The organism is Planctomycetaceae bacterium (genome assembly GCA_041398785.1).
Classification (GTDB): domain Bacteria; phylum Planctomycetota; class Planctomycetia; order Planctomycetales; family Planctomycetaceae; genus JAWKUA01.
The window spans coordinates 1-115,343 of sequence record JAWKUA010000021.1; the positions used below are offsets into that span (position 1 = coordinate 1).

The window sequence follows — 115,343 nt, forward strand, 5'->3', positions numbered from 1 at the left end:
GACAGGATCCGTGAACACAGCGAACCGTTTCGTCGGATTGTCGACCAGATCGGTCAGGTGCTGGTCGCGCAGGAACGGCTGGTGCATCGGATGCTGATCGGCCTGCTGGCGAACGGACACCTGCTTATCGAAGGCGTGCCGGGTCTGGCCAAAACGACGGCTGTCTCCAGTCTTGCCAGAGCGGTCAACACGGGTTTTCAGCGGCTGCAGTTTACACCCGACCTGTTGCCCGCGGACTTGATCGGAACGCTTGTTTATCGACCGCAGGACCAGACGTTTGTGGTGCAGAAGGGACCCATCTTTTCGAATCTGATTCTGGCCGATGAAATCAATCGGGCTCCTGCGAAGGTGCAGAGTGCTTTGCTGGAAGCCATGCAGGAACGTCAGGTCACGATCGGTTCGGAGACGTTTCCGCTGGAGGAGCCGTTTCTGGTGATGGCGACTCAAAACCCGATCGAACAGGAAGGTACCTATCAGCTTCCGGAAGCCCAGACAGATCGCTTCATGCTGAAAGTGATTGTGGACTACCCGAACCGCAGTGAGGAACTTCAGATTCTGCGGCGGATGAGCCGGACTCAGGCGAAGTTCGATATTCAGCCGGTCACTTCGCCAGCGGAAATCATGATCGCTCGAAGTCTGCTGGACGAAATCCACGTCGCGGAAGCGGTGGAGAACTACATCGTCGATCTTGTCATGGCGACGCGCAAGCCGGAAGCTTACGGGCTGAAAATTGCCGATCTGATCCAGTTCGGTGGTTCGCCGCGAGCCACCATCTACCTGACTCTGGCCGCGAAGGCCAACGCATTTCTGGCGGGCCGGGGATATGTCGTGCCGCAGGATGTCCGGGATCTGGCTGCCGACGTGCTGCGTCATCGCGTGATGATTACCTACGAAGCGGAAGCGGAAGACCGAACCAGCGATTCGATCGTCAATCAGATTCTGGAACACATTCCGGTGCCGTGACGTGATCGTGACGATGCAACCGGCGCGTTGTCCATTTCGAAGAAATGACAGGCGCAGGTTTTCGATTGGCCGAACGCATAAGCAGATAGTTCCATGATCCCTCGTGAAATCATTCGCAGAATTCGCCGCATCCAGATTCGTACGTCTCACCGAGTCGACGAACTTCTGGCCGGAACGTGGCATTCCGCGTTCAAGGGACGCGGCATTGAATTCGAAGAAGTACGTCCGTATCAGATGGGTGACGACGTGCGAGCCATTGACTGGAACGTCACCGCCCGCAGCGATCAGCCCTACGTGAAGCTGTTTCGCGAAGAACGCGAACTTGCCGTCATGCTGCTGGTCGACCTGAGCGGTTCGCAGGATTTTGGCACTCATCGGCAGACCAAACGGGATCTGGTGGCGGAACTCGGTGCGACGCTGGCCATGTCGGCGATCAGGAACAACGATCGTGTCGGTCTGACACTGTTCACCGACGAAATCGAAAAGAGCATTCCGCCTCGAAAAGGCTCACGGCATGTACTGCGACTGATCCGGGAACTGCTGTACTGCGAACTGGTCGGCAGCCGCACGAACCTGCGGCGAGTTCTGGAGCACCTGAACCGCACGGCAAAGCGGCGCACCGTGGTGTTTCTGATCAGCGATTTTCAGGACAGCGGTTTTGAATCGACGTTCCGGGTGGCTCGCCGTAAGCACGACATCATTCCCGTGGTCATCAGCGATCCTCGTGAGGGAGAAATGCCGGACGTGGGACTGGTCCGACTGCGCGATTCAGAAACGGGCGAAGTCGTGATGCTGGACACGTCCAGCCGCCGAAATCGCGACGAGTTCGCGAATCTTTACCGGCAGCAAACGGAGGCACGCGATGCCATGTTTCGCCGGCAGAAACTGGAACCGATCCACCTGACCACGGGCCACGATCTGGTTGAACCACTGCGGAAGTACTTTCACCGGCGTGAGAATCGTTCATGAACAGCTGCCGAGCAAAATCCAGCGCTCCGGCGGAACAAAATCGGTTCCGCTGGACATTGAAACGGCCTGCACGTCAGGACATCGCTGCGGCAGGGATGCGGCCGCGGCGCGCCGGTCGTCTGTGGTCGGCAATTGCCGCGGCGATCGTTTTTTCAACCGCTGTTTCACCCATCCGTGCGGATTCGCTGAGCCGCACGACGAAGGCAGGCCAGGCGGAAGCCACGGTGTTGGTATCGTCGACTTCCGTGCAGGTCGCCGAACCGTTTCGTCTGGAGCTGTCCGTGACGGCGCCCGTCGGCACAACCGTTGTTCTTCCCGCCGTGCCGCCGCAGTTGGGCGGCTTTGACGTACTCGATCAAGACGACCTGCCGGACATTCCCGCCGGCGAAGGCGAAGGTCAAAGACTGTGGACTCGACGGCTGACTCTGGACAGCATCACGTCCGGTGATCTGATGATCCCGCCACTGGAAGTTCGGATCTTCGACGGTCAGCGTTCTCAGACTCTGATGACCGAAGCGATCCCGGTCCGCGTGGTCAGTGTTCTGGAAGGCAGGTCCGATCCGACACAGTTCCGCGACATCAAGACGGTTGTGGACGTTGAAATTCCGAAAGCACCATCGCGAGCCTGGCTGTGGTGGACACTGGCGGGGATCGGCGCGTCGGCAGTGTCTGTGGCTGCGATTGTCGCGGTTCGTCGTCGTCGATCCTGGATCTCGCCGACTGACTGGGCACTGCGAGAACTGCACCGAGTTCGCAGCAGCGATGCATTGGCGGAAGCTGACAGCGAAACTGTTTTTCGGCGTCTTTCCGACATTCTGCGGAACTTTCTGGAACTGCGGTTCGACATCGCTGCTCCGGTTCTCTCGAACGATGAACTGCTGCGAACTCTGAAATCCGGAAACGACATCCGTTCCGAAGCCACTGTTCGTGCGGCCGCCGTCCTGCAATTGGCAGATCAGGTTCGCTTCGCCAGCCTGCAGCTCACGGGACCGGAACTTCTGGCGGCCGTCGACGATGCTCAGTACGTGGTCGAACACGCGGTGGACAGTGACAGGCCGCGATCCGATGTGCAATCCGCTGATCGATCGGGGGAGTTGGCGTGATGTTTCATTCTCCCTGGTACTTTATTCTCTTGCCGCTGGTTCCAGTTGTCGCATGGCGGCTGTTCGCCAGACGCCGCCTGCTCGCCGTGCGCTTCAGTTCGGTCGCACTGGCGCGGCGGATGCAGCCCACGCTTCGACAACGGCTGGTCTGGCTGCCGAATGCGTTGACAATCGCGGCGCTGCTGCTGCTGATTGTCGGAGCGGCGCGGCCGCGTGAAGGACGCGAACAGGCGGTGTCAGAAAGCGAAGGCATTGCGATCGAACTTGTCGTTGACCGCAGCGGCAGCATGCAGGCCATGGATTTTCAGATTGACGGAGAACACGTCGACCGGCTGACGGCCATCAAAAACGTAGCCGGCAAGTTCGTTTCCGGCGGTGATGGCCTGGAAGGGCGATTCAGCGATCTGGTCGGTCTGGTGACGTTCGCGGGCTACGCCGACGGCGTCACGCCTCCCACTCTGGACCATTCGTTTCTCGTGGCTCAGCTAAACAATGCTCAAATCGTCAACAGTCGCAGCGAAGACGGTACGGCCATCGGCGACGCCATTTCACTGGCCGTGGAAAAGCTAAGTGCCCTGGATGCTCGCCAAAAGAAGAAGGTGAAAAGCAAAGTCATCATTCTGCTGACAGACGGTGAAAACAACGCCGGTGAGCTCGATCCGGTCCAGGCCGCTGAACTTGCGCAGACGATGGGCATTCGGATTTACACGATCGGTGTCGGTACCCGAGGTCAGGCTCCCATGCCCGTTTCCGACCCCTTTTCCGGAAGAACAGTAATGCAATGGGTGCCGGTCAATATTGACGAAGACACGCTGACAAAAGTCGCCAATGTCACGGGCGGACAATACTTCCGTGCGACGGATACGGATTCGCTGCAGAAGGTCTATACGGAGATCGACCAAATGGAAAAGACGGCCGTCGAAGCCAGACACTATGTGGACTACCGCGAACTGGCGGTCCAGTCCTGGTTTGTTTCGGGAATGAAGCTTCCGGCGGTGTTGATGATGGCATTTGTACTACTGGCCGCTCGGCTGGTGCTGCAGCAAACCTGGCTGCGGGAATTGACATAGAAGGATGCTGTTGATGGATATCCGAATTGGCAATCCGCAGGGACTCTGGCTGCTGGCGGTCGTCGCGGCGGGAATTTTCCTGACGGTGTTCGCGCTGCTGCGTCGACATCGTGCGGAGCGACGGTTCGCATCCTCCGGCATGCGCAGGGAGCTGCTTCCGCCGAATGTGGTGTCGCGGCACGTGATTTCAGCAGTTCTGGTGTCCGGAAGTTTGTCGCTGTTGAGCATCGCGGTGATGGATATTCGCTGGGGACAGACATGGACCGACGTGCCTCAGAAAGGCATCGAAGTCATGTTTGTGCTGGATGTGTCACGCAGCATGCTGGCCGAAGACGTCGCGCCGAATCGCCTTGGTCGGGCGAAGCAGCAGATCCTGGACATGCTGGACGAAATGGCAGGGGACCGAGTGGGACTTGTCGTGTTTGCCGGGGAAACTCGGCAGGCCGTTCCGTTGACGAGTCACTACGAAGACTTCAAACAGACACTGGATTCCGTCGGTCCTCAAACGGTTCGTCGCGGTGGTTCGCGGCTGGGCGATGCCATACAGGCTGCTGCCGGCGGGTTTCTCAGCAAGACGAACGATCACAAGGCGATCGTCATTTTCACCGACGGTGAAGATCAGGAGAGCCAGCCGCTGGAAGTCGCCAGGCAGGTTCACAGCGACCTGGGAATCCGGATCTTCACGGTCGGGCTGGGCGACATGCAGCATGGAGCGCGAATCCCTGAAACGACTGACGGACGCGGCGGATATGTCCAGTACGAAGGGCAACAGGTATGGTCAAAAATGAACGGCAGTATTCTGAGTCAGATTGCGACGGAAACGGATGGTGCCTGGATTCCTGCGGGAACCCGGCGAGTCAACATGGCGGACGTGTATCATGGATATGTGGCAAGCGTGGAACAGACCGCGTTCGAAACTGCCCGAATCAATTCCTATATCCCGAGGTTCCAGTGGTTTGCTGTGCCGGCAATTGCTCTGTTGTTGATTGAAGTCTGGGTTTCGACGCGTCCGGCCGGGATCACGGGGCGGCGTGGAAGCCACCGGATGTCACCATCCCGTGGCCGGCAGACGTCAACGGAGTCAGCGGCTTCAGAGAGAGCGGCACAGGTTGCGTAGTGGAGTCCGGAGATATGCATAATCTTTTTCCAAAGCACCATCCGTTCCGTGGCGTTGTGATGCTGGTCGCGGCAGTCACCGGCATTTCCGCGGCTGCGATGGCGGAAGAAGATGCGGTGCCGGTGGCCGAACAGATTAACGCCGCCAACGTGATGCTGCGCGACGGTCAGATTGACGAGGCCATCAACGCGTATCAGCGAATCTCCACGCCGCAGGAACACCATGATGAGCTGAACTACAACCTTGCTGTCGCGGAGTATCGCAAGGGCCATCTTGATTCGGCCGAGCAGCGCTTTCGGGAGGTTTCCGGGTCTGCGAGTTCGGACGTTGCCGCGAAGAGTCGCTACAACCTTGGAAATTGTGCGTATGCCAGGGCACTGCAACTGGTCGAAGGCGATCGGCCGGCGGCGATCGACATCCTTCGCGAGGCGATTTCGCACTATCGAAGCTCACTGCGGATCGACCCGAACAACACTGACGCCCGGGCAAACATCGAATTGGCGGCAGAGCTGATCCGGAAGCTTCAACAGGAAGAGGAGGAGCAGGAACAGAGGACCAACAGAACCAGCAGCAGGAAAGACCGGGACAAGAGCGAACAGGACAAGCAAAACGACCAGCAGGAGCAGCAGCAGCAGGAGCAACAGCAACAGCAGGAATCGGAATCGCAGAGCGACGACTCGCAGAAAGACCAGTCGCAGCAAAATCAGGATCGGAAGGATGACCGGCAGCAGCAATCCGACGCGGGACAGTCCGATTCGGAATCGAATGACAAGGAAAGTTCGAAGCAGGACACAGAATCCGATTCCAATAGTCCGAAGCCGCAGGATTCGAAGCCCGATTCATCCAGCGAACCCGGCGAGCAGCAACAGGAACAATCGCACCGTGAATCTGATGACAAGCAACAACAGCAGCAAGAGTCTTCGGAGCAGCGTTCTCAATCAAAGGCGCCGACACCCGGTTCCGAACGGACGCAGGCAAAGGACATGCGACAGGAATCCGGTGGTCGTCAGAGACCCGAAGACGAATCGGCAAAGAACGATGGCGAATCACCGGACAAGCCCGTTCCCACCGGTGAGCCACCGCGGCGGATCAGCAGCAGGACGACATCCCGAATGCGGTTCCTTCGCGGAATTTCGGGAGAGCGGGAACGAAGGCCTGATGACTCGTGAGGAAGCGATGAAGATGCTGCAGGCGGTCCGCGACCGGGACATGATTCGTCGATTGCGTTTGCAGTGCCGCGAACGCATGCGACAGGTCCCCGTGGACCGCGACTGGTAACGGGGAATGCAGGTCGAGTCCTGAGTGAACCGGGTCATGGAGCAAAACATGTTGAAGCAAATACGAATTATGCTCAGCGGCATCATTCACGTCGTGCTGCTGCTGTGCGGCATGGCGACGGTCGCGGCGGCGGGGGACGTGGAAGCTCGCCTTTCCGCTCGGGAAGCGTTTGTCGGCATGCCCGTTGTTCTGCAGTTGTCAATCAACAATGCCGCCGATTATGAGCAGCCTGCAATGCCCGGCATTGATGGCTGCGACATCCGGTCGGCGGGAAACCCGTCGCAGAGCTCACGGGTCACGGTCATCAACGGTCGGCGCAGTGAAAGTCGCAGCGTGACAATGCAGTATCTGATCACACCTCGGCGGGAAGGTACGTTTGAGATCCCGTCCATCAGCGTCAAAGTCGACGGTCGCGACATGCAGACGGCGCCGCTGAGGTTTGTCGCAACGAAAAGTGAAACCGGCGACCTGCTGTTCGTCGAAGTTGACGGAGGCGGAGAAAAGGTATTCGTCGGAGAACCGCTGGAACTGACTCTGAAGATCTGGCTGAAACCGTATCGCGACGCCGAACACAACGTCACGCTTTCGGAAGGCAGCATGTGGCAGATGATTTCTGACCAGACCTTGTGGGGAAGTTTTGCGGAACGGCTGACGGAACTTTCCGAAAACAACCAGCGTCCCGCGGGGCAGGAAGTGTTGCGGGACGACGCACAGGGCAATCCGCGCAGTTATTATCTGTACGAGATCACGGCGACCATTTATCCGAAGCGTCCCGGCCGGATCGATGCCGATGACGTGCAGATCGTGGTCAACTATCCGACGGCGCTGGGCCGATCACGCGATCCGTTTGCCGGATTCTTCGATGACAGCGCGTTTGGCCGACGTTCACCGCTGTCGCAGATGCTAAGCGACGATCTGTTTGGTTCGAGGCTGGGAAGTCGGTTGACTGTCACATCAGCGCGGCCGATCGTTGGTGAAGCCACCGTGGATGCGACGGAAGTCGTGCCCGTGCCGACCGAAGGACGTCCGCCGGACTACCGCGGCGCCGTGGGTCGCTATGGAATTCTGACGCAGGCGACGCCGACGTCCGTCAGCGCGGGAGACGCGATTACGCTGAACATCGGCATCACCGGAACCGGACCGATGGAACTCGTGCAGGCTCCTCCGCTGTCGGAACTGCCGGCGCTGACTGCTGATTTCAAAGTTGCCGACCAGTCGCTGGCGGGATTCGTCCAGGACAACACGAAGCTGTTCTCCACCACGATTCGGCCGCTCCGCGAAGGGATCACTCAGATTCCCGCCATTCCGTTCAGCTACTTCGATCCTGATACCGGCACGTACGAAACGGCGATGAGTGATCCGATTGCGATCACCGTCACGAAATCGGAAACGCTGTCGCTGGACGCCATCGTCGGTGTTCGTGCGGGTCATGCTGAGAACGGCGACGACACATCCGCTGCAGGTGCCAGCCCAAAACCCGACTTCACCAACGACAATTCCGAACGTGCGCTGCTGATGCAGACTTCGGCCGGACACGGCATCTGGTGGTGGTATTTCGTGATCATTCCGCCGGGCATCTGGCTTTCGGTCCTGCTGGCCCGCAGCGCCCGCCGGTTCGACGGGCTGCTGCCTGAGCTGTTGTCACCTCGGAAACGCTGCCTGAAGGACCTGGCCGGCGCCCGGCAGCCGTCAGCGATCACGCAGGCACTGGTGAGGTATATTATACTGGCCGCGGCGAACGCTGATACTTTTCGCACTTCTTCATGCCGCGAGCCAGAATACCTCAATTTGACCCGCTCGGGGTATAATCGTCGGATCAGGCAAAGCTGCTCTACCGCCGACAGCGCGGTTGGAGTGCTGAGGACAACCGGGCTGGCTTCCGTTGCGAATTCCGTGGAAGAATTCTTCGAACGCTGCGAAAGGCTGCGCTTCACGGAAGATGATTCCTCGGCGCTGGACGAATTTCGGCGGTCGGCCCGTGAACTTGTCGACCAAATTGAGAACGCGGTTCATGACGCGGGACGAACGCGAGTACGTGGTTCGACACGGCGTGCTGGCGATCCGGGCCGCGGAATTCGGCGACTCGGCCGTACAGGACAGCAAACCACCGGAATCCTGCTGGCGGTACTGGTTTCGCTTGCGGGAACGAACGCTTTCGCTGTGGACACTGCCCATGACGGCCGTGTGACGCTGACGAAACCGCAGCAACAGGCGGTATTAAAGGAAGCGGGAGAGCTGTATTCGAACGCCGTGGAAATCGGCGACGCCAACTCGCTCGACGCGCGGGACCTGTTTGCGAAAGCGGCGGCGAAATACCAACTGCTGCTCGACACCGGAATTCGCAACAGCGTGCTGTACCGGAACCTCGGCAACGCGTACCTGCAGAGTGGCGAACCGGGGCGAGCGATCGCCAGCTACGAACGCGCCGCGGTGCTGGATTCGTCCGATTCTCAATTGATGCAGAATCTGAAGTTCGCACGGTCGCTGGTGAGCGATGTGACGAGGGACAAATCTCCCGCAGACTCCGGCAATGACGGAGGGATGATTTCGTTGCGGTCGATCGCGGACGGTGCCAGAGCCGAGAATTCGGAACTCATCAGCGTGGTTGGATTGAACGTGGTGCTCTGGCTGGTGGTGCTGTCGTCGGTTGCCTTCTGGGGCATCCAGGTCGCTCGCGCGGCGGGAATTCGGCGGGTTTCATTTCGGTTCGCAGTGTTGCCGCTGGTGTTGCTGGCTGTCTCGCTGACGTCAGCCATTCTGGCGACGACGTCGTCCGCCGCGCGGGGTGACGGGATCGTTGTCGTCAACACCCTGACACTGCGTGCCGGTGACGGTTCGAATTTCGATTCGCTGCAGTCACTTGAGAACGCCGTGGGCAGCCGAGTGACGATTCTTGCGGGTCGAGGACCATGGCTTCGCGTGCAGACTCGCGACGGTCAGACCGGATGGGTCCCCGCGAATCATGTTGAGCCCATTTTTCCGACCAACAATGGATAGCCGGAGCGAGCGTATTTCCGGGAGGGCGAGGCTCCCGCCGAGCCGCGTGCCAGAGGACGCCCGATCGCGGCAGCGGCTCGGCGGGAGCCTCGCCCTCCCGAGGGTTGATCGAATACGGAACGACGATGGCACGACCGACGTGGCAGCATGTCCCATAACGCTTTCCGACGGCTGCGCCGCACAACTTCTTCGAAGATGTGGTACCCGGTTGGATCGCGCACAGAATATGATCTGTCTGGTCCGGCGTTGGTTACCACTCCACAACCCGCCGATTCCTGCTTGTCGTCAATGAAAGTCAGTTGCCCATGAGACAACTTCGGCTGGGAGCCGCCATCCTGAACCAGACGCCCCTGGACTGGCCGGGGAACACGGAACGGATACGGTCGGCCATCCGGAAGGCTCGCGAACTTGGTGTCAGCGTGCTGTGTCTGCCGGAGCTGTGCATCACCGGATACGGCTGCGAAGACATGTTCCTGTCGCCTCATGTCTGGAAAACGGCCTGGAATTGTCTGCAGCAGATTGTCCCGGAAACCGGCGGCATGGTGCTGTCCATCGGCCTGCCGCTGTACGTCACAAATGGTGTCTACAACGCGGCGTGTGTGGTGGCCGACGGGCGGATCGCGGGCTTCGTTCCGAAGCAGCATCTGGCCGGAGACGGGCTGCACTACGAACCGCGCTGGTTTCGTCCGTGGCCGGCGGAAGTCATCAGTGAATATCACCACGACGGTAACCGCTGGCCGATCGGTGATCTGATCTTTGAATGCGGCGGTATCCGGATCGGGTTCGAAATCTGCGAAGACGCCTGGGTCGCGGGCCGGCCGGGCAATCGCATGGCGGAATGCGGTGTCGACGTGATCCTGAATCCGAGTGCCAGTCACTTTGCGTTCGGCAAGCATGAAATCCGCAAGCGGTTCGTGCTGGAAGGATCGCGGGCGTTCGGAGTCAGCTACGTCTATGCAAACCTTGTCGGCAACGAAGCCGGGCGAGCGATCTATGATGGAGGAGCATTGATCGCGGCCTCCGGCAATCTGATCGCGGCCGGACCGCGGTTCGGTTTTCGCGAAGTGGACGTGACGGCTGTTGATGTCGATGTCGACCTGACACGTTCCCGGCGAGCCGCCATTCATTCGATGTCCGCCGATGTCAGCGACGATGTGCACGACCGAATTGCTGCGATTCCCGGACGTCTGGCTGAACCTTCCGGACAAATCAATCCGCCGACAACCGCGCCTGCGGAATCGGAGTTCGCGGAGTTCACACAGGCGATCTCGCTGGCATTGTTCGACTACATGCGCAAGAGTTGTTCGAACGGTTTTGTCGTCAGCATGAGCGGCGGCGCGGATTCTTCGGCCTGCGCGTGTCTGGTGCGGTGCATGGTTCAGCGAGCCCTCGCGGATCTGGGACCGGATGGGTTTCGCGACCGCCTGAGTCATATGGCCGACCTGACGCCGACAATCGACGCGGCCATGCAGCGGCTGTTCACGGGCGTTTACCAGTCGACTCGCAATAGTTCGGAAACAACGCGTGGCGCGGCGGAATCCGTAACTCGCGCGGTCGGCGGTCGCTATCTGGAACTGGACGTCGACAGTCTGGTGCTGGATTACACGTCTTTGATTGAATCCGCGATTGGCACACGTCTGAACTGGCAACAGCACGATCTGACGCTGCAAAACATCCAGGCTCGCACGCGGTCGCCTTCGGTCTGGATGCTGGCGAATTTGAACAACGCTCTGCTGCTGTCCACGAGCAATCGTTCCGAGGCGGCCGTCGGGTATGCCACGATGGACGGCGACACCAGCGGAGGACTGAGCCCCATCGCAGGCATCGACAAGGCGTTTCTGCGTGAGTGGCTGCGAATCATGGAGACGGACGGCGCCGCGGGCTGCGATCCGATTCCGGCTCTGAACCTGGTGAATCGGCAGCAACCCACCGCCGAACTCCGGCCGAGCGAATTCGAGCAGACCGACGAAGGCGATCTGATGCCCTACCCTCTGCTGGACGAAATCGAAGGGCTGGCCATTCGCGACAAACTCAGCCCTGCCGAAGTGCTGACAACACTGGCCGCACAGGATACCGGGTATTCTCGGGAGCAGCTTACGGAATGGGTCCGGAGATTTTTCCGGCTTTGGTCTCGCAACCAATGGAAACGCGAACGGTACGCTCCGTCGTTTCACGTCGACGACAAGAACCTGGATCCCAAAACCTGGTGCCGCTTCCCGATTCTTTCCGGCGGGTTCCAGTCGGAACTGTCGGAGCTTTAGAGTCCCGCGTGCTCACATTCGTGTTCCGCGCGCATCTGTTGAACCGTGTGCCGGGACGTTTCGGGCACGTTTGGCTCGTTTTCCCGGATTTTCCAGCCTTCGCGATTGTCACGAGCGACGGGGTTGTCGGACGGCGACCGGCCAGCATGACGCTTTGTTCCGCCGGCCTTTATTGACCACAATCAGGCGCAGGTCTACAGTTGGACGCCTGCTTTAGCGTTCCCTGCAATCTCATCGCTGCGTCGACACCACGGGTGGCCTGGAATGATGTTTTCCGGTTCGCGGCCTGAAGAAGAAGGGAGTCCACCTCGTTTCGCCGCTGCCGGAAGAATTCCCCTTGGGGTCATGAATGTCTGATCGACCAGGAAAAGCGCCCCGTAAGCCACCGACTCCAGGCAAGGATCCCCGCAAGGAACGCAACCAGTCCAACGCGTTCTGGTACCTGTTGGTGCTGGGTGTGATCGGCCTGGTGACGTTCTCGACGTTAAGCCGCGGAAACCGGGGCGAAAAGATGGAACTCAGCGAGTTCCGTCGGCAGGTACGGTCCGGCGAGCAGAACAAGGGCAACGTCCACGAACTGACCATCGGTCCGACGGAAATGTCGTGGCAGAACAAGCCGGCCGATGAGGTCAAGGAACACGGCACCGCCGGTCTGAAACGCCATTACGTCGGCATGTGGGGCATGGGCGACGAATCGATCCGCGACCTGGAACGGCTGCTTGAAGAGAACGAAATTCAGTACACCGGAGCCGTCACGCCGTCCCCGTGGACGGAAGCTCTGCCGATGCTGATGATGATTGTGCTGATGATTGTGCTGTTCTTCTTTCTGATGCGACGGCTGGGAGGCACAGGTTCCGCGATGTCGTTCGGGCGCAGCCGCGGACGGCTTTACGCTCAGGAAGACGTCAACGTCACGTTCGAGGACGTTGCCGGAATCGACGAAGCTGTTGAAGAACTGAAGGAAGTTGTTGAGTTCCTGAAGACGCCGCAGAAGTACCAGGCGCTGGGCGGTCGCATTCCGCGAGGAGTCCTGCTGGTGGGGCCTCCCGGAACCGGCAAAACGATGCTGGCCAAAGCCGTCGCCGGAGAAGCGGGAGTCCCGTTCTTCGGTCTGTCCGGATCGGACTTCGTGGAAATGTACGTCGGCGTCGGAGCCGCTCGCGTGCGCGACATGTTCCAGCAGGCTCTGCAGCGTTCACCGTCGATCATTTTCATCGACGAACTTGACGCCCTGGGCAAGGTTCGCGGCAGCGGAGCCCCCGGCGGACACGATGAGCGCGAACAGACTCTGAACGCGCTGCTGGTGGAAATGGACGGATTCGGCACCGATCAGAGTGTGATCGTGATGGGAGCTACCAACCGGCCCGAAACGCTGGACCCGGCTCTGATGCGGCCCGGACGATTCGACCGGCATGTGCTTGTGGATCGGCCGGACATCAAAGGCCGCGAAGCGATCCTGAAAGTCCATTCGCAGCGCATCAAGATGTCCGACGATGTCGATATGGCACGACTGGCAAAACTGACGCCGGGGTTTGTCGGAGCCGATCTGGCCAATCTCGTCAATGAAGCCGCGCTGCTGTCGGCTCGCCGCGGCGATAAACGCGTCACGATGAAGGCGTTCGAAGACGGCATCGAGCGAGTCATGGCGGGGCTGGAAAAGACGTCTCGCATTATCATCGACGAAGTCAAGAAGCGAGTCGCCTGCCACGAATCCGGCCATGCTCTGGTGGCGGCCAGCCTGCCCAATACCGATCCCGTCCACAAGATTTCCATCATCCCGCGCGGTATGGGCGCGCTGGGTTACATGCTGCAACTGCCCGAAGACGAACGTGACCTGCTGACTCAGTCGGAATTGAACTGTCGCATCGCCGTGCTGCTGGGCGGCATCGCGGCCGAGCAGATCGTTTACAGCGAAACGTCAACCGGCGCACAGAACGACCTGCAGCGAGCCACCGATATGGCTCGACGGATGGTCACGGAATTCGGCATGAGCCCGCGGATGGGCCGCATGTTCTACAGCGAATCGCAGCGGTCGCCGTTCCTGACCGGTTCCGGCACGCTGGTCCGGGAATCCGTTCACAGCGAAGAAACGCTGCGGGAAATCGACCTGGAAGTCAAACGTCTGGTCGATGAAGCCTACCGCACCGCCTACGAAACGCTGACGTCTCAGCGCGCAACGCTGGATGATCTCAGCAGCGTGCTGTTCGAACGCGAAACGATGACCGCCGAGCAAATGCATAAGATCATCGACGCGCATCATGTCGGGCCGAAGATCGTTCCTGGAACGTCCGCCGCATTGCTGGATTCTCCTGACGAGCCGCGGGACTCCGGCACGACCGAGTCTGATGAATTCGCCGCGTCGCCAGGCAGAGACATCGCCGACGGAACGAGCGCTTCGTAGCGAGACCGTTTGCGGCGCATGTAACAAGTCTTCGAAGTCGGCTTTTCGACTGCAGAGCCGCGTGTGCCGGAGAACGCTCGATTTGGCAGCGGCGCGGCAGGACACTCGCCATCCAGTTTGCCGCGCGCATGCGAACAGTCAATACCCGGATGACCAGGCACGTTCCCTCAGTTTCTGACGTAGAGTAACTGACGCGGCATTGCGTCGGACCACGCGAGCGGCCATTTGGATAGACTCCTGAAGAATCAATCGCTCGTTGCAGGGACGCTTGACGGTAAGGCGGAATGAGACCGGTGCGAAGCGTGAGTTGCCGAAAAGACTTTTCCGCCGTCAAGCTTCGACCCGTACTCATCGCCTGCGTTGATTTGTGATCACCGGGAAATTCGAATATGACGATCAGAGCGAACGTGAGAATCCTGACGACCTGCGCGGCGTTTGCATTAAGCGTTTGCGGCGCCGTGCCGGTCGGGGCGAGCGCTTCCGACGGCATTCCGTCGCGCGCTGCATCGGACGGCGATCTTTCGTTTGCGTCGGAACTGTGGAAGTCGGAATTTCTGGGTTCTTCCGATGTTGCCGACGGTTCCGCCGTGCTCGTTCAAGATGCAGCGACCGCGGTTGAGTCTCAGAACCCGGACCAGAACCCCATCGGACCTCACGCACAGCAACTCTTGATTTCGGCGGCTCTGGAGTCAATCAGTGAATCCGCTTCCGCGGTCGACGCAGCGGCGGAAGAAGCCGGCGAGCCTTCCGATCGCGGCTCTGCTCCGCTCAGCGCCTGGCAGATTGCCACGGCAAAAGCGGAGGGTACTCCTCGTCTGACGACCGAGAACGCAGGCGGTCCCACTCTGACTGTGTATCTGGTCGGGCTGGTTGCCGTGATCGTTCTTGGCGGCACGCTGTTGTCAGGCCGCGAATAGCGCGTCGTCAGCGTGGGATTGGTGGATTGTGCGAGAGCCTGTCGGATGTCGGCATTTCTCAAGCCAACCTGACGATCCGCCAGCGATGTCCTGGAGCGCAATCATCCGGCATCGCTTTGGATTTCGCGGAACTGTCGAATTCGGAGCCGTCGTTTGATCCATCTGAAATCGCCAACCGTGTGAAACCCAAAGCGGCGACCAGCGGCCGCACTCCAAAGTGCGTCGGTCGCAGGTTTGAATTCGTCAAGTGCTGCCCGGTGGCAGGTGGGCATGCGTCCCGCAAACTTTCGCGAATCGGCACGGGGAACCTACACCGGACGAGTTCTGTCGTCCGTTCGCTCGCCGCGTTCTGCTGCGATACAGTGTCCCCGTGGCAGGTTTTTTGTTGCGATTCGGAAGAATTCGGCGATAAACTCCGTAACTACACGGATTTTCACCGGAAGAACTCGTTTCCGAACTCCGACAGGCTGGATGACCGGCCGCGCGGAACCCATTAGCCAGACCCTTCAACAGGAGTTCACCCATGCGACTGCAACGGCGTCGTGAATTTGCAATCTTCGGTGTCCTGGCAGCATTGCTGCTGGCCACCGCGACGGTTCAGGCCGAATCTCGTCGTGAGCGGAACCGGTCTTCGCGCAACACCATTGTGCGGAATCCCCGCTTCGACCCCGCGGCAGAACGCGTGGGACTGTTTGACGGAATGAAATCCGGACAGTTCACGACCAAAGTCATCGCCCGGGATTCTCACGAAGGTCTGGTGCGTGTCACCAACACGACCGACGAGACTCTGAACGTGGAACTGCCGCAATCGTTTGTCGCGGTGCAGGTCGTGAAGCAGCTTGGCGGTGGATTTGGTGGTGGCGGTCTTGGCGGCGGTGGTCTTGGTGGCGGTGGACTCGGCGGTGGCGGGGGACTCGGCGGCCAGGGCGGTCAGCAGCAGGCAACCGGCGGCGGATTCGGTGGTCAGGGCGGTGGTGGTCTTGGCGGTGGTGGACTCGGCGGCGGCGGCTTCGGGCAGGGCGGCTTCGGCGGCCAGGGCGGCGGCGGCAACCTTCTTTCGATTCCGCCTGAAAAGACTCTTGAAGTTCCCTTCGTTTCCGCTTGTCTGGAACACGGCAAGAAGGAACCCCATCCGGGCGTCGAATACACGATCATTCCGGTTGCGGAATACACTGACAATCCGCTGCTCGCGGAACTCATCAGCCTGGTTGGTACCGGGCAGTTGAATCCCCACATCGCTCAGGCAGCCATCTGGAATACGTCTGACAACATGAGCTGGCAGGAACTGGGTTCGAAGGTTGTCTACGGCCTTCGCGGCGAAGTCGCACCGTACTTCTCGGCTGCCGAACTGCAGCAGGCTCAGGTTCTGTCCGCAACGGCTCTGGGCCGCGTGCGTGAACGAGCAATCGCCGCAAAGGAAAACGGTGAATCTCCGGAACCCGCCACGGAAGCGGTAACGACCTCAACGCGAGTTCGCTAGAGACCAGAATACTTCAATCCGCCGCGGCACGATTCCGGTGACGCGGCAACGGAAGATACGCATCGCCCGAAGTACCTGCGTGGGACTTCGGGCGATGTTCGTTTCCGGTCACGATAAATTCACGATCAGCATTCCCAGGATCCCGGCGAATCCCGCGTAGTAGACGAATACCGGAAACGTGCGGCGAATAATCTGCCCTTCGCGGCCGACAAGTCCCACAACAGCGGAGGCAGCCACGACATTGTGAACGCAGATGATGTTCCCGGCCGCTCCGCCGACCGCCTGCAGCGCCACAATCCAGAACGGATCCACGGAGATCTTCTGGCCAACGCCGAACTGAAAGCTGGACAGCATCATGTTGCTGACCGTATTGCTTCCGGCGATGAAGGCTCCCATGCCGCCGGCAAACGACGAAAACAGCGGCCACATCCCTCCCGCTAATGATGCAACTTCGTTTGCCAGAACCAGCGGCATTTTCGGAAGGGCTCCTTCTGCGCCGCTGCCGGAGTTCAGAAAGATCTGGACCATGGGCACCGTGAAAATCAGCGCGACGGACGCCTTTGCCGTCGTTCGCAGCGACTGAATGACTGCGTCTTTCATTTGCCGGTGATCCATGCCGTGCAGAAAAAAGGTCGCCGCGACAACCAGCAGAAAGACGGTTCCCGGCAGAGCCAGCGGTTTCAGGCTAAGCGTCGCGTCTGTCCCCCACAGGTTCTTGATTTCCAGCGTGACTGCGGGATCGTTGTTTACCCAGTGATTGATCGGAAGCTGCGGCAGCCGAAACGCAACCAGCAGCACCGCCAGCAACAAATACGGAGCCCACGCCATGGGCAGGCCCATCCGGCGCTGAGGCTTCGACGCAGATGCCATGTGCATCTCCGGCGACGACCATTCTGCCGGCCAGGCGGTTTCGTCCGGAAACTGCCAGGGATCGCCTGTTGGCACGAGCCAGCCCCTGCGAGCCGCGCTGGCCACGATTGTCAGCCCGATCAGGCCACCGAACAATGAGGGAAACTCGGGACCCAGCAGAATCGCCGTGGTCACGGACGGAATCGTCATCGCAAAAGCGGCAAACAGAGCGAACTTCCAGCACCGCAGGCCGGTTCGAAAGGATCGTTCCGCGCCGTAAAACCGAGTCAGCACGCTGACCAGAATCAGGGGAATCAGCGTCCCGATGATCGCATGCAGCACAGCGACTCGAATGGCGATCCGCTGCAGCAGGACGGCTGCCGTCTGTGAATCATCGGACAGCAGTCCCGCCGCCAGCGCTGCCTGTTGAATGACGGAATCGTCACCGAACCCTTCGCGGATATTCAGGCCGGTCGCCATTCCCAGCAGAATCGGTGTTCCCAGAGCTCCGAAGGAAACGGGAGTGCTTTGGATGATGACGCCGCTGACAACCGCCGCCAGCGGTGGAAATCCCAGCGCCACCATCAGCGGGACGGCCACCGCCGCCGGAGTTCCAAACCCGGCGGCTCCTTCGATGAATGAACCGAACAGCCACGCGACGATGATTGCCTGCACTCGACGGTCCGGTGAAATCTGATGAAAGCCGGCTCGAATCGTGTCGATGGCGCCGCTTTGCTGCAGCGTATTCAGCAGCAGGATCGCGCCGAAGATGATGTACAGCAGGTCGACGGCAATCTGTCCGCCTTTCACGCCAAATGCCAGGACCTGCAGTCCCGGCACTTGCCAGACAGTCAGAGCCAGCACCACAGCCGTCAGCAGAGACAGCGGCATGACTCGGCTGGCGGGCCACTTCAGTCCCACCAGAAACACGGCTACCACCAGGATCGGCAGAGCGGCCAGAACTGCATACAACATCGGTGTCTTTCGCCTGTGAAAGGGAATCGCCGGTCGTGATCAATGTTCCAGGCAACATCACACTGAATTGTGATCCGGGTGTCGAACGTTCCCGGCAGGGAATTCGTCGAAACCGGTCCGTATGATGCGACGCTGTATTCGTTTTGCCGCGATCGAACGGAAATCCCCCGACTCAGCCGTGACTGACACAGTTGGCGACAGATTCCCGCCGCGAAACGGTGTCTCGACAGGTGAGTTTGCCTCCGCTGCCATGAAGATACCCGACTGCTACGCCATCGTTCCCGCTGCCGGATTCAGTCGACGAATGGCGGGCCGGCACAAGCTGCTGCTGCCGTGGGATGATTGCCTGGTGATCGATCATGTCCTGCGTGCCTGGACGAACAGCCGTGTGCGACGGGTCGTCGTTGTCGTGCGGCGCGACGACAGCGAACTGCGCGACGCGTGCGGCCGCTGGCCGGTCGACGTCGTGCAGCCCCCCTTCGATCCTCCGGACATGAAGGCGTCGGTTCGCCACGCCATCGGGCACATTTTGGCTGCGTATCAGCCTCAACCCGCGGATCGCTGGCTGATGGCTCCTGCGGATATCCCGACGCTGTCGACAGACGTCATCGATCACGTCATCGCCGCTTCCGGCGCGACCGATGCGGTCGTCATTCCGCGATTCGGTCATCGCAGCGGACATCCCGCGTCGTTTCCATGGAAGCTGGCGTCCGCTGTGGACACGATCCCGGACGACCAGGGCATCAAGTGGCTGGCGGACAATCACGCGGCGGAATGGCTTGATCTTCCCGCAGCGGAACGGCCGGAAGATATCGATACGCCGGACGACTATGCTCGATTGAAACGCAATCGCGGCAAAAGAATGGACGACATTCCGGATACGCCGTAAAATGCGGCTCACCGGAAATCGTTCCGGCCGGAAAACGGTTTTTCATGGCCTTCACCCGCCCGCTGTTCAGGGAGACTACCGACATGATTCGCACTTCATTCTTCGCAACACTGACCGCGATGCTGCTGGCTTCATCCGCGTTTGCGGCCAGTCCGCTGAAAGGCACGTACGTGGAAGCTCGCACGTGTCAGGTCTATACCGGTCCGTGTTTCGCCAATGGCGAAGTCGGCTCCACCGGCAAAGACGCGATCATGACATGGAATGTCACCGAAGGAGAATTCGAAGGCGTTGATCTGACCGGAATGTCCGTGGCTGTCATCGTCAAGACGTCGGAAACTCTTGGATTCAAGGGGTTCAAAAATGCGAAGACCATTCGAGCCGTGCTGATCGTTGATGAAACGGCAAGCACCGAACAGGCTGCGGCACTGACGGCTTTCGCGAAGAAGCAGACCAGTCTGAATGACGAACAGATTGAAGAAAGCCAGTCGGCCGGCTTCGAATCGGAGTTTGATCGCGGGACGCTGAACGCAACGGTGACCGTCGGTGAGTTTGCTCATCTGAAGGCTCGCAAAGCTCGCCCCGGCGACTGCATTTGTTCCAACGAGTCCGCCTACTATCCGCCGCTGACAAAGCTGGAAGGCTTCGTACCGGGAGTCACCATTGATGGCGACGTCACCGCGCGCAAGCTCGGAACTCGCTGGTCGATTCCTGATACACGTACTGCGTATCTGGGCACGTTCCGAGTCAACCCGGAAGAAGCACAGGTCGCACAGAAATAAGCCTCGTCGATTGTGTATTGATGTGTGCCACTGGCTGTGCCACTGGCTGTGCCGGTGTGTTCAAGGTTGCAGAGCACTGGCACGGCCAGTGGCACACGACCCATTGAGTTTTGCCCGACGCAGCAATAGACGAAGCGCTGAAATTCACCGGTTGCGGGAATGCCGGGCAACATCGTAGAAACGTTGAGGCTCCCGCTGAGCCGCTGCCACGAAGAGGCTTCTTCGAAACGGCGGTTCGGCGGGAGCCTCGTTGTCCCGGCGCCGTCCGTAATCCTTCGACCTGAACGATCCGATCATTCGCTGCGCTGGCGCGCCGTCAGCGGGCTTTTTACCCCACGCCGTTTCAAAACACTTCAGGCCATTCCATGTTGATTCCGCGATCTGTACTTCCCGCCCTCTTGTTCCTCACGACAATTCCGTTCGCTGCTGCACAGGACCACACCGTTGAAATCATCGACGAAGCTCCAAAGGCGGACAGCCTGAGTGCTGAACTGGCCGCTCAGTTCGGTGACAGGGGTTACCGCGTCAAACGCGGCACCCGGACGGTGTGCGAAATCTGGCTGAAGAAGGAGTGGGACGTTCAGCCGGACTTCAAGGCCAGCCCCACGATGCTGTACCCGTTTACTCCGGGACAGTTGATGGGCGTGGTTCACTTTTCGCGACGAGGCAGCGACTTCCGCGACCAGACGATTTCCAGCGGCTGGTACACGCTGCGTTTCTTCCTGCAACCGGTTGACGGAAATCACATCGGAACGTCGCCGACTCGCGATTTTCTGCTGCTGCTGTCCGCTGAAAAAGACGCGTCGGGAAAGGACTGGACTCCGGACGACCTGCAGGCCGTGAGTGCCGAAGCGGCCGGCTCGGCCCATCCGGCGATGTTTTGTCTGCAGCCTGCGCAGGAAGGCGATGTTCCGTCGATGCGACACAACGAAGCGTCGGACTGGTGGATTCTGCACCTGACCGGCACCGGTGTCGCAGCGGAAGAACGGAAGCCGGATGTGCCCCTCGATATCGTGGTCGCCGGCCATGCTCCGGAATAGCAATTCACGTCGGTCGAGCTGTGATTCGATTCACCCTCCCGCTCCAGCGGGAGCGGGAGGGTCGATGTCGAAACGCCGTTCAGGCGTTTCGACGAGGGGAGGGCCGTCTGCGCCACTCGCCCTCCCATCGAGGCGAGAGGTTAGACTCTCTGTCGGCGGACGTCTTCGTTTCTCTGTTCTGCTCTGCGGCTGCCTCACCGCGGCATGCTTCGGAACGACACTCACCCAAGCCCGGCAGGACGAGACGTCGCCGGCATCCGGTGAATCAGCCGAAGCCGACGCGGCGGCTCGGCCAGCCCCCGAGTACCGCTCGGAACTGATTCGCGGCAAAGTGGTCTGGCTGGCTGACGCGCTAAAAGATGACTTCGGAATCTCGACCGTTCCGGAAGCCGCCGAACGCGGCCTTGCAATCCGCACAACAGCCGGTGAGCTGATTCCGATCGTCGAAGACGCACGCGGCCGAGCGTTCCGCAAGGACAAACGACTCCGCGACATGGAAGTCGAACTGCTGGTGCGGCGTTATGAGCGGCAGCCGTTCGTTCAGATCATCCGAGTCTACGAACTGTCCGATGAAGAGCATTTCGAAGTCGACTACTGGTGCGACGTGTGCGCGATCGTGATGTTCGAGCCCGGCCCCTGTAGCTGTTGCCAGGACGACAACCGTATTCGCAAACGGCTTGTCGAAGACTTCGATCCGCAGGCCCTTCAGAAGTAGCGCTTCACGTGCTCCGAAACAAAGTGAGGCGCCGCGATGGCAGGGGATGTCTGGTCTGACGCGGCGGGCGAATCGTCCCGACGCACAATGCTCGCTCCCAGTGCATTCAGCTTCACATCCAGTTGCTGGTAGCCTCGGTCCAGGTGGTAGATGCGGCGGATTTGCGACGTTCCCTCTGCGGCCAGGGCTGCCAGAACCAGAGCCGCGCTGGCTCGCAGGTCGGACGCCATGACGGACGCGGCCGACAGACGCGGGACTCCGGAAATCACCGCGGAAGAACTTTCGCGTTGAATCTGTGCTCCCATGCGGATCAGTTCGGAAGCGTGCATGAAACGGTCAGTGAAGATGCGATCGGTCACGCAGCTGCGGCCGGGAACCGTACTCAGCAGCGCCATCAGTTGTGCCTGCACGTCGGTCGGAATCCCCGGATACGGTTCGGCGACCACATCCACCGGCGACAAGGCGTCGTTCGCCGAAACACGAAGTTGCGACGCGCTGGCTGCAACGTCGACACCCGCGGATTTCAGCCAGTCCAGCACGCTGGTCATGTGCGAAACGGGAGCGCTTTCGATCGTGACATCCCCGCGAGTGATGGCGGCGGCGACGGCCAGCGTGGCCGCTTCAATCCGGTCCGGAATAATCGAGTGACTCGTCGCGTGCAGCGATTCCACGCCGCGAACTTCAATCGTCTCCGTCCCGGCGCCGCGAATGTCAGCTCCGGCGCGATTCAGGAAATCGGCCAGGTCGGTGACTTCCGGCTCCCTCGCGGCTGATCGAATCACTGTGTGTCCGGACGCCGTCGCCGCGGCGGTCATGACGTTGCAGGTTCCGGTGACTGTACTTCCGAACGGTCCGCACAGATCGATGTCCGTGCCGCGCAGGTGATCAGCTTCCGCGATGACGTAGCCGCGCTCCAGGCGAATGTCGGCACCCAGAGCCGCGAGTCCCTTCAGATGCAGATCGATGGGACGATGGCCGATGTTGCAGCCTCCCGGAAGCGACACGCAGGCGGTTCCAAACCGGGACAGCAGCGGACCCAGAACGCAAACGCCGGCTCTCATGCGGCGCACCAGATCATACTTGGCCAGCGTTCCGTGAGCGGGCGACGCATCGATCGTCAGGGTACCGTCGCCGGACGAGGCGACGGTTGTGCCGAGGCTTTTCAGCAGCCGGGACATTGTGTCGATGTCGACCAGCCGCGGAACGTTGTCGAGCACAACTTCGCCGCGAATCGCGACGCACGCCGCCATGATGGGCAGTGCAGCGTTCTTCGCGCCCTCGACGCCAATTCGCCCCGACAGCCGCGTTCTTCCGTGAACAACGAACATTTCCATGAAAGCAAGTCTCGTGATTGTGCCGCGGAATGTCTGATTTGAAATTTGAGATCTGAAATCTGAAATCTCACCTGCTTCCTTCATTCCCGTCTGGCTTCGACAATCCGGTCGGCGTGGTTCAGATCCTGGTGAATTCGGACACGGCCGAAGCCGCAATCGTCCAGCATCGCCGCGACGGCGGAGCACTGTGACGGGTCGACTTCCAGAGCAATCCAGCCTCCCGGCTTCAGCACCGAAGGCGCTGTCGCGATTAGCGGGCGAACGACGTCCAGCCCGTCAGCTCCGGCGGCCAGAGCGACTGCAGGTTCGTGTTCCGAGACCTCCGGCTGCAATCCGGCAAGTTCGTCATCCGGAATGTACGGTGGATTGCTGACGATTCCGTCGAACCCGGCTTCTCCGCCGTCGGCAGTGATTGGCGCGAACAGACTGCCGCTCAGCAGTCGGACGCGGTCCATCACCTGATGATGTTGGACGTTGGCCGTCGCAAATTTCAGGGCGTCATCGGAAACGTCGGTGGCCGTCACCGAACACTGCGGACGCTGCTTCGCCAGCGTGACAGCAATGCAGCCGGAACCGAATCCGATTTCCACGAGGCGCGACGGTTGATCAACGGGAATGTGTTCGAGACAAACGTCGATCAGCGCTTCGGTCTCCGGACGCGGCACCAGAACACCCGGACCGACTGCGAAATCTCGGCCATAGAATTCCCTGTGTCCGGTGATATAGGCGAGCGGTTCCCGCTTCGCTCGCCGCTGAACGAAGGATCTCATCCGGGAACGTTCGTCGTCTGTCAGCGGGGATTCGAAGTCGGTGTACAGCCGAATTCGCTGGCAATTGCGAGCACAGGCCAGCAGCAGTTCCGCTTCCAGGCGAGCCGACTCGATTCCCTTCTGCTTCAGAAAATCGGTGGTCCAGCCCAGAATTCGCCTGACGGTCCAGACGTCGTCATTCTGGCTGGCGGTGGAATTCATCGGCGAAATCGGCAGCGGGAACAGGAGAAAGCAAAAGGACTCCGACCGCGTTTTAGCAGATTCCTTCGGCCAGGGAACGACGGGTTTCCAGCGGACTTCGGACAGGCGGCGTCGTTCGGTGATGTACCGGTCGCTGCAAAGGTCGCTACATTGCCGCGGCATGAAACAATTCAACACGACAGGTTGCTACGACCATCCCCGATACTGGGATCTGGCGTTCGACGACGAAACCACGGGCGAAGCCGACTTCATCGAAGCGGCCGCGCGGAAGTACTGCCCGTTTCCCCTGCGACGAATTCTGGAACCCGGCTGCGGCGGCGGGCGGCTGCTGGCGGAGATGGCTTTGCGGGGCTACGAAGTCATCGGCTGCGACGTGTCTGCGGCGGCCGTCGAATACTGCCGGACTCGATTGCCGGAGACGCAGCCATCGTGCCGCGTCGAAGTGGCGGACATGCTGGAATTTCGCAGCCCGGAACCGGTCGACGTCGCGTGCTGTTTCGTGAACACCTTTCGCCATCTGCTGACGGAAACGGATGCCGTCCGTCATCTGAACAGTGTTGCCGATTCGCTGCGAGCGGGCGGCCTGTACCTGATCGGCATGCATCTGCTGCCGCCCGACGCCGACGAAGAGGACGAAGAAGAATGGACGGCGGAAGCCGACGGCGTGCGCATCGACATGCGCCTTCAGGTGACGTCCTGCAGCCGGCTGACTCGACTGGAAACTCTGCGGTTTGAAATGCAGATCAATGACAACGGCGCCAGACATGTCGTCACGTCCGAATATCCGATGAGAATCTACCGTGCCGATCAGTTTCAGTCGCTGTTGAGTAAAGTACCGAGATTCCGACTGCTTGACGTCTATGATTTCTGGTACGACATCGAAGACCCGCTGCAGCTTTCGGACGAATTGGGCGACACGGTTGTCGTGCTTCAAAAGCTGGACGCCGCGGCGGAATCAACGTTGTGACGAACCTGGCGGACAGGGATCCAGGGGGGGGCAGCTTCGTCAGGCTTGCCGAGCGTTTTGTCGCATCGGTATGCTGCCTTCAAGAAGCCCGCCTTCCGCCGAAACACAATCGGTGCCTGCCTGACCTTCCTGCCACCGCTTCCGGGACTCCCATGTTCGACAATCGTCGCCAATGCATCGTGCGCCGTGGTCTGCTTGTTCTGGCGATGGCTGCCATCGCGCCGGCGATTCATGTTGTTGCCGACACGGAGAGCGACTTCGAAGCGATCGGTGTCAGCTATCGCGACGTCCAGCGGCCGCTTCTGCGGCAGTTTTGCCTGGACTGCCATTCGACGGCGGATGTCCAGGGCGAACTGGATCTGGAACAGTTTGCATCGCTGCAGGAAGTGCGGACGCGGCCGGCGGTCTGGCAAAAAGTCGCGGAAATGCTGGACAACGGCGAGATGCCTCCGAAGGACGCCGACCAGCCCACGCCGTCGCAGCGTCAGGAACTGCGTGAATGGGTTCGCCGCTATCTGGACGCCGAAGCTCTGGCGAACGCGGGCGACCCAGGGCCGGTCGTTCTTCGCAGGCTCAGCAATGCGGAATACACCTACACGATTCAGGATCTGACCGGCGTCCCGCTGACTCCGGCCCGCGAGTTTCCGGTCGACAGCGCGTCCGGCGAAGGATTTACGAACACCGGAAATTCGCTGGTCATGTCCCCGGCGCTGGTCACCAAGTATCTGGATGCCGCCCGGGGAATCGCTGACCACGCGGTTCTGCTTCCGTCGGGATTTCGCTTCTCCCGATTCACGACGCGCCGCGACTGGACGAATGAAAAGCTCGACGACATTCGCGACTTTTACGCTCAGTATTCCGACAGCGGAGGCGGCGACACTGTCAATCTGCAGGGCATCGTGTTCGACACCAACGGCGGCGGTCGATTGCCGCTGGCGGCCTACCTGACAGCGCTGCTCAGCCACCGAACGGAACTGCGAAACGGTGATCTGACCGTTGATGATCTGGCTCAGATGGCGCGAGAAAAGTCGCCGCGGCTCAGCTCCCGGTATCTCGGTAGGCTCTGGCAGGTGCTCGAACCCGCTGACGGAAGTGAGGCCGAAAAAAATTTGCTGCTGCTGAAGAACCTGCGTCAGCAATGGAAGTCCGCGACTCAGGAGGACGTGCCTGAGCTGGTAAAGTCGATTGCGCAATGGCAACAGGCGCTGTGGCGATTCACAACGGTCGGACACATCGGAAAGCTGAACGGCCCAACCGCGTGGATGGAACCGGTCAGCCCGGTCACGACTCGGCAGGAAATTCGCGTTCCGCTGGCTTCGCCGCCGAACGACGGTGGCTCGCAACAGACAACGGACGGCGACCGAAGTGTCGTTCTGTATCTTGTCACCGGTGACGCGGGAGACGGCTCGGAACATGACGTTGTGCTCTGGGAAAGGCCGCGGCTGGTGACTCCCGGCCGCCCGGATCTGCTGCTGAAGGACGTCCGTACGGTGACACATCAACTGGCGGCAATGCGCGAACGGATCTTTTCCAGCGCTGCGCGTTGCCTTGCCGCGGCGGCTCAGGCCAGCGACGGCGGACAGGTCGTGGACGGTGCCGTTCTGGCCGCAGAGCATGCCGTGGACGCGGCGTCGCTGACCGCGTGGCTGGACTACCTGGGAATCGGATCGCAGTCCGCCGTGAATCTGGGAACGCCGGTCAGCCGCCGAATCGAAAGCGCGTCGGGCTATGATTTCATCCAGGGCTGGGGCGGTGACGACGCTTTGAGCATCGTTGCGAATTCGTCGGATGAACATGTCCGGATTCCCGGAAACATGGCGCCTCATAGTGTTGCCGTGCATCCGGCGCCAACGCTGTCCATCGGCGTCGGCTGGCGGAGTCCCGTGGCATCGACGCTGACGATTGAGGGTACCGTTCAGCACGCTCACCCGGAATGCGGCAACGGCACGGCGTGGTCAGTTGAACTTCGTCGTGGAAATACCAGGCAGCGGCTGGCCGACGGTATCAGTCACGGAGCGACCGTCGTAACGTTCGGACCACTGACTGACGTCGCTATTCAGAAGGGCGACGTCGTGTGTCTGGTCGTCAATCCCCGCGACGGCAATCATTCGTGCGACCTGACAGCCATCAACATGACTCTTCGTGATGCCAGGAACCGCTGGAACCTGGCCGACGATCTGTCTCCCGACCTGTTGTCCGGGAATCCTCACGCAGACCGCCAGGGCAACGCGGACGTGTGGCATTTCTTTTCCGAACCCGCCGACGGAAAATCCGGGTCCGTGATTCCGGAAGGTTCGCTTCTCGCTCGCTGGCAGAAGACTTCGGACGCCGCCGCTCGTGGAGAACTGGCTGCACAACTGCAGCAGTTGCTGAACAATGGCAGTACCGGTCTGCCGGCGGACGCACCGGACGCCGTGTTGTACCGGCAACTGACCTCGCTGAGCGGACCGCTGCTGTCTGCGGCGATTACCGCTGCGGTTTCACGGACCGATCAAGGCGACGAGCCGGCTGTGAACTTGGAGCACGAATTCGGACTGGACGCACAACAGTTCGGCCGCCATCCGGCCGTTGACAACAACGTTGATCAACAGGTGCCCGGCGTCGATGCGGCAAGTCTTTGTGTGACGTCGCCGTCCGTCATTGAAGTGCGATTGCCGGCCGATCTGGTGGCGGGAGCGGAGTTCGTCACGTCCGCGGTGCTGCATCCGGTTTCCGGCCGCGAAGGCAGCGTGCAGATGCAGGTGCTGACAACGAAGCCCGAGCCCGCCGGCGGTCTGCAGCCGACTGCGGTTACCGCAACGGAAAGTTCGGGACCGTGGACGTCACACAATTCCGGCATCGCCTGGGCGACGCCAATCATCGTGACCGAAGGCAGTGCCGCGCGGGAGCGCATCGAAGCATCGTTCGAAGAATTCCGGCAGTTGTTTCCCGCAGCTTTGTGCTACACAAAGATTGTACCGGTGGACGAAGTTGTGACGCTGACGCTGTTTTATCGCGAAGATGACCAGCTTCGGCGGTTGATTCTGAACGACGAAGAAACCGCGGCGCTGAACCGGCACTGGGATGAACTGCACTATGTGAGTCGCGACGCTTTGATGCTGGTCGACGCGTTCGAACAGTTGATGGAGTTCGCGACTCAGGATGCCGACCCCGGCGTGTTCGCGCCCATGAAGGAACCGATTCAGCGGCGAGCGGCGGAGTTTCGGGAGTTGCTGCGGAACAGCGAATCGTCGCACGTCGAGGCGCTTGTCCGCTTCGCGGCTCGAGCCAGTCGCCGCAGGTTGTCGTCTGCCGAAGAACAAAGCCTGCGAACTCTGTATGGCGATCTTCGCAGCGCTGACCTGTCCCACGAAGAAGCGTTTGAAGCCGTGCTGCACAAGATTCTGGTGTCACCCGCGTTTCTGTATCGTCTGGAAACGCCGGGCAGCGATTCTCAGGCGTCGCCGGTTACCGATTGGGAACTGGCCAGTCGGCTGAGCTATTTTCTGTGGTCATCAGCGCCCGACGATGAGCTGCTGCGCTTTGCCGAGGCAGGCACGCTCAGCGACCCGGACGTTCTGGAATCGCAGGCTCGACGCATGCTGCAGGACGATCGCACTCGCCGGCTGGCGACCGAATTCATGTGCCAGTGGCTGCACATCTACGACTTTGATCAGCTTGACGAAAAGAGCGAACGTCATTTTCCGACGTTCGCCAGCGTGCGGCCGCTGCTGTACGAAGAAGCGATTCTGTTCTTCACGGACCTGCTGCAGAACGACGGTTCCGTGGTGGAACTGTTCGACGCGGATCACACGTTTGTGAACGCGGAACTGGCGGCGCATTACGGGATGCCGGGCATCGCAGGCAACCACTGGCGACGCGTCGACGGGACTCGTAAATTCTCTCGCGGCGGAATCTTCGGACTCGGAGCGACGCTGGCCAAACAATCGGGAGCTTCGCGTACAAGTCCGATTCTGAGAGGAAACTGGCTGTCCGAAGTGATCCTCGGCGAAAAGCTGCCGAGACCACCGAAGGATGTGCCGCTGCTTCCGGAAGACGAAGCCGCGGAAACTCTGACAGTCCGTGAACTCGTGGAACGCCACACCAGTGACGAACGCTGTTCCGGCTGCCATCGGCGAATCGATCCTTACGGATTCTCTCTGGAAGCGTTTGACGCGATCGGTCGTTACCGCACGACGGATCTCGGCGGACGTCCTGTCGACACCACGACAACTTTGATGGACGGCACAGGGATCGACGGTTTCGAAGACCTGAAGAAGTACCTGCTGACTCAGCGGCGCGATGCGGTCCTGCACCAGTTCTGCCGAAAGCTGCTGGGATATGCTCTGGGACGGTCGGTGCAGTTGTCTGACCAGCCACTGCTGAAGGAAATGCAGCACCGTCTGCAGGAAAACGACTATCATATCAGTGCCGCAATCATCGCGGTTGTTTCCAGTCCGCAGTTTCAAAACATCCGGGGCCGCAGCGATGTCGCATCGGCGGATTGATCGCCTCGGCGACGGGCCGCAGACTGTTTCCCGTGCCACTAACATCCGCATCTGTCGCAACCCCAACGAAGGACACGATTGAATCATGACTCACGAATTTTCCCGCCGAAGAATGCTGCGTGGTCTGGGAGTCACGGTGGCTCTGCCGTGGATGGAATCGCTGACCGTCTGGGGAGACGAACCGGCCGGGCGCGAACCTGCCAGCGAGGCTCCGGTCCGTATGGCGATTCTGTTCGCCGGCAACGGATTTCACGGGCGCGAATGGTTTGCGACGGGCGAAGGTCCGTCGATGCAGCTCGGAAGAGTTCTGGCGCCGCTGGAAGGATTCCGGGACCGGCTGCTGTTCATCCGCGGGCTGTACAACGCCGAAGCGCAGAAGGGCAACATCCACAGTTCACAAACGGGAAACCTGCTTTCCGGCGCGCCGCTGGCAGCCGGCGGTGAGATTCGTTCGGGAACCAGCGTTGACCAGGTGCTGGCTCAGAAGTTCGGACACAAGACGAAAGTTCCCAGCCTGGTGCTCGGCTGTGAGAAAGCGAACCCATCGGTCCATAAGAACTACTCGATGCTGTATAGCTCGCACATTTCCTGGACGTCGCCGACCACACCCACACCGCTGGAAGTTTATCCGGCGCTGGCTTTCGACCGACTGTTCAAGGACGACGTTTCGCGCGGGGACCGCAGCGTTCTGGATGCCGTGCTGTCCGACGCTCAGGACCTGCGCCGCAACATCAGCCTGACGGATCAGCGAAAACTGGATGAGTACCTGGAATCCGTGCGGGAGGTCGAACTTCGCATCGAAAACTCCGGCAAACGCGGTGAGCTTCAGGGCTGGCGACCGACGCTGACGGAACCGAATATGGACCGCCCGGCCGACGGCATCCCGCAGGATATCGCCGAACATATGCGGCTGATGTGCGACATTCTGGTCCTGGCGTTTCAGACCGATACGACTCGCCTGTGTACGCTGAAACTGAATAACGACCACTCGTCGCTGCGGTTTCCGAATCTGGGAGTCGACTACATGATTCACCACCTGCTGTCACATTCGGATACCGACGACTGGCTGAAGGTCAACCAGTTCTTCATGCAGCAGCTTGCCTACATCGCTGAACGGCTGGACGCGGTGCAGGAAGGCGAACGAACAGCGCTCGACAATTCGATGCTGATGCTGTGTTCCAGCATGATGACCGGAAGTCACGACGCGTCTCAGTTGCCGGTCGTGATGGTCGGGGGCGGAGGCGGCCGGATCCAGGGGGGCCGGGTGCTGAATTATCGCGAACAATCCGAACGACAGATGTGCCGTTTGTATTTGAGTATGATGCAGAAAGTCGGACTGAATCTGGATCGCTTCGGTGACGCAACACAACCGCTTGCCGAAGTGTGAACTCCCGGATTCCGCTGAATCGCGACAGGCGCGCACGGTTTCCGCGGAACGCCGTGGAATTGTGCGGCAGTTTCGCCGTTCCGTTTGTTAATCACAGCATTCAATCCACGCCGGACAAATTCCGTGAGAATCACACCAATCGCCCGACCGGTGGCCTTCGCTGTTCTGCTCGTGACCATTCTGCTGTCGAGCAAAGCGGCTGTGTCGGAGGATTCGAAGAACTCCGCCGCAAGCCGTGTACAGATTGACGTTCCGGAATTTCTTCCGAAGGAAAGCCGTCCGCTTGCAGAACTGAAGATCGATAACGGCCGCGTTTTTCAGCACAACAACTCGCTGCTGCTGGTGCTTGATCAGTTGCCGGAAAACGGTGTGCAGGCCATGCCCCGGATCTGCAATGTTGTCGAATCGGTGAACTGGCTGAACGGTGATCCCGAAAAACCGCTGACGCTGATTCCGGAAATCACGGTGTGGAACATCAAACTGCAGGATGTTCCGACGGGTCCGAATCGTGTGCTGGTGCTGGCTCTGGATGCCGAGCCCAGATTGTTCGACAAAACTGTGATCGCATCGGAAGACAGCGAACACGTCATTCACCTGCCCGCGAAATTCGCCAGGACGTCCGGTGAGAAGCTGCGCTTCGAACCGCAGCCTCACAAGAACACCGTTGGTTACTGGACTGTCGAGAAAGACACCGTGGAATGGTGGTTCCGGGTCGATCGGCCGGGTGACTACGTCGTCGAGATCTTTCAGGGCTGCGGAAAGGATCAGGGCGGCAGCGATGTGGACGTCCTGGTCGGCGGCGCCACGCTGTCGTTCGTGGTGAAGGACACCGGACATTTCCAGAACTTCGAATGGAGAAGTCTCGGTCAGGTCGCTCTGCCCAAGTCGGAGAAATCGGTGTTGAAGATTGTGCCGCGTCACAAGGCCGTCAACGCTGTGATGGACGTGCGCGAGGTCCGCTTGGTTCCGGCCGGAAAGTGATCCTCCCGCGCCCGGCCGTTCCGCCGGCTCGCCCGACATGTGCCTTGCCCCGCCCCGCCCTGACCGCTGCCGTGCCGTTCCAATTTTCGGGTCGGTGCGATCCGTCGCTGCCCTGTTGACGAAGCACTACTCTGTACAGCAATCGGTTCTCGGCATAGGCTTCCGGCAGAAGGGTCGTGTTGCCTTTGTGGTACCGGCCGGGAATCATTGATCGGTTACGGCCTGACGGATCAGAATCAGGCCGGTCGATGTGCGTCTTCGCGATTGTCAGCCGAAGATGCGGTCGTTTCCGGGGAATCTCCGCCGTGTCGGAACAGATTACGCTGCAGGAATCGGACAAGGATCTGCCGAAGCACGTTCAGAACGGCTTCATGCGTTACAGCAACTTCAAACCGCTGACTCAGGGCGGCGAAGCGATTCTGCAGACCTGCCGCGACGAAAACCTGGGGCGAACCGTCGTCATGAAGACTCTGCTGCCCCAGCTGCAGAATCTGGAGACGTATCAGAAGCGCTTCCTGCGCGAAGCTCGCGTCACTGCGCTCATTCCTCATCCGGCGACCGTGCCCGTCTATGAATTGAGCCGTGATCGTGAAGGCAACGCTTATTTCACGATGAAGAAGCTCAGCGGACGTGACCTGTGCGATATTCTGGACGCCATCGCGGAGAACCACTCGCAGTCGCAAACCGAGTTTCCGCTTAGTCGCATGCTGGAAATCCTGATTCAGGTGGGTAACTGCCTTGCGTACGCGCACAGTCTGGGAGTTGTCCATCGCGACCTGAAGCCGTCGAACGTGATGGTCGGCGAATACGGAGACATCACGCTGCTGGACTGGGGACTGGCCAAAGTCTGGGACATGGACGACAACGATGAAGTCGAGCAGTTGGCTCGCAGCGGCCGACAGCAGATCTCCGGGCGGCTGACGGGCAAGGGCGATGTTCAGGGAACGCCGTTCTATATGTCGCCGGAGCAGGCTCGGGAAACGGGTGATGTCGATGAACGAACCGACATCTACAACATGGGGATCCTGCTGTTCGAAGTGCTGACCGGTGACAGCTACATGTCGGGGCGAAACTTCAAGGAAATCAAACGCAAGATTCTGGAAGATCCCGTTCGCGAACCGAAATCCGTGGCGAAGCATCCGGTCCCCCCGGAACTGAATGCCGTCTGCGTCAAGGCTCTACAGAAGAACCCGGCGGACCGGTATCCCACGATGCTGGCCATGGTGGACGACTTCAAGGCGTTCCTGCAGAACGAACCGGTTTCCGTTTACCGAGCCCCGCTGCCAACCCGGCTGCTGAAACCGGCCAGCCAGCGGGCGTTCACCAGTAATTCGGCGATTTGGCTGCTGACGGGAGTCGCCCTGACCGTCGTGGCGCAACTGGTTCTGCGGCAGTTCTGACGTCGGTTTCCGCCTCGGCCCGACGGCTGTCATCGGCAAATCCGGCGCCCTGGGCAAAGCTTTCGGAATCCCCCAACAACAAGCGGCCTGGCGGCGTAGAAAGTGCCGGAAAGGCCGCTGCGATGCTGAAAATGACAGAATCGGACGCGAATTTCAGTTCGTCCGAGGCGGGTGCTGCGTCAGACGACGCAGCCCGGTCAGCGGCCAGCGATGCGCGATTGGTGGACGAAGCGCGGCGAGGCGACAGTGATGCCTTTGGCCGACTGGTCTTGCGATACGAGCGGCGAGTCACCAAGGTAATTCGTCGATTCATGCCCGATCAGGACATCGCACAGGATCTGACACAGGAAGCCTTTCTGCGGGCATTCGATCGCCTGGAACAGTTCGATCCGTCGCGGCGGTTCGGTCCGTGGCTGTTTCGTATCGCCGTCAATCTGACCTATGACCATCTGAGAAAGATCAAACGCAAGGGACGCTGGGCACTGTTCAGCGAAGCGGGCGAAGACCGGCTTCCCGACCCGGAATCACCGGATCCGCGCGACGACCGGGATTTGACACAGGAAGTTCATATGGTGCTGGCGGACGTTCCGGAAGCGTACCGGACTGTGCTGGTGCTTCGGGATATTGAGGGATTTTCGACGTCGGAGGTGGCCGCTGTGACCGAACGCAGCGAAGCCACGATCCGCTGGCGTCTGGCGGAAGCTCGCCGAATGTTCAAGGAAGCCTGGGAGCGGCGGGAACGAAGTATTGAAGAAGAGCAATTGGGATAACCCGAAAACAGGAGAGACCGTTGATGAAATGTGTGGATGCTCGACACCTGATTCACCTGTCGGTCGGCGATGACACTCATCCCGACGAAGAACAGCAGCTCAGCGAACACCTGCACTCATGTTCCGATTGCCGCGCCTACAATGCGGGGACGGTTGATGCGCTGCAGGTCCTGCAGACTCTGCGGGACAACACACCCGACGAATCGGAATCCGTGTGGCCGGCGGTAGCTGCGGAGATTCAGGCTCGCAGAGTTCGTCCGTTGCGGCGAGTTCGTCAGTTTAACGGAGCTGTGGCGGCGATGTGCGCGTGTTCGCTGACTCTAGCGCTGGTGACGATCGTTCAGAACCTGCCCGCGAACTCACGAGAATACAGCGGCAATGTCATGCCGGCGTTCAGCGTTCAGTGGCAGAATCATCCGTCGTCGCAATCAGTCGGTGAAATCCGGCCGATCGATCCGAACAATCCGTCCGCCGGTTTCTACAACACTGTCACGCGGGAGATCTACCCGCCGGCTTTGCCCGCTTCGAGCGTGACCGATTTCTAGTGCCTTGGCCAACGTGTTTTGGTGTGTGCCACTGGCTATGCCGGTGCGTTCGCGATTGGGAATCTCCTGGCACAGTCAGTGCCACACAACTCATCAATTCAGTCCTGACAAAGCACCAGGAGTCTGTCGGGAGTCGTTTGATTGATGCAGATGGGAGACGGTCGTTCGCGAGGCCGAAACTCTGGCCGAGCTTCGCATCCGGATCGTTGCGTCCGGGTGAACTCCGTCGCATTGCTACTCGGCGTCGTCGGGCAGCACCATCAGTTCCACTTTGCGGAACTCACAGGGATGGCTTTCCGACTGCAGCGAAATCGTGCCGCCGTGCAGTGCCAACTGGCCGTCCCGGATCAACCGGCGAGCGTTCTCGTCCCGCTCGTCCAGTTGCGGATCGCTGTATTCCAGCACGACTTCGCCGTCCAGAAGATGGCGAATCACCTTGTTGCCGCGCACTTCGATTTCCGCGGTGACCCATTCGTCAAGGTGGTGTGTCTTTGAGGACGAGGAGATGCAATGCTGCAACTGAAGTTGTCCGTTCATGACGACGTTAGTGCCGGGTGTGCACAGGTTGGATGTCGTGCGTTTGTCCTTTCCGTTGCCCGCCAGAAGCTGCACTTCGATGGACACGGGGAAATCCTGATCGACGGTCATCGTTTCCGGCTTCTGGCCGTGAACCATGATGCCACTGTTGCGGATGGCCCAGCCCGGACCGCCCTGACACTGCTCATCGACAAAACGGTACTCGACTCTCATCCGGTAGTTGGAAAACTCACCGTCGTAGAACAGGTGGCCGAAACGCTCGCCGAAAGTTTCGTAGGCATCCCTGTCGTAGCGAACCTTGATCATTCCGTCTTCGACACGAAACGTATTGCCGTAGTTTTCGCCCAGCGGGCTGTAGCGGATCTTTGGAGTCCAGTTCGTCAGATCTTTGCCGTTAAACAACGAGACCCATTCACCCGGCTTGAATTCCTGGTCCGCCGCGCGGGATATGTCAACAACGAACAGAGTCGCCGCGGCGGATGTCAGTACCAGAAGCGAAAAACGCAGCATGAGGAGTGCTCCCAAACGTGTTGAACTGTCTCTTTGGTTTCGATCGCCGCTCGCAGGAATCGCGGCGCGGCGGAAATGATATGTCTGGCAGGAAGATCCCTGGCGAAACGTCTATTCGCCGAGGCAGTACAGGTGCCCGAAGCTCCGCAGGTAGATTCTTCCATACGCAGCCGCAAGCGATGCCCGCATACCTTCGGCAAGGTGGTTCTTCGCTACAATTTCAAACTCGTCCGCGGCTTTGATGACTGTGGTGTCGCCTTCTTCGCTGCTGAAATAGACCAGCCCGTTGGCGGCAATCGGTGAGGCCACGTGAGTCCCGCCGATGCGACCCTGCCAGACGGTGTCCCCGTTGTTCGCATTCACGCAGGTGGCGGCTCCTGTGTCGTTAATCATGTAGATCCGGTCGCCCAGCAGCAGCGGAGCAGCGAGTCGCGAGTTCCCCTTTTCGCGATTCCACACGACATGCGACTGGTCGACGTTGCCGCGCGTTGAATCTTCCAGCCGCACGGCCAGCAGGTTTGAGGATCGTGAACCCGTATTCAAAATCGCCATCCCCTGAAAGAACAGCGGCGGCGCGGCGGCGTTGAAGTCGTCGTGTGTAATCGTCCACAGTTCTTCGCCGGTCAGCGCGTCGTAGGAGAATGCGGCTCGCGAACCGACAGAAACGACTTGAGTGCGCCCGTCCACTTCCACAAGCCCCGGCGTGCTGTAGGCTTTGCGAAGATCTCCTTCCAGCTTCGGCTGACCGTTTTCGTCCAGGTCGCCGTAGTCTGTCGTGCGTTCCGTCTTCCACACTGTCTCGCCGCTGTGCTTATCCAGCGCGGTGAGAAACTGTGCGTTGATTCCGTCGAAGGTCAGGATCAGCAGGTTTTCGTACAGCACGGGAGATGAGCCGGGGCCGCGAAAATGACGCACGTTGATGTCTCGCCGTTCCCAGACGGTGTCGGCAGTCTTTGGATTCAGGCGAGCCGTGCCGTAGGTTCCGAAGTGAACGTAGACCGCATCATCCTCCAGCGCGCACGACGGCGACGCGTACGTGTTGACGTCGTTGCCCAGCGGTTCCGGATCGGCGTTTTCGAACAGCAGGCGGTGGTGAACAATGTCACCGGTGTCCGCATTCAGGCAATACACGAACTGCCGCGTACCGTCTTTGGTTGCCGCGGTCAGCCAGATTTGTCGATTGCCGATGACGGGAGTCGAATGGCCGAAACCTTCCAGAGGAATTTTCCACTTCACATTCGTGCCGGTTTCTTCATCCCATTCCACCGGCACTCCTTTGGAATCCGCTGCGGTGACGTTTCCGTTGCGGTCAGGTCCGTTGCGATTGGGCCAGGGCAGATCCGATGCACTGGCGTTGTTGACCGCAACTAAGAGTGCGAACGCGGCCAGACAGACGGCGATCAGAGCTCGAGTCGATCGGCGAATCACAGATCTGCGAAGACGAATCCTCATGCGGCGTGACTTTGCGGATAGAACGGAAGTCGGGAACTGACATCGGCGAATGCAACGTCGCATAGTTGACCATCGCGACGCGGTGATCGCAACTGACACGTGCGGACAGCCGATGGAGCCCGGGGTGCGACGACCGTTGGTGGTCTGAGAGGCGGCGATTTCAGATTTCAGATTTCAAATTTCAGCTTCACCTCTGGCTCTGTTGAACATCGCCGTCGCGGTGTGACCTGGAATTTCGCCCGGCCGGTCTCTGGAGATTCGCCTGCGGGAAGCATACACCACGTGTCGAGCACGCTGGTTTGGACGTCGCGGCAGACGTCTGTCCGTGGCTGCGGCAGGAATCGGTCACCGGCGCAAACATGAACTTTCCAGACAGGATCGCAGTTGAGTCATGACGGAATTACAGCCACCAGAATTCCGCGTTGCCCTGACCGCGGACTTCTATGACGGCGATGGTCGACCGAAGTTTGCCGATCTGGGCATCGGCCTGTTCGACGGTCACTCGCACATCGGCTTATCTCGGTTCGACGAACATCATCCGCAGATTCTTCCGGAACAACTGGCCGGTTGTCACGGAGTGATCGTGCTGACTCCGCGAGTGACCGCCGAGTCACTTCGATCCTGCGACGACCTGCTGGTGATTGGCCGCTTCGGTGTCGGTTTCGACAACGTTGACGTCGACGCGTGTACTCGCAGCGACGTGTTGGCCACGATCACCGCCGGAGCCGTTGACCGTCCCGTTGCCGAAGCGACCGTCGGCTGGATGATCGCGCTGACGCATCACATGCTGACGAAGGACCGGCTGGTGCGGCATGGACAATGGGACGAACGCACTCAGTACATGGGCTGTGAACTGCGCGACCGGACTCTGGGTATCATCGGACTGGGCGGAATCGGCCGGGCTCTGTTGTCGCTGCTGCACAGCTTCGGAATGAAGCAGCCCGTGGCGTTTGATCCGTTCGTGCCGCAGGATGTCCTGCACTCGCTGGGAGTTCGTTCCGTGTCATTGGAGGAACTGCTGTCGACGGCGGATTTCGTTTCAATCCATTGCCCGCTGAATGAGAAGACTCGCGGGTTGATCGGAGCCGCGGAGCTTCAGCAGATGAAGCCCGACGCGTACCTGCTGAACACGGCTCGCGGCGGCATTGTGGACGAGGATGCTCTGTTTGAAGCTCTGAAGAATCGCCGGATCGCGGGAGCCGCTATCGACTGTTTCGCGGATGAACCGGTCTCGACTCCGCACCGCTTCGGCGAACTGGACAATGTCATCCTGGCACCGCATTCGATTGCATGGACGGGAGAACTTTTCCGGGACATCGGCCGTACCGCGTGTCAGGGAATGCTGGATCTGTCGCAGGGGCGTCGACCGGCGGGAGTCCTGAATCCGGAACTGTTCGCGCGCGAAAGTTTTCGAAACAAGTGGTCACGGATCACCGGAATCAGCCGGGAGAATCTGCAATGAGTCACCGGCTGACTGGTCAGACAGCATGGATCAGCGGAGGCGCATCGGGCATCGGCGCCGCAACCGCGCGGCTGTTTGCCGAAGAGGGAGCAAACGTTGTCATTGCCGATTTGCGCGACGCAGAAGGCGGGCAACTGGCCGACGAAATCACGTCGTCCGGCGGACACGCGATCTATTGCCACTGCAACGTGGCCGATACCGATCAGGTCCGGAACTCGATCGATGCCGCAGTCGCCGAATTCAAGACCCTGCACATCGTGGTCAACTGCGCGGGCATTGTTCATGTCAGTCCATTGCACGAATATTGTGAAGCCGACTGGGACCGGCTAATGCGCGTCAATGTGACCAGCATCTTCTTATCGCTGAAGCACGCGTTTCGCCATCTGCGTTCTCACAGCCGCAGTTACATGGTGTACGTGGCGTCGATCAGCAGTTTCGTCGGTCAACGGGCGACTCCGGCTTACACGACATCCAAGGGAGCCGTGTTGTCGCTGACTCGTTCGATCGCGGTTGACTACGCCGCGACGGGCCTTCGCTGCAACTGCGTGTGCCCCGGCATCACCGACACACCGATGCTGCGAGAACATCTGAACAAGTCGGCCGATCCTGAAGAAACACTTCGGCAGCGAATTCGACGCGTTCCGTTGAACCGACCGATGCAGCCATCGGACATTGCCCGCACGATCCTGTACCTTTCGTGTGAAGATTCCAGCGGTGTGACGGGAACGTCCGTCGTCGTGGACGGCGGATATCTGGCCGCGGCAGAGTGGAATACCGACGATGACCCGCCGGCTTCGTCCTGAACAGCGCAGCCGGCGGACATCGCAGCGCGCCGCTTCCCGGCTTGATTTCGTGAGCGGCGATGGATCAGAGTTCGACCGTTACCCAGCCGTGCGAAGGTGAGTTCTTTAGTGGCCGATCGTATTGCAGGAAGGTGTCCCGACGATGTTTCCGCTCGCGTGTGCTGACTTTGCATTCCCGCTGCTGGCGCACGATCAATCGCTGGACGTGATTGCGATGCTGGGATTTGAAGGCGTCGATATCGGACTCTTTGAAGGACGCTCCCACCTGCATCCGTCACGGCAGTTCGCAGATCCGGCGTCCGCGAAGGCTCTGCATCGTAAGGTGTCTGACCGAGGACTGAGCGTGGCCGACGTGTTCCTGCAGATGGACCCGGATTTCAAACTATTCGCTGTGAATCATCCGGACGCAGATCGCCGCCGGAAGGCTCGCGACTGGTTTCAGCGAACTCTGGCCTACGCGGCAGACTGCGGCTGTGCTCATGTCACGGCGCTTCCGGGAGTCCTGTTTGACGGCGAGTCGGCCGATGCATCCTTCGACCGCTGCCGAGACGAACTGGCCTGGCGAGTCGAACAGTCAAAGGCGGCGGGAATCATTTTTGGTGTCGAAGCGCATGTTGGTTCCATCGTTCCGGACCCGCATCAGGCGCGGCAGCTTGCCGAGTCGGTTCCGGGACTGACACTGACTCTGGACTACACGCACTTTACGCGCGACGGTGTTGCGGATTCCGAGGTCGAACCGCTGATCGTTCATGCTTCGCATTTCCACGCGCGGTGTGCTCGCCAGAGCCGGCTGCAGTGTTCGTTTCAGGAAAACACGATCGACTATCAACGCGTGGTGGAGCGATTGAAGCAGTCCGGCTATTCCGGCTACGTCGGCGTGGAATACGTGTGGATCGACTGGGAACACTGCAACGAAGTGGACAACCTTTCGGAGACAATTCTGTTGCGCGACTTTCTTCGATCAAAAATGACGTGACGGTCCGGAGGTTCGCAGTCGCAGTGAACCTTCAGCGCCGCTAACATCGTGCGGCTGAGCTGTCGTGTTTTGTGGTTCATCCGGAGAACAGCCGTATCCCGGGCACTGCTTGCTTCGCCGATCGGCTGTTTTGCGTGATACGAACACAGGCTGGTGGTGGCGAATTGAATGGAACACGACTTTACGGTGACGACGCCTGTTGACGGAAAACGGAGGTGACATGCAGATCATCGGAGCCATCCTGTGTACTCTTGTGGGCCTGCGTCTGGCGCAGTCTGTCGCGTCGGCGTATCAGGAGCATTCCCGGTCAGCGGCGCGGGGGCGGCTGTCGCTGGAACTGCTCAGCGAACAGGTTGCCGCGGCGAAAGCGCTGCGGGTTCGTCGTGAACAGCAGCAACTGCACTGGAACGGATACCGAAAGTTCCGTGTTCGCGACAAGGTGGTTGAAGCAAAGGATATCTGTTCGTTTTACCTGGTGCCGCACGATGAGAAGCCGTTGCCGCCGTTTCGGCCGGGGCAGTTCCTGACGTTTCGGATGGATCTGCCGAAGGGGAATGACGAGAGGGGAACTCGCAAGCCCGTGGTCCGATGCTATTCGCTGTCCGATGCTCCTCCGGAATCGAACGACCCGGAACACAATTTCTACCGCATTACGGTTAAGCGAGTTCCCGCGCCGCCGGATTCGTCGCACCCGCCGGGTCGGGTTTCGAATTACCTGATCGATCAGGTGCAGGTCGGCGACATTCTGGATGTTCAGGCTCCGCGCGGAGATTTCTGTCTGGACCCGGAATCGGCTCACCCCGTCGTGCTGATCGGCGGCGGCGTCGGAATTACTCCCGTGCTGAGCATGACGGAAGCCATCCTGCGAGTGAATCCCAGCCGGCACGTCTGGCTGTTTTACGGAATTCGCTGTGGTCCGGATCACGCCATGAAGGACCGGCTCCGACAGCTCGATCAGGCCTACGAAAACTTTCACCTGCACGTCTGCTACAGTTGCCCGCAGGAAGGTGACTGGGAAGGCACGGACTACCACACGCGTGGTCATGTCGGTGTGGAAGTGCTGCAGAAGGTTTTGAAGGTCAACAACTTCGAATACTACATCTGCGGTCCGCCGGCGATGATGAACACGCTGGTTCCGGCGCTGGAAGACTGGGGAGTGCCGAAAGACCGGATCTTCATGGAAGCGTTCGGTCCGGCAACAGTGAAGAAGACGGCCACGGTTCCGAAACTGCCTGAGGTCTCCGCACCCGGCGCGGAGCGCGCGGTGATTACGGTCGAATTCAGTCGTTCGGGAAAAAGCCTGGTGTGGAACGGCAGCCAGGCGAACATCCTGGACCTGGCACTGGCGAATTCAATTGAGATCGACTCCGGATGCCGAGCGGGCAGTTGCGGGTCGTGCGAAGTGGCGGTAAAGTCCGGAACCGTCGATTACACGGTGGACAGCCGTACTGAATGTGGCGCTGGATCGTGTCTGACATGTGTTTCCGTCCCGAAGGGAAACATCGTGTTGGACGCCTGACCAGCGTCAGAGCACGACAAACGCAGCCGGATGAACACTACAGGAACTGTGCGGCACTGTCCCGCCGGGATTCACCCGAGCCCGGCGCGGAAAGGCGAGATTCGATCGAAACGAAATTTGCGAATGCCGGTATTGAAAGGGCTGCACTCGGGCCGGCGCTTCACACTGCACGCGTGTGAAGCGATGCAGCATTTTGACGGCAATGACTAGAGAGGCAGAAACATGCGATTGAAGTCCAGGATGTATCCCCCGCGAATGCTGCTGTCCGGTGTGGTGCTGACAGCAACCGGCGCGATATTGGCCGCCGTCTGGCTGGGAACCGTCGTGTCCGCCGGGCAACCGCAGCCCGCGAACCCGACTTTGACCGCTTTCGTGGCGGCGGTTCCCGAAGGTTCTGCGGTGACGCCCGGAATCGATCCGGCAAAGGTCAAGGGTGCCGAATCCTGCACGAAGTGTCACCAGTCGGAACACAATGCCTGGAAGGCGTCCGTTCATTTCCGAAACAACGAACGGCTCACATCCGACGCCGGCGCGAAGTATGCGAAGGACTTCGGCAGTAAGGATGCGTGCATCCAGTGCCATTCCACGCCGCATTCGTCGGGCGGCGGTGTTGTTGGAGTCTCCTGCGAATCTTGCCACACCGGCTCCGGCGGCGCCGACGGCTGGTTCGAAATTCATTCCGACTACGGCGGCGAAGGCGTGACTCGGGAACAGGAAACCGAAGACCATCGGACGCAGCGCCTGGCGGCGACAGAGAAGGCCGGCATGATCCGTTCGGCCAATGTGTATGAACTTGCGAAGAACTGCTACGCGTGCCACGTCGTCGGCAACGAAAAGCTGCTGAACGCCGGCCACAAGCCGGGTCAAAGCGGCTTCGATCTCATTCCCTGGATTCAGGGCGAAGTTCGACACAACTTTCAGATCGACCAGAAGGTAAACGCGGAATCCCCCAGCCTGCTGACCGCCACGAAGGGAACATCGCCCGAGGAGCGTAAGCGGGTCATGCTGGTTGTCGGCAAAATGGTCGAACTGGAAGTCTGCCTCAGAAACCTGGGGGGCCGTCAGCAAAGCCGGGCTGAAACAGGGCTATGCCGGATCGAAGGGCTGGGCCGGACGAGCCGAAGATGCTCACGAATTCCTGGCCGAAGATATTCTCGATGCTGTCAAGGACGAACACATTCAGGCGGCGGTTGACGCCGTTGACTTTGACCTTGGCCGGCGCTTTGACGACCAGGCGGCGGCCGCAAAGGCGGCTGATCAGGTCGCGGCCGCGGCCAAAGCGTTCGTGGCGGCCAATGACGGATCGAAACTGGAAGGGCTCGACGAACTGGTTGAGGAACTCTCGAAACCGAAGGGAGATGCCTACACGCCGTGACCCGGACTGGTCGGCGGACACACTTTCGAGTGGCCCGTCGAAAGCCCGCAACCGTTCGCGCGGGGAGTTGCAGCCGGGCGAGGGGCCGGGTGAAGTGGCCACGTCCGTCAGCGGCGAACGCAATGGGCGGCTACGAATGTCCGTCGGGCGGCTGCGATCCGCGGGTTGCCGCAACCCGCGATCCGGCTTCCTCGAAAATCACGGGTTCGTTATTTTCCCGTGTGAAATCGCCGTCCTGCAAGACGTCGACAACCACGATGACCGGTCGGCCCGGGCCGGTCCCGAACGGCACTGCCTGACGCAGTTGAACTGACGGCCAGCGCCGACAGATACAATCGAAGCGTTCGAAAATGGACGGAAGCCGCAATGGCAGTCAGGATACTTGATCCGCCGCGGCACCAGGATTCGCCAGTCAACCAGAAAGGATTTCTGAGATGAACGACATGTCCGCGATACCCGCCAGTCTGCGTTCCGCGATGAAGCGATTATCAATTGCTGTTGTGATCGGCACGCTGGCCGCCGCGTACCTGGCGACGTCGCGACCCGCCGTGTCGCAGGATTCCGGCGGAGTCGCGGAGCCGCCTGCCGTTCCTCCGGCGATCAACGACGGGCGAAGTCATGCCGGACCCATTCAGAACCGGTCGAACTTCATGGGCGCCAAAGCGTGCATCGAATGTCACCGTTCGGAATATGTGGCCTGGATGGGAACGGTCCACTTTGACGGCGGCGGGATCAATCGACTGGACACATCAAAGAAAAATTCCGTCGGCGCGAAGTACAAGGCCGCTCACGGGAATCTGCAGGTCTGTCTGGATTGCCATGTTCCGCCGCGCGAAGTGAATCACGGACAACTGCAGCTTGTCTCGGGCACTTCGTGTGAAAGCTGCCACGGCGCGGCCGGCGGCGAACACGGATGGCTGAATCGGCATTCCGTTTACGGCCCGAATGTCACTCGGATGTTTGAAGAATCTCCGCAGCACCTGGCAGACCGCCAGGCGTTCTGCGACAACGCCGGCATGATTCGGTCCGGACGCGTCTATGAGATTGCGAAGAACTGTTATAGCTGCCACATCATGGGCAATGAACAACTGGTCGCGGAAGACGTCGGGCACCGGATTGGAAACAACCTGTTCGATCTGATTCCGTGGATTCAGGGCGAAGTCCGCCACAACTTTCACATGGACCAGCATAACAACGCGGACATGCCCACGATCGTACAGACTCGAACGGGGCAGTCAAAAATTGAACGTCATCGCGTCATGATCGTTGCCGCGCAGATGGCGATCATCGAAGTCTGTCTGCGAAACCTGGCGGCGGTGTCCGACGAAGAGAAGCTTGAAGAAGGCTACGCCGACGGCTGGAAGGACCGCATTGACGAAGCGAAGGACGTGGTTGAAGAAATCTCTGAGATTCTTGAAGAACCCGCCGAAGACTCCGGCATCGCGCCGCTGGAGGATTCTGATCTGCGGGCGGTTGTGGAGGCGGTTGACGCTCTCGGGCGGCGCTTCCGGGATCTGACTCGCGAGAATGCCGCCAGCACGGCTGACGCAGTGGCCAGCCATGCGAACAGCTTCGTGTCGCGGCATAACGGTTCGCTGCTGAAGGCACTCGACAAGGACTTTCTGGCCGATCCGCCGGAACCAAAGGGCAGGGCTCTGGAACCCTGATCAGGCACGAAGAGGGCCTTGCATGAGTTTGCAGAAAATCGAACGGCCGGCTCGCTGGGACGTTCCGTTCTCGGACAGGATGACCGACGCTGACGTGGAGCGGCTGCTGACCATCCGGCCGTTTTCCGACTTGATCCCGACCGGTTCCGCGGCAAAGTCACCCTTGCCGGAATCCTGAAGAACGACGCAAGGCTGCTGCAGTGCTCCGTCGGCGAAATCATTATTCGCGAAGGTGACTGGGGCAACTCCGCGTTTTTTCTGCTGTCCGGAAGTGTTCGCATCGAAGTTGAACCGGGCCGCTATTCGATGCCCGCGGAGGTGCTCGGGCGATCCACGATTCACCGGAAGGGGTTTCTGGACGCGATCCGGCAGTTGTGGCGCCGTCCCCGCGACCCCGAAGTCCGCGCCCGGACGGAAGACATCGACGGAAGCCAGACACGCAGCAAAGGCAGCGGCGAAGAAACTCGCATCTACCTGCAGGACGTTCCGGCGGTTCTGGCAAAATACAAGACGACCCGCGTGCAGGCCGTGGAGTTCTTCGGCGAACAATCGGCGCTGGGTCGCATCGAACGAACGGCCACCGTTTTTGCCGACAGCGGCTGTGAACTTCTGGAAATCCGCTGGCAGGGTCTGCGTGACATCATGCAGAAGGACCCCGCTTTAAAGGAACGCATCGATCAGCGGTTTCGTGACTACGGCCTGCGCTCCTTCCTCAGAAACTCGCCCTATTTCGCTCACCTGTATACGTCCGGCGACGAACAGTCCGAACGCGGGCACAGCCGCAACCGCGAGCGCCGCCGCCGTCTGCTGAAGGAGGCACAGTTCGAGTCGTACGGTGAATACGACAAGGTTGACAGCTTCAAGAAGCTGGCGGAATTCGGTTCGTCGACCGGACTGAAGCATGAACCGATCATCGCCCACGAAGGCGATTATCCAAACGGCGTGATTCTGATTCGCAGCGGCATTGCCCGAGTCAGCCGCCAGTTTCACAACGGGCATCGCACGATCAGTTATCTGACTCCCGGCCAGGCATTCGGCATCCAGGAAATCGTCGAAGGCTGGAAGAAGGGCAATCCGGTTCCGCTGCAGCATTCCCTTCGCGCTGTCGGTTATGTCACGGTGGTTATCATTCCCACGCGGCTGTTCGAAGAAGCGATTTTGCTGGAAGCATCCATCGCTGATGAAGCCGACGCCGCTCCGCCGATTGATCTGTCCGCAGCGCCGCAGTCGTCCGCCGGCAAAGATGTCGATGCCGGCCTGCTGGAGTTTCTTGTCGAACGCCGGTTTGTGAACGGAACGGCGACGATGGTCATCGACATGGACCGGTGTACCCGGTGCGATGACTGCGTCCGGGCCTGCGCGGCGACACATGATAACAACCCGCGGTTTCTTCGGCACGGGCCGATGCACGGCAAGTACATGGTCGCCAACGCCTGCATGCACTGCGCGGATCCGGTCTGCATGATTCGCTGTCCCACAGGAGCCATTCATCGTAACGTGCTGGAAGGTCAGGTGGTGATCAATGACGAAACCTGCATCGGCTGCCAGGCATGCGCGATGAACTGCCCCTATGACGCCATCCGGATGGTTCAGATTCGCGACACGCGGGGCTTTCTGTTTCATGACGCGCGCCACGAAACGATCGACAAGGCCACAAAGTGCGATCTGTGCGCCGATCAACTGACGGGACCGGCATGCCAGAACGCGTGCCCGCATGACGCCCTGGCGCGGCTGAATCTCGGCGAATACGAATCCGTGGCGGATTGGGTAAATCGATGAGAACATTCGCGCGGCGCCGCGGAATTCATCTGGGCATCACACTGGTCGCGGCGATTCTGCTGTTGGGCCTGTACTACGTGATGTCCGCTTCGCTGTATCCGGGCGATTACAGTTCCGGCTGGGTCCTGCTGGGCGTGATTGTGTTTCTTGCGGCGTATAACGTGCGGAAGGCGTTTCCGTTTATCCCGCTCGGTTCCTCAGCGGCGTGGCTGCAGGCTCACATCTACCTTGGCCTGCTGACATTTCTGCTGTTCGCCATTCACGTTGAATTCACGATTCCGAACGGTTTCTTCGAGCGGATCCTGGCGGGAGTCTACGTCAGCGTTTTTGTCAGCGGCCTGATCGGTTTGTACATGACGCGAAGATATCCGCGACGACTGACGATGCTGGGCAGCGAAGTCGTGTTCGAACACATTCCCGTGCTGAATCGGCAGATTCGCGAAGCCGCCGAAGCTTTGGTCCTGCAGTGCAATTCCGAAGCGGAAACGTCAGCGATTCCCGACTTCTATGTCCGCCGCCTTCGCAGCTTCATGGACGGTCACCAGGATCTGTGGCAGCATCTCTTCTTTGGTTCCAGCCGCAGGTTTCACGCTCTGCTGCGGGAACTGTACGATCAGATGCGTTATTTGAACGACAACGAACGCTCCGTGCTGTCGCAGCTTGAAAACCTTCTGCGGCGAAAGCACGAACTTGATTCGCAGTTTGCCCTGCAGGCCGCTCTGAAGTGCTGGCTGTTTGCGCATATTCCGCTGACATGGGCACTGCTGGTATTCGCGTTTTTTCACAGCATGCTGGTCCATGCGTGGTCGGGAGGTCTGTGGTGACAGATTCTCCGAACGAGTTTTCGCTGGACCCCGGCATCTACCAGCGACCGAATCAGGAATGGGAATGCGGTCATCTGGCCGACGGCTGTCCCTGCCCGATCGGACCCGGCGGGCGCGGTGAATGCCTCGTGAACCAGATCTGCGTTCCGCTGAAGACTGACACCGGCTGGGCCTGCGGTCGTGCGAAGGCCTGGGGAGGCCGCTGCAGTGAAGGACCGATCCCCGACCGGAACGCGCCGGATCAGCAGGCTGTCTGTCCTCACGCGATTCCTCCCTGTCAGCCGCGACACAGCCTGCGACGAAAGCGGCGCCTGGTCAGCGGAATCGTCGCTGCGGCATCGCTCGGCTTCTGTCTGTTTCTGCTGGGAGGCGGCTCTTCTCCGAACGAAAAGCCATTCATTCAGACGGCGGAATGGATTTCTCCCGGCGAGCTGACGGCCAGGCATAACACGATTCAGCAGGGCTGTTCGGCCTGTCACTCCGCCGCTCACGAATCTCCGGCAGCACAGCTTGGCAGCGCGTTTGGTGGTTCCCGGGACATCGCGGAAAGTCAGAAGTGTTTGAAATGCCACGAGGCCGCATTGGGGCATTTTGCTCTGCAGCCTCACGGAACAGATCCCGCCGTGCTGCAGGCAGCGTCCCGGAAACAGGAGTCCGACGCCGGCCGATCACACAACACACTGCGACAGACACTCGCTCGCATGGTCGTGCCGCACAGGTCCGCCGCCGACGGAGAACTGGCTTGCGCCACGTGTCACAAGGAACATCGCGGCCGGGAATTCGACCTGAAACGCATCACCAATGATCAGTGCCAGATCTGTCATTCGAGTTCCTTCCACAGCCTGCAGGACGGTCATCCGGACTTCACACTTCCAAAACACGATCAGCCGCCACATCTGATCTTTGACCACCTGACTCACTACGGAATGCACTTTTCCGCGGATCCCGAAACGTGGCTCGCCGACGCGCCAAACGATACGTGTTCGCGGTGTCACGTTCCTGACGAAGCCGGTCACGCGATGACGGTTGTCAGCTTCGAAAAATCGTGCGCCGACTGTCATCTCGACCAGATCAAAGCCGACCCGCTGCCGGAACTGCGAATTCCGGGAGTCACGTTTCTGTCGCTGGTCCCCTCCGACTTTGCGCCGGGCGACGACCAGAACCTGCCGGAAGCATTTCCGCGGACACCACCGGTCATGGAACTGCTGCTGCTGGCAGACGAAGACTATGCGGCGACGAAACAGGCTGCGGACTCCGGCCAGGCTGAAGCGGACTCACTTCGCACAATCGCCGCGGCTCGGCGACGGCTGATCACGGATCTGGTCGCCAATCGGGAAGTCGCCATCCGTAATCGGCTGCTTAAATCTCTGACGAACGCGGATTCTGTCCTGGTGACGGCAGCGGCCGACGCTCTGAACGGGTTCTGGTTTTTTGACACGCTGTACGAACTGCAGCAACGCGCCATGGCAGCCGGCGATTCGTCGGAAGGCGACGGCGACGGCAGGAAAGACGGCGACAGTGACGATTCAGCGGCATTGGCGGTCAGCGCCGAAACGCCGATCACCTACTTCAGTCAGGAACATGCCGACGCCGTGCTGCGAACATGGATTGATCTGGCTGCGTCGCAGGCAACAACAGGTGCGCTGTCCGAATCCCGGGCTGCCGCGTCTGTTGTCGATCGGCTGTTCGCGTCGCTGGTCCAGCCGCAAACGACGGGTCGCTGCGTCAAGTGCCATACTGTCTCATCCGACTCCGGCCATCCCGTCGTGAACTGGATTCCCAGGACATCCGGTCATGGCGGCTTCACAAAGTTTTCTCACCGTCCGCACATCACGCTGCTGGAACAGCACGGCCAGGTTGGTCCCCAGGAAACAGAGCCCTACGGCGATCGCCGCTGCGAATCCTGCCACTACCTTGCCCGCGAGGAAGTTAAGTTTGCTCGCATCGGCCCGGCTCTGACAAGCGGCGTCTTGAAATCCGGGGAACATCACGAGTTCTCCGGAATTCAGGATTCCATGACGCTGGCCACCTGCGTCAACTGCCACACGCCTCGGGAAGCGGGCAATGACTGTCTGAAGTGTCACAACTACCACGTCGTTCGCCAGCAGCCCTGATGGCGTCGAAACGGACGGCGGAGACCACACCGAGTCCGTCATCGCCCATCGGAGGCCGGTCGGGAAGCAATCCGGTCTGGCTGAAGCGTTACCGGCGCCATGCGACACTGCGGTGTCATTATTCCTGAACATCGATCAGCCGGTCCACCGCGTCGACGGCGACGGATTGCAAATTCCCCGTCGGCCAGGTCACGGCAACGCTCTTCACGGTTTCGAAGTCGCCGAGCCCAAACGTCACGGGCAGTTCGACCTGAGACTGGTAGCTGCGAGTCGGGTTGACGGTGCGCGTCAGCACGGTGTCGTCTGGCAGAGTCACTTTCACGGTGGCTCCGATGGCGTCACGGTTGCTCTTCGCGCCGGTCAACTTGAATCGCAGCCAGTGGTGACCGGACTGCTGATCATTGCGAAGCAGCCGCGCCGGCCCGCCGGACGCAAACAGCAGCAGATCCAGATCGCCGTCGCCGTCGATGTCGGCCGACGTGGCTCCGCGGCCAACCATCGGGCGCAGAAAATCCGCGCCGACCTTGTCTTCCGGAACAACCATGAATTCGTTTTCGTACTCGGAGCCGCAGTTCCACAGAAGCTGCGGCGGCTGTTCGTAGTGCTGGCTGGACTGCACTTTCTGAATATCCTCTTCCAGATGGCCGTTGCAGGCGAAGATATCCAGCCGGCCGTCGAGATCCGCGTCCAGAAACAGCACGCCGAATGTCAGCTCGACGCGTGTGACGGGTCCGATGCCATTGGACACGGCTTCGTCCCGGAAGATCGGCAGCTCCATTCCGGGAGTCTGGCAGACATACAGTGCGGTCATTTCATTGGCGAAGTTGCCGATGGTGATGCCCAGCGATTCCGTGTTGCGAAAGCACGCCGCGTCGATTCCCATGGCTCCGCGAGTGGTTCCGTCGCTGTCGAAAGCGATGCCGCAGCCGGCACCGGATTCGGTGAACGTGCCGTCCGGCTGATTCAGCAGCAACAGGTTCTGAACCGTGTCGTTGGCGATAATGACATCGGGCCGTCCGTCGGAATTCACATCGCTGAATGTCAGGCCGAGTGACTTGGCCAGTGGTTCGCCGGTATTTGGGTTGGTGACTCGAATACCGCTTTCTTCTGAAATGTCAGTGAATCTGCCGTCACCGTCGTTGCGGTAAAGGATCGGGAAAGCCCCGCGAAAGTCCGCCGGTCGACCATAGGCTCGCAGAGTTCCGTCAAGCGTGAACTCGAACGCCAGGTCCGTGTCCCGCGTCCATTCGATGTAGTGACAGACAAACAGATCCAGATCGCCGTCCAGGTCGTAGTCGAAGAAGCCCGCGCTGGTGCTCCAGGCGTTTTCCGCTCCCGCGACTGCTGCGTCGGACGTCACGTTACGGAATTTGCCGCCGCCTTCGTTGTGGAACAACCGACCGGGACCGACTGCCGTGAAGTAAAGGTCGACAAGGCCGTCGTTGTCGTAGTCACCGCAGGCAACTCCGTTCCCGTAGAACGACACGTCCAGTCCGGAACCCGCGGTAATGTCGGTGAACCGGCCGGTGCCGTCGTTTTCGTAAAGAGCCTGAGTCGGTGATTCCGCGGACTGGGGGCTCCAGGGCCAGATTGTCGAATTGACACAGACGATGTCCTGATCACCGTCGTTGTCAAAGTCGAAGAACGCTCCTCCGCCGCCCATGGTTTCCGGCAGCAGCTTTTCTCCGGCAGCGCCGTTCTGATGAACAAAGCGGAGTCCGGCATCGCCGCTGACATCCGTGAACGGAATCGCCGGGATCTCCAGCGGCGGAAGCTGACGCACTTCGGGCAGAGCGGTCTGCTCAGTCTTCTCCGCAAGCTGCTCTTCGTCCCCGCGCTGCAGAAACAGGAACGCGGTGCCCAGAATCGCCGCCAGGACGATCCCTGCGATCGACAGTTTCAAAGCTCTGCCGACAATGTCGTCGTTGGTGAGTTCCGGTTCGTCGGTCATGTTGAGTGCTCTTTGAAAATCCATCCCGAAAGGACGGGCGTTGTCGCGGCCGGCTGGAAGTTTCCGGCGGAATTTCAGAGTTAAATGAAGGTTGATCGCCGCAGACGAAACTCGATCTGTACCAGGCCCCGCGCTGCAGCGGGGGTTTACTTCAATTCGTAAATCACCAGCGGTTCAGCGGCGAAGTTTGCGGCGGGATATTTCTGTCGAGCCTTGCCGAACGCCTGTCCGCGAGCGGTGTCGTCGATCTTGTATCGCGCATGAAGGTCGCTGTGCTTCTGTGCAAGTTCCGCATCACCCAGATTGGAATACAGCTGACTCAGGTTGTAATGGGCGTCGACGTTTTCTGAATCGATGGCCAGAGTGCGGTGGAAGACTTCAACGGCCTCCTGCAGGCGAGCCTTTCGTTCGGCGTCGCGTGAGTCGCCCCGCATCTGCAGAGCACGGTCGAAAATGGTCCGGCCCAGCAGATTGATGACTTCGTAGTCTCTGCTGAAATCGAATTTCCGGCGCACGGTTTCGGCGTCTCTCATTTCCAGAACCTGCCGGAAGTTCTCTTCGGCTTCCTTCAGGAAACCCTGCTGACGATTCAGGATTCCGCTTAACCACGCGACGGTCCAGGGCGGCGGAGCGGGATCGGTGTGGGTCGCGGCTCGCTGAACGGCGGCGACCGCTTCGTCAAGCTGACCGGCTCCCGCTTCAGCGAACAGGACGCGCGCCAGATTCAGCGGGCCGTCGAATCTGCCGAGTTCTTCAACTTTGCGAAACGCGTCGGCCGCCTGCCGAAGTTCCGCCTTGCCTTTCAGCAGCATTCCGATTCCGTAGTCATTCCAGCGCTGCCATTCCGGGATGGCTCGCGGTGGATTACTGACTTCCGCGTCGATGCCGGCGATGGGAAATGTAACGCTGTCTTCCGCCAGAACGGTCACCGGCAATTCGTTGTGGTAAGGCTGGCCGGGTACATGCCCGCGAATTGGCGCGCCGAGTTCCGCCATCTTCCGGTCGACATACTTCATGTACGTCGAGTCAAACTTGCGATACAGCAGCCGGACTCGAACGTTCAGCGGGGCCGCAATGTCCTGCGGCACGGTCAACCGATAATGCGCGGTCTGACCGGCACCGGGCGGAATCTGGTGGCTATACAGTGGTACGAAAATGTCCTGAGCGTTGCGGCGATCAATGCGGTTTCCTTCCCGATCCAGCATGAACGTGTTGACGAAATGCGACCATTCATCGACTTCACCGTTTTCGTTCATAAGGCCGCTGGCGGCAATCTGGCGATCGCCGGAGGATGCAACGACTTCCAGCCAGATTTCATTCGAATCGGTGGTCCCCTGAGTGAAATGGTGCCCCATAGTCACGGTTCGAATGACAGCTTCCAGCACGTACGTTTCGCCGGGAGTCAGCGTCGGAACTTCGTGTTTCGGGGAAGGCTCCGGTACTACTGAAGCCGGTGCCGCGGCTGTGACGGAATCCTGTGGAACTTCGCTGTCGCGCAGCGGAGCGATTAGTTCGCTTTCGATGCCACTGCCGTTGCGAATGCCGAAAATGTCGACTCGCATCACGCCTTCCAGAAACTTCTGGTGAGCCGCGATGACGTCCGGCTTGTCTCGCAGCCACGCAATTCCTGTGTTTGCGGACGGAAACAGATGGTCGTGAATTTTCAGCAGACCATCGTCGTCAAACGGCTGCGCGCCAAAATCGGTGGACACTTCCGTCGGCATGTGACAGCCGTTGCAGTCGGTTTCAGCCACCTTCGGGTAGTAGAAACTGCGAGCACCATGTCCCGACACACCGCTCAATAGCCACGTGTCATAGTGATTCTGTCCTCGCAGAAATTCGCGATAGTGGTTCAGAGCGTACGGCAGATGCACCTTGTGACACGTGGAACAGAACTCCGCGGTCTTGTGCAGCGGCTTCAGAAACGTCTTCTTGTGAAACGACGGCTTGGCCTTCACCAGTTGATTATTGACCCACTGCAGAATCTGATTTTCACTGTGCGCGAACGGATAGTGCTGAGGTTCCTCGATCACAAAATCGGCGTTTCCGATGTTACTGTTGACGTGTGTGATTGCGTGGCAGACGGTGCAGGTGATTCCCGACTTCGCCGTGGGATGATTCAGCATGTCGAAGTTGGGATCGTCGAAGGCTCCGCTGAAAAACGGCACCGGATCGTGACAGCCGGCACACCATCGCGACGCCTGCACGCTTCCGTCTCGCTTGAGTGCGACTTCGCGAGTTTCGGACACAGCGGCCAGGTACGGCGGATTATTGAAGGAACTGAAACGATGCACGCTGTTTTCCCAGCCGGCGTGAGCATCCGCGTGACATTTCTGACAATAGGCGTTCATGTCCAGCGTCTTCGCGGGAACGAAGTTTCCGGACAATGTGATGGCCGAAGACGGTTCGAAGTACTTCCTTCCGGAAGCCGGACCAACGGCGTTCCAGTTGCGCGGGTCCTGAGACTGCAGCAGCACCATCACACCCGCTGCCGCTGCGGCAATGCCGGCAAACACAAGTCCGGACTTCCATTGCATCTTCGGTCCGACCAGACGGTGCAGCCAGTACAGCCACAGTCCGACAACGGGAGCTGCGACGTGCAGCCAGTAAACCGCCGACCGAGTCGCGGGATTCTTCAGGTCAAACAATCCCTCGATGCGCACCAGAGCAAAGCCGCTCAGCAACACGATCACACACATGGCAAACAGTGCGTAACCGATTCTCACTGTCCGGCGAACCTTGCGGTCCTTTGTGTTTCGCATGTGAATCAGACCGAACACCAGAAACGGCACTACGATCAGCAGCCCGACGACGATGTGCATCAGGAACATGCAGATGTAGAAGAAGTCCTGATACGTCTGGCCGGTTGACCATTCCAGGATCTTCACGCCACCCAGATAGGCGCTGTTGGCACCGATCAGAGCCAACAGGACGAGCATGATGTTGAACACAATTCGCAGCCGGGGTCCGATGGCTTTGCGAACGGCCTTTCGGGACTGGGCAGCATCCGCTGTCCCGCCCGCGCTGCCGGCAGCTGGAGGAATCGACGTCATGGAAACGGGCTTTCTCAACCGATGAATGCGGGATTGTCGTCTCAAATTCCAACGGACGACAGCAAACGGCCTGCAGCGATGGTTCGGCAGAAATCAGGCCGACGAATGGCACGGCGCAGTCTCTCGCGGCGTGCCGACGGCATTCAGCGGGAGACGGTCAGACGCAGCGCCTCAGGCGGCGGCTCCGGATCGGTGGGATAGCCCGCCAGTGGAGTTGCGGCGTCATAGCCAGCGCGGCGACGTTTGCCTTCTGCGGCTTCAAGATCCACTCCGGCGTTCGAAATCGCTTCGTGCGACGGCGACACGGGCGGGACGGCGGGAGTCACCGGTCGTTCGGATTCGTCAGATCGGCGGCATCGCGGCCCGTTGCAGGGCGGCTGAGTTCCCGAAGGCGACTGCGAGGCATCGACGATCCCTGGGCGTGCCATCCTGCCGCATCACGTCGTCGCTCGCCGGTGACCGCGGCTGAGCCGCCGACTGGATCGATGCCGGAGTCACCAAACTTCTCGTAAAGGCTGACCTTCGTGTGCACGTAGTCGCCGCATGAGGCATAGACCGCCGGTCCCGAGCAACATGCGATCGCCACGCCGATCCCGAGGATCAGACAGCTTCGCACGTCTGGAACTATGCGGTGGTACTTCATGGGAACCTGGAAAATCCGCTGCGCAGAACCTGGAGTTACTGCAAAGTGTACGCGGTCGCCGCGGATTTCCGCGAAACGATTTTTTCGAAATTGGTGCGTCTGTCCGACGGAGCTGCGTTCGGGAGGGCGAGGCTCCCGCCAAGCCGCGTGTGCCAGAGTACGTCCGTTGCGGCAGCGGCTCTGCAGGAGCCTCGCCCTCCCGATGGTGTCATCTGTGTGAATCTGTGAAATCTGTGGACGCCATTTGCGACCGCAAAGTCCGCAGGCGGCAGCACGTCCCATAACGCTTTCCGACGGCTGCGCCGCACAACTTCTTCGAAGATGTGGTACCCCGTGCGAACGCGAACAACGAAAGCGATGCGGAACCTTCGCGCAGCAAGGCATCACCTGGACACGGACTCGTGCGTTTGATTTCGGGCGCCCGTTTGTGTAATCCGTCGAAGTATCGACCGCTCACTGCGATTTTGGATTCACTGTTCGCTGGTTTCCCTATGTCTCACCCGACACTCGCCAGACAATTCACTTCCGACGACCAGCGTGCTCACTGGCACGATCGAGCGCTCTGGTTCGTGCGTGAGAAGCGCGACCGGATGGCGAACAGTGTGCCCGAATGGGAAGAGCTGCGGCAACTGGCGTCGGCGATCAAGCTGCACACGATGTCGCAACTTCCGACGTACCTGGAACAGTTCGAAGCCCGCGCGAAGGCTTTGGGTGTGCACGTCCACTGGGCCGTCGACGGCGAGGAACACAATCGTATCGTGCATGACATCCTGAAGCGGCACGGTGTGAAGAAGGTCGTCAAAAGCAAGTCGATGCTGACGGAGGAATGTCACCTGAATCCGTTTCTGGAGCAGCACGGAATGGAAGTTGTCGATACGGATCTGGGAGAACGCATCGTCCAGCTTCGCAACGAGGCTCCCAGCCATATCGTGCTGCCGGCGATTCACATTAAGAAGGAGGAAGTCGGTGAGTGCTTTCACGAGCATCTGGGAACGGAAGCCGGCGCGTCCGACCCCGCCTATCTGACGGAAGCCGCACGGCAGCATCTTCGCGAACGATTCTGTTCGGCGGACGCGGGCATCACCGGAGTCAACTTCGCCATCGCGGAAACCGGTGGATTTGTCGTCTGCACGAATGAAGGCAACGCGGACCTGGGCGTTTCGCTGCCGAAGCTGCACATTGCCTGCATGGGGATCGAAAAGCTGATCCCGCGAGCCAGCGATCTGGCCGTCTTTCTGCGGCTGCTGGCTCGTTCTGCCACCGGTCAGCCGATCACGACGTATTCGTCTCACTTTCACGGACCTCGCGAAGGCTGCGAACTGCATCTGGTTCTGGTGGACAACGGTCGCAGCGGCATCCTGCAGAACCCGGAGTTTCGCCGCAGCCTGAACTGCATCCGCTGCGGTGCCTGCATGAACACCTGCCCGGTGTATCGGCGAAGCGGAGGCCACAGCTATCAGTCCACGGTCCCGGGTCCGATCGGGTCGATCCTGGCCCCGATTCGGGAACCGGAAAAACACGCGTCGCTGCCGTTCGCCTGCAGCCTGTGCGGGTCCTGTACCGACGTCTGCCCGGTGAAGATTCCGCTGCACCATCAGTTGTTTGCGATGCGCGGATTTCTCGACGGAAAGCACCTGATCGGGACTTCGAAGAAGCTGTCCATGAAGCTGGCGTCGGCCGTGTTGTCGAGAACCTGGCTGTTTAACCTCGGCGGTCAATTCGCCCGCTTCGGCCTGCGCTGGCTGCCACGGTTCGCCGTCTATAACCCGCTAAACGCATGGGGCCGTAAACGCGATCTGCCGGACGCTCCGAAGAAGACCTTCCGGCAGCAGTACGCGGAACGGAAGAAAAAGAAATAGCCACGACCCTGTCGCCGAAGAATTCGCAGAAGTGCCGTCGATTTGGGAACAGGAGGCTGCGCACTGGCATGGCCGCAAACGTCGGATTGAATTAGGGTTCCGCCGGTCGGTGGTCGGGAAGTCCGCCGGTGTTAGGTTCGCAGTCTGAGTTCCCTCGATGACTAATCCGTATGAAAGTCCGGCGGTGATGGAACACCCGGTCGGCGGGAACGACGTTTCCCGGCTGATGGCGAACCCGGTGTTTCAGGGGATCCTGCTGACTCAGTTTCTGGGAGCGTTCAACGACAACTACTTCAAGCAGATGGTGCTGCTGAAGTGTACGGAGCTGGCAAAGGCGGGCAGCAGCGACATGCAGCCCTGGGCGACCGCAGCATTCGCACTGCCGTTTGTGTTGCTGTCGGGGCTGGGCGGCTATCTTTCCGACCGGTACTCACGCCGGACCGTCATCGTGCTGTGCAAGGTCGCGGAAATCGTCATCGTGGGCCTGGCGCTGCTGGTGCTGTTGATTCTGCCCGCGACGAATGGTCTGCAACTGACGATGCTGATCTTCGTGCTGGCCCTGCTGGGGGCTCAAAGCGCGATTTTCGGGCCGTCCAAGTACGGAATTCTGCCGGAACTGTTCAGTCACCGACAACTGCTGCCCGTCAACGGTTCGATTCAGATGACCACGTTTCTGGCGATCATTTTCGGAACAGCGGCCGCAGGAATTGCGCTGGACGAACTGGAAGATTCGCTATGGATGTGCAGCGTGATTGCTCTGGCGATCGCGTTGACCGGAACTCTGACGTCGCTGCTGATCCACCGGACTCCCGCGTCGCACCCGAATTTGCCGCTGCGGCCGGAGAATGCGTTTCTGCCGCGTGAGACCATCGCGCTGCTGAAGCGTTCTCCGAAGCTGTTTCAGTCGCTGCTGGTGGCGACGGTGTTCTGGTTTATCGGCGGCGCTGCTCAACCGGCCGTCAACAACCTCGGCGAACACGTGTTCGGCATGAACAAGACTCGCACGAGCCTGATGACGGCGTCGATCGGAGTCGGAATCGCCGCCGGATGCGCGATCGCGGGATTCTTCAGCACCGGCAAGTCCGAAGGCGGCAAGTGGGTTCAGCGCGGCGGGTGGATGACGGTGTGTTCGCTGCTGCTGATCGCGTTTCTCAGCAGCCCGGTCGCGGCTCGCCCTGATGTGCTGCCGGGAGAATCCGGTATTTGGAACAGCATCATTCACGCGGGAACCTTCGAATGGACAGTGCGCGGAAGCATGTTGCTGCTGGGTCTGTCGGCGGGAGTGTTCGTGGTTCCGATTCAGACCTACATCCAGGAAGCTCCGCCTGCCGACCAAAAGGGCCGCGTGATTGGTGCTCAGAACTTTCTGAACTGGGTGGGGATCCTGCTGTCGGCTGCGTTTCTGGTGGTGATGGGCGTCGTGACGAATCTGGTTGCCGGTGACGGATCCGCACAGGCACACAGCTACGCGGTGTTTGTCGTGCTGGCTGCGGTGATGCTGCCGATTGCGATTTGGTATCGGCTGCAGCCGGCGCACTCCGATGACGCATCATCGACGAAAATATGACGCGCACAATTCGTCAAACGCCGCCGCCGGCTGCGTGAAAATTGGTTGTGGCAATTGTCGACGATCGACCATCGATACGCGGTGTGCATAAACCGGTTGACTCATCCTTCCCAGGGCTGGGACATGCCGTTTTGGGCACTTCCTGCGTGTGAGAAAAGAATCTCCGGCGTTCCATCCCGCTTGTCAGTGTCCAGGGGCCGGGGCAGAATCCCGAAGCCCGCCGGTTCTCATACCGCTGCATTGGTCGCTGAACGCGTTGCTGTCTTTTAAGCCGCTTCGTTATGCTGCGACACCTCTGACGCTGTCTCATTTTTCGCTTCACTGCGATCGCTGTGACGTCGCTTGTGGTATTCGAATCCGCTCCGGGATCTTGTCTTGTCTCGTCATCAGCGGACGGTGAGAACTCACCCCATGAGCGACCAGAATCCTTCAACTGAAGACATTCTTTCGAAGATTCGGGGAGGCGCTGCAAAGCCCTCAAGTCCGACTCCCGAGCAGCCGGCCGACGATTCCGGCCCCAGCGCAGCGGCGGCCGAAGAAAAGCCGGCCGCGGCGAAACCGGCTGCATCAAAGCCAGCGGCGGCTCCGTCGGGGACCGCTGACATTCTTGCGTCGCTGCGTGCCGGAAAAGCCGCGGCAGATGCACCGGCTGGCGGAAAGTCCGCGGCTCCAAAATCAACCAGTGATGTCCTGGCCTCTGTGAAATCAGATGGCGGTGGAGCGAAATCAGGCGGTGGTGCGACAAAGCCGGCGGCTCCCGGCGGTACAGCCGATATTCTGGCGTCGCTGCGGTCCGGCAAGGGCGGTGCAGCCGCATCAGCGAAACCAGCGGCAGGCAAGGCCGCTGCCGGTAAGGCTGCCGGAAAGACGGCAGCTGCGAAGGCGGACGTTTCTGCGGCCAGCGGTATGTCGGCGGCGGAGATGATCCGTGCGGCTCGTGAAGGTGGCGCGGCTGCCGGTGCAAAGGCGAAGGCTCCCGGCAAGGTGGCGCTTCCCGGGAAGCCGCTGGCAAAAGCATCGCCCTCACCGTTCCAGGCGCCTCAGGCGTCGGAGCCAAAGGAGACGCGACGGTCCATGCTGTCGTGGCTGGTCGGTGTTGTGTCGAGTCCCATTGTTGTGGCGTGGACAGCCATGGCGGCCGCTGGAGCGGCGTCCGCGCTGGCGACGGCTCGATTCATGATGCCGAATGTGCTGGTGGAGCCACCCACAAAATTCAAGATCGGCCCTCCAACGGATTACGACGCGGGAACTGTGTCTACCAAATGGAAGGCTCAGTTCGGTGTGTGGATCGTCAACGCCGAGGTTGACGGAAAGCAGATCATTTACGCATTGTCGACCGTCTGTACGCATCTGGGTTGTACGCCGAACTGGCTGGATGGTGAGCAGAAGTTTAAGTGTCCCTGCCATGGCTCCGGGTTCTACAAAAACGGAGTGAACTTTGAAGGACCGGCCCCGCGACCGCTGGAGCGAATGGGGATTCGCCTGGCTGATGACGGGATGCTGGAAGTTGACAAGAGTGTGAAGTTTCAGCAGGAACTGGGGCAGTGGTCGAATCCTGCGTCGTTCGTGCCCGTGGCATAGAACGTCGCTGGTCTGGAGCTGTCACAGATGTTGATCGGGGTTCTGTGTCGGTGACGGGACCGGGGAAATGAGATCTGTCTTTTGATGATCGTGGTGTTACTCCCGAATTGATCCGTGCTAAGGAAGCTTGTTCGTGTCCCCAGGCGACTACATTCGTAATTCACAAATCTGGCGAAGCATCTTCCGCCACCCGGCTCCGACCGATCGTCGTAACCGCGTTGTGGTGATGCTGACGAACTTCTTTCTGCACCTGCATCCGGTGTCCATCAAGCAGCAGGGGATTGCCCTGAGCTACACGTGGTGCATGGGCGGCATCACCTTCTTTCTGTTTCTTGTGGAAACGATCACCGGCGTGCTGCTGATGTTCTATTACCGCCCGACACTTGAGTGGGCGTTCTATGACATCCAGGCACTGCGAGACGTGCAGACTCTGGGCATCATGCGGGAAATTCACCGCTGGGGAGCCCACGCGATGGTGATTACCGTCTGGCTGCACATGTACCGCGTGTTTCTGACCGGCAGCTATAAGCCTCCGCGGGAATTCAACTGGGTCATCGGCGTTTTGCTGCTGGTGCTGACACTTCTGCTGTCGTTTACCGGCTACCTGCTGCCGTGGGACCAGTTGGCGATCTGGGCCATCACGGTCGGTTCCAATATGGCTCGCGCCACGCCGTTTCTGGGAAGCGAAGGGCCGGGTTTTCAAATCCTGAATATGGGTGGCTATGACCTGATTACCACCGCCAGCGACGCGAAGTTTCTGTTGCTGGGCGGTCGTTTCGTGGGCGAAGCCACTTTGAACCGGTTTTACATTCTGCACTGTGTGGCGATTCCGCTTGTCGTTTCCGGCCTGATCGCCGTGCATTTCTGGCGAGTTCGCAAGGACGGCGGCATCAGTCAGCCGCTGTAGTGTTCATCAGGCCTCGGAATCGGGTGGCCGGGGCCGGACTGAGCGGTTTGGTGAGATTCCGCGGAGTTCGCCAGTGCCACTCTCTGGCCGCGGCCACCCCTGGACTGTAACTGTAATACGGCATCCCATCGGTCTCACAGAAATATGGATCCACATCCCGACCTGACATCCAGCGTGCTGACCGGTCTTGGCTGGTACTACCTGGTTCTGTTCCTGATGAACCTGCTGTGGACAGTTCGCAGCTTCCGGGTTGACGGAGAGTTCAGCCGAAATGTTCCGGTATTGGCCGGAGTTCCGGTGGCGGCCGTGTGGGCTGCCCTGTCGGCGGTATTGCTGCTGGTGTCCGCCGCTCATTTCACCGGGACCGCTCGACCGGAATCGTTCATGATCCGGCTGCCGGAATGGTTCAAGAACCCCATCGATGAGTACTTCGCGAACCCCGTGATTTACTTCGCCCTTTCCATGGTGGTGTTTGCGGCGATGGTCCTGCTGCGTGAGTTCTGGACCAAACCCAGCGTGGCCTGGCTGATGCTGAACGCGGCTGTGATTTTCATGGGCCTCAGCATGAGCGACTATGACTTTCGTCAGATTGTCGGTAAGCCAGACAATGTTCCGATTGTCGCGATGCTGTTCATTGTCGCCTATCTGACCTGGATCTATTTCCGTCGGGCAATCGACAATGACAATCGTGTTGCCTCCGGCCGGCCTCTGTACGAATCAGAAAACAACGACAAAGTGCTGGTGTGGCCGGATCTGGTTTACACCGAACTGATTTGTATGGTCGTGCTGACGGCTGTCCTGATCTTCTGGGGCATTGCTCTTCAGGCTCCGCTGGAAGAACCTGCGTCCTCCGTGAAGACTCCCAACCCGTCGAAGGCTCCGTGGTATTTCCTGGGACTGCAGGAAATGCTGGTGTACTTCGACCCGTGGCTGGCCGGTGTTGTGCTGCCGACGATCATTCTTGGCGGACTGATGGCCATTCCCTACATCGACTTCAACAAAGCCGGAAACGGCTACTACTGTTTCCGGGAACGGGCATTTGCGATCTGCACATTCATGTTCGGCTTCTTCCCGCTGTGGATTGCTCTGATCGTGCTGGGAACGTTTCTGCGTGGACCGAACTGGAACTTCTTCGGTATCTATGAGCTGTGGGACGTTCATAAAGTGGAAGCAGCCACCAATGTGAACCTGTCGGAGTTCTTCTGGCGATGGCCGGTCGTCAATCAGATTTACGGAGGCGTGCCGAAAGGCAGTTCACTGCTGACGATTCTGATCCGGGAATCTCCGGGAATCATCCTGATCATTGCCTACTTCGCCGTGCTGCCTCCGATTTTGGGGATGACCATTCTGCGGCGATTCTTTGTTCGCATGGGTGTGATCCGATTCCTGGTGTTTTCGAACCTGGTCCTGTGGATGGCCGTGCTGCCCATCAAGATGGTGCTGCGGTGGATGTTCTCGCTGAAATACATCGTGGGGATTCCCGAGTACTTTCTGAATATCTGATGCGTCCCGCGCTGGCTGGACGCCGCTGAGTCATGTTTTGAGTTATACGGCTGGAGCCTGAACTGAAATGCCGGCAAACGACAGTTTCTTTCGAAGCCAGAACAAGCTGCATGTCGTGTTTGCGATTAGCTGCGTTGCCATGCTGGTTTCCGTCGTCTGGATGATGGCGGCTGACCAGGCGGATGAATGGCGGGGTTACCAGCGCACAAACTTCCGGCTGGATGTGGCGGTCAAGGAACAAGCCCTGAAGGATATCCAGAATCAGAAGTTTGAAGACGAAAAGTCACGGCTGGAAACGCGTCGCAACGAACTGAATACGGCTCTGAAGGAATATTCCGATCTGCAGGCCGAATTTCAGGCCAGTACTGATCTGGTTCGAAGAAAGATCGAACGGCTGGAATTCGAGTTGAAGTCGCAAAACGCGGATCGCGATGAAGCGCGAGCCAACTATGACCTGGCGATTCGCGACCAACTTCCTGAATCCGATGCGTCCGTTCTGCTGCACGTATTCGACGAGAAGCAGGGAACTGCCGATCAGATTCAACTGGATCTCGATGACGCGAAGGCTGAACTTGACGCGATCGGCAAGCCCACCCCGCAGGACGACAACGAACGTCGCAGCCGGTTGCAGGAGTACGCAAAGCTGACGAAGGAGCAGACTGACGTTCAGGCAGCCCTGGATCGCCTGGAAGCTGACAAGAAGCTGGTTGAGGCTTCATTGCAGAACCTGAACCCGGACTCACTGTTTTCAAAGATCAAACGGCAGGTCATGCAATGGCCGATCATCGACGGATTCAATTCGCCGACGAAGGTGCAGCAGGACTGGTTGCCCAACCTTTCACAGACGCTGGGGATGACATCCATTGCACGGTTCGATCGCTGCCGCACCTGTCACCTGAACATCGACAAGACGGGACCGGGAAATGTCGCCGCGTTTCCTTCGGGGCATCCGAAAACGGATGACGTGCATGATTGGGTCACCACCAATGTGTTTCCTGAGCCGTTTGCCACGCACCCGAAGCACAGCCTGTATGCGACGGCCGCCAGTCCGCATTCCGTGGCGAAATTCGGCTGCACAATCTGCCACGACGGTCAGGGTTCGGGAACCAGTTTCGGCAACGCGGAGCACACTCCCAACGATCCACACATCGCCGAAGAATGGGAGCACGATTACCACTGGCACGCGAATCACTTCTGGGAATATCCGATGCAGCCGGATCGGTTCATCGAATCGACCTGCATCAAGTGCCACCACGACGTGACGGAACTGGGAATTCACCCGAAATTCGGAGCCTCAGCGCCGAAGGTCTATCGCGGTTACCAGTTGATCCGCAAATACGGATGCTTCGGCTGTCATGAAATCCACGGGTTCGATGCGGGCAAAGCCATTGGTCCGGACATGCGTCTGGAACCGCAAACCGACGATGAACGTGACCGAATTGCCGATGACCCGACTCAGAACGCCGGCAAGTTCCGCAAAGTGGGGCCAAGTCTGCGACACCTGGCGTCCAAGACGTCGTCCGATTTTGTCTCCTACTGGACGGAAATTCCTGGACGGTATCGCCCGACCACGAAGATGCCGCAGTTCTTCAATCTGAGCAATCAGGAGGATGAGACGGCACAGCGTTACGAAGCCGTGGAACTGGCGGGCCTGGCTCAGTTTCTGATCGGCAATTCTGAAGAGCTGGACCTGTTGAGTCCCGCTGCGGATTACAAGCCGGATGCGGAACGCGGCAGGGCGTTGTTCACCGAACGAGGCTGTCTGGCATGCCACCAACACAGTGCGGTTCCGGGAGTGACGGCTGACTTCGGGCCGAACATCAGTGACATCCACCGGAAAGTAAACCGGAACGCCGACGATCCGTCGTTCAGCGACTGGCTGTACACCTGGGTCAGGGATCCGGTACGCCACCATCCCCGCACACGGATGCCGAATTTGTACCTGAATGTATACACCGACGCCGACGGCAACTCGGTTGATCCGGCTGCCGACATCGTGGCCTTTCTGCTCAGTGCCGGCAGTCAGGAATCATTCCCGACGGAACAATACAGTGACGAATCGCTGGATGAACTGGTCACTCTGTTTCTGAAGAAGTCCCGCTTCAGCGACGAAGCCGCCAGGGAAATTGTTCGCACCGGCGCGTTTCCTCAGCCGGCCAAAGATGTCGCCGGTGACGAGAAAGTTCTGGCAACGGAAGATGGTTCGTCGATCACCGATCCGCAACTCTGGAAGCAGAAGAAGCTGGAGTACATCGGTCGTCGCACCGTGACCCGCTATGGCTGCTATGGTTGCCACGACATCCCTGGCTTCGAAACGGCTCGTCCGATCGGTGTGGCTCTGCAGGACTGGGGTCGCAAGGATACCAGCAGGCTGGGGCTGGAACACATCGAAGAGTTCCTGCACCACCACGGCGAGCCCGATGGAAGCTCCACCGCGGAACGAATCAAGAACGCGATGGCCATGGCCGAAGACGGGACTCGCAAGCCCGGTGATCCCGAATACGACAGCGAACTGACGGCCGCCTTTTTCTATGAAAGTCTGCTGCATCACGGTCGCCCCGGATTCCTCTGGCAAAAGCTGCGGGATCCGCGGTCCTATGACTACATGAAGACGGAAACCAAGGGCTACGACGAACGTCTGCGAATGCCCAGGTTTCCCCTGCAGCAGGACGAAATCGAATCCATCGCCACGTTTGTGCTGGGACTGGTGGCGGAACCGCCGGCGACCGCTTATGTGTATCACCCGACTGAGCGCGAAAAGGCCCGCATCGACGGTGAGTTTCTGCTGGCGAAGTACAACTGCACGGGTTGTCACATGGTCGAACTTCCCAAAGTGACGTACGGCGTCAACGTGGAAGACGACGTGTTTGCCACGGAACTGACTCCGCAGGATCACGAAAAAGCCGTGGACCTGCTGTTGCAGTTCCGGAAGCCGACTCAAGCGCTGACCGGTCAGTCCCGCGTGTTCAAGATCGACGGCGAAGACGTCAGCCTGCCGCTGGCGTCGTTCCACGGCCTGAAGATGGTTCCCGCGGATCCCGACGAAGAAGATCCGGAGTTTCGTGAAACAGGCTTTGATACCTGGGAAACTCTCGACTTTGGAACCGGCGATGACGCCAAGCGCATTCTCCCCAGTTCGCGCATCACGATTTCTGATTCAAAACTGGCGTCCTATGTCGAAGGACGCGGCGGTGATTTTGCGGAGTGGCTGGTTGAAGAACTGACCGAGACTCGCACGGGAGGCAATCGCAATCTGGCATGGCAGTCCAGTCCGCCGCCGCTGTATCAGGAAGGTCTGAAAGTTCAGACTCCGTGGCTGTACCAGTGGCTGCAGGAACCCGACCAGTTGCGGTACACGACCGTGCTGCGGATGCCGCGGTTCAACCTCAGTTCGGAGGACGCTCAAACCCTGGCGAACTACTTCGCAGCCGTCGACGGAGCCACGTTCCCGTATCAGGAACAGGAAACCACAGACGCGGATTATCTGGCATCGCGGGAACACGCACTTCAGCACGAAGGCCTGCTGAAGCCGGACCAGGATTATCTGCAGGAAAGCTGGCTGGCGCTGAATGGTCCGCTGTGCATCAAGTGCCATTCCGTCGGAGGACGGAAGTTCAAGGTTTCGAATCCGAAGGAAGACATTCAGGGGCCGAACCTGATTCGCGTGCATCAAAGGCTGCGGTCGGACTGGGTGAAGCTGTGGCTCTATAAGCCCACCTGGATTACTCCGTACACTTCGATGCCGGTCAACTATCCGCACAACAACCGCACTCAGTTTCCTGACCTGTTTACCGGCGACCCGGATGCTCAGATTATCGCCACACGCGATGCGTTGATGAACTACGGCAGAATGCTGGAAAACATTGGTCCGGTGGTCTACGCGCCTCCGGGAGCCGAGCCGCCTGCGGACGCGGCGGGTGCAGCGGAGTCCGCGGACGAGGCAACATCAGAAGAGACAAAGGAACCGGCGGCTGGTGCCGGCGGATAACCGCAATCCGCTCATCAACAGAATGTGCGGTTGAAATGTGAAGCGAGCGGTGTCGCCCGCAGGAATGACAGTGATCCAGGAATCGGCGATGAACTCAAGACAACAATGGATTCTGCTGGCTGTGACGGCGCTGGTGTGCGCCGGCGGCTGTGGTCTGGAACCCGGCGGTGGAGCGGTCGTTGTCCCGTCGGTCACTGTGCTGCCCGCTGAACTGGCCGGAGGTGCGACCGCCGATGTCACAGAGACTTCCGCATCGTCCAGTGGATCGTCGTCCTCGGGAGGCCCCGGGACCTTTGCGGGTCGCGTCGTTCTGCAAAGCGCCGCCCCGCAGCTTGCACCGCTGTTTGCCGCAGGCGCAGACATCAAGGACAAGGAAGTGTGCGCTGCCGCGCCCGTACCTAACGAAAAACTCATTGTCGCCGCGGACGGGAAGGGTGTTGCCAATGTATTCATTTATCTGCAGAAAGCACCGTCCGGCAGTCCGCCACTCGTCGTGCCCGATGAACCCCTGATCTTCGACCAGAAGAATTGCCGGTTCCTGCCGCACTGTCTAATCATTCCCACCGGGCAGACGGTCAAAGTGCTCAGTGACGATCCGATCGCACACAATACTCATTCGTATCCGGCCAAGAACCAGGCCGTAAATTCCGGAGTTTCTCCGCACGACCGCGAGGGCAAACTTGAGATTGTGTACCGGCGGGCGGAAGCGGTCCCGTTTCAAGTCAAGTGTGACTTTCATACGTGGATGCTGGCCTATCATCTTCCTCTGGATCATTCGTTTGCGGCGCTAACTGATGAAAACGGGAACTTTGAAATTCCGAACCTTCCGGCCGGGACACATGATTTCACAGTCTGGCACGAAGCCGCGAAGGGAAATTTCATCGAACGCAAGCTCAAAGTGACCGTGAACGCCGGCGAAACCACTCAGGTCGAAATTCCGTACACTGCCGACAAGCTGGATCTCTGATGCGGGCCGCCGATTTTCGTTCTGAATTCGATTCTTCAAGCCGACTGAGGCATTCCATGTTGGTGCGTATCAACACGCTGTTTACCGCGACACTGCTGACACTGCCGGCATTGATGACGGTCGGATGTTCGGAAGCAGATCTGGAGTCCAGGTTTGTCTACAGCGCGAGCACGGAAGCCCTGATGCGCGAAGCACAGGACGGCATCGGTGATCAGCCGGGCGTGAAAAAGATTGTCGATCAGCACTTCGGTGATCCGCAGCATCTGAATGCATGGAGCAAGCTTCCGCTGAATATCGGCGGGACATTCGGCCGGATCAAGACCGCTCCCGACGCATCATCGGCCGTCAAGTCGCTGATCGTTGAGTTCGATGAACCGCTGGCGGCCTTCAGTGATGAAGCACACACGCTGCAGTTCATTACCGGAAAGGCGGCTGCGGCGACAGCAACGGTCGATCAATGGGATCCGGAAACGAACACAGCGCGGCTGTCGGCGGCACTGGATGCGGATGCTCCCGCTGAAGGTGACCAGCTTGTCATCGACGGCGGTGAATTACTGCAGCAGGGTCGAGGGCTGTACATGCGGCACTGCTCTCACTGTCACGGCACCAGTGGCGACGGTGACGGCCCGACGGCGCGATATCTGTGGCCCCGCCCGCGTGACTACCGTCACGGAGTCTTCAAGTTCACCTCAACGGATAAAGATTCCAAGGTGGCACGTGATGACCTGCGACGTGTTCTGGCGAACGGCATTCCCGGAACCTATATGCCGTCGTTTGTGCCGATGTTGCACGACGAAGAACTGGATTCTGTGGTTGAGTACATTCGCTTTCTGTCAATGCGAGGCGAATTTGAACGCCGGCTGGCGGCGGAGTTTGCCACCGACTACAGCCAGAAGGCCGTGCAGTTCCGCGTTGAAAATGGCGAAAAACGCGGCGAAATTGTGAAATCTCTGGAGTCGTTTCTGAAGGATGACCTGCCGGATTCGCTGGAGTTTGTTTCCAATGATCTTGCCGAACAGTGGGCGAACGCGGATGGCGAAGAAGCATTGCTGGTTCCGGGGGTTTCGCGGGTTGAAGACACGCTGGAATCCCGCCGCATCGGCCGCAATCTGTATCTGAGCAAGGAAATCAACTGCCTGAACTGTCACGGAATGTACGGTCGCGGCGATGGTCCGCAGACCACCGACTTCGAAGTCGATCCGAAGACGAATGAAACAAAGCCGGAAGCCGGACTGCACGACGTCTGGGGGAATCTCAACCAGCCGCGCGACCTGACTCAGGGTGTTTACCGCGGAGGACGCCGACCGATTGATCTGTTCCGGCGCATTCAGGCGGGGATCAAGGGCACCGCGATGCCTTCATTCAGTACGAACCTGACACACGAACAAACCTGGCACATTGTCAACTATGTGCTCAGCATTCCCTTCGAACCGGAACCCGGAAACCTCGAAGTACCCGCGACGACCGAAGAATCTGCGGCGTCCCTGTAACTGCCGGAGTCAGCGTCCCGTCCACCGGGTGATTCGGAGAATTCATTGTGAAAAAGTTTTGGGCACTGTTCTTCCTCTTCTGGCCGATTGTGGCACTCTGGGTGTCGTGGACCGCGCCGTCGCGAAACTGGTGGTTTCCCACTTATGGACCGTCCGGTGACGGTCAGGCGATGAGTCCTCTTGGTGAGCGAATCGACGGGCTGTTTTATCTGATCCTGGGAATTGTGACGCTGGTGTTCATCGGTACTCAGGCCGGTCTGGGGTACGTGCTTTGGAAGGGAGCCACAAAGGAGTCCGGAAAGAAGGCTTACTTTTCGCACGGCAGCCACAGCCTGGAACTGATCTGGACAATTGTTCCGGCGTTTGTGCTGGTCTTTATCGCGCTGTATCAGATGGACGTCTGGGCGGAGTTCCGAGTGCAGTCGTTCTACCCGGAAGAAACGCAGAAGGACGGCCCGATCGTGGAGATCACCGCTCGCCAGTTCGAATGGCGCATGCGTTACCCGGCGCCAGGTAAGCCGCTGATGAACGATCCTCAGCCCGACGACCTGTATGCGGTAAACGAAGTCCATGTTCCCACCGGTCGGCCGGTCAAGTTCAATCTGCGAAGCGGTGACGTGCAGCACGCGTTTTTCGCGCCGCAACTGCGAGTCAAGCAGGACGCGGTGCCTGGGCTGATTATTCCCGTGTGGTTTGAGATTCCCGAAGCCGGTGATTACGAGCTGCTTTGTGCGGAACTTTGCGGGTGGGGCCATTACAAGATGCGGGCGATTATTGTCGCGGAGCCGGAAGAAGAGTATCAGGCATACCTGAAGGAACTTGAAGAGGCACAGAACTTCGACGGTGTTGTAGCCGAATCAGGCGACGACGAATAAACAGATTTCGCGCGGCGGCCGCAGCCGCCGCGCGGTGAATTCCCCCGGGTTTCAATTTGGAAGGCAGTTTCGATGGCCACGGTCAGTCCGGCAATCGAATCTCATGCAGACGACCATGCTCACGGGCACGGTCATCACGACATCGGTTTCGTCAGCAAATACATTTTCTCCACCGACCATAAGGTGATCGGCATTCAGTTTCTGATCACCACGCTGGTGATGCTGATGGTCGGCGGAGCACTCGCGCTGGCGGTTCGCTGGCAACTGGCCTATCCGTGGCAGCACATGCCGATTGTCGGCAAGCTGTTTGGAGCCTTTGCGGGCGAAGGCGGCCAGATTTCGCCGGAGTTCTATACGATGCTGTTCACTATGCACGCATCGGTGATGATCTGTCTGGTCATCATTCCGGTTCTGGCCGGTGCCTTCGGAAACTTCCTGATTCCGCTGCAGATCGGCGCGGATGACATGGCGTTTCCGCTGCTGAACATGCTCAGCTACTGGTTCATGTGGCCGGCCATCCTGTGCTTCTTTGCCAGCTTTATCGCGGGAGGAGCGACTGCCGGACCAGCCGGCGGCTGGACATCGTATCCGCTGCTAAGCGCTCTCCAGCAGGCAGCGCCAGGGTCCGGATTTGCGCAAACGTTGTGGCTGATCGGCCTGACGCTGATCGGGGTTTCGTCGATGATGGGGTCCGTCAACTACATGACGACGATCATCAACATGCGTGCTCCCGGAATGACATTGTTCCGCATGCCGCTGACGATCTGGAGCATGTTCATCACCGCCATTCTGCAGGCGTTCGCGCTGCCCGTGCTGACGGCGGCCGGTTTCATGCTGGTGACGGACCGGATTCTGGGCACCTGCTTCTTCATTCCGGCGGGCATCATTGTCAACAACGCGGCTCCGACGGTCGGCGGCGGTCAGCCATTGCTGTGGCAACACCTGTTCTGGTTCTATTCTCATCCGGCGGTCTACATCATGCTGCTGCCGGCGATGGGAATGGTTTCCGACATGCTGGCCTGCATGTGCCGTAAGCCGATTTTTGGTTACAAGCCGATGGTCTATTCGATGGCCGCCATCGCCGGGCTGGGGTTTATCGTGTGGGGCCACCACATGTTTACCAGCGGCATGAATCCGGCCCTCGGTATGACATTCATGACTTCCACCATGATGATCGCTCTGCCGTCGGCGATTAAGACGTTCAATTGGATCGGAACCATCTGGGACGGCAACCTGCGTTTCAACGGTGTGATGTTGAACTGTGCGGGCTTTGTGTCCATGTTTATTGTGGGGGGGCTGAGCGGAATTTTTATGGCGGCTGTTCCGGTCGACATCTATTTTCACGATACGTATTTCATCGTGGCTCACTTCCATTACGTACTGTTCGGAGCGACGCTGTTTGGCGTCTTCGCCGCAATCCAGTTCTGGTTCCCGAAGATGTTTGGCCGCATGATGGATGACCGGATCGCCCGGCTGCACTTCTTCCTGACATTCGCAAGTTTCAACGGCACGTTCTTCCCCATGCATCTGCTGGGAATTGCCGGAATGCCCCGCCGCTACGCGGACCCGTACCTGCATCCCTATCTGAGCCACCTTCTGGATATGAACAGATTCATGACGATCTGTGCGATCGTTATGGGATTCTCGCAGTTTCTGTTGCTGGGCAATTTCGTCTACAGCATCTTCATGGGTAAGAAATGCGGTCGAAATCCGTGGAACGCCAACGGCCTGGAATGGACGGCGCCGTCGCCTCCCGGCCATGGAAACTTCGATGTCGCACCGGTCTGCTATCGCGGACCGTATGAGTATTCGTCTCCGGAAGCCGCGGCGCACGAACAGGACTTCATTCTGCAGACGGAGCCGCCGCTGGAGCATTTCGCGGGCGGCGCGGTCGCGCACTCCTGAAGTTGTTTCAGGTGTTTTTTCTTGCAGTTGATCAGAATTCAAGAGCGTGTCAGCACAGCACCACAATTCCATCGACCTTCGCGTACATCGCTTTGCTGTGATGACGTCCTGTGTCGCGCTGCTGCCGATCACCGTCGGAGCACTCGTGACGACGCTGAAGGCCGGAATGGCGTTCGCTGACTGGCCGACGTCGGACGGGCAGAACATGCTGCTGTATCCGTGGCTGAATGATATGCGAAATACAGACAAGTTTGTCGAACACGGACATCGGCTGGCCGGAGTGTTGATCGGTATCGTCAGTATTGCCCTGGTGGTTGTTGCCTTCGCTTTCGAACGCCGAACGTGGGTGAGAACGATGGCCTGTGCCATTCTGGTTGCGGTGATCGCTCAGGGACTGCTTGGCGGAATGCGCGTCATCGCCAACGAGCAGGTTCTGGCGATGACTCACAGTATCACCGGCGGGTTGTTCTTTACGCTGACGTTTTTGTTCGCGGGGTTGACGAAACCACGCTCGTCGACACGTATCGAATCCGGCACAGACAGCACCGGCACGAACGAAACGGTGACGATGTCGTCCACGGCCATTGGCCTGGCACTGATCCTGCCGTTGGCCGTGCTGGGGCAGTATGTGCTGGGCGGTATGTTTCGCCATCTCGGCCGAATGCTGCATGAACATGTGGCCGGAGCAATCGGCGTGACGCTGGTGGCGGTAACGGTCGCGGCGGTGACGTATCGCAGCGGTCTGCCGTCATTGCAGCGATCGGCGAAGCTGATTGTCGCGGCTCTGGCGGTTCAGGTCGCGCTGGGGCTGGGAGCGTGGGTGACGAAGCTGGGATTCGCCCAATTCGGCTGGGTGGCGAGCGTCAATTCACCGGCCCAGAATGTTGTCTGCACGCTACACGCTGTCGGCGGAATGTTGCTGCTGGCAACGTCAACGGGACTCGCTGTGGAGTCGTGTCGCCTGCTGGCATCCGGGCACATCACACTGCTGCCGGCAGGGTTTAACGGCGAATTGACACAGAAGCGGCAGGGGGGGGTTGCATGAGCATCGCAACGGCGACTCCATCAGCGTCGGTGGCACGCGCCGCGACCGACACATCGACTGTCGTTTCTCTGGATTCCGGTTTTGTTCGGCGGGTGGCCGACTTCGCCGAGTTGTGCCGTCCTCGAATTGCCGTCATGACGATGGTGGCGGTCGCTGTGGGATTCATTGTCGCGTCCCCGATTTCCGTTCAGTGGCTGACATTGTTTTGGTCAATGACTGGAATTGTCCTGCTGGTGGCAGCATCCAGCATTCTGAATCAGGTAATTGAACGTCGGACGGATGCCCGCATGATCCGAACTGCCGATCGTCCGGTGGCGGCTGGTCGCGTGACAGTTGCGGAAGGCACAATTGCCGCGTTCGCCTGTATTGTCGCGGGCTTCCTGTTGCTGGTTCAGTTTTCAACGATTTCCGCGACCTGGGCCACCGTGGCAACCCTGCTGGTTTATGTGGCCGGGTACACGCTGCTGAAATTCCGCACGTCGCTCTGCACAACGATTGGTGCGATTCCGGGAGCCATGCCGCCGGTGCTCGGCTGGCTGGCGGCCGGCGGGGAGTTCGGCGTGGAAGCGCTGTCGCTGTTCGCCATCTTCTTTGTCTGGCAGTTTCCGCACTTTCTGGCGATCGGATGGATTCACCGCCACGACTATGCTCGCGCGCGGCTTCGAATGCTGCCGTCATTCACTGACGGCGGGCTGCTGACGGGCATGCTGGCGGTTGTCTACGCGGCCGCATTTGTTCCCGTCAGCATGATGCCCGGATATGTGGGACTCGCCGGTTCCGCGTACGTCGGAACCGCATTGGTGCTGTCGATCGTGTATCTGGTGTTTTCCATACGATTCCTGGCCGTCCGCAGCGTTGAGCGGGCTCGGCGGCTGATGATGGTATCGCTGTTTGTATTACCGATATTGCTGATTGTCCTTGTCGGAGAATTCGTGTTCCTGACCAGTATCCGGTGAGCCTTCCGATCAGCGCCGGGTCGCTGGCCGTTCTGCTCCCGTGCCGGAGTTACCTACTCAGGCAATTCACTTTTCTCTGACGCATATTGGCCCCTGACAAGAACTCATGTCACATTCTCAACAACCCTCCGCCGTCAAGATGGGAATTCCCATTCCGAACTCCAAGCTCGGAATGTGGCTGTTTCTCGGTACGGAAATCATGTTCTTTACGGCGTTTATCGGGTCATACATCGTGCTGCGGCTGGGGTCCAAGGGCTGGCCCACCGATCCGGAAGATACGCATATCAAGGTTTTCTGGGGCGGACTCAATACCTTCGTCCTGATTGTTTCCAGCTATTGCGTCGTGCTTGCGCATGAGGCGATGTCCAAACGGAAGTTTCCGGAAGCTCGCAAGTGGCTGTCCGTGACGATGCTGCTGGCCTTTGTGTTTCTGGGGATCAAAGCATTCGAATACTATGGCAAGATCTCCCACGACATCCTTCCGGGGCACATCCCGGAAACGCCCGCACAGGCACTGACCAAGGCAGATCGTGAGCTGGAGCAGGTTGTGCGAACTCGCTTTGCCCGGTACACCGACGCGAAGGTGCTGGACGTTCCGCAGCCGGATGACATCAAGACTGTCTCCGCACAACTGGATATCTTTGCGACCTCCGGTGCAGCGGGCAAAGACGCAGACAGTTCCGCTGTGGAGTCACTGAAGGAAACGGCGAAGTCCGATCTGGAACTTTACAGTCGGTGGAAGAATCTGCACGAACATCTCGTCGCGGAGGTGTCGATGCATGACGTTGCGGTCGCCGACAGCGCCGGATACATCACCGATCGGGCGAAGCTGCCGGAAGGTGAATCGCTGCCGGGTCTGCGGTATTCCGATGCAAAGGACTATCTGGAAGGTCTGAAGCAGAATCCGGAATACGGCTCCTACGTTGCAGCCGGTGTCCACGAACCACATCCGGTTCTGTACGGAAACCTGTTCGCGTCAACCTATTTTCTAATGACGGGTTTTCACGCGATCCACGTTCTGGTCGGAATGACGCTGTTTGCGTTTCCGCTCGCTCTGGGCGCAAAACTGAACGAACACTGGTCCGACTGGGTCGAAAACAGCGGACTGTACTGGCACTTTGTTGACCTTGTCTGGATCTTTCTGTTTCCCCTGCTGTATATCGCATAGTGCGATCCGTCGCGGCGCCGGAGCGCAGCCCGCTGTTGTCCCGCGAAGCATCCATCATCACATCTGGTTCCGGTGGAGCCGGTTCGGAGATAAAACCAGCGTCGTCGAACCGCACCTGACCGAAATCGGAACGGAATCAATCGCTCATCCGGCGAGAAAATTATCATGGCCCACGACAATCACAATTCTCATCACGCCAACTATCTGGCGGTCTTTGTTGCCCTGTGTGTCTTCACCGGTCTGTCGGTGCTGTTTGACCTGGCACACTTTTCCAATCATGCGGTGACGATTGTGCTTGTGCTGGCCGTTGCCGTCGCCAAGGCTCTGTGCGTGATGGGATTCTTCATGCATCTGAAGTTTGAAGGCAACTGGAAGTTCGTCCTGCTGGCACCGACAACCATTCTTGCGATCGGGCTGCCGCTGGCACTGCTGCCGGATATTGGCGTGGTTTACTACACGAGTGTCGCGCCGCAGAACGTGTCGTGGTCGGGTGAAATGGAGGTCTATCATGCCGAACACGCCTCCGCGGAACACGGCGAGCACTCGGGTGAAGCCGATTCCGTGCAGCACGAAGAATGACGCCGCCTGGTGCGTGACGCCGACCGCCGGCGCCCGAAAGTCGCAGCATGTCCGACCCGGTTGTCACGGCAAGCGATGTCCAGCACTCTTATGGACCGCGGCGCGCGTTGAATGGTCTGACGTTCGAAATTGCTGCCGGCGAGTGTCTGGGGCTGCTCGGCCCGAACGGTTCCGGAAAGACGACGCTGTTCCGGATACTTGCCACCCTGCTGCCACTTCAGAGCGGTTGTATTTCGGTGTTTGGTCGTGACCTCGCCCGCGAAGCGTCTCAGGTCCGGCGGCTGCTGGGGGTCACGTTTCAGTCTCCGGCTGTGGATGTCCGACTGACCGTCGAAGAAAATCTGCGCTGCCACGGTCACATCTATGGACTTTCAGGAACGTCGCTGCGGCAGCGCGTTGATGAGGTACTGACTCAGTTTTCTCTGAATGACCGGCGAGGGTCGCTGGTTGGAGAGTTGTCCGGCGGGCTGAAGCGTCGAGTCGAACTGGCCAAGGGCATTCTGCATCGCCCCAGGCTGCTGTTGCTGGACGAACCGGGGACGGGGCTTGATCCTGCCGCGCGGCTGCAGTTCTGGACGCTGGTTAATGAACAGCAGCGTCAGAACGGAACGACGGTCCTGCTGACAACACACCTGATGAATGAAGCGGAAGCGTGCGATTCGCTGGTGCTGATGGATCGCGGCCGTGTTGTTCGATCGGGAACTCCGTCGGAACTGACGGCCGGCGTTTCCGGAGAACGGCTTTCGGTGCGCTGCCGAAACGTCGCGAATGTTCGCGCGCGATTGGAAAAGGCGGTGGGGCAGCCAGCTCAATTGGCGGGCGACCAGTTGTGTTTTCGCATCACCGACGCAGCCGGGATGCTGCCGTCTCTGTTGACCGAATTTCATGACGAAGTGCTTGCCGCCGAGGTCGCCAGGGCAACACTGGAGGACGTGTTTCTGGAACTGACGGGCCGTCGGTTGTCGCAGGACGACGCGCAATCGGGAGGCGATATTTCATGAAGATGTCACAGACTTGCGGATTGCCTGTCATCGTTCAATTTCCCGGCCTCACGACGGTATTTCCGACCGTTAGCCGTTAAACTTCCGCGTTCCCGCCGGCATCCCTTTGGCACGGACTGCGGGGCTCTAATCAATCAGAGAAAACCGGCATCAATCAGAGAAAACCGGCTGTTATGGTTCAATCACAATCCAGCGACGTTGTTATCACCGGGATCGGAGTTGTGTCTCCGATCGGGATCGGTCCCGATGCCTTCTGGCAGAACCTTTCCGAAGGTCGCTGCGGGTTCCGTCGCAGCGAGTTGCTGTCATACGTCGGGACTCCGGGGTGCATCGGCGGCGAAGTCAGTGAGTTCAACGACACGACGGCAAAGAAGGACCACCTGAAGTCGCTTCGCAAGAGTCTGAAAGTGATGTGCCGCGAGATTCAACTGGGCGTTGCGTCGGCCATTCAGGCCATGGGAAACGCGGGGCTGTCGGAAGGCTCTTACCCGCCCGATCGCGTGGGTGTCGACTTCGGCGCGAACCTGATGTCCAGTCCTCCGGAGGTTCTGCTGGGCGGCGTGGCGAAGTGTCTGACAGAACGAAACGGTACAGAGTGCTTCGATTTCTCCAAATGGGGCGAACACGGGTTGTCCGGGATGGAGCCACTGTGGCTGCTGCGGTATCTGCCGAACATGCCGGGCTGTCACATCGGCATCGCTCTGCAGGCCTGCGGTCCGAATAACTCCATCACGCACGACGAAGCATCCGGCGGACTGGCGATCAACGAAGCCGCCAACATCATCCGTCGCGGACGTGCGGACGTGATGATCACCGGCACCACGGGAACTCGCTGGCATGTCGTCAAAGCCGCGCAGCACCAGAAATGGGACGCTCTGGCCGACGGCGCAGCCGGCGAACACTGCCGGCCATTCGACCGGGACCGCACGGGAGAATTCCTTTCGGAAGCATCGTGCACACTGATTCTGGAATCAAAGGCTCATGCCGAAGCCCGTGGTGCCAGGATTCTGGCAACGCTGCTGGGCAGCGGTTCCGCCTGCGTGGCCGCTTCCGACGGGAGTGTCAACGAACAGAAGGCGGTCGAACTGGCGGCATCCGTGGCAATGAAGCAGGCGAATGTCACTCCGGACCAGATCGGTCACGTCAGCGCTGCCGGCAGTGGTCATCCGGAACGTGACCTTCACGAAGCAAGGGCGATCCGGCAGCTCTTCGGCAGTCAGGCTGACAAAGTGCCGGTCACAGCCTGCAAGAGTTACTTCGGAAGCGCGGGCAGCGGTTCGTCTCTGTGCGAACTTGCCGCTTCCGTGCTGGCGCTGCAGCACGGCCTGATTCCGAAAACGCTGAACTTTGAAACGCCGGACCCGCAGGCACCGCTGAATGTTGTGCACGGTGAGCATCAGCCGACCGACAACCGGGTGTTCTTAAAAACCAGCGTGACGCGGATGGGGCAGGCCAGCGCGGTTGTCATCGGCGTCTAGTGCCCCTGGTCAATGTGTCCTGACGTGTGGCACAGGCTTTGTCAGTGCGTCTGCGCTGCGGAGACCACCGGCACAGCCAGTGCCACACAACTCATGAATTCAGTATCGACAAAGCACTGGATTCGCCGAACCGAGGGGGGCGTCGTCAGCAGTTTCGGTATTTGTCATTCAGACCGGTGCCGGCAAGGATCAGCGGAACGATCTTCGCAAGCCGCTGTGTTTTGGTTTCCTGTCGTTTGGCTCCGGCGATGTAATCGGCGTACTCACGCTGCCTGCCTTTCGTCAGATTTTCGAATGCCGCCGCGGCGCGCCTGTCCGCCGAAAGAGCCGCTTTCAGTTCCCGTGGAATCTCAATCGACTTATTTCGGTTCGGCTTGATCTCCTGCCCCTTTTCCTGCAGAGCGACAGCTTCGCGGACGTACGCACGGATTGACCGGGACCTGATGTCTTTTGCCGACTGGAACCTCCACTGCCGCATGGCCTTCGCCGGGTTGTCATCGGACGTAATCAGCACGCCATCCGGATCACTCAGCAGCGCTCCCTGAAAGAACCACAGACCGCAGTAAGATTTAAACGATCCGATTCCCACCAGGTTTTTCCCACGCCATGTGTAACACGGCGCGCCCCACTTCAGCGTCTCCTCCAGTTCCGTCCCGTTCAGGATCTTCCGAAGCTGCATCAGTTCCTTCTGCCACTGTGTTTCCCCGGCGATGTATTCGTCAACACTCTGATAGCGTTTCATGCGGCACCCTTTCCCGGAACACAGCAGCGTGCCCCGCGGATTTCGAACTGGCTGTGGACTTACGATGAGGACGCGAAGGCGAGTGGCAGCTGAGTTATTACCGCCAGTCCAGGGTACAGGCTCTTCTGCCTGTCGTCAAAGACGTCGATGCTGCTGGTTTCGGGTACGCATGATACCGGATTTCGCGCAGCACGAACCGTTGCCCTCGCCAGTCAGCGCCTTCAGGGATTCGCACGTGGCGGGACCTTCGCTGAGCTGCTGGATGCGTACGAAGGAATGGAACGGATGCTCGCGGCGTTGCTGTGCGGGGTGGTCTTCCGAAGGCGGAGCCTTCCTGGCCTTGCGTTCCAGGGTCGGATCACTGGAACGAGAAGCATGCGTTGTTCGCCGTTGGTACTCCGTCGACGCGAATTATTTCCGCTGAAACCGGTAACCGACGCCTCGAACCGTTTCGACGACGCTGGCAGTGGCATCAAGTTTCTTTCGCAGCGAACGCACGTGGACGTCGATCGTGCGCTCCAGAGCGTTGGCGTCTTCGCCGCGAGCGGTGTCCATGAGTTCGTTGCGGGAAAACGGGCGTCCCGGCTGGCTGGCCATTGTCCACAGCAGCCGGAACTCGGTGGGCGTCAGATCGAGGTCGCGACCGTCGGAGGTGGCAGTGTGCTGCACGCGGTCGATTTCGATGCCGTGCAGTGAGATTCGGTCTTTAGGAGAACTGCTGGTTTCGCTTCGCCGCAGCAGCGCCTTGACGCGGTGAATCAGCGGCCGAACTCGGAACGGCTTTGTGACGTAGTCGTCGGCTCCCATGTTGAATCCGACGATTTCGTCGGTTTCTTCGCTGCGAGCGGTCAGCATCAGTACTCGCACATCCTGAGTTCTGCTGTCACTTTTCAGGTGCCGGCAAACCTGCAGGCCGTCCATTCCAGGCAGCATCAGGTCCAGCACAACCAGATCAGGAACAACCGACTGCGCTTTCAGCAAACCGTCACGTCCGTCACGCTCCCACAAGACTCGAAAGTTTTCCTTTTCGAGATTGTAGATCACGACGTCGGCAATCGACTTTTCATCTTCGATCACCAGAACAGTTTGTGGCTGCATCATTCTGTTCTCTGTCAGAACCGAAATCCCTGGAACTGCTGACAAGACAACTTCGGAGGCTCGCGAAGGTTTTATTGGAGCGGTTCCAAATTCCACCGCAGACTATGAATGCTGCGATCAGATGCCAGCCCGACTTCCGTCCCTTCACAGGATCTTAACACATTGGCGGCAGACGGTTTTGACTGCTTTCTATGTTCCAGCCGTTCCGCGATTTGTTCTGAGTTCCGACGTCCGAGCCGCACCACTGATTCGGGTGATTGTTCCAAATGTAAATTCGAAAACTGCCGCGGTGCAGCCTGTCAGGTGGCGCGCAATAGACTGACGGAAGGCTGCCGGATCAGAATCGCGGCTGAAGGACCGCGGTCCGTATTACCGATGGACTGTCGGGCCTGCCGCATCGGTCGCTGTCACGTACTGCGCTGCAGACCCGGGTGACGAATAATCTCTCCTTCGACCAGGTAGACAACATCTTCGGCGATATTTGTCGCATGGTCCGCGACACGTTCAATATGCCGAATCGCCGAAAACAGGTGCATCGCCGGTTCAATGAACTCCGGTCGTGACTGCATCACGGACCGTGTTTCATTCAGCAGTTCCACATTCAAAGCGTCGACGCCGTCATCACGGCTGCAAACGGACCGGGCCAGTTGAGAATCCGATTCGACGTAGGCATCAATGCTGGAATGCAGCATCGAGAGTGCTTCCTGCGACATCTCGGCCAATCGGTCCGGGATGGGAAAGCCGGGAAACGCGGAGATTCCGTCGGCTCGCTGGGCAATGCTGACGGACAGGTCGGCCACGCGTTCCAGTTCGCCGGTAATCTTCATCACGGCCGCGACTCGCCGCAGATCATGGGCGACGGGATGGTACAGAGCCAGAATCTTCAGGCATTCCTCTTCGATATGGACATCCCATTCGTCGACCTGTTTGTCTCGGCCTGCAAGTTCAGCGCCCAATTCTCTGGGCTGATTGATCAGTCCTTCGACGGCGTCGCTGATGTGTTCCTCCACCATGGAACACATTGTCACCAGATCGCGGTGAAGATTGTCCATCTCCCGTATGAAGTGCAGCGTCATAAGAATGGTTGCCGATGAGCGGTGATGCTGGAGTTCTGTAGTCTATCCAAAACGCCCGGTGATGTAGTCTTCCGTCTTCTTTTCCTTTGGTGAGGTAAACATCCGGATTGTGGGGCCGACTTCGATCAGGCGGCCCTCATAGAAGAACGCCGTCTGATGGCTCACGCGTGACGCCTGCTGCATATTGTGAGTCACGATCACGATCGTGTACTGGGCACACAGTTCGCCGATCAGATCCTCAATGCGAGCCGTACTGGCCGGGTCAAGAGCGGAAGCGGGTTCGTCCATCAGGATGATTTCCGGGTTTGTGGCCAGCGCACGGGCGATGCACAATCGCTGCTGCTGTCCGCCGGAAAGGGCCATCGCGGATTCGTTCAGGCGATCCTTCACCTCATCCCACAGAGCGGCCTTCTGAAGGCAGGACTCCACGCGATCAGCCAGAACAGCGCGGTTCCGTTCGCCGGCGATTCGAGGACCGTAGGCGACGTTGTCAAAGATGGACTTTGGAAACGGAGTTGACTTCTGAAACACCATTCCGACATGCTGGCGCAACAGGACCACGTCGATATCCGGAGCGTTGACGTCCTGTCCCTCGACATGCAGCGTGCCGGTACAGCGTGTTCCTTCGATCAGGTCATTCATGCGGTTCAGTGTCCGCAGAAAGGTGCTTTTGCCGCAGCCTGACGGTCCGATCAGAGCCATCACGGATCGTTCGGGAATCTTCAGACTGACGTCGAACAGAACCTGGTGCGTGCCGTAATAGAAGCCCAGTTCATGTGCGACAATGGAATGCCGGTGTCCTGACATATCCTGATCACGATCAATCCCGGCCACGGACGGCGGTATCGACACGGACATCGTTTCGTCGGATGCTCTTGCCGTCTTCATGGATGACTTGGCGCGCTGGTCCATTGGCTCACTGCGGATCAGATTGACACTCTTTCCTGAGGGACACCGTGAAGCACGGGACAGGCATCGAAATGTATCGATGATGGCGGGTGGTTTCGTTGTCTTTCCCGGTAACGCTACTGTTTTGCTGAGTCCGTTTTCTTACCACATGATTTTCTTGCGGGCACGCTGTCGAACGTAGATCGCCAGACCGTTGAAGCACAGCAGCACAACCAGCAGGACAACAATTCCTGCCGCCGCGACAGGTTTGAAATCATCGCCGGGCAGTTTGGCCCAGTAGAAGATCTCAATCGGCATCGCAGAAAAACGATCGACTGGCGCCGCGAAAATCAAGGCGGGATTACGAATCAGGTCCATTGGAGAATCGACGCCTCCCGGACAGAAGCGGGCAACCGTGACTGCTCCCACCATGATCAGCGGTGCCGTTTCACCGATCGCGCGGGAGATCGAGAGGATGACTCCCGTGACGATTCCCGGCAACGCTGCCGGAACGACCTGGTGCCACACAGTCTGCCATCGCGTGGCTCCCAGAGCAAACGACGCCGCTCGAATCGTTCCCGGCACGGCTCGAAGAGACTCCTGAGCCGCGATAATCACGACGGGCAGGATGACCAGTGTCATTGTCAGCGACCCGGCCAGAACCGTTTTGCCCAGCGGAATCGGAATCTGGATGAAGCCCAGGAGTTTGATGACCGTTGTGCCGCGGCTGGCCGTGGCGAACAAGTCAAACATCCTGACGAAGACCGTCAGTCCGAGCATTCCGTAGACGATCGACGGAACGCCGGCCAGATTGGACAGGTTGACTTTGATGATCTGTGTCAGCCGCCCGGGCCCGGCATATTCTTCGAGGTAAACTGCAGACCCAACGCCAATGGGAATCGCCAGCACTGCTGTCAGCGAGATCAGCCAGAACGAACCCCAGAGTCCCGCCAGAATGCCGGCGCGATCGGCGAATGCGGAATCGACGTTTGTGATGTACGTCCAGTCCAGGCGATGCATTGCCGTCCAGACGACGGTACCGATCAGAATGGCCAGGATCCCCAGGCCGCTGTATGTCGCGACGGCGCAGACCGCGCTGAAGATCCGTGACGACCTGAGTCTTCGCTGGACGTTCGATCCGGGAGCCGTCAGAGTAAACGAAGGCGATTTGCTCATTCGTAGACCTCCCGAAAGCGGCTCAGGATGTATTGGGAAATCAGGTTGATGGTGAGCGTAATCACAAACAGCGCCAGTCCCACGGCGTAGATGCTTTTAAATTCGATCGAGTTCGCGGAATCCTCACCGGATGTCTGACTGACCATGAAGGCGGTCATGGTCTGCATACTTTCAAACGGGTTTGCCGAAAGCTGTACCAGGCTGCCGCAGCAGATCGTAACAGCCATCGTTTCACCGACGGCTCTGGCGAACGCCAGCAGGATGGCGGCCAGAATTCCGGACAAAGCGGCGGGGACGACGATTCTGACCGACACGTCCAGCTTGGTGGCTCCCAGAGCGTACGCGGCGTCGCGCAGGCTGGTTGGCACGGCCCTCAGCACGTCTTCACTCAGCGAAGCCACCGTCGGCGTGATCATGATACCAACCACGATTCCCGCGCTGGCTACGTTGTAAATGGAAACCTCAATCCCGAACAATCTCTGAAACAGCGGTTGCAGCACGTACGGGGTGATGAACGCCAGACCGAAGTAACCGAAGACGACGGTGGGGATCCCCGCAAGAAGTTCCAGGACGGGCTTTACGACGGACCGTTCCCTGGGCGCTGCATATTCACTGAGATAGATGGCAGCTCCCAGTCCCAGCGGCACACCGATGCTGCAGGCGATGCTCGCAACCATCAGCGTACCCGAAAGCAGTGGCAGAATTCCAAAGTGTCCCGTGCTAGGGTTCCAGTCGGTATCGAGCAGAAACTGTTGCAGTGAAATGCGCTGAAAGAATGCCTTGCTGGGGCCGAACGTAAACACGCTGTCGTTGAGAAGTACCAGGATGATTCCGATCGTCGTCAGAATCGAAGCCAGAGCGCACCCCAGCAGCACCAGGTGGATCAGCTTTTCGTGAATTCGGCGAGGAGAGTTCCCGAAGTCGATTTGACGGCTGGAGTTGGCCATCGGGACCGTGAATCCTGCTTCTCAGAGAGTCTTTCTCAATTCCGTTTGCGCGCTGTGCGGGTGACTGCCGGAGCGATGAATCGGCAAGCACCGATGTGTGAGTTCTCGCCGGCTTGCGCGGCATCAGCAGCGCCCACATTCCGCGCGGCGTGATGGGCAACGAGATTGGTCATTCGCAATCGAGCGGCACTTCGGGCACACAGCTTTCTACTTGATCACTTCCGCCAGCCGATTGCGGCTTTCCTGAAGATCGCTTTCGCTGAGCAGAACGCAGCCAACTTCCGGGACGGCTTTTTGTCCGTCGTTCAGATAAAACTGGACAAAGTCCTGCAGTTCCGGTCGGGAAGCCAGTGATGCCTTGTTGACGTAAATGAAAACGGGTCTGGCCAGCGGCTTGTATTCGCCGGACTGGACGGTCTCCGGAGTCGGCAGAACGGCGTCTTTAAGATTGTCCGTCGCCGACACGGACAACAACTTGAGCTTCGACTGATTTTTCTGGTAATAGCCGTAGCCGAAGTATCCCAGGGCGTACTTGCTTCCGGCGACACCCGTGACCAGAACATTGTCGTCGGCGCTGGGGCTGTAGTCTTCGCGAGTGGCCTTTTCTTCGCCGTTGATGGCCTGAGTAAAGTAGTCAAACGTCCCGCTTTCGCGACCGGGGCCGAACAGCTTGATTTCTTCGTCGGGCCATTCCGGGTTGACGTCTTTCCATGTCTTGACTGTGCTTCCAGGTTCCCAAATCCTCTTCAAATCAGCGACGGTAATGGCATCGACCCAGTCGTTTTCCGGGTTCACAACGAGAGAAATCCCGTCCATTGCGACCTTCAACTCGACAAATTCTACGCCGTGTTCTTCGCAGACCTGCTTTTCCGAATCCTTGATCGGACGCGACGCGTCGTTGATGTCGGTGTGTCCCTGAGCGAATTCCTTGAATCCCGCACCGGTTCCCGTGATTGTCAGAGCAATTTGCACATTCTTGTGACCGGCCGTTTCGAACAACTCACCGACCATTGACGTAATCGGGCCGACGGTGCTCGAACCGTCCACGCTGATGCGTTTGAGATCGGAACTGACGAGCGTGTCGCCTTCCTTGACCTCTTCCACGCCGCAGCCGGCCAGAGTCAAGACGCCTCCAAACAGGACAGCCCAAACACACAGGTTCCGCATGACCTTCACACTCCTCCAGGAACAGGCACACTCCGCCGAATACCGGAAGTACCAAAATAAGGGCCAACTCCCGCGACCGACGCGACGCAGGAACTTCGCCCAACCTGCATTTCAATCCGGGTCAGGCACGGAACGGAGTCTCAAAACGGATTGTTAATGAATTGTTAAGAGACGATACAGTTTGGCGAAGGAAATAAAAGTGAGAGCCGATGTGCCGAAATCCGGAAATTCGGCGTCCGAATTTCCGTCGCGGTCCGGGAACAGGACGCTGCGATTTCCTGTGCTTCCCACCTCGGCTGGAGCAGCCGAAACTGGTGAATTCGGGGGCGCCCGCGAGTCAGGTCACGTTCATTACGGACGGTCGCGAAACGAGCCAGACGCAGAGTCCGAAGACGGCCACGGTCACGGTGACTGACACCGCCAGGCACAACGGCATCGACGGAAGTGCTTCCCCGACAGGAAGTTCGGCTACGTACAGCAGTCGCCGCAGTCCCGCGACACCATAGGTCAGCGGGTTCAGCCGAATGACCCAGGACAGCCAGCCGGATTCGCCGCCTGGAAAGAAGGCTCCCGACAGCAGCCACATCGGCATCAAAAAGACGCTCATCATCGCGTGGAATCCCTGCGTCGAGTTCATCGGCCACGCCATGAGAAAACCGATCGCGGTCAGCTCGACGGACACCAGCACCAGAAACATCGCCGCGGCCAGCATTTGGGGGGCCGACAGGTGCATCGGCAATTCCGGAGCCAGTCCCACGTAACTCAACAGCGGTCCCGCCAGCAGGAACAGCGCGGCCTGCAGCACCGCCAGCAGCGTTCCGCCAATGATCTTTCCCAGCACGATCACCCAGCGAGGCGCCGGAGCGACCAGGACTCCCTGCAGAAAGCCTTCCCGCCGATCTTCGATGACGGAAATCGTGGAAAAGATCGCCGTAAACATCACGATCAGTACTGCGACGCCGGGCAGAAAGTATTCCTGATACGTCATGGGGCGATCCAGCGCGGCGGCCCAGTTCGGAGCCTGAAACGAAGATCGCAGGCCGGCTCCAAACAGAACCCAGAAGATCACCGGCTGACCAATCGCGCCCACAATGCGAGTTCTCTGGCGCAGGAACCGCACGATCTCCCGTGACGTCAGTGCCCACACGGCAGGCCACGCCGTGGGTGATTCCTGTTCAGCAGTCAGAACGCTGGAGTTCATGGAATTCGCTTTGGATCAGAGGTCCCGGCAGACGCTGTGAGCGCAAAGGCTGCGTCCGGGCCTGGAGCGTCTCATAGTCGGTTCCGCACCGATACTCAAACCTCAGCGCGAAGTTCCGACGGGCGGTGATGACGCGACTTGACGACGGTCTTCTTCACGTTCCGGAATCGGGAATTCTGAAAGGTGTCGGCCGGCGTCACTTCGGCGGAATCTGCCGACGTGGTCGCTTTGGCAGGCGAACCGACTGATGTCTGAACATGCATCGTTCCGTGGCGGCGAAAAGTCACGAACGGCAGGCTGAATCCCCGCGGACTCATCTTTTCCGGTCGGTGCCCGAGTCGTATATTCGAGGGTTCGAGAACGTTCTGGGCCGGCGATCAGGGACTTCGCTTCGGCAATTCAGGGATGAAAAGCATGCGTACGATTGCAGTGATGAATCAGAAGGGCGGCGTGGGCAAGACCACCACCAGTGTGAATCTTGCGGCCGCGCTGGCTCGCCGCGGGTCGAAGGTCTGTGTGATCGACCTGGATCCTCAGGGGCACGCGTCGTTTCACCTCGGACTGGAACCAACCGGCGATACTCTGACGGTGTACGAAGTGTTTTCGGAACAGGCGACGATCGACGACGCTCGCCAGTTGGTTGCCGAGAACCTGTCCATTGTTCCGTCAACCATCGATCTGGCGGCGGTTGAAGTGGAACTGGCCAACGTGCAGGGACGCGAATTCGTCCTTCGAAACGCAATGCGGCACTGGAAGGAACAGCAGAGATTCGATTACGTGATCATGGACTGCCCGCCGTCGCTGGGAGTATTGACGATCAATGCACTGTCGGCGGTCAGTGAGGTTCTGATACCGCTGCAGCCTCACTTCTTTGCGCTGCAGGGTTTGTCAAAGCTGTTTGAAACGACGGCGCTGGTGACGCGACGACTGAACCGCGAACTTCGTGTCACGGGAGTCGCGCTGTGTCTCTACGAATCGGGAACGCGGCTGGCGGCTGACGTCACCGAAGACCTGAAGATGTTTCTTACATCCAGCGATCCGGAAACTCCGTGGGCGAACGCTCAGATCTTTCGCAGTCGCGTCCGCCGCAACATCAAGCTTGCGGAAGCTCCCAGTTTCGGGCAGTCGATCTTCGACTATGCCCCCAAATGCTCCGGAGCCCAGGATTACGGTGCGTTGGCAGACGAAGTGCTGGCGATGGTCGCAAGCCATCCGAAGCCCGCCGCTGTTCAACGGCAACAGGAAGCGGCATAAGTCCGGCAGCAGCAAGTCCGCCGGCGACGGCATTCGCAAGCTCCGGATTCCGCGTTTCCTCAGGCGATTCTCCCGGCGTGTGGCACAGCCGCCTGTGGACGGTATAGAATACGGCGTTCCCGTATTTCGACGCGATGCCGTCCCGATCTGCCCACCGACCGCCTCAGGAGCAAACTCGTGCCCGCACTTCGAATCCGATTCACTTCGATCTCAATCGTACTTGCCATCGCTGCTCTGACAACCGCATCGCTGGCCGACGACCCGGCGAAATCACCGGCAGCGAAGTCATCCGAAGAATCCCCGAAGGCTGACAAAGACGGCTGGAAGCCTTTGTTCAACGGCAAGGACCTGACCGACTGGAAGTCGACGAACTTCGGTGGCGAAGGCGAAGTCTACGTCGAAAACGGTGACGTTGTGATTACTCCGGGAGTCGACCTGTCGGGAATCACGAGTACGCGCAGGGATATTCCGAAGTCCAACTACGAAATCGAATTTGAGGCTCAGCGGGCCGAAGGCAACGATTTTTTTGCCGGCCTGACGTTTCCCGTCAAGGACGAGTTCTGTTCGCTGATTCTTGGCGGCTGGGGCGGCGGTGTCTGCGGGCTTTCGAGTCTTGATCGCCTTGACGCGTCCGAAAACGACACGACCAGCTACCGTTCGTTTACGCGAGGCCAGTGGTACAAAGTTCGACTGAAGGTCACCGACGATCGCATCGACGCATGGATCGATGACATGCAGATCGTGGATGTTGAGCTGAAGAACTACAGCAGGATCAGCGTCCGATTCGAAGTCGAACGCAGCCAGCCGCTGGGATTCGCAACGTATCAGACAACCGCGCGGATTCGGAATGCCAGGATGCGAGTCCTGCCGAAGGACGAACCGACGCCGCAGCCTTCGGAGAAATAATCCCGCACGTTGTCAGCGACGGCACGCGACAGCGATCCGGAGTTCGCCCCGGTGAATCATCCCGCTACGAAGATCAATCGGATTTCCTTCCATGCCTTTGAATCTCATTCGAAACAGCGCCTTCCTGCTGGTGATGGCTTCCGTATCCTGCAGTTCGGCGTTAGCGGACCGCGTTTCCTCCAACAGTCTGCTGTGCATCAGTCACGATGATTCGCTGATCGCATGCTCCAACCGTGACAGCCGCAGTGTTTCAATCTTCACGAGACGCGATCTGAAACGCACGTTTGAAGTGGAAGTCGGACTGCACCCGGAAGGCACGACGTTTATCGGCGGCACACATCTGGTCGCGTGCTGCGTCTACGGCGACGACCGGATTGTTGTGATTGACGCGGATTCCGGAAAAATCGTGCATCGCATCGACGTGTTTGACGAACCGTACGGCATCGTAACGTCCGGTGACGGCGGGCATCTGTTTGCGACGCTGGAATATCCCGGCCAGGTGATCCGGATCGACACAAAGTCGTGGCAGGTCGACGGCGAATGGAACGTTGGCCGGATGCTGCGAGGAATCGCGGTGGCTTCTGACCAGAAGAGCCTGTTCGTCACCGAATACCTGACGGCACACCTGCTGCAGATTTCCGCCGAAGACGGTTCACTGCTGCGTCGCTGGGACGCCAGTGAGACCGAAAACATCTGCCGGCAGGTGACTTTGCATCCCACGCTGCCGAAAGCCTATCTGCCGCACATTCGATCGAAAGTCACGGCCGCTCACGGCAACGGATCGATCTTTCCGTATGTCACCGCCGTTACTTTGACGCAGGACGAAAATTCGCGACGGATGCGAATTCCCATGGACAGCTTTCGAGGAGCCCGGGTGGTGGCGAATCCCTGGGAAGTCGAATTGTCTCCCGACGGCAGTAGAGCCTACGTCATCTTCGGCGCGACGAATGACATGTTTGTCGCCGGCGTGGTCGATGACGACTACACAGAGATCAAGTACCAGTCAGCCGTATCGCTGGGAAGCAATCCGCGAGCGGTCCGGGCGTCGGCCGACGGAAAGTCGTTCTACGTTTACAACGCTCTGGATTTTGAACTTGTGGAATTCGACGCCACGACGCTGAAACCGGCTCGCACAGTCAGCGTCACTGACCATCCGCTGCCGGAACCGCTGCGAACCGGCAAGGCTCTGTTCTACACCGCGCTGCAGCCGATGTCGGGCCGACAGTGGATTGCGTGTTCGAGTTGCCATATCGACGGTGACGCCGACGGCCGCACATGGCAGCAGCCCGAAGGACTCCGGCAGACTCAGCCGCTGACAGGTCTGGCGTGGACGCATCCACTGCACTGGTCGGCCGATCGTGACGAAGTTCAGGACTTCGAACATACGATCCAGGGCAAGCTCATGCAGGGGCGCGGCTTCGTTCGCGACGCACTGCCGGGCGCGCTGGACGAACCGATCGCCGGTCGCAGCGAACTTCTCGACGCGATCGCCGTCTACACGAACTCTCACGAATTCACGCTCAGTCCGCATTCAAAGCATGGTTTGTCAGACGCCGCCAAACGCGGCCGAGACATCTTTCTGTCCGAAACCACGAAATGCGCGACCTGCCATTCCGGGCCGTTCTACTCGGATTCACGGATTGGCAAACCCAAAGATTTCGTACTGCACGATGTCGGCACGGGTAACGACGATGCGTCCGAACTGATGGGACCGAAATACGAGACTCCGACACTGCTGGGCATCTATCGCTCAGCGCCGTATCTGCACCACGGCAGGGCGGCAACTCTGAAGGATGTCCTGACGACGGAGAACTCTGAAGACAAGCACGGCGTCACCAGTCAGCTTGACGATCAGCAGATTGACGATCTTGTGGAGTTCCTGAAGGCTCTGCCCTACGAAGATCCGGTCCCCGCCGCCAAAGCCGCCGGTCTGCCGAAAGTCACCGGCCTATAAGCAAACACCCTCCGCCATTCCCACGGAGGCGGGAACCCGACGACTGCGTCTGTCGCGACGAATTGGCCACAGATTTCACAGATGGACACAGATTTTCCGCCCCTGTCCACCGCACCGCACGAGCATGTCATCTGTGTGAATCTGCGAAATCTGTGGACATGGATTTCCGTCCGCGCAATCTCCAATCGCCCCGCCATTCCCACGGAGGCGGAACCCGGCGACTGCGTCTGTCGCGATGAATTGGCCACAGATTTCACCGATGGACACAGATTCTGTGTTCGCCCGTGCACAGCGGCCGCAGGAGCATGTCATCTGTGTGAATCTGAATAATCTGTGGACAAAAACTTCCCTCGCTCGCACCGCGCTCCGCTTCGCGCGTCAACTCGGTGGATGGCCTTGCCGGAATCGAGCACAATATCGGCGGTCTCGTTTTCTGGTCCCGTCAAAGGTCGTCGCCGCGTGAGTACCGGTTCTCATTACACTGTTCTGGCTCGTCGTTTTCGTCCGCAGGCATTTGACGATGTTGTCGGTCAGGAGCACGTTTCGAAAGCGCTGCGGAACGCCATTCGGGCGGGCCGGGTGGCTCACGCGTATCTGTTCACCGGCGCTCGTGGCGTGGGAAAGACGTCGACCGCGCGGATTCTTGCCAAGGCACTGAATTGTCCAAACGCGAAGGACGGAGTGCCGTGCAACAACTGCGAAATCTGCGACGGCGTGTCAGCCGGCAACGATGTGGACGTGATGGAGATCGACGGAGCCTCCAACACGGGCGTCGACAACATTCGTTCGCTGCGCGCCAACGTGGGTGTGCGGTCCATGCGGGCGGAGTTCAAGATCTACATCATCGACGAAGTTCACATGCTGTCGACGGCTGCGTTCAATGCGCTGCTGAAGACGCTGGAAGAACCGCCGCCGAACGTGAAGTTTGTGTTCTGCACGACGGAGCCGCAGAAGGTACCGGACACCATCCTGTCGCGGTGCCAGAGATTTGACTTCAGCGCGATCAATGACCAGTCCATCGCCGACCGCCTGAAGGAAATCGCGACGGCCGAAGGCTTCGACGTGGCTGACGAAGCGGTCGAACTGGTGGCTCGCCGCGCGCGAGGTTCGATGCGGGACAGTCAGTCGTTGTTCGACCAGTTGCTTGCGTTCAGCGAAGGCTCCGTGACCGCAGAAGACGTGCATCGAATGCTGGGGACGGCCAGCGATGACCTGTTGATTTCGCTGTTCGCGGCGGTCGTGGAACACCGGCCGGGAGAAGTGCTGACTCTGTTGGAATCCGCGCTTAACGCGGGCGTCCAGGCCGGCGAACTGCTCGATCAGTGCATCGGCTATGTGCGTGATCTGATGGTGCTGCTCAGCGGGGGAGTTCACGTGCCGCTGTGCAGCGTCGCGTCCGCTCGCCGCGACGAACTGCAGACTCACGGCAACGCGATGTCGATGCCGAACGTGCTGGCGGCGTTTCAGATTTTGTCCGAAGCCAAGTCCCGCATGTTTCGCAGCACATTTTCCAGAGTCGTTCTGGAAATGGCGATGGTGCAACTGACGCTGCTGGAGAATCTCTCGGCGCTCAGCAGCCTGCTGTCCGGCGAACTGCCCGGTATTCCCGCAGCGGTCGCCGGCACAGTTGCGGATTCCGGTTCGAATTCCCCGGAAAAAAAAACTCCTGAGTTTGCCGGACAAGCAGCGGAACCTGCCGACGGCACGCGGTCTCCGTCGCCGAAAATCGAATTCTGTCAGCAGAACGTGAATCAGATTCTGACGGAACTGATTGCGGAATCCGGTCTTCAGCTCGGCGGCGCGCTGAAGGAAGCCGCCGCTTCGATTTCGCTGCCGAATCGTCTGGAGCTGTCGATCGGCTCCTCCTATAGTTCCCGCCGAAGAATTCTGGAACAACCGGAAACGCGGACAACGATCGTTTCGCTTGTGGAACGGCTGACCGGAATCGAGCCGGTTGTCAGCATTGTGGTTGTTGACGATCGAACGGACGCGGCATCGCCTTCGTCCGAACCAGCGCCGGTTAAGACAGCGGAACGAATTGCGGAACCGTCAGCCTCAAAGTCGGGAAGACCAGCGGTCGCTCGAACAAAATCGTCGCCGGTGCGACGCAGAGACGACATTGATCCGGAAAAGGATGCTTTCGTGCAGCAGGTGGTTGATGTTTTTGGAGCGACAGTTGTGCAGGTGGTGGATGCTCCGGCACGCTCCGGCACGGCTGCGGAGGCCGATGACTGACTGTTCACGCAGAAGCCGGACGTTCCGGCATTGCTGCCGAAATCCGCATTCCGTCGATGGCGATGTCGAAGCGTCCGGGCCTCATGGGCTTGCCCACGATGATGCGTCATACGAACCTTCGAGCGAGCGACGTCTTTGGAGTGCGGCGGCTGGTCGCCGCGTTCCTTTCCACTCAGTCGCCGATCGCAGGTAAATCGAACAACCGATCGGTAGTCGAAAATCGCTCGACGACCACAGCGATGCTGAACCATCGTACTCCGGACGATCGCCCGGATATGGACTAACTGAAAGGAGAAGCCATTGTGCTGAAGGGACTTGGAAACCTGGCGTCGATCATGAAGAACGCGCAGGAAATGCAGAGCCGAATGAAGGAGGCACGGGAGAAGATCGGTGAGCTTCGTGTCGAAGGGATCGCCGGCGGAGGCATGGTCAGAGTTCAGGCCAGCGGCGAAATGACGATTCTGAACGTCCAGATCGATTCGTCGCTGCTGGAAACTCAGGACGGCGAGATGATTGAGGAACTTGTCGTGGCCGCCACCAATCAGGCGCTGCAGAAGGCGAAGGACGCCGCGGCTCAGGCCATGACGGACGTCGCCGGAGGCATGGATATTCCGGGGCTGGGCGACGCCCTGTCGAAACTCGGACTGGGCGGACCGTAGCCGCGGAACCGGTATCGGCGCATGAGACGATGTCGATCGGCGGCTTGGCTCCGCAGGTTCGGTATCGCCGCAATCGCAAGTCCAGAGATTCGTTGCCGCATGTGTGGTGCGCACAGAAAGTTGAATCAGACTCGAAATTCATGAAATCCGATTTCTCGACAGACCATCCCTACGGTGCCAGCGTCGGCAAACTGATCGACGAATTCGGCCGCCTTCCCGGCATCGGAAAGAAGACGGCGGAGCGGCTTGCCAATCATGTCCTGTCGTGCCCTCGGGAAGAAGCGTATGCGCTGGCGGACGCCATTCGTGCCGTGAAAACTTCCGTCCGGCGGTGTTCGGTCTGTTTCAATCTGACGGAATCTGAGGTCTGCGCGATCTGCTCCGACCCGCGCCGTGATCGTCATGTCATCTGCGTTGTAGAGCAGCCGCGTGACGTTGTCGCTCTGGAATCCAGCGGCGCCTATCAGGGGCTGTATCACGTGCTCGGCGGCAGGATTGCGCCGCTGGAAGGCATCGGTCCGGAGGACCTGACGATTCACCAGCTTGTGAAGCGCATTCGCAAAGATGGAGTCACCGAACTGGTGATGGCCACGAATCCCACGCTGGAGGGCGACGGGACGGCGTTGTTCATCACGAATCTGCTGCAGAATGACAACGTCAAAGTCACGCGACTGGCTCGGGGCATCGCATCCGGCAGTGTTCTGGAGTTCGCAAACCGCGAAATGCTGGCTGACGCTCTGCGGGGACGACAGTCCTTCTGACACTGCGATTTTTCGTGGGATTTTTCTGGACATTTTGGAAATCCAGGTCGGCGATGTTTGTTGGCACTCTGTTTGCTCATGGCGGCCGATTTTAGACTACAATGCAAACGTGCCGCCCCGGATGGCGGGCTGATTTCGACGCATAAGCCTGGCGACCAGCATGCACCTGAATATCTCGCAGCAGATGAAAATGAGTCAGCAGATGAAGCTGGCTCCGCGGATGATCCAGTCAATGGAGATTCTGCAACTGAACATGATGGCACTGAACGAACGTATCGAGCAGGAGCTGGTCGAGAACGTCACTCTGGAAGTCGTCAACAAAGATCGAGACGCGCCCGTCGATGAAGCCGACCGCGTTCTCACCCCCGACGATCCTCGCGAAGCACGAGAACTGAAGAAGGACGTTGAGGAACGGGAGCTGGTCGCCGGCAACGACACCAACAACGAGTCGGACTTCGAACGCCTGCTGGAGATCTCCTCCGAATGGCCCGAAGACAACGTGGGTTTCGGCGGGTCGAAGCCATCGTCAAATCAGATCGGCGACGACGCTGACCGTCAGCACGACGCCATGGCCAACATGACCGCGCGTCCTCAGTCGCTGCACGAGTACCTGCTGGAACAGTTCACATTCTTTTCCATCGACGACACGAAGCGGCAGTTCGGCGAATACCTGATTCAGCATCTGGATCACAACGGACGACTTCAAAGTCTGCTGCCGGAAATCGCGCAGCAGTTCAATCGCGTCTACGATGCGGCGATCACTCACGAACAGGCGGAAGACGTGCTGAGCATGATTCAGCATCTGGACCCGCCGGGCGTCGGAGCCCGCGACCACAAGGAAATGCTGCTGCTGCAGATCGAAGATCACATGCCCTTTCATGAGGTCATGGAAGTTCTGGTCCGCGACCATCTGGAAGACATCGCCTTCAACCGCCTGCCGGTCATTCAAAAGGCGACCGGCTACAGCATCGATATGATCAAGGTCGGCATCGAACAGATTCAGACGCTGAATCCTTATCCCGGTCGCGGTTTCGAACAGCGTCCGGTGCAGCGGGTGACTCCGGATCTGGCGGTGGAAAAGGATTCCGACGGCAAATACATCGTGCGACTGCTGGATGAGTACGTTCCGGAGCTGCGGATCAGTCCCCGGTATGCTCGGATGCTGAAGGAAAACCCGACTCAGGAAACTCGCGACTGGATCAAGAAGAAGGTCGAATCCGCTCGCTGGCTGATTGAATCCATCGAACAGCGGTACAGCACACTGAAGAAGGTCGCTCAGGAAATCGTCGACCACCAGCAGGACTTTCTTGATCTGGGCCCGGAACACATCGCGCCGCTGAAGATGCAACAGATCGCGGACCGCGTGGGTGTTCACGTCACGACTGTTTCCCGGGCGGTGGACGAAAAGTGGATCCAGACACCGCGCGGTTTGTTTCCGCTGAAGCGCTTCTTCGGCGGCGGTACTCAGACGGCGGACGGCGAAGAAGTGGCGTGGGACACGATCCGTATCAAGCTGCAGGAACTGATCGACGGCGAAGATAAGAGCAAACCGCTGAGCGACGATGCTCTGGTGGAAGCGCTGGCCGGTCAGGGTCTGACACTGGCTCGCCGCACGATCACGAAGTACCGCAAGCAAATGGGAATTCCCAGCAGCCGCCAGCGCCGGGAATACTGATCGTCCGGGCGGTCAGGCTTCCGGGAATACGAGCGGCCACGTCAAGTCCGGTCGGCTTACAAATGCTGCCAGCCGGTGACCTGCAGCGGTGAGCGGTCACCCGTTTCCGTGATGACATGCAGTCCGGGCTCCTGAGTCACGTTCCCGATCACGTGACAGCCGACGTCGGCAGGCGCGCTTTCGATCAGGCTCAAATCCGCCGGCGAGACCGCCAGCAGCAGTTCGAAGTCTTCACCATCACTGAATGCACGTCGCAATCGGTCGTCGAACGGCAGGTCAGCACTGACATCCGGATGAATCGGAATCCGGTTCGTCCGCAGGATTGCTCCCGTGCCGCTGGCTTCCATCATTCGCGAAAGATCGATGGACAATCCGTCGCTGACGTCGATCATCGAATGGATGGCAACGTTGTTCACCAGCCATTCGGCCATTGCCAGCCGCGGTTCAAATGTCAAATGACGGTCGGTCGTCAGACTTCCACCCAGCGGTCCCGTGACAATCAGCACGTCTCCCGGCTTCGCGCCGGAACGCAGCACGGGGTTCGCAGCCATGGGAACTCCTGTCAGGCAGACGTTGATCGCAAATGGACCGTCCCAGGAATTCGTGTCGCCGCCAGCCACGCAGAAGCCATACCGATTGGCCAGCGCGGCGATTCCTTCATAAAGACTGTTCAGGAATTCGTCGGGCGAAGTCAGAGACCTGGGCACGGCCAGTGACAGAAACGCCGACGTCGGCCGACACGCCATCGCCGCCAGGTCACTGAGGTTCACCGCGACCGATTTGCGTCCGGCAAGGCCGGGCGACGTGTGCTTCAAATCGAAGTGAACGCCGTCGAGCAGCATGTCGGTGACAATGATCTGCTGAGTGGCATTGGAACAGTCGATCACAGCTCCGTCGTCGCCGATACCAATCTGCACGGGCGGACGTTCGGGAAACCGCTTTGCCAGTTGGCGAATGAATTCACGTTCCGATGTCATGTGTGTCAGTTTAACGACTTCCAGCGTGTGCGGCGTGCCGCACCGCGACCGCTGCTATAGTCCGTTCCGCCGGGAGCACACGGGTGATACGACGCCGCGGCGTGAAACGGTTCCCTTGATTTAGTGAAAACACACGAATGATCGAATCACTGACAGCCGTTCTGCTTCGCTGCGGCGTGGAACTTTCGGACGAGTCCGTCGCACTGCTGGACCAGTACTGCGAGCGGTTATGGGACTGGAACAGGAAGCTGAACCTGACTCGCCACACGGATCCGGAAGCGTTCGTGACGCGCGACCTGCTGGATACTCAGCAGCTTGCCGAACACATCGCGAGCGGAGAAACGGTGCTGGACATCGGGTCGGGAGGCGGTGTTCCCGGCGTTCCGATGGCCATCCTGCGGCCGGATCTGTGCATCACTCTTGCGGAAAGCAGCGGTCGCAAGGCGGCAGCCTTGAAGGCGATCCTTGGCGATCTGAAGCTTGCAATTCCCGTACTTGCCGAACGCGGCGAAGACATCCTGAAAACTCGAACGTTCGACACCGCGACGGCGCGAGCGGTGGCTCCGCTGAAGAAACTGCTGCCGCTTCTGAGGCCCGTGAGAAACTCCTTTGGGAAATTACTGCTGATCAAGGGCCCAAACTGGGTTTCGGAGCGTAAAGAAGCAGAAGCCGGCAAGCACCTGCGCGGCTTTACGATTGATGTCCTGGCGGAATATGCAACTCCCGGTCGCGACGGCAGGAGCGTCATATTGCAGATCGTCGGCGGGAAGTCGTAGCCGCCGCGTTCGTGATATCGGTCGCCGACAGGGACGGCAAACAGCACCGTCGACAGGACCGCTGATCGACAAGCGCAGCGCTGCGGTAGTCCTTCGCGGAACTCAGCCGATGTTGGTTTCCAGAAACCGGGCCAAAGTGTGGAAGTCGCTTCCCGGTGGAATAAAGCGAACAACGGTGACCAGAGTTTCCGGGTCGACAAGGTTTTCGAACGGAACGTAGTGCAGGTCCAGTTGGCCCGACACGGACACCATCACGCCGTTGTGTTCTTCTTCGCACAAAGCCCGGTAGGCTCCGACGCCCAGTTGACTGCCCAGCATCACGTCGAAGGCATGCGGCCGGGCACAGCGGGATTCGTAGCCGAGCTGCAGACCGGTGACCTTTCGATCGACGCCGGTTCGCTTTTTGAATTCCGCCTTCACGCGTTTGGCGAACATTTTTCCGAGATCGACGTGAGCGACGGAAATGTGTCCGTGCTCGTCACGAGGCACGTCCTTCAGAGCGTCATCGGACAGGAATTCCGCCAGCCCTTCGGCCAGGACGATGACGCCGTAATCCTTGCCCTGTTTTTCGCTGCGGTACTTCATGACGCGGACGATCTTGTCGACGACCTTGTCAATATCCATGACCTTCCGTTCGGGAGTCGACTCGTGTGACGCATAGCGCTCGTCGATATCCTCCACGCTCAGAACCAGGCTGGCTTCGCCGGCGATCGCGGCTCCGTAGGCCAGCCAGCCGGCGCTGCGTCCCATGCTTTCGACAACGAAGTAGGCTCGCGACGCTTCCGCATCCGCGTGCAGATTGCGGATTTCCGTGCCCAGAGTTTCCACGGCGGTGAAATACCCGAACGTGAAGTCGATTCCCATGTAGTCGTTGTCGATCGTCTTCGGAACGTGGACCACGGGAATCTGCTTGCTGCCGGCCGGCAGACGATCCTGAAACATCTTCAGCTTGTTGGCTGTCTTCAGCGTGTCGTCTCCGCCGATGGAAACCAGTGCGTCGACACCCAGCGAACAAAGGCCGTCGTAGACTCGCTTCAGCGGAGCCGACTTTTCCGGATCCTGCAGGTCCGCGGGACTGGTGACGTGTTTTCCGGGATTGGCCCGCGCCGTTCCGATCAGAATGCCCTGCTTGCTGCGAGTCCGGCGGAGCATGACTTCGTGCAGATTGATGTAGTCGATGCCTTCGCGCAGCGGATTCTCGGGCGTGTAATCCGTCAGGCTGGAGTAGCCGTACTTGATACCGACGACTTCGATACCGTTGTTAAGACACGAAATCGCGCACGTCGAAATGACTGCGTTGGCGGCCGGAGCCGGACCGCCGGCAAACAACAGAGCAACTTTTTTGATAGCGTGAGTCATAGCTTTGAATACCACAGCGTAAGTGACATCAGGAAGTGGGCTGTCAAATTTCATCAGCCCGAAAAATGAACCGATCACCGAACAACTTCCGGCGGAGCTGTGCCGCTGCACAGCCGGGAAGGCCATTTGGGTCCGTTTAGGCGATCGCAGGACGAGTCATGGCCGGCCCGCTTTAACGGCAGTCATCGGCTTCCGGCGGCAACTACCACGTGCGTTCGACAAACGTGGTATCGACTGTGCCGTCAACGAATGCCGAATGATTAAACATCTTCTTTGCCAGCGGCAGTGTCGTGTGAACGCCTTCCACGACAAATTCACGCAGGCAGCGCCTCATGCACGAAATCGCTTCGTCACGAGTCGGCTTGTGAACAATCAGCTTGCCGATCATCGAATCGTAATACGGACTAATGGTGTAGTTCTCGTAGACGTGCGAATCAAACCGAACTCCGCCGCCGCCGGGAAGTCTCAGTTTTGATATTCGGCCGGGGCTTCCCCGAAAGTCGTTATCCGGATCTTCGGCGTTGATTCTCAGTTCGATGGCTGAACCGTTGCAGGGAATGTCCTGCTGCGTGAACTGCAGCTTTTCTCCGGCGGCGACCAGAATCTGCTGCTTGATCAGATCGATTCCCGTGACCATTTCCGTTACCGGGTGTTCGACCTGAATTCGGGCATTCACCTCGATAAAGTAGAAGTTGTGGTCCCTGTCGACGATGAATTCGACGGTCCCGGCATTCTGATAGCCGGATTCCTGAATCAGCCGGACGGCGGCCGCGCAGATCTTTGAACGGATTTTGTCGGGCAGGTTCGGAGCGGGGCTTTCTTCGATCAGCTTCTGATGCTTGCGCTGCATCGAACAGTCACGTTCCCACAGATGCACCGCGTTTCCGTGCGAATCCGCCAGCACCTGAACTTCGACGTGCCGCGGACGTTCGACGTACTTTTCCAGATAGACACCGGCGTTGCTGAACGCCTTTTCGGCTTCGGCCGAGGCGGCCTGCAGACCGGCGCGCAGCGACACTTCATTCCCGGCGACTCGCATGCCCTTCCCGCCGCCGCCGGCCGTGGCCTTGATCAGAACCGGGTAGCCGATTTCCCCGGCGATCCGCACAGCTTCGTTGACATCGGAAATCAGTCCTTCGCTGCCCGGCACGCAGGGAACCTTCGCGGCCATCGCGATCTTCCGGGCGCTGACTTTGTCGCCCAGCTTTGACATCGCTTCATGCGGCGGTCCGATGAATTCGATGTTGCACTTGCGGCAGACTTCGGCGAAGTGAGCGTTTTCGGAAAGAAAACCGTAGCCGGGATGAATGGCCTGAACGTTGCCCACTTCAGCCGCGCTGATAATGCGGTTGATCAGCAGATAACTTTGCGACGCCGGAGCCGGGCCGATGCACCAGGCTTCGTCGGCGAGATCCAGGTAATGAGATCCCCGGTCGGCTTCACTGAACACGGCAACGGTTTCGATGCCGAGTTCCCGGCAGGCTCGAATGATCCGCAGAGCGATCTCGCCGCGGTTCGCAATCAGGATTCGTTGAAACATGGAGGCGGATTCCGTCGGTTAAGCCGGTTCGATTCGAAACAGCGGCTGGCCGAACTCGACCGCGTCGCCGTTTTCGACGAGGATCTCAACAATCCGGCCGGATTTCTCCGCGGGAATCTGGTTGAACACCTTCATTGCTTCGATGATGCAGACAACGGTTTCCGGCCCCACGACCGAACCGACTTTCACAAACGCGTCATCTTCCGGGCTGGCCGACGAATAAAACGTTCCGACGGTTGGAGCGTCGATTGTGATGCCCTTCGGTGCAGCAGCCGCGGCGGGTGCTGCTGCAGGAGCGGGACTGGCCGGCGCCGCAGAGGGCAACGGCGCAGAAGCAACCGGAGCGGCGAACGACATTCCGGCCGGCATCGCAACCTGTTTCGGTCCGCGACGAACTTTCCAGGATTCGCCGTCTCGAGTGAGGTTGGCTTCCGTGACGCCGAACTTTTCCATCAGTTGAAGCAGACGGCGAAATTTCAGTAAATCGAAGCCACCTTTATCGTCGGATTCGGGTGTTTTGGGCATTTGATGATCTCGTGGGATAAGCACGTCAGAAAGCGCAGAACGCCTGCCTCAGCCGTGAAAATTCGGGGCACAGCTTCGTGAAACGGCCGGAATTATGCAAGGAAATCCATCACTGCCTGTTCGAATTCCCGTGGAACAGAGGTCAGGACTTCACATCCGTCTTTCGTGACCAGCACATCGTCCTCAATCCGCACACCGAACCTGTCCCGCAGATAAATCCCCGGCTCCACAGTGACCACCGTTCCCGGCCGCAACGTCTCCTCTGACAGGGGGCTTAACCGGACGGATTCGTGAATTTCCAGGCCGAATCCGTGCCCCAGGCCGTGACCGAAGTGCCGGCCATACCCGGCGTCGGCGATCATGCCGCGCGCAACGGCGTCGACATCCCGGCAGAGGACTCCCGGTTTGATGGCCGCGATCGCCGCCTGCTGAGCGGCCAGCACCGTTTCGTACACCGTGCGCATTTGCTTCGTCGGTTTGCCGGTGATGAACGCGCGAGTCAGATCGCTGCGGTAGCCTGTCCGCGTTTCGGCTCCCCAGTCGATCAGCAGCATCGGCGATTCGCCGACGCGCAGGTCGCCCGCGTGAGCATGAGGCAGGGCTCCCGTCGGCCCGACGCCCACAATGGGTTCGAACGCCGGGCCGTTGGCTCCGAAGTCTCGCATCGCGGCTTCCAGCAGATAACGAATCTCCCGCTCCGTTTGATCCGGCCGCAGACTGCTGCAGACAACGCTGATTCCTCGTTCCGCCATCGCAATCGCGTCACGAATCTGCTGCAGTTCCCAGCGATCCTTGACCGAGCGAAGCCGCTCCGTCAGGTCACTGGTCGAAACAAGTTCGACGTTTGGCAGCTTTTCGGCCAGAACCGCGTGCTGTGCGACGGTCAGATGATCCGCTTCGATCCCCAAGCGCTTCACCTTTGTCTTCTGAAGCAGTTGAGAAACGAATTCCATCATCGAAGTCGTGGCGTCGCGAATGACGGCCTCCACGCCGGGGCATTCGGTGGCCAGTTGAGTCTGATATCGCGTATCGCTGATAAGCACTGTTGTCGCCGAGCTGACAAACAGCCACGTCGAATCGCCGCTGAATCCCGTCAGATACCGAACATTCGCCACACCGCTGACCAGCAGCCCGTCAATTCCGGGAACTTTTAGGCTTCGAACCAGCCGGCTCCGGCGAGAAGCATAGTTGGGACCTGTCATCGACTGGATATCTCCGCTGACTGCTGAAGTGTCGCGAGGGAGTGCCTCGGAAGGGAGGCCAAAGAAAGAATCTACAAAGATAGGTGGCTGCGCAGGGGACCATAGGCTGACGCTTCCTTTGATTCCAGCATTGGTCGGTCGACCGCCACTCGGAAGCCGCCTCGAGGAATTCCAGCCACGTTGCCGCCACGCTGTTTTGGATTCACCCGCAGCAGTTTCTGCCGGTCCTTTGCGACACAGGTTAATCACGGCCAATTCTTCCGCGACGTGCGGTCCATTGCGTCTTGCTGCAACCGAACGTCACCGGTAGGGTCAACCAGGGTACGAGGTTACTCCGGTACAGATCCATTCAAATCGGCATCGACCAGAAGTGCATTTGGCGAACTCCGTAATGTCTTGGTTATACCCCTGACGCGCGATCCCGAGGAGACGAAAGTGACGTACGACACGCGCTGGATCTGGTTCATTGCGTGGCTGGTTGTCACGGCGATGTGCGGTGGTTGCGTCGTTTCAAGCGACTCGAACCGCGGTCTCGCCAGTCGTTCCGGAGTGGCGGGTGTTCAGCAGGTAAGTTTTGAAACGGAATCACCACGAAAGATCCATGTTGTCAGTCACGGTTGGCATACGGGGATTGTCCTGCCAACCGCTGACGTTTCCCCTGGGATTTGGCCGGAGGTGGAGGCATTTCGAGATTACGCATTCGTCGAAATCGGTTGGGGCGACGAAGGCTTCTATCGCATGGACGGGCTTCAGGCCGGGACGCTTTTCAAGGCTGCTTTCCTGCCAACACCGAGCGTCCTGCACATTGCAGCATTCGAATCGCCACCGACTGAAGTCTTTCAGGTCAGCGATATTATCGAGGTTCCCCTGGCCCAATCGCAATTTGCTAACCTTTGCAGATTCGTTGCGGAATCGTCGGAGCGTGGGTCCGATGGAAGAGCAGTTGATTTGGGGGAAGGCCGTTACGGGTATAGCCGTTTCTATCGTGGCCGCGGTAGCTACTTCCTGCCAACAACTTGCAATGTCTGGACGGCAAGGGCCCTTCAGGCCGCCGGGCAGCCCGTGACACCCAGTCTCTGCGTGACGGCCGACGCCGTTGTGCGCCAGACAAATCGATTCGGCTATCAGTTGCAGGAGGCAGATCCCGGACTCAAACGCGCCATGTTGCGAGCCTCCTCGGACAGCAACTGAATTCTTCCAAACACCGGCCGTATAGGTGGGTCGCGACTCAGGGTGCTCCGCGGCGGCAAAGCAATTACCGCTTGCTGCATCAACTGCGTCCTCGCTGTCCGCGTAGAGATTCCGAGAGCGTAACGATATAACCCCGGCCCCGCGGTCACTCGTTTCGGTCGCGGCTTCTGTTCGGTGGTTCCTGGCGGCGTTCATTTGTGCGGACGCCGAACAGGCCTCGCCCTTCCTTCGAACAAGATTTCTCAGCATGATTGAGGTTCAGCTTCCCGACGGGACCGTTCTTGAAAAACCCGACAATGTGACCGCTCTGGACGTCGCTGCCGGTATCGGTGAACGTCTGGCTCAGTCGACCGCCGCCGCCAGTATCGACGGGAAAGCGGTCGACGCCATGAGACCTCTGGCGGAACTGACGGACAAGCGTCCCGTGCCGCTGACGCTGCTGACGACTCGCGACGAAGCGGCGCTGGGGGTCATGCGGCACAGTTGTGCTCACGTCATGGCGCGAGCTGTGATGCGGCTGTACGACGGCGTCGGGCTGGCGTTCGGACCGACTCTGGGTAACGGATTCTACTATGACTTTGACCTGGCCACTCCGATCAGCGAAGACGATTTTCCCCGCATCGAAGCGGAGATGCAGAAGATCATCAAAGACGCGGAGCCGTTCGAACGATTCACGATGTCCCGCGACGATTCGCTGAAGTTCTGCACCGATCTGAATCAGGAACTGAAGGTCGAACATATCGGCAGCGGCCTGGCCGACCACGGCGAACTGAGCTTCTATCGCCAGGGAGAATTCGTCGACCTGTGCCGCGGTCCGCATATTCCGCACGCCGGACTCATCAAGGCGTTCAAGATCCTCAGCGTCGCCGGTTCGTACTGGAAGGGAAACGCCGCCAACAAACCGCTGCAGCGAGTCTACGGAACCGCGTTCTTCGATCGCAAAGATCTGAAGGCCTATCTGGAACAGATTGAAGAAGCGAAGAAACGCGATCACCGGGTGCTCGGCAAGCGTCTGGGACTCTTCACGATTACGTCGGACGTCGGGCAGGGGCTTTGCCTGTGGCTGCCGAAGGGAGCAACCATCCGGGCGACTCTGGAGGAATTCATCAAAGCCGAACTTCTGCGGCGAGGCTACGAGCCCGTGTATTCGCCGCACATCGGTCGCGTCGAACTTTACGAAACCAGCGGCCACTTTCCCTACTACCGCGATTCGCAGTTCGCACCGCTGTTCGGGCATTCGGCCGGACAACTCGTGGACCACTGGATTCGTTGTCTGGATCCGAATGACCAGGATGTTCAGCCGCCGTCCGCTGACGATGAAAGGAAGCTGCTGGACGCCGCGAAGGTACTTGGGTTCGACGTCGATGACTTCCCCGTCAACGGCTCCGACGCGGAAAAACATGACGTCCTGCGCCGCTGGGAAAAGCAGCAGGAACGATTCCTGCTGAAACCGATGAACTGTCCTCATCACGTGCAGATGTACAAGGCCATTCCGCGAAGTTATCGCGACCTGCCGGTGCGGCTGGCCGAATTCGGGACGGTCTATCGGCATGAGCAATCCGGTGAACTGAACGGCATGCTGCGAGTTCGCGGGCTGACTCAGGACGACGCCCATCTGTTCTGCACGCCGGAGCAGGTCGAGCAGGAGTTCAAGGATACTCTGGGGTTGGTCAAGTATGTGCTGGAAGCCGTCGGCCTGGAGGATTATCGAGTCCAGCTTTCATCGCGCGACCCGGATTCCGACAAGTACGTGGGCGACGTGGAACTGTGGGAGAACGCTCAGAATGTGCTGCGCAAAGTGCTGACCGAAGCCGGTCTGGACTTCATCGAAATGCCCGGCGAAGCAGCGTTCTACGGCCCAAAGGCGGACTTCATGGTGCGAGACTGCCTGGGTCGCGAATGGCAGCTTGGAACCGTGCAACTGGACTACAACCTTCCGCTGAGATTCGATCTGGAATACACCGGCAGCGACAACCGGCCGCACCGTCCCGTGATGATTCATCGGGCTCCCTTCGGTTCCATGGAACGCTTCGTCGGCATGCTGATCGAACACTTCGCCGGCGCATTTCCGCTGTGGCTGGCTCCGGAACAGGTGCGAGTACTGCCGTTAAGCGAAAAATCGGACGACTACGCGAAGGAGATTGCCGGCAAACTGCGACAGGCGGGATTCCGGGTCACCACCGATCTGCAAAGCGCCAAGCTGCAGGCCAAAATCCGCGACGCTCAGGTGGACCTGATTCCGTACATGGCGGTTGTCGGCCCCAAGGAAGCCGAACAGAATGCCGTCGCCCTGCGCTGCCGCATCGATGGTGATCTGGGAGTCATGCCTCTGGACGCTGCAATCGCCAGGCTGTCCGAAGAACGCGACAAACGAACAATCCGCCAGGTCGTTAAGTCATCGTTCAGCGGCCTGGAAGGCGAAACCGGGGAAGTCGATGAGTACTGAGGCGAGGGCCAGATGAGCTGTTACCTGCCCCTCGCCTAATTCCTTGCAGCGGAAACACGCCTCTTTTTCAAAGGGCAACGTGGCGGTGTCTCGGCGAGACACGACTTCATTGCGTCATCTCAATGAGTTTGCAACCGGCCCAATCCGGGAACCGCGACGCTCGATCGACGGTGTCCGCTGTTTTTTCCAGTCAACAACTGCCGGCGGCGCAGTGCTGAGCACCCGGACGCGGCGTCGCCATCCGTGCCGATCCGTCACGACAGCGTGCCGATTCGCACGGCGCGCGAGGGGTCGGGACACGCTGTCACGCCGGGTTCTCTTCGGCGCGATCTTTGCAATTGCCAGGCAATTGCGAACTGTGATGTCGGCGTGACCACAGGTAATCGAATGTCAGCGGGCGGAGGATGGAATCATGGCGGCAAAACCACGAATTGCGGTTCTGGGGGGAGGATTCGGCGGGCTCGAATCTCTGTTCTATCTGAAGTACAAGCTCGGTGACCGTGCGGATCTGACTCTGGTCAACGACAGTCAGAAGTTTCTGTTCAAACCGAACACGATCTACATCCCGTTTGGCGACGAGCCCGAGAAGTTCGAAGTCGATCTGATCAAGCCGCTTCGAAAACAATCGATCGAACTTGTCACGTCGCACGTGGAGAGCATCGACCCGGACAGTCAGACGGTCTTCACGAAAGACCGGCCGGTGAACTACGACTACCTTGTCGTGGCGACCGGCGCGAAGATGCGGTCGGAGGAAATTCCGGGGCTCTACGAACACGCCATCACCGTGTGGACTCCCGATGACATGCTGCGCCTGAGGGACCGGATCGCGTGGGCCAAAGAACGAGCGGCGGGGAACAATCGCACGAAGTTTCTGTTTCTGGTGCCTCCCAACAACCGGTGTTCCGGGCCTTTGTATGAAATGGTCCTGATGCTGGATACGCACCTGCGCCGGGACGGCAGTCGCGATCACATTGACCTGGTCTACGCCACAAAGGAAGAAGCGTTCATTGAAGCGTTTGGTCCGCGGCTGAATACCGTGGTCACGGACGAGTTCCGCGAACGCGGCATCGAAGGCCATAAGGGCTACGTTGTCACGGGGATTGAACCCGGACGCGTGTCGTTTCAGAACGGGCAGCAACTGACGTATGACGTTCTGGTGAGTTTTCCGCCCTACGTGGCTTCGACTTCGTTTCAGCAGCTTCCCACGGACGATCGCGGTTTCATTCAGGTGGAACACGACAGTCGGCGGGTGGTCGGTCAGGATCGAATCTTTGCTGTGGGTGACGCGGCCAACTTTCCGATCAAGCAGGCATTCCTGGCTCTTCTGCAGGGAGACGCGGCGGGCGATCACCTTGCCGCTGAAGTCCTGGTGGACAAGCCGTCGGTCAACTTCGAGCCGATGAGCATGTGTGTCATGGAAGAGCTGAACAAAGCCACGTTCGCTCAGGTACCGCTGAAATATACGGACGACCCCGACAAACCGGTGGCTGTCGATCTGGACGATACCGACCATTACAAGGTCGGCGTTTCTCCGATCTGGCGGATGGGAAAGGCGGTTCTTGGGTTCTATCTGCCGTGGCGATTCGGTCACGGCAAGCCGTTCCACGCGGGCTTCGCCTGGGACGCGATGGACGCCGGACTGAAGGTCATGTCGAAAGTTCTCGCCAAATGACGAACCGTGGTGCGGGAAAAGCGTGAGCGGCGCGTCGGTGCCGGATAAAATCGCCGGGCCATGTTTGTCAATCAGCACTATCTTCAGCACCTGCTGAAACCGGAACACTACACGTCGCGTCAGCACCATGAACGGGAGCTGCAGGAACTGTTTCGGCCCGCATGGAATCTTGTGGCCGCGAAGTCCGAACTTCCGCGGTCAGGAGATTTTCTGACGGTCGATCTGTTCGGCGAACCGCTGCAGATTCGCAACGTCGATGGAACTTTCGTCGCGTTTCAGAACGTCTGCCCGCATCGGCACTGCCTGCTGACTCACGAAGTTCACGGCCACAGCGCGGCCATTCGATGTCAGTACCACGGCTGGGAGTTTCGCGAAAACGGCCGCACGGGACGAGTGCCTGACGCTCGCTGCTTTCGGCCGTGGGACCGTGACAACGCTCAGCTTCGGATGCACCGGCTGGAATCCTGCGGCGATCTGCTGTTCGTCAATCTGACCGCAGACGCAGTCCCGCTGCAGGATTGGTTGGCGCCGTACCTTGACGAAACGGTTCAGGCGTTTCAGGCTCCGGCATGGCAGATGAAGTACGTGTGGGAGTACGACTGCGACTGCAACTGGAAGGTTCCCGTCGAAAACACGCTGGAGTCCTACCATGTACCGGCGCTGCATGAAAAATCGCTGGGCAACTTTCTGCCGAAGGAAGAATCTTCTCACCATACGCTCCACAGTCGATTCACGGCTCTGGACTACGACGCCGGCTCGCCGCTCGAAGCGTGGCAGGCGCGGCTTAACAAGTGGCTCGGCGGGGAACCGACCTGGGAGTACCGGCACCGCCACATTCACCCGAACCTGATTCTGTGTTCGACGGACACCATCAACTACGCGCTGATGTATCTGCCGACGTCACCCCGCACGGTGAAGGTGCGAGTTCGGTTTTTTGCCATTCGCGGCTCACGGTCCGGTCCGCTGGCGAGCCTGCTGTCGTGGGCGGCGTGGCGATTCGCGAAAGCCAAGACACTGGAAGTTCACAACGAAGACCGCGACGTCTACAACGCCCAGCAGCGAGGGCTGGAAGTCAGCGGTCATCGAGGCGTCATCGGAACGCGGGAAGAGCGCATCTATGTCTTTCAGCGATACCTTCTGGAATCGCTCGGGCTGCCGGTGCCGCACGATTTCCGGGACGAAGGCACTGACCCCGACGGCCAGACAGCGGCGCAGGATTCCCGCGGCCGGACAGAGTAGAACCGGATGAAGCTGACTTCCTCGCAACGGCGATACCTGGTTCTGTATCAGTGTCTGCTTCCGATGCTGATCAACATCGTCGTTTGTGGTCTGATTGGTGCCGTCGACTATCGAGGCCTCAACACACTTCCTGTTTTGGAGCCTCCGAAAAGTGTAGCGGTTGACCTGGCGGCAACATCATTTCTGCTGCCGTTTCTGACGTGTCTGATCGCAACACCGCTGGTTCGGCGAGACATCAGACGCGGTACTGTGTCATCGCTTGCAAAGAAGGATCAGCAACCGTCCGCCGGTCTGCCGCCGGCTCGAATGCCATTACTTTTGCGAGCACTGCTGATCGGGGGAACGGGAGCAGTCGTCGTCGGTTCTGCGGCGATGATCGTGGTCTCGATGCTGCCGGTGCCGACAGTCGCGGTGAGCAAGTTTCTGTTCTGGAAACTGACATTCGCGGGGTTCTACGGAGCCGCTGTGACGCCGTTCATCGCGTTGCTGGCGATGGCGGAACCAGCCGAATCGTTGTGAGCCCGCGCGTGCGCACCGTTGCATCGCATGTGAAGGTCATGCGGGTTCTTCGGGCAGTTCGGGCGGCACGGAATGCGCCATAAGTGTTCACCCGACTGGGCAAAACCCCGCGCAAATGTCGTCCTGAGACCAACTCGCGGGTTCCGGTGAAGTCGATCATTCCGACAGCGGGCAGGAGTCATCGTCGCGGCATACCGCTGACCGTGGCTCATCTGAACCCATTGACACGGAGGTCGTCGTGGTGCAGTACGCACACATATTCACAGCTTCGAGACCACGCATTGCCAGTTGTGCTCGCAGAGCCCGGAAGTGCCTGCTGTCGGCGGCCGTGACCGCGTCAATCGCCTGCAGCACCGCTCGCGCCAACGATGTTTTGATCAACGGCGTTCCCGGCCCCGGTGATTCATCGCCGGCATTCATTCTTGTCGACCCCGGCCTGAACGACGACGTCATCATCAATGTCGACACAATCGACATTATCGGACCGGCGGCGGACACGATTCGAGTCAACGGCCAGGCAGGGTCCACGCTGCTGAACGTCGCGGCGGGGCGATCGGTTTCCGGAGCGACCAGCACGGGCGTGTATCTGCGTTCGACGACGGGAAACATCGGCGCTGTCATCGATGGAAGCGTGACGTCTGCGTTCAACGCCGTGACGCTTGACGCTCGGTTTGCCCCTGCCGGTGGAAACGTCAGCCTCTCAGGTGCAGGCAGCCTGTTTGGAACCGGCGGCACCGCGGCGTGGCTGCTTTCGGACACGGGCTCCGTCAATCTGGACGGCTTCAGTTCGATCACAGCAGGCGATCGCGGCGTGTACGTCAACTCAGGCGGCACGGTCAATCTGGGAACGAACTCGCGGCTGGGAACGATCACGGCCGGCACAACCGGCATCGAAGTCGAACTGGCGCTGGATCCCGCGAACAACGGTCCGATCACAATCAACGCGTCCGACATCACGGCGAACGGTGGTTTCGGAATTCGGACGCGCGCGTTCGAAACGGATACGGCCATCAGTCTCAGCGGAACTCTGCGGTCCGTCGGAGGCGCCGGCATTTACGCGACGTCCACGACCGGAAACATCGTCATCGGCGGCGAAGGGACCGGCAGCGTCGACGGCGGCACGGCAGGTATCATCGCGGACTCGCGCTTCCTGCCGCCCGGCGGAAACATCGTGATCTCCGACTTTGCGTCGGTGATGGCAGCCGACACGGGCATCTGGGCTCTGGCGGACATCGGTACGGTCAACGTCGAAAACATCGCCTCTATTACTTCCGTCGGCCACGGGGTGCATGTCGAATCCAGCGGGTTGGTCAGTGTTGGTCAAACGACTCCCCTGGGACCAATTTCAGCCGGCGGAAACGGGATCTTTGTCGATCAGCTCTTCGACGCCACGAACAACGGACCGCTGTTCATCGGGGCCACGGACATCACGTCGGGAGCACACGGCATTCGTGCCATCGCGTGGGACGGCTTCACGCAGATTCAGGCCAATGGAGCAATTTCCGCCGGCTTTACTGGAATCTACGGCACCTCGACGACCGGGAATCTGGTGATCGACGTAGCCTCCGGAGCCAGCGTTCGCGGGGGACACTTCGGCGTTCTGACGGAAACCACGACGGGCCGCGCGATCGTGAACAACGCCGGACTCATCGGCAACACGGCCGACACCGGAGCCGCTTCAGACGCCGGAGCGGACGCATTCCGAGTCGGATCCGGAAACGCCGTGCTGAATAACTCCGGAAGCGTTGTCGGCCGCATCGACACAACCGGATCCAATTCCTTTGTTCTGGACAACCAGGCGGGCGGCGTCTGGACGCCGTCGCGGGGAATTGTGCCGTTTCGAGGTTCGGATGACGCCATTGACAACTATGGCCGCATCAACATTCGTTCCGGCTGGACGGTCTTCGATCAACTGGAAATCCTTCGCAACCACCGCGGCGGGCTGATCGACCTGAGCTACGGGCCGGACGCGACGGATCACCTGGTCGTCGGCGACTTCAATGCGACTGACGGCAGCCAGTTCACATTCAACTTCGACGCTTCCGCCGCCAACAACGCGGGAGAAGGCTATGACAATTCCACTGACGGTACGGGAACCGCCGACACGATCGTTGTCGATGGAACTTCGTCAGTGTCCGGCCGTTCGATCGTCAACATCGTGTCGATCGGCGGAGCTCCCACAGCCGAGACCGGATCGGTGTCGCTGATCTACACCGGCGTCCGCATCGGAGCGCCGGCACCCGATGCTATCGTGACGCCGTCGTCGTTTTTCAGTTTCGGGTCGGGGAATCCGACAACCGGCGCGTCGATGTTCTATCTTGTGGACGACGGTAACGGCGGCCTGTATCTGCAGTGGGGGCCGAACAACAATTCGCCGGCGCTGCTGGGTGCGTTCATGGGAGGCTACCTGGCAGACAACCAGTTCGCTCCAAGTGCCATCAATGCGGCGGTCGGCAAACTGGGAACGATTGTCGGAGGCGTCGGACCTCTGGGCGGCCCGTCCGGCGGCGGCGTTGTCGGGCGCATCGGTGATGATGCGTCGATGAGCATGCTGGCTCCGCGAAGTTCGCGCTGTCGCAACGGCCGGTTGTTCAACACGTGGTTTCTGGTGGGAAGCGCGGGAGCCGGCTATTCACCGGGCGGCCAGGGCTCGACGGTCGGCTTCGCGGCGGGAATGGAGCGAGACCTGTCGGACGTGACCGACGCCGAATGCGGCCGCACGGCTCTGGGAGCGTTCTTCTTCGACAACCAGACCAATGATCGCTGGCTGAGCGGTTCGTCGTTTTCCCAGGCCAACGGGCTGGGAGCCTACGTGCGAGCCGGCGGAGGCGACGGCTGGTACGGGTCACTGATCGGCTCGCTGGCATGGTCGGATACCGACCTGGTCAACAGCATGTATAACTCGACCGGAAACCAGGACAACACGGGTTATTCACTGGTCGCGCTCGGCGGTTATCTCATTCCCGTCACCGACGCCGCGTCACTGGATTTTCGAGGCATCGCGTCCTACGGAAACGTGAATGGTAAAGCGTTTACCGACAGCAACGCGATGACCATTAACGGCACGGATTCCGGAATCACAACGCTCGGCCTGTTGTCCGGAATTAACTACCGCCTGACCGGACGTCAGAACGTGTTCGCTCGCGCGGGAGTGAAGTGGATTGATCTGAACCGGGATATCGTGACCGTCACTGCCTTCCAGCGAGGTTCCGTGAATGCTGTCGTCGGCAGCGTGGAGTTCGGGTATCGCGAAGCCATCACGAAAAATGTGACGTTCGATGCCTGGCTGTCCGGCGACTTCGGCGAATACTTCGCCAGCGGGGGCGGACGCGTCGGGCTGACCATCGGCCTGTAGCGGAATCACGCCGGGTACGTCTTGAGCCTGTCCGCGACCGGCCGCGGCCGCGTTCCACAACCACTGGGGAGCTGCAAACAAGGCGATCGCAGCGACAGCACAAATGCCGCCGGCTGCCATCGCCGCGACGGAATGCCGTTGCGGTTCCGTGTCGGTGGCCGCGTCGAGATACATGACGGCGACGATTCTCAGGTAGTAATACGCGGAAATCACCGCGTTGACCGCCAGAACAACCGCCAGCACGCATCCGACTGTCGAGCTGTCTGACCAGGCGGCCAGAAACAGGTTCAGCTTTCCGAGAAACCCGGCCGTCGGCGGAAGTCCGCTGAGCCCGAACAGGCAGACCGTCATCAGAACTGCCGCAACGGGCTGCGTTCGGCTAAGCCCTGCCAGATCAGTCACTGCTCGAACGGGACGTTCCGCTGATCCGGCGGCCGCGATCATCGCGAACACACCGATCGTCATCACTCCGTAGATCGCTAGATAAAACAGCATCGAAGTCACGCCGCTGGCTGACGCGGCGTGGTCTCCGATCGTCAGCCCCACCAGCATGTAGCCGGCGTGAGCAATGCTGGAATATGCCAGCAGCCGATGCAGATGCTGTTGCCGCAGCGCCAGCACATTGCCGACGATCATCGTCAGCACCGCCAGAGTGCTCAGCAGCGCGCTGACTGCCGGACCCGGCACCCAGTGCAGCAGGGTCGTCGATCCGGCACTCATCGACAGCAGCCGCAACAGTGCCGTCAGTCCGACCAGTTTCGGAACAAAGGACAGCATCGCGGCGGAAGACGAAGTCACGCCCTGAAACACATCCGGTGCGTAAAAATGAAATGGCACGGCAGCCACACGAAAACTGAGTCCGGCAAGCAGTAGCACCAGCGCCAGTTTCATCATCATCGGATCGCCTGACTGGACGGAAGCCGACAGCCGATTCGCGATGGCCGTCATGCTGGTCGTTCCCGCGATGCCAAATATCCAGGCGAGACCGTACAGAACGAACGCCGAGGAAAAGATGCTCAGCAGAAAATACTTGATCGTTGCTTCACGCGTCAGTCGGTCTCGGCGAGGCAGGTACAGCAGGACGTATGTAGGAATGCTGACCAGTTCCAGTCCCAGAAACAGGCCGACCAGATCATTGGCCGCGGCTACGAAGTTGGTGCCGGCAATGATCGCCAGCAGGCAGGCATGTGCTTCGGCGGAATGGCCGTCGTCGATCTGATCCCACAGAACAAGTGCCAGCAGAGTTCCTCCCGCCAGCGACAGGCCGCGAACAAACCAGGCGAACTCATCGGCACGGAAGAAACCCGCAGACGAAACCAGCACTGGTGAATGCCACCAGGCGATACCGGCGGCTGCAATCGCCGCCAGCGACAGAATCCCCCAGCGGTGACGCAAGCCTCGCGCGACGTCGCCCGTTTCCGTCGCAAGAAACGGAGCCGTCAGAAACATGACGCAGACGGCGGCCAGCAGAATGACTTCGGGAACAATGCGTTCGATCGCGCTGTTGATGAGCGAATAGTCAGTCACGAGGCGACTCCGCAGGCAGGAAAACCAAAGTGTGCGATGACGTCGCTGCCGCGGCGGTTGTGATGTCGTCGGTCAACGCGTGAGGTGCCCCGGGCGAAAGCGCAGCGGCGGTGTCCGGTTCAGCAGCGTCGAAGCGTGCGGCGAGCGACTGAATATCCGGCTGTATCAGATTGATCAGCGGCATCGGTCGAACGCCGATCCACAAGCACATCGCCGCAATCGGCGCGAGTGACAGAAATTCGCGAAAACTCAGATCGCGCGCGATGCGGGAGTCTTCGCCGTGCGATTCCTTCAGATTTCCGAAGAACATGTGCTGCAGAGCCGTCAGCAGATACCACGCTCCCAGCACAACGCCGGCAGCTCCGATGATTCCATACAGCGAATGACGTCGGAACATTCCCGCCAGCGACAGGAACTCGCCGACAAAACCGTTCAGTCCCGGCAATCCGATACTTGCCATTGATATGAAGACCATGCTGCAGCCGATCAGCGGCAGCCGCGACGCCAGGCCGCTCAGGTCGTCCAGCATCCGCGTGTGATAGCGTTCGTAAATCATCCCCACGATCAGGAACAGTGCGCCGGTGGACAAGCCGTGGTTGATCATCTGCATCACGCTGCCGGTCAGGCCTTCCGTGTTGAGCGCAAACAGACCCAGCGTGCAGAATCCCAGGTGAGCCACGCTGCTGTAGGCCACAAGCTTCTTCAGATCCCGCTGAGCCAGAGCGCAGAGAGATCCGTACACAATACCAATCACCGACAGCAGCCCGATCGCGGGCAGTCCGGTCGTGACGCAGGCTTCCGGAAACAGGGGCAGACACAGTCGCAGGAATCCGTACGTTCCCAGTTTCAGCAGAACACCCGCCAACAGGACGCTGCCGGCCGTCGGGGCTTCGACATGAGCCAGCGGCAGCCAGGTGTGAAACGGAAACACGGGAACCTTGATCAGAAAACCGGCGGACACCGCCAGGAAGAGTTTCACCTGCATTGCCGGCGGCAGCGGCCGTTGCTTCAGCCATTCGGCCAGCGCCGGCAGCGACGCGGGAGTCGCCAGGCCGTCATTGGCAACATGCAGCAACAGGATGATCAGTCCGGTCAGC

Annotated in this window: 87 protein-coding genes (1 of these 87 running past the window's edge); 62 read left to right on the top strand and 25 right to left on the bottom strand. The window is 59.4% G+C overall.

Annotation, left to right across the window (positions count from 1 at the left end; translation table 11 throughout):
* From R3C19_21065 to R3C19_21115, 11 genes are all read left to right on the top strand, one after another.
* Window positions 1-963: MoxR family ATPase (locus tag R3C19_21065; GenBank protein ID MEZ6062842.1), on the top strand; the 963-nt coding region annotated here is incomplete at its 5' end.
* Window positions 964-1,056: 93 nt separating this feature from the next.
* Window positions 1,057-1,932, top strand: a complete 876-nt coding sequence (locus R3C19_21070) for a DUF58 domain-containing protein (GenBank protein MEZ6062843.1) — start codon at window positions 1,057-1,059, stop codon at window positions 1,930-1,932.
* A 224-nt stretch (window positions 1,933-2,156) separates the two neighbouring features.
* Window positions 2,157-3,035, top strand: coding sequence for a DUF4381 family protein (locus R3C19_21075; protein MEZ6062844.1), 879 nt, complete (start codon window positions 2,157-2,159; stop codon window positions 3,033-3,035).
* Window positions 3,035-4,105, top strand: coding sequence for a VWA domain-containing protein (locus tag R3C19_21080; protein ID MEZ6062845.1), 1,071 nt, complete (start codon window positions 3,035-3,037; stop codon window positions 4,103-4,105). The genes R3C19_21075 and R3C19_21080 overlap by 1 nt, the downstream gene beginning before the upstream one ends.
* Before the next feature lie 13 nt (window positions 4,106-4,118).
* Window positions 4,119-5,222: a VWA domain-containing protein gene (locus R3C19_21085; GenBank protein ID MEZ6062846.1), complete on the top strand. Its 1,104-nt coding sequence runs from the start codon at window positions 4,119-4,121 to the stop codon at window positions 5,220-5,222.
* A 14-nt stretch (window positions 5,223-5,236) separates the two neighbouring features.
* A complete protein-coding gene (locus R3C19_21090; GenBank protein MEZ6062847.1) occupies window positions 5,237-6,391 on the top strand; it encodes a hypothetical protein in 1,155 nt (384 codons plus the stop codon).
* Between the two features lie 157 nt (window positions 6,392-6,548).
* A complete protein-coding gene (locus R3C19_21095; protein ID MEZ6062848.1) occupies window positions 6,549-9,497 on the top strand; it encodes a BatD family protein in 2,949 nt (982 codons plus the stop codon).
* Between the two features lie 305 nt (window positions 9,498-9,802).
* Complete coding sequence (gene nadE / locus R3C19_21100) at window positions 9,803-11,758, top strand: NAD(+) synthase (GenBank protein MEZ6062849.1); 1,956 nt, start codon at window positions 9,803-9,805, stop codon at window positions 11,756-11,758.
* A 349-nt stretch (window positions 11,759-12,107) separates the two neighbouring features.
* Entirely contained in the window at window positions 12,108-14,159 is a 2,052-nt protein-coding gene (gene ftsH, locus R3C19_21105) for an ATP-dependent zinc metalloprotease FtsH (GenBank protein ID MEZ6062850.1), read from the top strand.
* A 389-nt stretch (window positions 14,160-14,548) separates the two neighbouring features.
* Window positions 14,549-15,076, top strand: a complete 528-nt coding sequence (locus R3C19_21110; protein ID MEZ6062851.1) for a hypothetical protein — start codon at window positions 14,549-14,551, stop codon at window positions 15,074-15,076.
* Between the two features lie 523 nt (window positions 15,077-15,599).
* Complete coding sequence (locus R3C19_21115; GenBank protein MEZ6062852.1) at window positions 15,600-16,556, top strand: hypothetical protein; 957 nt, start codon at window positions 15,600-15,602, stop codon at window positions 16,554-16,556.
* A gap of 108 nt (window positions 16,557-16,664) precedes the next feature.
* Here R3C19_21115 and R3C19_21120 read toward each other — a convergent pair whose 3' ends face one another.
* Window positions 16,665-18,380, bottom strand: a complete 1,716-nt coding sequence (locus R3C19_21120; protein MEZ6062853.1) for an L-lactate permease — start codon at window positions 18,378-18,380, stop codon at window positions 16,665-16,667.
* 178 nt (window positions 18,381-18,558) lie between these two features.
* On the opposite strand from R3C19_21120, the gene R3C19_21125 reads away from it, so the two are divergent.
* The 4 genes from R3C19_21125 (at window position 18,559) to R3C19_21140 (ending at window position 21,803) form a co-directional block, all read left to right on the top strand.
* A complete protein-coding gene (locus R3C19_21125; GenBank protein MEZ6062854.1) occupies window positions 18,559-19,269 on the top strand; it encodes an NTP transferase domain-containing protein in 711 nt (236 codons plus the stop codon).
* An 83-nt stretch (window positions 19,270-19,352) separates the two neighbouring features.
* Window positions 19,353-20,048 (top strand): DUF1326 domain-containing protein, encoded by a 696-nt coding sequence (locus tag R3C19_21130; GenBank protein ID MEZ6062855.1) that lies wholly within the window; start codon window positions 19,353-19,355, stop codon window positions 20,046-20,048.
* A 365-nt stretch (window positions 20,049-20,413) separates the two neighbouring features.
* A complete protein-coding gene (locus R3C19_21135) occupies window positions 20,414-21,088 on the top strand; it encodes a hypothetical protein (GenBank protein ID MEZ6062856.1) in 675 nt (224 codons plus the stop codon).
* A 331-nt stretch (window positions 21,089-21,419) separates the two neighbouring features.
* Window positions 21,420-21,803: a hypothetical protein gene (locus R3C19_21140; GenBank protein ID MEZ6062857.1), complete on the top strand. Its 384-nt coding sequence runs from the start codon at window positions 21,420-21,422 to the stop codon at window positions 21,801-21,803.
* On the opposite strand, the gene murA is transcribed toward R3C19_21140, so the two are convergent.
* Window positions 21,794-23,137 carry a UDP-N-acetylglucosamine 1-carboxyvinyltransferase gene (gene murA / locus R3C19_21145; protein MEZ6062858.1) on the bottom strand — a complete coding sequence of 448 codons (1,344 nt, stop codon included), beginning with the start codon at window positions 23,135-23,137 and terminating at the stop codon, window positions 21,794-21,796. The genes R3C19_21140 and murA overlap by 10 nt on opposite strands.
* 80 nt (window positions 23,138-23,217) lie before the next feature.
* Window positions 23,218-24,108 (bottom strand): peptide chain release factor N(5)-glutamine methyltransferase, encoded by an 891-nt coding sequence (prmC, locus tag R3C19_21150; GenBank protein MEZ6062859.1) that lies wholly within the window; start codon window positions 24,106-24,108, stop codon window positions 23,218-23,220.
* Between the two features lie 160 nt (window positions 24,109-24,268).
* Between prmC and R3C19_21155 the strand changes: the two genes are divergently transcribed.
* The 7 genes from R3C19_21155 to R3C19_21185 all read left to right on the top strand — a co-directional run bounded on the left by R3C19_21155 (window position 24,269) and on the right by R3C19_21185 (window position 34,645).
* Complete coding sequence (locus tag R3C19_21155) at window positions 24,269-25,075, top strand: class I SAM-dependent methyltransferase (GenBank protein MEZ6062860.1); 807 nt, start codon at window positions 24,269-24,271, stop codon at window positions 25,073-25,075.
* A 152-nt stretch (window positions 25,076-25,227) separates the two neighbouring features.
* Window positions 25,228-29,562: a DUF1592 domain-containing protein gene (locus tag R3C19_21160; GenBank protein MEZ6062861.1), complete on the top strand. Its 4,335-nt coding sequence runs from the start codon at window positions 25,228-25,230 to the stop codon at window positions 29,560-29,562.
* An 85-nt stretch (window positions 29,563-29,647) separates the two neighbouring features.
* Window positions 29,648-30,949, top strand: coding sequence for a DUF1552 domain-containing protein (locus R3C19_21165; GenBank protein ID MEZ6062862.1), 1,302 nt, complete (start codon window positions 29,648-29,650; stop codon window positions 30,947-30,949).
* A gap of 123 nt (window positions 30,950-31,072) precedes the next feature.
* On the top strand, window positions 31,073-31,930 hold the full coding sequence (locus R3C19_21170) for a hypothetical protein (GenBank protein ID MEZ6062863.1): 858 nt from the start codon (window positions 31,073-31,075) through the stop codon (window positions 31,928-31,930).
* 305 nt (window positions 31,931-32,235) lie between these two features.
* Window positions 32,236-33,330 carry a serine/threonine-protein kinase gene (locus tag R3C19_21175; GenBank protein MEZ6062864.1) on the top strand — a complete coding sequence of 365 codons (1,095 nt, stop codon included), beginning with the start codon at window positions 32,236-32,238 and terminating at the stop codon, window positions 33,328-33,330.
* A 122-nt stretch (window positions 33,331-33,452) separates the two neighbouring features.
* On the top strand, window positions 33,453-34,100 hold the full coding sequence (locus R3C19_21180; GenBank protein ID MEZ6062865.1) for a sigma-70 family RNA polymerase sigma factor: 648 nt from the start codon (window positions 33,453-33,455) through the stop codon (window positions 34,098-34,100).
* A gap of 23 nt (window positions 34,101-34,123) precedes the next feature.
* A complete protein-coding gene (locus R3C19_21185; GenBank protein ID MEZ6062866.1) occupies window positions 34,124-34,645 on the top strand; it encodes a hypothetical protein in 522 nt (173 codons plus the stop codon).
* 234 nt (window positions 34,646-34,879) lie between these two features.
* Here the strand turns inward: R3C19_21185 and R3C19_21190 are convergent, their stop codons facing one another.
* Together R3C19_21190 and R3C19_21195 are read right to left on the bottom strand one after the other, a co-directional pair.
* Window positions 34,880-35,692, bottom strand: coding sequence for a DUF1080 domain-containing protein (locus R3C19_21190; GenBank protein MEZ6062867.1), 813 nt, complete (start codon window positions 35,690-35,692; stop codon window positions 34,880-34,882).
* A gap of 111 nt (window positions 35,693-35,803) precedes the next feature.
* Window positions 35,804-37,144 (bottom strand): PQQ-binding-like beta-propeller repeat protein, encoded by a 1,341-nt coding sequence (locus R3C19_21195; GenBank protein ID MEZ6062868.1) that lies wholly within the window; start codon window positions 37,142-37,144, stop codon window positions 35,804-35,806.
* A 391-nt stretch (window positions 37,145-37,535) separates the two neighbouring features.
* Between R3C19_21195 and R3C19_21200 the strand changes: the two genes are divergently transcribed.
* From R3C19_21200 to R3C19_21215, 4 genes are all read left to right on the top strand, one after another.
* Complete coding sequence (locus R3C19_21200; protein ID MEZ6062869.1) at window positions 37,536-38,606, top strand: NAD(P)-dependent oxidoreductase; 1,071 nt, start codon at window positions 37,536-37,538, stop codon at window positions 38,604-38,606.
* Window positions 38,603-39,409 (top strand): SDR family NAD(P)-dependent oxidoreductase, encoded by an 807-nt coding sequence (locus tag R3C19_21205; GenBank protein MEZ6062870.1) that lies wholly within the window; start codon window positions 38,603-38,605, stop codon window positions 39,407-39,409. Before R3C19_21200 ends, R3C19_21205 begins: the two co-directional genes overlap by 4 nt.
* Before the next feature lie 142 nt (window positions 39,410-39,551).
* Window positions 39,552-40,385 carry a sugar phosphate isomerase/epimerase family protein gene (locus R3C19_21210; protein MEZ6062871.1) on the top strand — a complete coding sequence of 278 codons (834 nt, stop codon included), beginning with the start codon at window positions 39,552-39,554 and terminating at the stop codon, window positions 40,383-40,385.
* 220 nt (window positions 40,386-40,605) lie between these two features.
* On the top strand, window positions 40,606-41,904 hold the full coding sequence (locus tag R3C19_21215) for a 2Fe-2S iron-sulfur cluster-binding protein (GenBank protein MEZ6062872.1): 1,299 nt from the start codon (window positions 40,606-40,608) through the stop codon (window positions 41,902-41,904).
* A gap of 206 nt (window positions 41,905-42,110) precedes the next feature.
* Here R3C19_21215 and R3C19_21220 read toward each other — a convergent pair whose 3' ends face one another.
* Complete coding sequence (locus R3C19_21220) at window positions 42,111-42,335, bottom strand: hypothetical protein (GenBank protein MEZ6062873.1); 225 nt, start codon at window positions 42,333-42,335, stop codon at window positions 42,111-42,113.
* A 578-nt stretch (window positions 42,336-42,913) separates the two neighbouring features.
* On the opposite strand from R3C19_21220, the gene R3C19_21225 reads away from it, so the two are divergent.
* From R3C19_21225 to R3C19_21250, 6 genes are all read left to right on the top strand, one after another.
* Window positions 42,914-43,279, top strand: a complete 366-nt coding sequence (locus R3C19_21225; GenBank protein ID MEZ6062874.1) for a hypothetical protein — start codon at window positions 42,914-42,916, stop codon at window positions 43,277-43,279.
* A gap of 434 nt (window positions 43,280-43,713) precedes the next feature.
* Window positions 43,714-44,946 carry a multiheme c-type cytochrome gene (locus R3C19_21230; GenBank protein ID MEZ6062875.1) on the top strand — a complete coding sequence of 411 codons (1,233 nt, stop codon included), beginning with the start codon at window positions 43,714-43,716 and terminating at the stop codon, window positions 44,944-44,946.
* Between the two features lie 22 nt (window positions 44,947-44,968).
* Window positions 44,969-45,124 (top strand): hypothetical protein, encoded by a 156-nt coding sequence (locus R3C19_21235; protein ID MEZ6062876.1) that lies wholly within the window; start codon window positions 44,969-44,971, stop codon window positions 45,122-45,124.
* Between the two features lie 128 nt (window positions 45,125-45,252).
* Window positions 45,253-46,725 (top strand): cyclic nucleotide-binding domain-containing protein, encoded by a 1,473-nt coding sequence (locus R3C19_21240; protein ID MEZ6062877.1) that lies wholly within the window; start codon window positions 45,253-45,255, stop codon window positions 46,723-46,725.
* Window positions 46,722-47,549: a hypothetical protein gene (locus R3C19_21245; GenBank protein ID MEZ6062878.1), complete on the top strand. Its 828-nt coding sequence runs from the start codon at window positions 46,722-46,724 to the stop codon at window positions 47,547-47,549. The genes R3C19_21240 and R3C19_21245 overlap by 4 nt, the downstream gene beginning before the upstream one ends.
* Window positions 47,546-49,663 (top strand): hypothetical protein, encoded by a 2,118-nt coding sequence (locus R3C19_21250; protein MEZ6062879.1) that lies wholly within the window; start codon window positions 47,546-47,548, stop codon window positions 49,661-49,663. Before R3C19_21245 ends, R3C19_21250 begins: the two co-directional genes overlap by 4 nt.
* 118 nt (window positions 49,664-49,781) lie before the next feature.
* On the opposite strand, the gene R3C19_21255 is transcribed toward R3C19_21250, so the two are convergent.
* From R3C19_21255 to R3C19_21270, 4 genes are all read right to left on the bottom strand, one after another.
* Window positions 49,782-51,614 carry a CRTAC1 family protein gene (locus tag R3C19_21255; GenBank protein ID MEZ6062880.1) on the bottom strand — a complete coding sequence of 611 codons (1,833 nt, stop codon included), beginning with the start codon at window positions 51,612-51,614 and terminating at the stop codon, window positions 49,782-49,784.
* A 146-nt stretch (window positions 51,615-51,760) separates the two neighbouring features.
* Window positions 51,761-54,667, bottom strand: a complete 2,907-nt coding sequence (locus tag R3C19_21260; GenBank protein MEZ6062881.1) for a multiheme c-type cytochrome — start codon at window positions 54,665-54,667, stop codon at window positions 51,761-51,763.
* Between the two features lie 143 nt (window positions 54,668-54,810).
* Entirely contained in the window at window positions 54,811-54,993 is a 183-nt protein-coding gene (locus R3C19_21265) for a hypothetical protein (GenBank protein ID MEZ6062882.1), read from the bottom strand.
* Window positions 54,990-55,310 carry a hypothetical protein gene (locus R3C19_21270; protein MEZ6062883.1) on the bottom strand — a complete coding sequence of 107 codons (321 nt, stop codon included), beginning with the start codon at window positions 55,308-55,310 and terminating at the stop codon, window positions 54,990-54,992. Before R3C19_21270 ends, R3C19_21265 begins: the two co-directional genes overlap by 4 nt.
* A gap of 491 nt (window positions 55,311-55,801) precedes the next feature.
* Between R3C19_21270 and R3C19_21275 the strand changes: the two genes are divergently transcribed.
* From R3C19_21275 to R3C19_21350, 16 genes are all read left to right on the top strand, one after another.
* A complete protein-coding gene (locus tag R3C19_21275) occupies window positions 55,802-57,169 on the top strand; it encodes a lactate utilization protein B (protein ID MEZ6062884.1) in 1,368 nt (455 codons plus the stop codon).
* A gap of 157 nt (window positions 57,170-57,326) precedes the next feature.
* Entirely contained in the window at window positions 57,327-58,736 is a 1,410-nt protein-coding gene (locus R3C19_21280) for an MFS transporter (GenBank protein MEZ6062885.1), read from the top strand.
* 411 nt (window positions 58,737-59,147) lie between these two features.
* Window positions 59,148-60,317 carry a ubiquinol-cytochrome c reductase iron-sulfur subunit gene (locus R3C19_21285; GenBank protein MEZ6062886.1) on the top strand — a complete coding sequence of 390 codons (1,170 nt, stop codon included), beginning with the start codon at window positions 59,148-59,150 and terminating at the stop codon, window positions 60,315-60,317.
* 133 nt (window positions 60,318-60,450) lie between these two features.
* Window positions 60,451-61,224 (top strand): cytochrome b N-terminal domain-containing protein, encoded by a 774-nt coding sequence (locus tag R3C19_21290; GenBank protein ID MEZ6062887.1) that lies wholly within the window; start codon window positions 60,451-60,453, stop codon window positions 61,222-61,224.
* 144 nt (window positions 61,225-61,368) lie between these two features.
* Window positions 61,369-62,727, top strand: a complete 1,359-nt coding sequence (locus R3C19_21295; GenBank protein MEZ6062888.1) for a hypothetical protein — start codon at window positions 61,369-61,371, stop codon at window positions 62,725-62,727.
* 67 nt (window positions 62,728-62,794) lie between these two features.
* Window positions 62,795-66,715 (top strand): hypothetical protein, encoded by a 3,921-nt coding sequence (locus R3C19_21300; GenBank protein MEZ6062889.1) that lies wholly within the window; start codon window positions 62,795-62,797, stop codon window positions 66,713-66,715.
* 88 nt (window positions 66,716-66,803) lie between these two features.
* Complete coding sequence (locus tag R3C19_21305) at window positions 66,804-67,682, top strand: hypothetical protein (GenBank protein ID MEZ6062890.1); 879 nt, start codon at window positions 66,804-66,806, stop codon at window positions 67,680-67,682.
* Between the two features lie 56 nt (window positions 67,683-67,738).
* On the top strand, window positions 67,739-69,172 hold the full coding sequence (locus R3C19_21310) for a cytochrome c (GenBank protein ID MEZ6062891.1): 1,434 nt from the start codon (window positions 67,739-67,741) through the stop codon (window positions 69,170-69,172).
* A gap of 47 nt (window positions 69,173-69,219) precedes the next feature.
* Window positions 69,220-70,047: a cytochrome c oxidase subunit II gene (locus R3C19_21315; GenBank protein MEZ6062892.1), complete on the top strand. Its 828-nt coding sequence runs from the start codon at window positions 69,220-69,222 to the stop codon at window positions 70,045-70,047.
* Between the two features lie 72 nt (window positions 70,048-70,119).
* Window positions 70,120-71,952 (top strand): cbb3-type cytochrome c oxidase subunit I, encoded by a 1,833-nt coding sequence (locus tag R3C19_21320; protein MEZ6062893.1) that lies wholly within the window; start codon window positions 70,120-70,122, stop codon window positions 71,950-71,952.
* A 46-nt stretch (window positions 71,953-71,998) separates the two neighbouring features.
* Window positions 71,999-72,997 (top strand): COX15/CtaA family protein, encoded by a 999-nt coding sequence (locus R3C19_21325; GenBank protein ID MEZ6062894.1) that lies wholly within the window; start codon window positions 71,999-72,001, stop codon window positions 72,995-72,997.
* On the top strand, window positions 72,994-73,953 hold the full coding sequence (cyoE, locus tag R3C19_21330) for a heme o synthase (protein MEZ6062895.1): 960 nt from the start codon (window positions 72,994-72,996) through the stop codon (window positions 73,951-73,953). The genes R3C19_21325 and cyoE overlap by 4 nt, the downstream gene beginning before the upstream one ends.
* A 106-nt stretch (window positions 73,954-74,059) precedes the next feature.
* Window positions 74,060-75,121 carry a cytochrome c oxidase subunit 3 gene (locus tag R3C19_21335; GenBank protein ID MEZ6062896.1) on the top strand — a complete coding sequence of 354 codons (1,062 nt, stop codon included), beginning with the start codon at window positions 74,060-74,062 and terminating at the stop codon, window positions 75,119-75,121.
* A 165-nt stretch (window positions 75,122-75,286) separates the two neighbouring features.
* The gene (locus R3C19_21340; protein MEZ6062897.1) at window positions 75,287-75,700 is read left to right on the top strand and encodes a cytochrome C oxidase subunit IV family protein; all 414 of its coding nucleotides are present in this window, start codon (window positions 75,287-75,289) and stop codon (window positions 75,698-75,700) included.
* Window positions 75,701-75,747: 47 nt separating this feature from the next.
* A complete protein-coding gene (locus tag R3C19_21345) occupies window positions 75,748-76,701 on the top strand; it encodes an ABC transporter ATP-binding protein (protein ID MEZ6062898.1) in 954 nt (317 codons plus the stop codon).
* A gap of 173 nt (window positions 76,702-76,874) precedes the next feature.
* Window positions 76,875-78,179, top strand: a complete 1,305-nt coding sequence (locus tag R3C19_21350; protein MEZ6062899.1) for a beta-ketoacyl-[acyl-carrier-protein] synthase family protein — start codon at window positions 76,875-76,877, stop codon at window positions 78,177-78,179.
* A gap of 145 nt (window positions 78,180-78,324) precedes the next feature.
* On the opposite strand, the gene R3C19_21355 is transcribed toward R3C19_21350, so the two are convergent.
* The 8 genes from R3C19_21355 to R3C19_21390 form a co-directional block, all read right to left on the bottom strand.
* On the bottom strand, window positions 78,325-78,921 hold the full coding sequence (locus tag R3C19_21355) for a YdeI/OmpD-associated family protein (protein MEZ6062900.1): 597 nt from the start codon (window positions 78,919-78,921) through the stop codon (window positions 78,325-78,327).
* Window positions 78,922-79,332: 411 nt separating this feature from the next.
* Entirely contained in the window at window positions 79,333-80,022 is a 690-nt protein-coding gene (locus tag R3C19_21360; protein ID MEZ6062901.1) for a response regulator, read from the bottom strand.
* A gap of 404 nt (window positions 80,023-80,426) precedes the next feature.
* Complete coding sequence (gene phoU, locus R3C19_21365; GenBank protein ID MEZ6062902.1) at window positions 80,427-81,095, bottom strand: phosphate signaling complex protein PhoU; 669 nt, start codon at window positions 81,093-81,095, stop codon at window positions 80,427-80,429.
* Between the two features lie 42 nt (window positions 81,096-81,137).
* Complete coding sequence (gene pstB, locus R3C19_21370; protein ID MEZ6062903.1) at window positions 81,138-81,902, bottom strand: phosphate ABC transporter ATP-binding protein PstB; 765 nt, start codon at window positions 81,900-81,902, stop codon at window positions 81,138-81,140.
* 243 nt (window positions 81,903-82,145) lie between these two features.
* Window positions 82,146-83,159, bottom strand: a complete 1,014-nt coding sequence (gene pstA / locus R3C19_21375) for a phosphate ABC transporter permease PstA (GenBank protein ID MEZ6062904.1) — start codon at window positions 83,157-83,159, stop codon at window positions 82,146-82,148.
* Complete coding sequence (gene pstC, locus R3C19_21380; GenBank protein MEZ6062905.1) at window positions 83,156-84,106, bottom strand: phosphate ABC transporter permease subunit PstC; 951 nt, start codon at window positions 84,104-84,106, stop codon at window positions 83,156-83,158. Before pstC ends, pstA begins: the two co-directional genes overlap by 4 nt.
* Window positions 84,107-84,313: 207 nt before the next feature.
* Window positions 84,314-85,273, bottom strand: a complete 960-nt coding sequence (locus R3C19_21385) for a PstS family phosphate ABC transporter substrate-binding protein (protein MEZ6062906.1) — start codon at window positions 85,271-85,273, stop codon at window positions 84,314-84,316.
* Window positions 85,274-85,610: 337 nt separating this feature from the next.
* Entirely contained in the window at window positions 85,611-86,474 is an 864-nt protein-coding gene (locus tag R3C19_21390) for an ABC transporter permease (protein MEZ6062907.1), read from the bottom strand.
* A gap of 414 nt (window positions 86,475-86,888) precedes the next feature.
* On the opposite strand from R3C19_21390, the gene R3C19_21395 reads away from it, so the two are divergent.
* The 8 genes from R3C19_21395 (at window position 86,889) to rpoN (ending at window position 95,918) form a co-directional block, all read left to right on the top strand.
* The gene (locus tag R3C19_21395) at window positions 86,889-87,728 is read left to right on the top strand and encodes an AAA family ATPase (protein MEZ6062908.1); all 840 of its coding nucleotides are present in this window, start codon (window positions 86,889-86,891) and stop codon (window positions 87,726-87,728) included.
* 177 nt (window positions 87,729-87,905) lie between these two features.
* Window positions 87,906-88,634 (top strand): DUF1080 domain-containing protein, encoded by a 729-nt coding sequence (locus R3C19_21400; GenBank protein ID MEZ6062909.1) that lies wholly within the window; start codon window positions 87,906-87,908, stop codon window positions 88,632-88,634.
* Window positions 88,635-88,725: 91 nt separating this feature from the next.
* Window positions 88,726-90,588, top strand: a complete 1,863-nt coding sequence (locus R3C19_21405; GenBank protein ID MEZ6062910.1) for a c-type cytochrome — start codon at window positions 88,726-88,728, stop codon at window positions 90,586-90,588.
* Window positions 90,589-91,047: 459 nt separating this feature from the next.
* On the top strand, window positions 91,048-92,823 hold the full coding sequence (gene dnaX / locus R3C19_21410; protein MEZ6062911.1) for a DNA polymerase III subunit gamma/tau: 1,776 nt from the start codon (window positions 91,048-91,050) through the stop codon (window positions 92,821-92,823).
* A 98-nt stretch (window positions 92,824-92,921) separates the two neighbouring features.
* Window positions 92,922-93,107, top strand: a complete 186-nt coding sequence (locus R3C19_21415) for a hypothetical protein (protein MEZ6062912.1) — start codon at window positions 92,922-92,924, stop codon at window positions 93,105-93,107.
* 18 nt (window positions 93,108-93,125) lie between these two features.
* The gene (locus R3C19_21420; GenBank protein ID MEZ6062913.1) at window positions 93,126-93,482 is read left to right on the top strand and encodes a YbaB/EbfC family nucleoid-associated protein; all 357 of its coding nucleotides are present in this window, start codon (window positions 93,126-93,128) and stop codon (window positions 93,480-93,482) included.
* 140 nt (window positions 93,483-93,622) lie between these two features.
* The gene (gene recR / locus R3C19_21425; GenBank protein MEZ6062914.1) at window positions 93,623-94,243 is read left to right on the top strand and encodes a recombination mediator RecR; all 621 of its coding nucleotides are present in this window, start codon (window positions 93,623-93,625) and stop codon (window positions 94,241-94,243) included.
* 160 nt (window positions 94,244-94,403) lie between these two features.
* On the top strand, window positions 94,404-95,918 hold the full coding sequence (gene rpoN, locus R3C19_21430; protein MEZ6062915.1) for an RNA polymerase factor sigma-54: 1,515 nt from the start codon (window positions 94,404-94,406) through the stop codon (window positions 95,916-95,918).
* A 56-nt stretch (window positions 95,919-95,974) separates the two neighbouring features.
* Here the strand turns inward: rpoN and R3C19_21435 are convergent, their stop codons facing one another.
* The gene (locus R3C19_21435; protein MEZ6062916.1) at window positions 95,975-96,895 is read right to left on the bottom strand and encodes a thiamine-phosphate kinase; all 921 of its coding nucleotides are present in this window, start codon (window positions 96,893-96,895) and stop codon (window positions 95,975-95,977) included.
* A 137-nt stretch (window positions 96,896-97,032) separates the two neighbouring features.
* On the opposite strand from R3C19_21435, the gene rsmG reads away from it, so the two are divergent.
* Complete coding sequence (gene rsmG, locus R3C19_21440; protein MEZ6062917.1) at window positions 97,033-97,671, top strand: 16S rRNA (guanine(527)-N(7))-methyltransferase RsmG; 639 nt, start codon at window positions 97,033-97,035, stop codon at window positions 97,669-97,671.
* Between the two features lie 102 nt (window positions 97,672-97,773).
* Here the strand turns inward: rsmG and R3C19_21445 are convergent, their stop codons facing one another.
* The 4 genes from R3C19_21445 to R3C19_21460 form a co-directional block, all read right to left on the bottom strand.
* Window positions 97,774-99,030 carry a 6-phosphofructokinase gene (locus R3C19_21445; protein ID MEZ6062918.1) on the bottom strand — a complete coding sequence of 419 codons (1,257 nt, stop codon included), beginning with the start codon at window positions 99,028-99,030 and terminating at the stop codon, window positions 97,774-97,776.
* 202 nt (window positions 99,031-99,232) lie between these two features.
* The gene (gene accC / locus R3C19_21450; GenBank protein MEZ6062919.1) at window positions 99,233-100,570 is read right to left on the bottom strand and encodes an acetyl-CoA carboxylase biotin carboxylase subunit; all 1,338 of its coding nucleotides are present in this window, start codon (window positions 100,568-100,570) and stop codon (window positions 99,233-99,235) included.
* 18 nt (window positions 100,571-100,588) lie between these two features.
* Window positions 100,589-101,095, bottom strand: coding sequence for an acetyl-CoA carboxylase biotin carboxyl carrier protein (accB, locus tag R3C19_21455; protein ID MEZ6062920.1), 507 nt, complete (start codon window positions 101,093-101,095; stop codon window positions 100,589-100,591).
* Between the two features lie 92 nt (window positions 101,096-101,187).
* Complete coding sequence (locus R3C19_21460; protein MEZ6062921.1) at window positions 101,188-102,297, bottom strand: Xaa-Pro peptidase family protein; 1,110 nt, start codon at window positions 102,295-102,297, stop codon at window positions 101,188-101,190.
* 435 nt (window positions 102,298-102,732) lie between these two features.
* On the opposite strand from R3C19_21460, the gene R3C19_21465 reads away from it, so the two are divergent.
* The 5 genes from R3C19_21465 (at window position 102,733) to R3C19_21485 (ending at window position 109,364) form a co-directional block, all read left to right on the top strand.
* Window positions 102,733-103,488, top strand: coding sequence for a DUF2459 domain-containing protein (locus tag R3C19_21465; protein ID MEZ6062922.1), 756 nt, complete (start codon window positions 102,733-102,735; stop codon window positions 103,486-103,488).
* A 247-nt stretch (window positions 103,489-103,735) separates the two neighbouring features.
* The gene (thrS, locus tag R3C19_21470; protein MEZ6062923.1) at window positions 103,736-105,934 is read left to right on the top strand and encodes a threonine--tRNA ligase; all 2,199 of its coding nucleotides are present in this window, start codon (window positions 103,736-103,738) and stop codon (window positions 105,932-105,934) included.
* Window positions 105,935-106,346: 412 nt separating this feature from the next.
* Window positions 106,347-107,606, top strand: coding sequence for an FAD-dependent oxidoreductase (locus R3C19_21475; protein MEZ6062924.1), 1,260 nt, complete (start codon window positions 106,347-106,349; stop codon window positions 107,604-107,606).
* 60 nt (window positions 107,607-107,666) lie between these two features.
* Window positions 107,667-108,845: an aromatic ring-hydroxylating dioxygenase subunit alpha gene (locus R3C19_21480; GenBank protein ID MEZ6062925.1), complete on the top strand. Its 1,179-nt coding sequence runs from the start codon at window positions 107,667-107,669 to the stop codon at window positions 108,843-108,845.
* A gap of 6 nt (window positions 108,846-108,851) precedes the next feature.
* The gene (locus R3C19_21485) at window positions 108,852-109,364 is read left to right on the top strand and encodes a hypothetical protein (GenBank protein ID MEZ6062926.1); all 513 of its coding nucleotides are present in this window, start codon (window positions 108,852-108,854) and stop codon (window positions 109,362-109,364) included.
* Window positions 109,365-112,344: 2,980 nt separating this feature from the next.
* Here the strand turns inward: R3C19_21485 and R3C19_21490 are convergent.
* Both R3C19_21490 and R3C19_21495 read right to left on the bottom strand, forming a co-directional pair.
* A complete protein-coding gene (locus tag R3C19_21490) occupies window positions 112,345-114,246 on the bottom strand; it encodes an NADH-quinone oxidoreductase subunit N (GenBank protein ID MEZ6062927.1) in 1,902 nt (633 codons plus the stop codon).
* A protein-coding gene (locus R3C19_21495; GenBank protein ID MEZ6062928.1) for an NADH-quinone oxidoreductase subunit M crosses the window boundary here: on the bottom strand, window positions 114,239-115,343 show its 3' portion. It continues 611 nt past the right edge of the window; 1,105 of the gene's 1,716 nt are visible here — the last part of the coding sequence; its start codon lies beyond the right edge, outside the window; its stop codon occupies window positions 114,239-114,241. The genes R3C19_21490 and R3C19_21495 overlap by 8 nt, the downstream gene beginning before the upstream one ends.

Excerpts from the sequence above, each read along its gene's own strand:
- R3C19_21160 (MEZ6062861.1), top strand. The coding sequence starts at position 25,228 with ATGTTCGACAATCGTCGCCAATGCATCGTGCGCCGTGGTCTGCTTGTT.
- R3C19_21190 (MEZ6062867.1), bottom strand. The coding sequence starts at position 35,692 with ATGCTGCGTTTTTCGCTTCTGGTACTGACATCCGCCGCGGCGACTCTG.
- accB (MEZ6062920.1), bottom strand. The coding sequence starts at position 101,095 with ATGCCCAAAACACCCGAATCCGACGATAAAGGTGGCTTCGATTTACTG.
- R3C19_21070 (MEZ6062843.1), top strand. The coding sequence starts at position 1,057 with ATGATCCCTCGTGAAATCATTCGCAGAATTCGCCGCATCCAGATTCGT.
- phoU (MEZ6062902.1), bottom strand. The coding sequence starts at position 81,095 with ATGACGCTGCACTTCATACGGGAGATGGACAATCTTCACCGCGATCTG.
- R3C19_21280 (MEZ6062885.1), top strand. The coding sequence starts at position 57,327 with ATGACTAATCCGTATGAAAGTCCGGCGGTGATGGAACACCCGGTCGGC.
- R3C19_21345 (MEZ6062898.1), top strand. The coding sequence starts at position 75,748 with ATGTCCGACCCGGTTGTCACGGCAAGCGATGTCCAGCACTCTTATGGA.
- R3C19_21320 (MEZ6062893.1), top strand. The coding sequence starts at position 70,120 with ATGGCCACGGTCAGTCCGGCAATCGAATCTCATGCAGACGACCATGCT.
- R3C19_21200 (MEZ6062869.1), top strand. The coding sequence starts at position 37,536 with ATGACGGAATTACAGCCACCAGAATTCCGCGTTGCCCTGACCGCGGAC.
- R3C19_21405 (MEZ6062910.1), top strand. The coding sequence starts at position 88,726 with ATGCCTTTGAATCTCATTCGAAACAGCGCCTTCCTGCTGGTGATGGCT.
- pstA (MEZ6062904.1), bottom strand. The coding sequence starts at position 83,159 with ATGAGCAAATCGCCTTCGTTTACTCTGACGGCTCCCGGATCGAACGTC.
- R3C19_21130 (MEZ6062855.1), top strand. The coding sequence starts at position 19,353 with ATGATTCGCACTTCATTCTTCGCAACACTGACCGCGATGCTGCTGGCT.
- R3C19_21205 (MEZ6062870.1), top strand. The coding sequence starts at position 38,603 with ATGAGTCACCGGCTGACTGGTCAGACAGCATGGATCAGCGGAGGCGCA.
- R3C19_21385 (MEZ6062906.1), bottom strand. The coding sequence starts at position 85,273 with ATGCGGAACCTGTGTGTTTGGGCTGTCCTGTTTGGAGGCGTCTTGACT.
- pstB (MEZ6062903.1), bottom strand. The coding sequence starts at position 81,902 with ATGTCAGGACACCGGCATTCCATTGTCGCACATGAACTGGGCTTCTAT.
- R3C19_21230 (MEZ6062875.1), top strand. The coding sequence starts at position 43,714 with ATGAACGACATGTCCGCGATACCCGCCAGTCTGCGTTCCGCGATGAAG.
- R3C19_21335 (MEZ6062896.1), top strand. The coding sequence starts at position 74,060 with ATGTCACATTCTCAACAACCCTCCGCCGTCAAGATGGGAATTCCCATT.
- R3C19_21360 (MEZ6062901.1), bottom strand. The coding sequence starts at position 80,022 with ATGATGCAGCCACAAACTGTTCTGGTGATCGAAGATGAAAAGTCGATT.
- R3C19_21300 (MEZ6062889.1), top strand. The coding sequence starts at position 62,795 with ATGCCGGCAAACGACAGTTTCTTTCGAAGCCAGAACAAGCTGCATGTC.
- R3C19_21275 (MEZ6062884.1), top strand. The coding sequence starts at position 55,802 with ATGTCTCACCCGACACTCGCCAGACAATTCACTTCCGACGACCAGCGT.
- R3C19_21235 (MEZ6062876.1), top strand. The coding sequence starts at position 44,969 with ATGAGTTTGCAGAAAATCGAACGGCCGGCTCGCTGGGACGTTCCGTTC.
- R3C19_21445 (MEZ6062918.1), bottom strand. The coding sequence starts at position 99,030 with ATGACTCACGCTATCAAAAAAGTTGCTCTGTTGTTTGCCGGCGGTCCG.
- R3C19_21355 (MEZ6062900.1), bottom strand. The coding sequence starts at position 78,921 with ATGAAACGCTATCAGAGTGTTGACGAATACATCGCCGGGGAAACACAG.
- R3C19_21480 (MEZ6062925.1), top strand. The coding sequence starts at position 107,667 with ATGTTTGTCAATCAGCACTATCTTCAGCACCTGCTGAAACCGGAACAC.
- R3C19_21090 (MEZ6062847.1), top strand. The coding sequence starts at position 5,237 with ATGCATAATCTTTTTCCAAAGCACCATCCGTTCCGTGGCGTTGTGATG.
- R3C19_21080 (MEZ6062845.1), top strand. The coding sequence starts at position 3,035 with ATGTTTCATTCTCCCTGGTACTTTATTCTCTTGCCGCTGGTTCCAGTT.
- R3C19_21115 (MEZ6062852.1), top strand. The coding sequence starts at position 15,600 with ATGCGACTGCAACGGCGTCGTGAATTTGCAATCTTCGGTGTCCTGGCA.
- R3C19_21195 (MEZ6062868.1), bottom strand. The coding sequence starts at position 37,144 with ATGAGGATTCGTCTTCGCAGATCTGTGATTCGCCGATCGACTCGAGCT.
- R3C19_21135 (MEZ6062856.1), top strand. The coding sequence starts at position 20,414 with ATGTTGATTCCGCGATCTGTACTTCCCGCCCTCTTGTTCCTCACGACA.
- rpoN (MEZ6062915.1), top strand. The coding sequence starts at position 94,404 with ATGCACCTGAATATCTCGCAGCAGATGAAAATGAGTCAGCAGATGAAG.
- accC (MEZ6062919.1), bottom strand. The coding sequence starts at position 100,570 with ATGTTTCAACGAATCCTGATTGCGAACCGCGGCGAGATCGCTCTGCGG.
- R3C19_21240 (MEZ6062877.1), top strand. The coding sequence starts at position 45,253 with ATGCCCGCGGAGGTGCTCGGGCGATCCACGATTCACCGGAAGGGGTTT.
- R3C19_21270 (MEZ6062883.1), bottom strand. The coding sequence starts at position 55,310 with ATGAAGTACCACCGCATAGTTCCAGACGTGCGAAGCTGTCTGATCCTC.
- R3C19_21185 (MEZ6062866.1), top strand. The coding sequence starts at position 34,124 with ATGAAATGTGTGGATGCTCGACACCTGATTCACCTGTCGGTCGGCGAT.
- R3C19_21475 (MEZ6062924.1), top strand. The coding sequence starts at position 106,347 with ATGGCGGCAAAACCACGAATTGCGGTTCTGGGGGGAGGATTCGGCGGG.
- R3C19_21260 (MEZ6062881.1), bottom strand. The coding sequence starts at position 54,667 with ATGACGTCGATTCCTCCAGCTGCCGGCAGCGCGGGCGGGACAGCGGAT.
- rsmG (MEZ6062917.1), top strand. The coding sequence starts at position 97,033 with ATGATCGAATCACTGACAGCCGTTCTGCTTCGCTGCGGCGTGGAACTT.
- R3C19_21180 (MEZ6062865.1), top strand. The coding sequence starts at position 33,453 with ATGCTGAAAATGACAGAATCGGACGCGAATTTCAGTTCGTCCGAGGCG.
- prmC (MEZ6062859.1), bottom strand. The coding sequence starts at position 24,108 with ATGAATTCCACCGCCAGCCAGAATGACGACGTCTGGACCGTCAGGCGA.
- murA (MEZ6062858.1), bottom strand. The coding sequence starts at position 23,137 with ATGGAAATGTTCGTTGTTCACGGAAGAACGCGGCTGTCGGGGCGAATT.
- R3C19_21285 (MEZ6062886.1), top strand. The coding sequence starts at position 59,148 with ATGAGCGACCAGAATCCTTCAACTGAAGACATTCTTTCGAAGATTCGG.
- R3C19_21485 (MEZ6062926.1), top strand. The coding sequence starts at position 108,852 with ATGAAGCTGACTTCCTCGCAACGGCGATACCTGGTTCTGTATCAGTGT.
- R3C19_21390 (MEZ6062907.1), bottom strand. The coding sequence starts at position 86,474 with ATGAACTCCAGCGTTCTGACTGCTGAACAGGAATCACCCACGGCGTGG.
- recR (MEZ6062914.1), top strand. The coding sequence starts at position 93,623 with ATGAAATCCGATTTCTCGACAGACCATCCCTACGGTGCCAGCGTCGGC.
- R3C19_21310 (MEZ6062891.1), top strand. The coding sequence starts at position 67,739 with ATGTTGGTGCGTATCAACACGCTGTTTACCGCGACACTGCTGACACTG.
- pstC (MEZ6062905.1), bottom strand. The coding sequence starts at position 84,106 with ATGGCCAACTCCAGCCGTCAAATCGACTTCGGGAACTCTCCTCGCCGA.
- R3C19_21350 (MEZ6062899.1), top strand. The coding sequence starts at position 76,875 with ATGGTTCAATCACAATCCAGCGACGTTGTTATCACCGGGATCGGAGTT.
- nadE (MEZ6062849.1), top strand. The coding sequence starts at position 9,803 with ATGAGACAACTTCGGCTGGGAGCCGCCATCCTGAACCAGACGCCCCTG.
- R3C19_21460 (MEZ6062921.1), bottom strand. The coding sequence starts at position 102,297 with ATGACAGGTCCCAACTATGCTTCTCGCCGGAGCCGGCTGGTTCGAAGC.
- R3C19_21340 (MEZ6062897.1), top strand. The coding sequence starts at position 75,287 with ATGGCCCACGACAATCACAATTCTCATCACGCCAACTATCTGGCGGTC.
- R3C19_21305 (MEZ6062890.1), top strand. The coding sequence starts at position 66,804 with ATGAACTCAAGACAACAATGGATTCTGCTGGCTGTGACGGCGCTGGTG.
- R3C19_21110 (MEZ6062851.1), top strand. The coding sequence starts at position 14,549 with ATGACGATCAGAGCGAACGTGAGAATCCTGACGACCTGCGCGGCGTTT.
- R3C19_21085 (MEZ6062846.1), top strand. The coding sequence starts at position 4,119 with ATGGATATCCGAATTGGCAATCCGCAGGGACTCTGGCTGCTGGCGGTC.
- R3C19_21395 (MEZ6062908.1), top strand. The coding sequence starts at position 86,889 with ATGCGTACGATTGCAGTGATGAATCAGAAGGGCGGCGTGGGCAAGACC.
- R3C19_21155 (MEZ6062860.1), top strand. The coding sequence starts at position 24,269 with ATGAAACAATTCAACACGACAGGTTGCTACGACCATCCCCGATACTGG.
- R3C19_21120 (MEZ6062853.1), bottom strand. The coding sequence starts at position 18,380 with ATGTTGTATGCAGTTCTGGCCGCTCTGCCGATCCTGGTGGTAGCCGTG.
- R3C19_21210 (MEZ6062871.1), top strand. The coding sequence starts at position 39,552 with ATGTTTCCGCTCGCGTGTGCTGACTTTGCATTCCCGCTGCTGGCGCAC.
- R3C19_21295 (MEZ6062888.1), top strand. The coding sequence starts at position 61,369 with ATGGATCCACATCCCGACCTGACATCCAGCGTGCTGACCGGTCTTGGC.
- R3C19_21245 (MEZ6062878.1), top strand. The coding sequence starts at position 46,722 with ATGAGAACATTCGCGCGGCGCCGCGGAATTCATCTGGGCATCACACTG.
- R3C19_21255 (MEZ6062880.1), bottom strand. The coding sequence starts at position 51,614 with ATGACCGACGAACCGGAACTCACCAACGACGACATTGTCGGCAGAGCT.
- R3C19_21095 (MEZ6062848.1), top strand. The coding sequence starts at position 6,549 with ATGTTGAAGCAAATACGAATTATGCTCAGCGGCATCATTCACGTCGTG.
- ftsH (MEZ6062850.1), top strand. The coding sequence starts at position 12,108 with ATGTCTGATCGACCAGGAAAAGCGCCCCGTAAGCCACCGACTCCAGGC.
- thrS (MEZ6062923.1), top strand. The coding sequence starts at position 103,736 with ATGATTGAGGTTCAGCTTCCCGACGGGACCGTTCTTGAAAAACCCGAC.
- cyoE (MEZ6062895.1), top strand. The coding sequence starts at position 72,994 with ATGAGCATCGCAACGGCGACTCCATCAGCGTCGGTGGCACGCGCCGCG.
- R3C19_21165 (MEZ6062862.1), top strand. The coding sequence starts at position 29,648 with ATGACTCACGAATTTTCCCGCCGAAGAATGCTGCGTGGTCTGGGAGTC.
- R3C19_21415 (MEZ6062912.1), top strand. The coding sequence starts at position 92,922 with ATGATGCGTCATACGAACCTTCGAGCGAGCGACGTCTTTGGAGTGCGG.
- R3C19_21435 (MEZ6062916.1), bottom strand. The coding sequence starts at position 96,895 with ATGACATCGGAACGTGAATTCATTCGCCAACTGGCAAAGCGGTTTCCC.
- R3C19_21215 (MEZ6062872.1), top strand. The coding sequence starts at position 40,606 with ATGCAGATCATCGGAGCCATCCTGTGTACTCTTGTGGGCCTGCGTCTG.